Source organism: Pseudomonas sp. P4_B3, from assembly GCF_056402295.1.
This window is the reverse complement of sequence record NZ_JBFUHR010000011.1, coordinates 173015-288357: the sequence shown is the minus strand read 5'-3', so window position 1 is coordinate 288357 and position 115343 is coordinate 173015. Positions and strand designations below refer to the sequence as shown.

At 60.9% G+C, this 115343-nt stretch carries 106 protein-coding genes and 1 pseudogene (1 of these 107 cut by a window edge); 65 read left to right on the top strand and 42 right to left on the bottom strand.

What is annotated here, in order from left to right:
• The 3 genes in view from AC1DWG_RS15670 to AC1DWG_RS15660 are tightly spaced (at most 11 nt apart) and all read left to right on the top strand, a layout consistent with a single transcriptional unit that may run on beyond the window.
• Positions 1–1499, top strand: the 3' portion of a protein-coding gene (locus AC1DWG_RS15670) for an ABC transporter ATP-binding protein (protein WP_477763589.1). It extends 67 nt beyond the left edge of the window; 1499 of the gene's 1566 nt are visible here — the last part of the coding sequence; its start codon lies off the left edge, out of view; its stop codon occupies positions 1497–1499.
• Between the two features lie 11 nt (positions 1500–1510).
• Positions 1511–2617, top strand: a complete 1107-nt coding sequence (locus tag AC1DWG_RS15665; RefSeq protein ID WP_477763590.1) for an ABC transporter permease — start codon at positions 1511–1513, stop codon at positions 2615–2617.
• Entirely contained in the window at positions 2617–3543 is a 927-nt protein-coding gene (locus AC1DWG_RS15660; protein WP_477755399.1) for an ABC transporter permease, read from the top strand. The genes AC1DWG_RS15665 and AC1DWG_RS15660 overlap by 1 nt, the downstream gene beginning before the upstream one ends.
• Before the next feature lie 39 nt (positions 3544–3582).
• Here AC1DWG_RS15660 and AC1DWG_RS15655 read toward each other — a convergent pair whose 3' ends face one another.
• The gene (locus AC1DWG_RS15655; protein ID WP_477763592.1) at positions 3583–4032 is read right to left on the bottom strand and encodes a hypothetical protein; all 450 of its coding nucleotides are present in this window, start codon (positions 4030–4032) and stop codon (positions 3583–3585) included.
• An 82-nt stretch (positions 4033–4114) separates the two neighbouring features.
• On the opposite strand from AC1DWG_RS15655, the gene AC1DWG_RS15650 reads away from it, so the two are divergent.
• The 5 genes from AC1DWG_RS15650 to AC1DWG_RS15630 all read left to right on the top strand — a co-directional run bounded on the left by AC1DWG_RS15650 (position 4115) and on the right by AC1DWG_RS15630 (position 9256).
• Complete coding sequence (locus AC1DWG_RS15650) at positions 4115–4471, top strand: MerR family transcriptional regulator (RefSeq protein WP_477756714.1); 357 nt, start codon at positions 4115–4117, stop codon at positions 4469–4471.
• A 19-nt stretch (positions 4472–4490) separates the two neighbouring features.
• Positions 4491–5180 carry an SDR family oxidoreductase gene (locus AC1DWG_RS15645; protein ID WP_477756712.1) on the top strand — a complete coding sequence of 230 codons (690 nt, stop codon included), beginning with the start codon at positions 4491–4493 and terminating at the stop codon, positions 5178–5180.
• A gap of 247 nt (positions 5181–5427) precedes the next feature.
• Entirely contained in the window at positions 5428–6786 is a 1359-nt protein-coding gene (locus AC1DWG_RS15640; RefSeq protein WP_477763593.1) for an 8-oxoguanine deaminase, read from the top strand.
• 267 nt (positions 6787–7053) lie between these two features.
• Entirely contained in the window at positions 7054–8136 is a 1083-nt protein-coding gene (locus tag AC1DWG_RS15635; protein WP_477763594.1) for a BMP family ABC transporter substrate-binding protein, read from the top strand.
• Positions 8137–8302: 166 nt separating this feature from the next.
• A complete protein-coding gene (locus AC1DWG_RS15630; RefSeq protein ID WP_150727777.1) occupies positions 8303–9256 on the top strand; it encodes an adenosine deaminase in 954 nt (317 codons plus the stop codon).
• A gap of 124 nt (positions 9257–9380) precedes the next feature.
• On the opposite strand, the gene AC1DWG_RS15625 is transcribed toward AC1DWG_RS15630, so the two are convergent.
• Positions 9381–10115, bottom strand: coding sequence for an ArsR/SmtB family transcription factor (locus tag AC1DWG_RS15625; RefSeq protein ID WP_477756682.1), 735 nt, complete (start codon positions 10113–10115; stop codon positions 9381–9383).
• 316 nt (positions 10116–10431) lie between these two features.
• Complete coding sequence (locus tag AC1DWG_RS15620) at positions 10432–11361, bottom strand: LysR family transcriptional regulator (protein ID WP_477756857.1); 930 nt, start codon at positions 11359–11361, stop codon at positions 10432–10434.
• A 125-nt stretch (positions 11362–11486) separates the two neighbouring features.
• On the opposite strand from AC1DWG_RS15620, the gene AC1DWG_RS15615 reads away from it, so the two are divergent.
• The gene (locus AC1DWG_RS15615; RefSeq protein ID WP_477760721.1) at positions 11487–12500 is read left to right on the top strand and encodes a zinc-binding alcohol dehydrogenase family protein; all 1014 of its coding nucleotides are present in this window, start codon (positions 11487–11489) and stop codon (positions 12498–12500) included.
• A gap of 251 nt (positions 12501–12751) precedes the next feature.
• Positions 12752–12925, top strand: a complete 174-nt coding sequence (locus AC1DWG_RS15610) for a hypothetical protein (protein ID WP_007996470.1) — start codon at positions 12752–12754, stop codon at positions 12923–12925.
• 8 nt (positions 12926–12933) lie between these two features.
• Here the strand turns inward: AC1DWG_RS15610 and AC1DWG_RS15605 are convergent, their stop codons facing one another.
• Both AC1DWG_RS15605 and AC1DWG_RS15600 read right to left on the bottom strand, forming a co-directional pair.
• Positions 12934–14130 carry a multidrug effflux MFS transporter gene (locus tag AC1DWG_RS15605; protein ID WP_477763595.1) on the bottom strand — a complete coding sequence of 399 codons (1197 nt, stop codon included), beginning with the start codon at positions 14128–14130 and terminating at the stop codon, positions 12934–12936.
• A gap of 90 nt (positions 14131–14220) precedes the next feature.
• Entirely contained in the window at positions 14221–14418 is a 198-nt protein-coding gene (locus tag AC1DWG_RS15600) for a heavy-metal-associated domain-containing protein (RefSeq protein WP_477756151.1), read from the bottom strand.
• A 147-nt stretch (positions 14419–14565) separates the two neighbouring features.
• On the opposite strand from AC1DWG_RS15600, the gene AC1DWG_RS15595 reads away from it, so the two are divergent.
• From AC1DWG_RS15595 to cueR, 3 genes are all read left to right on the top strand, one after another.
• The gene (locus AC1DWG_RS15595) at positions 14566–14949 is read left to right on the top strand and encodes a hypothetical protein (RefSeq protein ID WP_477763596.1); all 384 of its coding nucleotides are present in this window, start codon (positions 14566–14568) and stop codon (positions 14947–14949) included.
• Positions 14950–15036: 87 nt separating this feature from the next.
• The gene (locus tag AC1DWG_RS15590; protein ID WP_477787969.1) at positions 15037–17430 is read left to right on the top strand and encodes a heavy metal translocating P-type ATPase; all 2394 of its coding nucleotides are present in this window, start codon (positions 15037–15039) and stop codon (positions 17428–17430) included.
• Positions 17427–17825: a Cu(I)-responsive transcriptional regulator gene (gene cueR / locus AC1DWG_RS15585; RefSeq protein ID WP_477763598.1), complete on the top strand. Its 399-nt coding sequence runs from the start codon at positions 17427–17429 to the stop codon at positions 17823–17825. Before AC1DWG_RS15590 ends, cueR begins: the two co-directional genes overlap by 4 nt.
• A gap of 145 nt (positions 17826–17970) precedes the next feature.
• Here the strand turns inward: cueR and AC1DWG_RS15580 are convergent, their stop codons facing one another.
• A complete protein-coding gene (locus AC1DWG_RS15580; protein WP_477756189.1) occupies positions 17971–18864 on the bottom strand; it encodes a PA4780 family RIO1-like protein kinase in 894 nt (297 codons plus the stop codon).
• Between the two features lie 338 nt (positions 18865–19202).
• On the opposite strand from AC1DWG_RS15580, the pseudogene AC1DWG_RS15575 reads away from it, so the two are divergent.
• Positions 19203–20399: pseudogene (locus AC1DWG_RS15575) on the top strand (cache domain-containing protein); the annotation flags it as partial.
• Positions 20400–20489: 90 nt separating this feature from the next.
• A complete protein-coding gene (locus AC1DWG_RS15570; RefSeq protein ID WP_371319548.1) occupies positions 20490–21257 on the top strand; it encodes a methyl-accepting chemotaxis protein in 768 nt (255 codons plus the stop codon).
• A gap of 141 nt (positions 21258–21398) precedes the next feature.
• Here the strand turns inward: AC1DWG_RS15570 and AC1DWG_RS15565 are convergent, their stop codons facing one another.
• Positions 21399–22676 (bottom strand): acetyl-CoA C-acetyltransferase, encoded by a 1278-nt coding sequence (locus AC1DWG_RS15565; protein WP_477787968.1) that lies wholly within the window; start codon positions 22674–22676, stop codon positions 21399–21401.
• Positions 22677–22892: 216 nt separating this feature from the next.
• Here AC1DWG_RS15565 and AC1DWG_RS15560 point away from each other — a divergent pair, with 216 nt between their 5' ends.
• On the top strand, positions 22893–24245 hold the full coding sequence (locus AC1DWG_RS15560) for a 3-oxoacyl-ACP reductase (protein ID WP_477787967.1): 1353 nt from the start codon (positions 22893–22895) through the stop codon (positions 24243–24245).
• A 2-nt stretch (positions 24246–24247) separates the two neighbouring features.
• Positions 24248–25102 carry a MaoC family dehydratase gene (locus AC1DWG_RS15555; protein ID WP_477763601.1) on the top strand — a complete coding sequence of 285 codons (855 nt, stop codon included), beginning with the start codon at positions 24248–24250 and terminating at the stop codon, positions 25100–25102.
• A gap of 55 nt (positions 25103–25157) precedes the next feature.
• On the opposite strand, the gene AC1DWG_RS15550 is transcribed toward AC1DWG_RS15555, so the two are convergent.
• The 5 genes from AC1DWG_RS15550 to AC1DWG_RS15530 form a co-directional block, all read right to left on the bottom strand.
• Positions 25158–25514 carry a DUF6124 family protein gene (locus AC1DWG_RS15550; RefSeq protein ID WP_477763602.1) on the bottom strand — a complete coding sequence of 119 codons (357 nt, stop codon included), beginning with the start codon at positions 25512–25514 and terminating at the stop codon, positions 25158–25160.
• 827 nt (positions 25515–26341) lie between these two features.
• On the bottom strand, positions 26342–26905 hold the full coding sequence (locus AC1DWG_RS15545) for a DUF4136 domain-containing protein (protein ID WP_477754455.1): 564 nt from the start codon (positions 26903–26905) through the stop codon (positions 26342–26344).
• A 55-nt stretch (positions 26906–26960) separates the two neighbouring features.
• Complete coding sequence (locus AC1DWG_RS15540; protein ID WP_477763603.1) at positions 26961–27569, bottom strand: DUF4136 domain-containing protein; 609 nt, start codon at positions 27567–27569, stop codon at positions 26961–26963.
• A 12-nt stretch (positions 27570–27581) separates the two neighbouring features.
• Positions 27582–28331 (bottom strand): methyltransferase domain-containing protein, encoded by a 750-nt coding sequence (locus AC1DWG_RS15535; protein ID WP_477763604.1) that lies wholly within the window; start codon positions 28329–28331, stop codon positions 27582–27584.
• Entirely contained in the window at positions 28331–28633 is a 303-nt protein-coding gene (locus AC1DWG_RS15530; RefSeq protein WP_477763605.1) for a MazG-like family protein, read from the bottom strand. Before AC1DWG_RS15530 ends, AC1DWG_RS15535 begins: the two co-directional genes overlap by 1 nt.
• A gap of 157 nt (positions 28634–28790) precedes the next feature.
• Here AC1DWG_RS15530 and AC1DWG_RS15525 point away from each other — a divergent pair, with 157 nt between their 5' ends.
• A complete protein-coding gene (locus AC1DWG_RS15525) occupies positions 28791–29084 on the top strand; it encodes a hypothetical protein (RefSeq protein ID WP_477763606.1) in 294 nt (97 codons plus the stop codon).
• A gap of 154 nt (positions 29085–29238) precedes the next feature.
• Positions 29239–30588, top strand: coding sequence for an MATE family efflux transporter (locus tag AC1DWG_RS15520; RefSeq protein WP_477754459.1), 1350 nt, complete (start codon positions 29239–29241; stop codon positions 30586–30588).
• Positions 30589–30599: 11 nt separating this feature from the next.
• Here the strand turns inward: AC1DWG_RS15520 and AC1DWG_RS15515 are convergent, their stop codons facing one another.
• The 6 genes from AC1DWG_RS15515 to AC1DWG_RS15490 form a co-directional block, all read right to left on the bottom strand.
• Positions 30600–31400 carry a DUF4123 domain-containing protein gene (locus tag AC1DWG_RS15515; protein WP_477787966.1) on the bottom strand — a complete coding sequence of 267 codons (801 nt, stop codon included), beginning with the start codon at positions 31398–31400 and terminating at the stop codon, positions 30600–30602.
• Complete coding sequence (locus AC1DWG_RS15510; RefSeq protein ID WP_477763608.1) at positions 31397–32716, bottom strand: type VI secretion system Vgr family protein; 1320 nt, start codon at positions 32714–32716, stop codon at positions 31397–31399. Before AC1DWG_RS15510 ends, AC1DWG_RS15515 begins: the two co-directional genes overlap by 4 nt.
• A gap of 232 nt (positions 32717–32948) precedes the next feature.
• Positions 32949–34862, bottom strand: coding sequence for an arginine decarboxylase (gene speA / locus AC1DWG_RS15505; protein ID WP_115947750.1), 1914 nt, complete (start codon positions 34860–34862; stop codon positions 32949–32951).
• A gap of 217 nt (positions 34863–35079) precedes the next feature.
• Entirely contained in the window at positions 35080–35451 is a 372-nt protein-coding gene (locus tag AC1DWG_RS15500; RefSeq protein WP_007991289.1) for a translation initiation factor Sui1, read from the bottom strand.
• 279 nt (positions 35452–35730) lie between these two features.
• Positions 35731–36288 (bottom strand): NUDIX hydrolase, encoded by a 558-nt coding sequence (locus AC1DWG_RS15495; protein ID WP_477754463.1) that lies wholly within the window; start codon positions 36286–36288, stop codon positions 35731–35733.
• A gap of 3 nt (positions 36289–36291) precedes the next feature.
• The gene (locus tag AC1DWG_RS15490; RefSeq protein WP_108219840.1) at positions 36292–37359 is read right to left on the bottom strand and encodes a DUF2333 family protein; all 1068 of its coding nucleotides are present in this window, start codon (positions 37357–37359) and stop codon (positions 36292–36294) included.
• Between the two features lie 486 nt (positions 37360–37845).
• Here AC1DWG_RS15490 and gcbA point away from each other — a divergent pair, with 486 nt between their 5' ends.
• The 14 genes from gcbA (at position 37846) to AC1DWG_RS15420 (ending at position 56517) form a co-directional block, all read left to right on the top strand.
• On the top strand, positions 37846–39516 hold the full coding sequence (gene gcbA / locus AC1DWG_RS15485; protein WP_477787965.1) for a diguanylate cyclase GcbA: 1671 nt from the start codon (positions 37846–37848) through the stop codon (positions 39514–39516).
• A 52-nt stretch (positions 39517–39568) separates the two neighbouring features.
• Complete coding sequence (locus AC1DWG_RS15480) at positions 39569–41515, top strand: methyl-accepting chemotaxis protein (protein WP_477787964.1); 1947 nt, start codon at positions 39569–39571, stop codon at positions 41513–41515.
• A 161-nt stretch (positions 41516–41676) separates the two neighbouring features.
• Positions 41677–43422: a protein-disulfide reductase DsbD gene (locus AC1DWG_RS15475; protein ID WP_477787963.1), complete on the top strand. Its 1746-nt coding sequence runs from the start codon at positions 41677–41679 to the stop codon at positions 43420–43422.
• Between the two features lie 132 nt (positions 43423–43554).
• Positions 43555–44010, top strand: a complete 456-nt coding sequence (gene aroQ, locus AC1DWG_RS15470; RefSeq protein WP_477763611.1) for a type II 3-dehydroquinate dehydratase — start codon at positions 43555–43557, stop codon at positions 44008–44010.
• Between the two features lie 24 nt (positions 44011–44034).
• The gene (gene accB / locus AC1DWG_RS15465) at positions 44035–44499 is read left to right on the top strand and encodes an acetyl-CoA carboxylase biotin carboxyl carrier protein (RefSeq protein ID WP_477756861.1); all 465 of its coding nucleotides are present in this window, start codon (positions 44035–44037) and stop codon (positions 44497–44499) included.
• 17 nt (positions 44500–44516) lie between these two features.
• A complete protein-coding gene (gene accC / locus AC1DWG_RS15460) occupies positions 44517–45875 on the top strand; it encodes an acetyl-CoA carboxylase biotin carboxylase subunit (protein ID WP_477756862.1) in 1359 nt (452 codons plus the stop codon).
• 253 nt (positions 45876–46128) lie between these two features.
• Positions 46129–47007, top strand: coding sequence for a 50S ribosomal protein L11 methyltransferase (prmA, locus tag AC1DWG_RS15455; RefSeq protein ID WP_477763612.1), 879 nt, complete (start codon positions 46129–46131; stop codon positions 47005–47007).
• 30 nt (positions 47008–47037) lie between these two features.
• Entirely contained in the window at positions 47038–48291 is a 1254-nt protein-coding gene (locus AC1DWG_RS15450) for a DUF3426 domain-containing protein (protein WP_477787962.1), read from the top strand.
• A 184-nt stretch (positions 48292–48475) separates the two neighbouring features.
• Complete coding sequence (gene dusB, locus AC1DWG_RS15445; RefSeq protein ID WP_477753241.1) at positions 48476–49486, top strand: tRNA dihydrouridine synthase DusB; 1011 nt, start codon at positions 48476–48478, stop codon at positions 49484–49486.
• Positions 49483–49803 (top strand): DNA-binding transcriptional regulator Fis, encoded by a 321-nt coding sequence (fis, locus tag AC1DWG_RS15440; RefSeq protein WP_015093301.1) that lies wholly within the window; start codon positions 49483–49485, stop codon positions 49801–49803. The genes dusB and fis overlap by 4 nt, the downstream gene beginning before the upstream one ends.
• An 81-nt stretch (positions 49804–49884) precedes the next feature.
• Positions 49885–51492, top strand: coding sequence for a bifunctional phosphoribosylaminoimidazolecarboxamide formyltransferase/IMP cyclohydrolase (purH, locus tag AC1DWG_RS15435; protein WP_477763614.1), 1608 nt, complete (start codon positions 49885–49887; stop codon positions 51490–51492).
• Positions 51493–51681: 189 nt separating this feature from the next.
• Positions 51682–52977, top strand: a complete 1296-nt coding sequence (purD, locus tag AC1DWG_RS15430; protein ID WP_477753243.1) for a phosphoribosylamine--glycine ligase — start codon at positions 51682–51684, stop codon at positions 52975–52977.
• Positions 52978–53077: 100 nt separating this feature from the next.
• Complete coding sequence (locus AC1DWG_RS15425) at positions 53078–55855, top strand: hybrid sensor histidine kinase/response regulator (protein ID WP_477763615.1); 2778 nt, start codon at positions 53078–53080, stop codon at positions 55853–55855.
• Between the two features lie 65 nt (positions 55856–55920).
• The gene (locus AC1DWG_RS15420; protein ID WP_111284385.1) at positions 55921–56517 is read left to right on the top strand and encodes a MarC family protein; all 597 of its coding nucleotides are present in this window, start codon (positions 55921–55923) and stop codon (positions 56515–56517) included.
• Between the two features lie 85 nt (positions 56518–56602).
• On the opposite strand, the gene AC1DWG_RS15415 is transcribed toward AC1DWG_RS15420, so the two are convergent.
• From AC1DWG_RS15415 to cobG, 6 genes are all read right to left on the bottom strand, one after another.
• The gene (locus tag AC1DWG_RS15415) at positions 56603–57253 is read right to left on the bottom strand and encodes a hypothetical protein (protein WP_477787961.1); all 651 of its coding nucleotides are present in this window, start codon (positions 57251–57253) and stop codon (positions 56603–56605) included.
• A 57-nt stretch (positions 57254–57310) separates the two neighbouring features.
• Complete coding sequence (locus AC1DWG_RS15410) at positions 57311–58126, bottom strand: hypothetical protein (protein ID WP_477763617.1); 816 nt, start codon at positions 58124–58126, stop codon at positions 57311–57313.
• Positions 58127–58333: 207 nt separating this feature from the next.
• Entirely contained in the window at positions 58334–60037 is a 1704-nt protein-coding gene (gene cobJ / locus AC1DWG_RS15405) for a precorrin-3B C(17)-methyltransferase (protein ID WP_477763618.1), read from the bottom strand.
• Positions 60037–60768: a precorrin-2 C(20)-methyltransferase gene (locus tag AC1DWG_RS15400; protein WP_477763710.1), complete on the bottom strand. Its 732-nt coding sequence runs from the start codon at positions 60766–60768 to the stop codon at positions 60037–60039. The genes cobJ and AC1DWG_RS15400 overlap by 1 nt, the downstream gene beginning before the upstream one ends.
• On the bottom strand, positions 60768–61394 hold the full coding sequence (locus AC1DWG_RS15395) for a precorrin-8X methylmutase (protein WP_477763619.1): 627 nt from the start codon (positions 61392–61394) through the stop codon (positions 60768–60770). The genes AC1DWG_RS15400 and AC1DWG_RS15395 overlap by 1 nt, the downstream gene beginning before the upstream one ends.
• Positions 61387–62709: a precorrin-3B synthase gene (gene cobG / locus AC1DWG_RS15390; RefSeq protein WP_477763620.1), complete on the bottom strand. Its 1323-nt coding sequence runs from the start codon at positions 62707–62709 to the stop codon at positions 61387–61389. Before cobG ends, AC1DWG_RS15395 begins: the two co-directional genes overlap by 8 nt.
• Positions 62710–62877: 168 nt before the next feature.
• On the opposite strand from cobG, the gene cbiE reads away from it, so the two are divergent.
• The 22 genes from cbiE (at position 62878) to ureC (ending at position 84678) form a co-directional block, all read left to right on the top strand.
• Complete coding sequence (gene cbiE / locus AC1DWG_RS15385; protein ID WP_477763621.1) at positions 62878–64089, top strand: precorrin-6y C5,15-methyltransferase (decarboxylating) subunit CbiE; 1212 nt, start codon at positions 62878–62880, stop codon at positions 64087–64089.
• On the top strand, positions 64082–65179 hold the full coding sequence (locus AC1DWG_RS15380) for a cobalt-precorrin-5B (C(1))-methyltransferase (protein WP_477763622.1): 1098 nt from the start codon (positions 64082–64084) through the stop codon (positions 65177–65179). The genes cbiE and AC1DWG_RS15380 overlap by 8 nt, the downstream gene beginning before the upstream one ends.
• Positions 65176–65904, top strand: a complete 729-nt coding sequence (locus AC1DWG_RS15375; protein WP_477763623.1) for a cobalt-precorrin-6A reductase — start codon at positions 65176–65178, stop codon at positions 65902–65904. The genes AC1DWG_RS15380 and AC1DWG_RS15375 overlap by 4 nt, the downstream gene beginning before the upstream one ends.
• A gap of 253 nt (positions 65905–66157) precedes the next feature.
• Entirely contained in the window at positions 66158–66556 is a 399-nt protein-coding gene (locus tag AC1DWG_RS15370; RefSeq protein WP_477763624.1) for a DUF2946 domain-containing protein, read from the top strand.
• A 47-nt stretch (positions 66557–66603) separates the two neighbouring features.
• Complete coding sequence (locus AC1DWG_RS15365; RefSeq protein WP_477763625.1) at positions 66604–67083, top strand: copper chaperone PCu(A)C; 480 nt, start codon at positions 66604–66606, stop codon at positions 67081–67083.
• A 21-nt stretch (positions 67084–67104) separates the two neighbouring features.
• Positions 67105–67560 carry a DUF2946 domain-containing protein gene (locus tag AC1DWG_RS15360; protein WP_477763626.1) on the top strand — a complete coding sequence of 152 codons (456 nt, stop codon included), beginning with the start codon at positions 67105–67107 and terminating at the stop codon, positions 67558–67560.
• An 84-nt stretch (positions 67561–67644) separates the two neighbouring features.
• Positions 67645–69762, top strand: coding sequence for a TonB-dependent copper receptor (locus AC1DWG_RS15355; protein ID WP_477787960.1), 2118 nt, complete (start codon positions 67645–67647; stop codon positions 69760–69762).
• A gap of 130 nt (positions 69763–69892) precedes the next feature.
• Positions 69893–71272, top strand: coding sequence for a PepSY-associated TM helix domain-containing protein (locus AC1DWG_RS15350; RefSeq protein WP_477763628.1), 1380 nt, complete (start codon positions 69893–69895; stop codon positions 71270–71272).
• Positions 71273–71408: 136 nt separating this feature from the next.
• Positions 71409–72197, top strand: coding sequence for an ABC transporter ATP-binding protein (locus AC1DWG_RS15345; protein WP_477763629.1), 789 nt, complete (start codon positions 71409–71411; stop codon positions 72195–72197).
• Positions 72194–73153 carry an ABC transporter substrate-binding protein gene (locus AC1DWG_RS15340; protein ID WP_477763630.1) on the top strand — a complete coding sequence of 320 codons (960 nt, stop codon included), beginning with the start codon at positions 72194–72196 and terminating at the stop codon, positions 73151–73153. Before AC1DWG_RS15345 ends, AC1DWG_RS15340 begins: the two co-directional genes overlap by 4 nt.
• Positions 73150–74160, top strand: a complete 1011-nt coding sequence (locus tag AC1DWG_RS15335) for a FecCD family ABC transporter permease (RefSeq protein ID WP_477787959.1) — start codon at positions 73150–73152, stop codon at positions 74158–74160. The genes AC1DWG_RS15340 and AC1DWG_RS15335 overlap by 4 nt, the downstream gene beginning before the upstream one ends.
• A gap of 248 nt (positions 74161–74408) precedes the next feature.
• Positions 74409–75674 carry an urea ABC transporter substrate-binding protein gene (gene urtA / locus AC1DWG_RS15330; protein ID WP_477753262.1) on the top strand — a complete coding sequence of 422 codons (1266 nt, stop codon included), beginning with the start codon at positions 74409–74411 and terminating at the stop codon, positions 75672–75674.
• Positions 75675–75838: 164 nt separating this feature from the next.
• The gene (gene urtB, locus AC1DWG_RS15325; protein WP_477763631.1) at positions 75839–77341 is read left to right on the top strand and encodes an urea ABC transporter permease subunit UrtB; all 1503 of its coding nucleotides are present in this window, start codon (positions 75839–75841) and stop codon (positions 77339–77341) included.
• Entirely contained in the window at positions 77341–78420 is a 1080-nt protein-coding gene (urtC, locus tag AC1DWG_RS15320; protein WP_477763632.1) for an urea ABC transporter permease subunit UrtC, read from the top strand. The genes urtB and urtC overlap by 1 nt, the downstream gene beginning before the upstream one ends.
• Positions 78417–79286, top strand: a complete 870-nt coding sequence (gene urtD / locus AC1DWG_RS15315) for an urea ABC transporter ATP-binding protein UrtD (RefSeq protein WP_477763633.1) — start codon at positions 78417–78419, stop codon at positions 79284–79286. The genes urtC and urtD overlap by 4 nt, the downstream gene beginning before the upstream one ends.
• 120 nt (positions 79287–79406) lie before the next feature.
• Positions 79407–80105 carry an urea ABC transporter ATP-binding subunit UrtE gene (urtE, locus tag AC1DWG_RS15310; protein WP_477753266.1) on the top strand — a complete coding sequence of 233 codons (699 nt, stop codon included), beginning with the start codon at positions 79407–79409 and terminating at the stop codon, positions 80103–80105.
• Positions 80106–80135: 30 nt separating this feature from the next.
• On the top strand, positions 80136–80975 hold the full coding sequence (locus AC1DWG_RS15305; RefSeq protein ID WP_477787958.1) for an urease accessory protein UreD: 840 nt from the start codon (positions 80136–80138) through the stop codon (positions 80973–80975).
• Between the two features lie 139 nt (positions 80976–81114).
• A complete protein-coding gene (gene ureA, locus AC1DWG_RS15300) occupies positions 81115–81417 on the top strand; it encodes an urease subunit gamma (RefSeq protein WP_477753268.1) in 303 nt (100 codons plus the stop codon).
• A gap of 9 nt (positions 81418–81426) precedes the next feature.
• The gene (locus tag AC1DWG_RS15295) at positions 81427–81960 is read left to right on the top strand and encodes an N-acetyltransferase family protein (protein WP_477753269.1); all 534 of its coding nucleotides are present in this window, start codon (positions 81427–81429) and stop codon (positions 81958–81960) included.
• A gap of 6 nt (positions 81961–81966) precedes the next feature.
• Complete coding sequence (locus AC1DWG_RS15290; protein WP_477759993.1) at positions 81967–82500, top strand: GNAT family N-acetyltransferase; 534 nt, start codon at positions 81967–81969, stop codon at positions 82498–82500.
• Positions 82500–82808, top strand: a complete 309-nt coding sequence (locus AC1DWG_RS15285) for an urease subunit beta (RefSeq protein WP_477753484.1) — start codon at positions 82500–82502, stop codon at positions 82806–82808. The genes AC1DWG_RS15290 and AC1DWG_RS15285 overlap by 1 nt, the downstream gene beginning before the upstream one ends.
• Positions 82809–82977: 169 nt before the next feature.
• Positions 82978–84678: an urease subunit alpha gene (gene ureC / locus AC1DWG_RS15280; protein WP_477763634.1), complete on the top strand. Its 1701-nt coding sequence runs from the start codon at positions 82978–82980 to the stop codon at positions 84676–84678.
• A gap of 44 nt (positions 84679–84722) precedes the next feature.
• Here ureC and AC1DWG_RS15275 read toward each other — a convergent pair whose 3' ends face one another.
• The 3 genes from AC1DWG_RS15275 to AC1DWG_RS15265 form a co-directional block, all read right to left on the bottom strand.
• Complete coding sequence (locus tag AC1DWG_RS15275; protein WP_477787957.1) at positions 84723–89810, bottom strand: NEL-type E3 ubiquitin ligase domain-containing protein; 5088 nt, start codon at positions 89808–89810, stop codon at positions 84723–84725.
• Positions 89811–90152: 342 nt separating this feature from the next.
• The gene (locus tag AC1DWG_RS15270; protein ID WP_477753459.1) at positions 90153–90458 is read right to left on the bottom strand and encodes a chaperone modulator CbpM; all 306 of its coding nucleotides are present in this window, start codon (positions 90456–90458) and stop codon (positions 90153–90155) included.
• A 23-nt stretch (positions 90459–90481) separates the two neighbouring features.
• Positions 90482–91429, bottom strand: coding sequence for a DnaJ C-terminal domain-containing protein (locus AC1DWG_RS15265; RefSeq protein WP_111284472.1), 948 nt, complete (start codon positions 91427–91429; stop codon positions 90482–90484).
• Between the two features lie 298 nt (positions 91430–91727).
• Between AC1DWG_RS15265 and AC1DWG_RS15260 the strand changes: the two genes are divergently transcribed.
• A complete protein-coding gene (locus AC1DWG_RS15260; protein WP_477753460.1) occupies positions 91728–93002 on the top strand; it encodes an Hsp70 family protein in 1275 nt (424 codons plus the stop codon).
• Between the two features lie 114 nt (positions 93003–93116).
• Here the strand turns inward: AC1DWG_RS15260 and AC1DWG_RS15255 are convergent, their stop codons facing one another.
• From AC1DWG_RS15255 to AC1DWG_RS15245, 3 genes are all read right to left on the bottom strand, one after another.
• Positions 93117–94130, bottom strand: coding sequence for an AI-2E family transporter (locus AC1DWG_RS15255; protein WP_477763636.1), 1014 nt, complete (start codon positions 94128–94130; stop codon positions 93117–93119).
• Positions 94131–94363: 233 nt separating this feature from the next.
• Complete coding sequence (locus tag AC1DWG_RS15250) at positions 94364–94672, bottom strand: PsiF family protein (protein ID WP_007990866.1); 309 nt, start codon at positions 94670–94672, stop codon at positions 94364–94366.
• A gap of 64 nt (positions 94673–94736) precedes the next feature.
• Positions 94737–95531 carry an AraC family transcriptional regulator gene (locus AC1DWG_RS15245; protein ID WP_477763637.1) on the bottom strand — a complete coding sequence of 265 codons (795 nt, stop codon included), beginning with the start codon at positions 95529–95531 and terminating at the stop codon, positions 94737–94739.
• A 97-nt stretch (positions 95532–95628) separates the two neighbouring features.
• On the opposite strand from AC1DWG_RS15245, the gene AC1DWG_RS15240 reads away from it, so the two are divergent.
• Positions 95629–96504 carry a DMT family transporter gene (locus tag AC1DWG_RS15240; RefSeq protein WP_477763638.1) on the top strand — a complete coding sequence of 292 codons (876 nt, stop codon included), beginning with the start codon at positions 95629–95631 and terminating at the stop codon, positions 96502–96504.
• A gap of 15 nt (positions 96505–96519) precedes the next feature.
• Here AC1DWG_RS15240 and AC1DWG_RS15235 read toward each other — a convergent pair whose 3' ends face one another.
• The 3 genes from AC1DWG_RS15235 to AC1DWG_RS15225 all read right to left on the bottom strand — a co-directional run bounded on the left by AC1DWG_RS15235 (position 96520) and on the right by AC1DWG_RS15225 (position 98451).
• Complete coding sequence (locus tag AC1DWG_RS15235; RefSeq protein ID WP_477763639.1) at positions 96520–97410, bottom strand: esterase/lipase family protein; 891 nt, start codon at positions 97408–97410, stop codon at positions 96520–96522.
• A gap of 96 nt (positions 97411–97506) precedes the next feature.
• Positions 97507–97812, bottom strand: coding sequence for a DMT family transporter (locus tag AC1DWG_RS15230; protein WP_477763640.1), 306 nt, complete (start codon positions 97810–97812; stop codon positions 97507–97509).
• On the bottom strand, positions 97813–98451 hold the full coding sequence (locus AC1DWG_RS15225) for an FMN-dependent NADH-azoreductase (RefSeq protein WP_477787956.1): 639 nt from the start codon (positions 98449–98451) through the stop codon (positions 97813–97815).
• A gap of 110 nt (positions 98452–98561) precedes the next feature.
• Here AC1DWG_RS15225 and AC1DWG_RS15220 point away from each other — a divergent pair, with 110 nt between their 5' ends.
• Positions 98562–99476, top strand: coding sequence for a LysR substrate-binding domain-containing protein (locus tag AC1DWG_RS15220; RefSeq protein ID WP_477763642.1), 915 nt, complete (start codon positions 98562–98564; stop codon positions 99474–99476).
• 137 nt (positions 99477–99613) lie between these two features.
• On the opposite strand, the gene AC1DWG_RS15215 is transcribed toward AC1DWG_RS15220, so the two are convergent.
• A complete protein-coding gene (locus AC1DWG_RS15215) occupies positions 99614–101689 on the bottom strand; it encodes an AsmA family protein (protein ID WP_477787955.1) in 2076 nt (691 codons plus the stop codon).
• 387 nt (positions 101690–102076) lie between these two features.
• On the opposite strand from AC1DWG_RS15215, the gene AC1DWG_RS15210 reads away from it, so the two are divergent.
• From AC1DWG_RS15210 to AC1DWG_RS15180, 7 genes are all read left to right on the top strand, one after another.
• Positions 102077–102505 carry a hypothetical protein gene (locus AC1DWG_RS15210; protein WP_477753470.1) on the top strand — a complete coding sequence of 143 codons (429 nt, stop codon included), beginning with the start codon at positions 102077–102079 and terminating at the stop codon, positions 102503–102505.
• 170 nt (positions 102506–102675) lie between these two features.
• The gene (locus AC1DWG_RS15205; RefSeq protein WP_046039880.1) at positions 102676–103308 is read left to right on the top strand and encodes a TetR family transcriptional regulator; all 633 of its coding nucleotides are present in this window, start codon (positions 102676–102678) and stop codon (positions 103306–103308) included.
• Between the two features lie 286 nt (positions 103309–103594).
• Entirely contained in the window at positions 103595–104095 is a 501-nt protein-coding gene (gene ureE / locus AC1DWG_RS15200; protein WP_477763644.1) for an urease accessory protein UreE, read from the top strand.
• A complete protein-coding gene (locus AC1DWG_RS15195) occupies positions 104092–104766 on the top strand; it encodes an urease accessory protein UreF (RefSeq protein WP_477763645.1) in 675 nt (224 codons plus the stop codon). The genes ureE and AC1DWG_RS15195 overlap by 4 nt, the downstream gene beginning before the upstream one ends.
• Positions 104767–104789: 23 nt before the next feature.
• Positions 104790–105404: an urease accessory protein UreG gene (gene ureG / locus AC1DWG_RS15190; RefSeq protein ID WP_007979691.1), complete on the top strand. Its 615-nt coding sequence runs from the start codon at positions 104790–104792 to the stop codon at positions 105402–105404.
• Between the two features lie 29 nt (positions 105405–105433).
• On the top strand, positions 105434–106006 hold the full coding sequence (locus AC1DWG_RS15185) for a HupE/UreJ family protein (protein ID WP_477763646.1): 573 nt from the start codon (positions 105434–105436) through the stop codon (positions 106004–106006).
• 230 nt (positions 106007–106236) lie between these two features.
• Complete coding sequence (locus AC1DWG_RS15180; RefSeq protein WP_477763647.1) at positions 106237–107370, top strand: AGE family epimerase/isomerase; 1134 nt, start codon at positions 106237–106239, stop codon at positions 107368–107370.
• Positions 107371–107393: 23 nt separating this feature from the next.
• Here AC1DWG_RS15180 and AC1DWG_RS15175 read toward each other — a convergent pair whose 3' ends face one another.
• The 8 genes from AC1DWG_RS15175 to AC1DWG_RS15140 form a co-directional block, all read right to left on the bottom strand.
• Complete coding sequence (locus AC1DWG_RS15175) at positions 107394–108299, bottom strand: cation diffusion facilitator family transporter (protein ID WP_477763648.1); 906 nt, start codon at positions 108297–108299, stop codon at positions 107394–107396.
• 172 nt (positions 108300–108471) lie between these two features.
• Entirely contained in the window at positions 108472–109233 is a 762-nt protein-coding gene (locus tag AC1DWG_RS15170; protein ID WP_477763649.1) for an SDR family oxidoreductase, read from the bottom strand.
• A 297-nt stretch (positions 109234–109530) separates the two neighbouring features.
• A complete protein-coding gene (locus AC1DWG_RS15165; protein ID WP_477787954.1) occupies positions 109531–109779 on the bottom strand; it encodes a hypothetical protein in 249 nt (82 codons plus the stop codon).
• 297 nt (positions 109780–110076) lie between these two features.
• Positions 110077–110793, bottom strand: a complete 717-nt coding sequence (locus tag AC1DWG_RS15160; RefSeq protein WP_477753479.1) for an ABC transporter ATP-binding protein — start codon at positions 110791–110793, stop codon at positions 110077–110079.
• On the bottom strand, positions 110790–111665 hold the full coding sequence (locus AC1DWG_RS15155; RefSeq protein ID WP_477753480.1) for an ABC transporter ATP-binding protein: 876 nt from the start codon (positions 111663–111665) through the stop codon (positions 110790–110792). The genes AC1DWG_RS15160 and AC1DWG_RS15155 overlap by 4 nt, the downstream gene beginning before the upstream one ends.
• Positions 111662–112945, bottom strand: a complete 1284-nt coding sequence (gene livM, locus AC1DWG_RS15150) for a high-affinity branched-chain amino acid ABC transporter permease LivM (protein ID WP_477753481.1) — start codon at positions 112943–112945, stop codon at positions 111662–111664. Before livM ends, AC1DWG_RS15155 begins: the two co-directional genes overlap by 4 nt.
• Positions 112946–112948: 3 nt before the next feature.
• Positions 112949–113863 carry an ABC transporter permease subunit gene (locus AC1DWG_RS15145; RefSeq protein WP_223462544.1) on the bottom strand — a complete coding sequence of 305 codons (915 nt, stop codon included), beginning with the start codon at positions 113861–113863 and terminating at the stop codon, positions 112949–112951.
• Between the two features lie 239 nt (positions 113864–114102).
• Positions 114103–115236 (bottom strand): branched-chain amino acid ABC transporter substrate-binding protein, encoded by a 1134-nt coding sequence (locus AC1DWG_RS15140; protein ID WP_477763651.1) that lies wholly within the window; start codon positions 115234–115236, stop codon positions 114103–114105.
• Between the last annotated feature and the right edge of the window lie 107 nt (positions 115237–115343).

The following is a 115343-nucleotide window of genomic DNA, read 5'->3' as shown; positions in this document are numbered from 1 at the left end:
ACCCCGGTTGCCTGGCCAACGACGCCATCGACCTGTCCATTGCCCCTGGCGAGATCCATGCCCTGCTCGGCGAAAACGGCGCGGGCAAAAGCACGCTGATGAAAATCATCTACGGCGTCACCCACGCCGATTCGGGCGAGGTGATCTGGCAAGGTCAGCAGGTGAGCCTGCGCAACCCGGCCCAGGCGCGCGGTCTGGGAATCGGCATGGTGTTCCAGCATTTTTCGCTGTTCGAAGCCCTGAGCGTGGCGCAGAACATTGCCCTGGCCATGGGCGCGGCGGCAGGCACACCCAAACAGCTTGAGCCGAAGATTCGCGAAGTGTCCCGCCGCTACGGCATGGCGCTGGAACCGGAGCGACTTGTCCACAGCCTGTCGATCGGTGAACGGCAAAGGGTGGAAATCATTCGTTGCCTGATGCAGGACATCCGCCTGTTGATTCTCGATGAACCGACTTCGGTGCTGACGCCGCAAGAGACCGACGACTTGTTCGTCACCCTGCGCCGGCTCGCTGCCGACGGCAGCAGCATTTTGTTCATCAGCCACAAGCTCGGGGAAGTCCGCGCGTTGTGCCACAGCGCAACAGTTTTACGAGGCGGTCGGGTGGCCGGGCATTGCGTGCCGGCCGAGTGTTCGGATCAGCAACTGGCGCGCTTGATGGTCGGTGAAGCAGCGGAGTTGATCGCAGACTATCCGAAGGTTACTGGAGGTGATGCGTTCCTTGATGTCCGTGGCTTGTCCTGGCACAACCCGGACCCGTTCGGCTGCTCGCTTGCCAACATCGACCTTGAAGTGCGCGGCGGTGAAATTGTCGGCATCGCCGGTGTCGCCGGCAATGGCCAGGATGAGTTGCTGGCCTTGCTCAGTGGCGAAGCACTGCTGCCCCGCAACGCCAGCGCGACGATCCGATTTGGCCAGGAGCCAGTCGCCCATTTGCGTCCCGATGCTCGCCGCCAACTCGGCCTGGCGTTCGTCCCCGCCGAACGCTTGGGTCATGGCGCGGTGCCGGAGCTGAGCCTAGCGGACAACACGCTGCTGACCGCTTTCCAGCAGGGATTGGTGAGTAACGGCCTGATTCAGCGCGGCAAAGTCGAAGCACTGGCCGAGGAAATCATCCACCGTTTCGGCGTCAAGACACCCGATAGCCAGGTGTCGGCCCGCAGCCTGTCCGGAGGCAATTTGCAAAAATTCATCCTCGGCCGGGAAATCCTTCAGCAACCGAAACTGCTGGTGGCCGCGCATCCAACCTGGGGTGTGGATGTCGGCGCCGCCGCCACCATTCATCGCGCCTTGATTGCCTTGCGCGATGCCGGCGCGGCGATCCTGGTGATGTCCGAAGACCTCGACGAACTGTTCCAGATCAGCGACCGCCTCGGYGCCTTGTGCGGCGGTCGGCTGTCGGCGCTCCACGCCACAGTGGATACGCGCCTGAGCGATGTCGGCGGCTGGATGGCCGGCCAGTTCGGTGCCCCTCAATCACTCGCATCCGCCACGCGCTAACGGAGTGTCACATGCTGCTTTCTCTTGAACCCCGTGGCCAGCAATCGCGCCTGATGCTGTGGTGCTCGCCGTTGCTGGCGGCGGTCCTGACCCTGGGCTGTGGATCACTGTTTTTTATCGCGCTCGGGCACGACCCGCTACTGACCTTGCACACGCTGCTTATCGCACCGGTCAGCGACCTGTACGGCGTCTCTGAACTGTTGGTCAAAGCCCTGCCGATTCTGCTCTGCGCCCTGGGCCTGGCCGTCGCGTATCAGGCGCGTATCTGGAACATCGGTGCCGAAGGTCAACTGCTGCTCGGCGCGTTGGCCGGCAGTGCGCTGGCGGTGAACATCATCGATATGCAAAGCCGCTGGGCGCTGGTGCTGATCCTGCTCACAGGCACCCTGGCGGGTGCCGCGTGGGCCGGCCTGACGGCGTGGTTGCGCACGCGCTTCAACGCCAATGAGATCCTGACCAGCATCATGCTCAACTACATCGCACTGAACCTGTTGCTGTTCTGCGTTCACGGCCCTTTGAAGGATCCCGCCGGGTTCAACTTCCCCGAGTCAGCGATGTTCGGTGACGCCAGCCGCATGCCGCTGTTGATGGAGGATGGCCGGGTGCATGCCGGGGTGTATTTCGCCCTGCTCGCGTTGGTGGCGGTCTGGGTGTTGTTGCAAAAAAGCTTTGTCGGTTTTCAGATCAAAGTGCTCGGGCTGGACAAACGTGCCGCCGGTTTTGTCGGCTTTCGCGAGAAGCGCCTGATCTGGCTCGCGCTGTTGATCAGCGGTGGCCTGGCTGGGCTGGCGGGTGTGTGCGAAGTCACCGGCCCCATCGGCCAGCTGGTGCCGCAGGTCTCGCCGGGCTACGGCTATGCGGCGATCACCGTGGCGTTTCTCGGCCGCCTGAATCCTGTCGGCATCCTGTTTTCCAGCCTGTTGATGGCGCTGCTGTACATCGGCGGCGAAAGCGCACAAATGAGCCTGAACCTGCCGCAAGCGATTACCCAATTGTTCCAGGGCATGATGCTGTTTTTCCTGCTGGCCAGTGATGTGCTGATTCTCTACCGACCGCGCTTGAACCTGCGCTGGACCCGTCGCGCCCAAGCCACCGCCGCACAAGCAGGAGCGCTGTGATGGATATCGATCTGCTGAGCAATATTTTCTACGCCATGGTCCGCTGCGGTACGCCGTTGCTGCTGGTGGCGCTGGGGGAACTGATCTGCGAGAAAAGCGGCGTCCTCAACCTGGGCCAGGAAGGCATGATGCTGTTTGGCGCGGTGATCGGTTTCATCGTCGCGTTCAACACCGCAAACCTGTGGCTCGGCGTGTTGCTGGCGATGCTTGCCGGGATACTGTTGTCGTCTCTCTTTGCCTTGGTGGCTCTGGTGTTCAACGCCAATCAGGTGGCCACCGGGCTAGCCCTGACGATTTTCGGTGTGGGCCTGTCGACCTTTGTCGGTGCGGCGTGGGTCGGCAAACCGCTGGCGGGTTTCGAGCCGATGGCGATTCCGTATTTGAGTGAGCTCCCGCTGATCGGACGGATGCTGTTTGCCCAGGATCTGCTGGTGTATCTGTCGTTCGCGTTGTTTGCATTGGTGGCCTGGGTGATTCTGAAAAGCCGCATCGGGCTGATCATTCAAGCGGTCGGCGAAAATCCCGACGCCGCCAGCGCCATGGGCTTGCCGGTTTTGGTTGTACGCACGTTGGCGGTGTTGTTCGGCGGCGCAATGGCAGGGTTGGCCGGGGCTTATCTGTCCCTGGCGTACACGCCGATGTGGGCGGAGAACATGAGCGCCGGGCGCGGCTGGATTGCCCTGGCGCTGGTGGTGTTCGCCAGTTGGCGGGTGTGGCGCCTGCTGCTCGGCGCGTACCTGTTCGGGCTCGCCAGCATCCTGCACCTGGTGGCGCAGGGGTTGGGGCTGGCGATTGCGTCCAGTCTGCTGGCGATGCTGCCGTATGTCGCGACCATTGTGGTGTTGGTGCTGTTGTCCCGGGATGCGCTGCGGACACGGTTGTATGCGCCGGTGTCGTTGGGGCAGCCGTGGCAGGCTGGGCATTAGTGGTTGTTTGGGCGGACGCCATCGCGAGCAGGCTCGCTCCTACATAATCGCGTCTTGAGCAATTATTGTGTCTGACGCAAACCCTGCTCGCGATGGCGTCCGCACAGGCAACACCTGAGCCACGCCCCACGCCAATTCAAACACCAGAAAAACCACCAGCAGCGAACTCGCGCCATGGATCAGGGCATAGGCCTGCCAGGCCGAGAACAGGAATCTGCCCACGGCGTCATACCGCCCATAAACCTGCTGCGGATCACGAATCCGCAGCACCGACCATACGCAGACAATCGACCCCAGCAGATTCGCCATCAACATGTGCGCCGGTTCGAACGGTGGCAGCTCACCGGGCAAACTCAACGCCTGACTCACGCCCATCAAAAACCCATGCAACGCTGCAAAACTCCACGGCGTGACAAACGCGAGCATCACGATCAAGTCATACCAGGCACTACCTTGCACCAACCGGCGATATTGCGTTGTAGTCCACATCGACATTGCTCCATCAATTCAGGGAGCAACAAGGCTAAAGCCTGGAGTATGCTCCAGGGTCAAGCCCCCTCGAGACGTCATGATGCGTATCGGTGAATTAGCCCAGGCCAGCGCCGTCAGTCGCGACACGCTACGCTTTTACGAGCAGCGCGGATTGATCGCGGCGCAACGCAGCGCCAACGGGTATCGCGACTATCCGCCAGACATGGTGCAACTGGTGCAGTACATCAAGACCGCACAACGGCTGGGCTTTACCCTCGGCGAGATCGGCAACAGCGTCGCTGCAATCTGGCAGTCGCCCGATCCGGACAGCGCCGTCACGCAACTGCTGCAAGACAAACTCAAACTGATCGAAGCCCGCATGGCCGAACTCGGCGCGCTGCGCGGCGAGTTGCAACAACGGCTCGGGCAACAGTGTCCATTGAATCCACGATCCTGAACTTTCAAGGAAGCCACTCATGTCCAAGGCAAAAACCGCACTCATCATCGGCGCCTCCCGGGGGCTTGGCCTCGGGCTGGTTAAAACCCTGTTGGCCGATGGCTGGCAAGTCACCGCCACCGTGCGCGATCCGCAAAAAGCCGAAGCCTTGCAGGCCCTGGGCAAGGTGCGGATCGAAAAGCTCGACATGGACGATCAGCAAGCGGTGTCCACCCTGAGCCAGCAACTCAAGAGCGAAGTGTTTGACCTGTTGTTCGTCAATGCCGGGGTCAAGGGACCGGAGGTGCAGACGCCGAACGGTGGCGCGACAATGGCCGACGTCGGTCAGCTGTTTTTCACCAACGCCGTGGCGCCGCTCAACCTGGCCCAGCGCTTTGTCGAGCAACTGCGCCCGGACACCGGCGTGCTGGCATTCATGAGCTCAGTGCTGGGCAGCGTGACCATGCCCGATGCGCCGGAGCTGGCGTTGTACAAGGCCAGCAAGGCGGCGTTGAATTCCATGACCAACAGCTTCGTCACTCAGTTGGGCGAAACCAGACTCACCGTGCTGTCGCTGCACCCGGGCTGGGTGAAAACCGACATGGGGGGTGACGGCGCGGACATCGACGTGGAAACCAGCACCCGTGGTCTGGTGGATCAGGTGAATGCGTATGTCGGCCAGGGCGGGCATCATTTCATCAACTACCGGGGTGAAACCATTCCCTGGTAAACGCCATCCTTACTGTAGAAGCGAGCTTGCTCGCGATGGTGTGTCAGCCGACAGCTATGTAGCTGATACTCCATCGCGAGCAAGCTCGCTCCTACAGGGGTTACTCTTCGTCTGGTCGGGTCGGGCTTGCCCGCCAGAGCGTTTTGATCGACACTGCGCACCTCGCCTCCCCGGCGAACCTGGATCAGCAGACAGGGCAACACTGAGCTGGCAACCCTGAACCCAACTTTCAGAGGAGCCGGCCAACATGCCTGCGACCCGTACCTGGTTAAAAAATCCCCTCGCCATTTTCACGGCCAACGGTCTCGATGCCCGTGGCGGTCTGGTGCTGCAAGACGGTTTGATCGTCGAAGTGCTCGGCGCCGGTCAACAACCGTCCGCACCGTGCAACGAAGTGTTCGATGCCCGCGAGCATGTGATCCTGCCGGGCCTGATCAACACCCATCACCACTTCTATCAAACCCTGACCCGCGCCTGGGCGCCGGTGGTCAATCAGCCGCTGTTCCCCTGGCTGAAAACCCTGTACCCAGTCTGGGCACGCCTGACGCCGGAAAAACTCGCCCTCGCCACCAAGGTCGCGTTGGCTGAATTGCTGCTGTCCGGTTGCACCACTGCCGCCGACCATCACTACCTGTTCCCGGAAGGTCTGGAAAACGCGATCGACGTACAAGTTGAAAGCGTTCGCGAGCTGGGCATGCGTGCCATGCTGACCCGCGGTTCCATGAGCCTCGGTGAAAAGGATGGTGGCCTGCCGCCGCAACAAACCGTGCAGGAAGGCGAAGTGATCCTCGCCGATAGCCAGCGGCTGATCGCCGAGTACCACGAACGTGGTGACGGCGCGCAAATCCAGATCGCCCTGGCACCGTGCTCGCCGTTTTCGGTGACACCGGAAATCATGTCGGCCAGTGCCGAACTGGCGAACAAACTCGACGTGCGCCTGCACACCCACCTGGCAGAAACCCTCGACGAAGAAGATTTCTGCCTGCAACGCTTCGGCCTGCGCACCGTGGATTATCTGGACAGCGTAGGCTGGCTCGGCCCGCGTACCTGGCTGGCCCATGGCATCCATTTCAACCCGGATGAAATCGCCCGTCTCGGCGCTGCCGGGACAGGCATCTGCCATTGCCCAAGCTCAAACATGCGCCTGGCCTCGGGCATTTGCCCGAGCATCGATCTGACCGATGCTGGTGCCTTGCTTGGTTTGGGCGTGGACGGTTCGGCGTCCAACGATGCCTCGAACATGATGCTCGAAGCGCGTCAGGCCCTGTACATCCAACGCTTGCGCTACGGCGCCGAGAAAATCACCCCGGAGCGCGTATTGGGTTGGGCGACCAAGGGTTCGGCGAGCCTGCTGGGCCGTACCGATATCGGCGAATTGGCGGTGGGCAAGCAGGCGGACCTGGCGATGTTCAAGCTCGATGAGCTGCGCTTCTCCGGCAGCCATGATCCGGTCTCGGCGTTGCTGCTGTGTGGTGCCGATCGCGCGGATCGAGTGATGGTCGGCGGCAAGTGGCGGGTGATCGATGGGCAGGTCGAGGGGCTGGATCTGAAGGGGTTGATTGCTGAACACAGCCAGGCGGCGCGGCAGTTGATCGCCGGGACCTGAAACAACACCGATTAAAACTGTGGGAGCGAGCCTGCTAGCTCCCACATTGGTTTTGTGGAGGGTCAAGGCCATCTGGATTGGCGCACCAGTGGGTGGCAGCAGTGCAAGGGCATGCACTTTTATCGGACTTCAAAGACCCATCGCGAGCCAGCTCGCGATGTCATCACCGCGGATTCATGTTTTGTTGTCTTGTTGGTCAGCAATTTGCATTGCTCTGTGCAAGCCCGAGAGCCCAGCCAACCTCACAACAAAATGGAGTTCCAATTCATGCACAACCGTCCGTTGAAGAAGCTGCTTTGCGCCGTTGCGGCGGCCATCGGTCTGAGCGCCGGTCTGACCGTCAGTGCCAACGAACCGCTGAAAGTCGGCTTCGTCTATATCGGTCCGATCGGTGACCACGGCTGGACGTATCAGCATGAACAGGGGCGCAAGGAACTGGCAGAAAAATTCGGTGCGCAGATCACCACCAACTACGTGGAAAACGTCGCCGAAGGCGCCGACGCCGAGCGGGTGATCCGCAACATGGCCAAGGACAAATACGACCTGATCTTCACTACCTCCTTCGGCTACATGAACCCGACGGTGAAAGTTGCCAAACAGTTTCCCAAGGTGACCTTCGAACACGCCACCGGCTACAAGCAGGACAAGAACCTCGGCACTTACCTGGCGCGCACTTATGAGGGCCGCTACGTCGGCGGCTTCCTTGCGGCGAAGATGACCAAGACCAAAAAAGTCGGCTACGTCGCCTCGTTCCCGATCCCGGAAGTGATCCGCGACATCAACGCCATCCAGCTGGCCCTGAACAAGTACAACCCCGGCACCGAGATCAAGGTGGTGTGGGTAAACTCATGGTTCGATCCGGGCAAGGAAGCGGATGCCGCCAACGCGTTGATCGATCAGGGTGTGGATGTGGTGTTCCAGCACACCGACAGCCCCGCCCCGATCCAGGCCGCCGAACGTCGCGGTGTGTATGCGGTGGGCTACGCTTCGGACATGGCGCACTTCGGACCGAAAGCGGTGCTGACCTCCATCGTCAATGACTGGGGCCCGCACTACATTCAGGCGACCCAAAGCGTGATCGACCATGACTGGAAATCCCTGGACTACTGGGGCGGTTTGAAAGAAGGCACCGTTGAGCTGCCGATCAGCGATCTGGTGCCGGCGACGGTGAAGAGCGAAGCCGAGCAGCTCATCGCCGACATCAAGAGCGGTGCGCTGCAACTGTTCACCGGGCCAATCAAGGATCAGGCCGGGGTCGAAAAAATCCCGGCGGGCGCGAGCGCGACCACGGCGCAACTGGCTTCGATGAATTACTACGTGGAAGGCATGAAGGCCGAGATGCCGAAGTAATTCCCGGCCACCACTTGCGCCGAGTTCCTGCTCTCGCGTTTCGCCGATACCTACGCTTATCGACGGGAACTGAAAGCGGTGTGATGAACCGCCTGGTCAGGTTTTACCAATTGTTGCGGCAACCCTCTGTAGAATGGCGACCATTGCACCTGATGAGAAAAGAATTATGTACGACTGGCTGAACGCCCTGCCCAAGGCAGAATTGCACCTGCACCTGGAAGGCTCGCTGGAACCCGAACTGTTGTTCGCCCTGGCCGAGCGCAACAAGATTGCCCTGCCATGGAACGACGTCGAAACCTTGCGCAAGGCGTATGCCTTCAACAACCTGCAGGAGTTCCTCGACCTGTATTACCGGGGTGCCGATGTGCTGCGCACGTCCCAGGATTTCTACGACCTGACCTGGGCGTACCTGCTGCGCTGTAAAGAGCAGAACGTGATTCACACCGAACCGTTCTTCGACCCGCAGACCCATACCGACCGTGGCATCCCGTTCGAAGTGGTGCTCAACGGTATCGCCGCTGCGCTGAAGGATGGCGAGCAGCAACTGGGTATCACCAGTGGATTGATCCTGAGTTTCCTGCGCCATCTGAGCGAAGACCAAGCGCAGAAAACCCTCGACCAGGCGCTGCCGTTCCGCGATGCGTTCGTCGCCGTGGGCCTGGACAGCTCCGAGATGGGCCACCCGCCGAGCAAGTTCCAGCGCGTGTTCGACCGCGCCCGTCACGAAGGCTTCCTGACCGTAGCCCACGCCGGCGAAGAAGGCCCGCCCGAGTACATCTGGGAAGCCATCGACCTGCTGAAAATCCAGCGCATCGACCATGGCGTGCGCGCCATCGAAGACGAACGCCTGATGCAGCGAATCATCGACGAGCAGATCCCGCTGACCGTATGCCCGTTGTCGAACACCAAGCTTTGCGTGTTCGATCACATGTCACAGCACAACATTCTCGACATGCTGGAGCGCGGCGTAAAAGTGACCGTGAACTCCGATGACCCGGCGTACTTCGGTGGCTATGTCACCGAGAACTTCCATGCGCTGCACACCCACCTGGGCATGACTCAGGATCAGGCCAAACGCCTGGCGCAGAACAGCCTCGATGCGCGGCTGGTGAAACCCTAGGCAGCACCGCAAATCCAACTGTAGGAGCTGGCTTGCCAGCGAAGGCGCCCCCCCACTCAACCATGATGCTGAATGTGGCGCCGTCTTCGCTGGCAAACCAGCTCCTACAGATTGGGGTAAGGTTTTAAAGCGCCATTTCCAGTTCGGTTTCCTGGGCAAAGCGATGGATCTCGCGTTGGCCGGAGGCCGTCACCTGCAAGGCTCGGGAATCGTTGGGCAGGCTCAACCACCCCGACTGCATGAACAGCTGCAACAATGCCGCGCCCAGCGAGCCGCCCATGTGCGGGCGTCTTTCGCTCCAGTCAGGGCATGCGCAGGCAACCCTGCCGTTGTGATGGGCCAGCGCCTGGATGAACACTCCCCGTGCCGCCAACCCCGTCGCGCCCTTGAGCGTGACCGTGACCCGCTGATCAAACTGTTCGATCCAGCCTGCCTCCAGCAGTCGCTGATACAGATCGGCGGACAGGGTGCCCCCCAAGTGATCGTCGCACAGTCGGGCACTCAGCAATGACGAACGCACCGCCCGGGGTTTGACGAGAGGCGCATTGCGCTTGAATACGTCCGGAATACCCTGGGGTGCGCTGGCGAAGGTCGCGCTGGCCAGTGCTTCGATTGCCGCCCCGACCTCGGGCGCGGCCAGACGGAAGAAGCGTTTGCGGCCGCGGCTTTCAACCTTGAGCAGACCTCCAGCGGACAAACGTCCCAGGTGTGCACTGGCCGAAGACGGTGACAGGCCAGCCAGCAATGCCAACTCTTCGGTTGCTCGCGCCGAACCATCCATCAAGGCCCACATCATTGCGCTGCGCTTTGGGTCAGCCAGCAATGTGGCGATCTGGCTGATGCAAGGTGCATGTTCCATGTATTCACTCCCTGTTGAATCGTTTCGTTTACTGCCCAGAAACATCTTGACCAGTAATGTGTCGTCGGCCAATCCGTGGAGACTGTCATAAACCCGGCGACGCCTTGCTCACTCATTTGCGCTGCCTGGCCGACGCTGCGAAGGCCAGAAGGATGACCGTGCAGCCGGACCGACTCGAACGTGGACCCGCCATTGGGGGATCGACGCTACCTACATGATGAGGGCGCTAGTATATGCGGGTTGGTCGCGGGATCCTGTACTCCGCCCGGCATAGGTGGTGATCGTTCCTGAGAGAAATTTCTCTTTTTTCGTGCGACTAATGATCGATATCCGAAAAACCTGGAAATTGACTGCTCAAAAGTTCACATCGGCTGACAAGCATTTCACGCAAGAGATTCACCGGCTTACTCAATTGCGCGCGATGGGCGCACAATAGATTCAGCGGGGCGCGCTCACAGAGCAGTTCCGGCATCAGCACCTTCAAGCGGCCGGCCAGTACATCGGCGGCCACATCGAGCCAGGACTTGTAAGCGATCCCGGCACCTGCCACGGCCCAAAGGCGCACGACATCGGCATCGTCACTGAAGCGATCGCCGCTGACGGTCAGGCTGACTTCACGTTTGCCGTCGTGAAAACTCCAGTGGTCGTGGACCCGGCTGCCGAGCATGTACAACAGGCAATTGTGCTGTGCCAGTTGCTCCAGATGCCGCGGCTCGCCATGCCGAGCCAGATAGCCGGGAGCGGCGCACAACACCCGGCGGTTCTGCGGGGCGATGGGCAGCGCTACCAGGCTGGAGTCCTCCGGTTCACCGTAGCGCAGGGCAATGTCTACCGGTTGGCGAAACAGATCGGCGATGCGGTCCCCCAGCAGCAGGCGCACGGTGAGTTTCGGATGCTCGCGTTGAAACTCGTCGAGCCAGGGCAGCAGCAGGTTGCGGCCAAAGTCCGATGGCGCCGACAGTTGCAGAACCCCGCTGACCTGGTCCTGACCACTGGCCAGCAATCGCCGGCCCTCGTCTAGATTGCTCAGGGCCGCGCGAGCGTATTCGAGAAAGCCCTCGCCTTCGGCGGTCAAGCGCAGGCTGCGGGTCGAACGGGCCAACAAACGGGCGCCGAGTTGCTGTTCGATGCGCTTGAGCGCCGCACTGGCCACGGCTGCCGACATGTCCATGCCCCGTGCGGCGGCGGACAGACTGCCCAGGTCCGCCGCCCGGACAAACAACTGCAAGTCATCGAAACGCAGCATCAAGAGCACCGATTATCAAAAAAATATTGAAAGAGACTGCTCTTTTAGCCGGTTTTATCTTCGGGAGAAATAGCCAATCATCTGCCCCATCGAATCTCTTCTCTATTAGTGTTCAGGAGCCGCCCATGAAAGCCATTGCCTACTACGCCTCTTTGCCGATCAGTGACGACAAAGCTCTGCAAGACATCGAATTGCCGGACCCGGTTGCCGGTCCCCGCGACTTGCTGGTAGAAGTCAAAGCCATCTCGGTCAACCCGGTGGACACCAAGGTGCGCCAGAACGTCCAGCCCGAAGGTGGCGCGGCCAAGGTGTTGGGTTGGGATGTGGCCGGTGTGGTCAAGGCGGTGGGCAGTGAGGTGACGCTGTTCCAGGCCGGCGACAAGGTGTATTACGCCGGTTCCATCGCGCGTGCGGGCGGCAACAGCGAGTTGCATGTGGTGGACGAGCGCATCGTCGGCCACATGCCAAAGACCCTTGGTTTCGCCGAGGCCGCGGCCCTGCCACTCACCGCGATCACGGCGTGGGAACTGTTGTTCGAGCGCCTGCAAGTGCGCGAAGGCAAAACCGACGAAGGCCAGAGCCTGTTGATCGTCGGCGCGGCGGGTGGCGTGGGCTCGATGCTTACGCAGCTCGCTCATCAACTGACGGCCCTGAAAGTCATCGGCAGTGCTTCACGTGCGCAGACCCAAAGCTGGGTGAAGGAACTGGGAGCCGATCTGGTGATCGACCATAGCCAGCCACTGAGCGAAGCACTCAAGCATGCCGGTGTGGATCAGGTCACCCATGTCGCCAGCCTGACCCAGACCGATCAGCACCTGGACCAACTGGTCGAGGCATTGGCGCCCCAAGGCAAGCTGGCGCTGATCGATGACCCCAAGTCGCTGGACGTGACCAAGCTCAAGCGCAAGAGCCTGTCACTGCACTGGGAGTTCATGTACACCCGTTCGCTGTTTGAAACCGCGGACATGATCGAGCAGCACAACCTGCTCAATCGCGTCGCCTGGCTGATCGATGCCGGGACCCTGAAAACCACGGTGGGCGGACACTTCGGCACGATCAATGCAGCCAATTTGCGCCGTGCCCATGCCCTGCTGGAGAGTGGCAAAGCCAAGGGCAAGATTGTGCTGGAAGGGTTCTGAGGCGCTGAAAAAAACCATCGCTGATTTCATCGCCTTCTGCGTTTTTTCGTCTGCGACCGGGACGTCCCGGTCGCAGACGACCCCTGTGGGCGCCATCAAAAAGCCTTGTTTTTTTTAGTTACAAACCGTCAGTCCGACAGTTGACCCTTGTCACAATGGTGCTCGTATTCAGGACTACAATCGAATCTCCTGCGAGGCAGCCTTTTACGAGACATCTTTTACGAGACATCCTTTACGAGAGGAGTTCAGCTATGAAGATCCTGATAAAAGAACTGGCAAAGTCCCAGTGGCAAGTTCGCTTAGACCAACATGCTGTGACGTTCCGCAGCGAAGCAGAAGCTCGCGCTTTCACCCGTACTCTTGAAGCCCGCATCCAGGCCCCTCACCCCATTCCCGTCCTCCACCCGCAGCGTGCAGCCGGCTGACTCCGGCCTCAAACCTGGGCTTGCGCCAGCGCCCGGGCATTTTGCAAGCGCCGGGTGAGCATCGCCGCGCTCACCACCAGAATTCCACACAGGCTGATGACCATGGCCATCGGCACGGCGCTACCGTCGTGCAGCACGCCCACCAGCGCAGAGGCACCGGCAGCCACGCTGAATTGCAGGCAGCCGAGCAGCGCCGACGCGCTGCCGGCCCGTCCGCCCTGCCCGCTCATCGCGCAGGCCGCGGCGTTGGGACTGATGCAACCGAGGCTGGCGATACAGATGAACAATGGAATCAGCAGCGGCCACAGGTGTGCCGGGTGCAGGGCGCTGACAGCGAGCAGGGTCAAGCCGGCCGCCAGATAAACCCACACCGCGCGCGCCAGCAAGAACATCGGGCCACGTTTGGCCAGTAACCGCGCATTGACCTGCGCCACCAGAATGAAACCCGCCGCATTGGTGCCGAACAGCCAGCCGAAATGCTCGGCTGGAACGCCGTAGAGCTTGATGATGATGAAGGGTGAGCCGGCGATGTAGGCAAACATCCCGGCGATGGCGATGCCCCCGGTCAAGGCATGGCCAAGAAATATCGGGTCAGCCAGCAACCGGCCGTACTGACGCAGCGCACCCGACAACGGTTGACGCGGTATGTGGGCTGGCATGCTTTCCGGCAATCCCGTCGCAACCGCGAGCCCCGCCAGCGCACTGAAAGCGGTCAAGGCCAGGAAGATCGACTGCCAGCCTGTCGTGTTGACCAGCAACCCACCCAGCAATGGCGCGAGGATGGGGGCAAGCCCCATCACCAGCATCAGTTGCGAAAAGACTTTCGCCGAACCCACCGCATCACACTTGTCGCTGACCACCGCCCGGGAAATCACCATCCCCGCGCAGCCGCCCAGCGCCTGGACGAAACGCGCGCCGATCAGCCATTCCAGATTCGGCGCATAGGCGCACGCCACGGAGGCAACGGTGAACAGGCCGACACCGGTGAGCAACGGAATGCGTCGCCCGAAACGATCCGCCACCGGACCATAGGCCAACTGACCGATGGACAAGCCAAGGAAGTACGCCGCCAACGTCATCTGAACGTGATTTTCGTCCGTCCCGAAAGCCAGAGCCATGGCCGGGAAGGCCGGTAGATAGAAGTCGATCGCCAGCGGACCGAAAGCGCTCAAGGCGCCAAGTATCAGAATGGTACGCAAGTTCATCAGGCATCCAGTGGGGCAGAAGTCGGCAGCCCGACAGTCTAGCCGCACATGGACGCCTTGAACATTCCGGTAGCTCGCTAACTATCAAATTCAGACCAGTTTGATGCCGTAACCCTCTTCGCTGATCGCCTCGATCACTTGCTGGGCGGTCAGCGCACTTTCGACACCGACCTCCCTGGCCGCCAGATCAACCCGCACACTGGCCGCCGGGTCTTTGGCCTGGACCGCCTGAGTGATGGCCTTGACGCAGTGACCACAAGACATGCCTTCAACGTTGAACACTTGCATGGGATGACTCCTTTTCCGAGGTTGAACCCAGTTTTGAGCTTGCCACCATGGCAAGGTCAAGTTCTGAAGCTAGCTGCCGGGCTGGCAATCGGCGCGACGCTCGGCCAAGCTGCGTCCATCAATGACTCGAACTCAGGAGATTCAGCCATGCGCTGGTCAGTTTTCAGCCTGTTTGGTTTTCTCAGCCTTTTCGCCGCCGTGCCTTCGGCCAATGCTGCCGGTCAGGATTATGGCGTGCTGATCATTTCCCGCGAGCGCCTGGAAGTCGCGACCAGTTGCGAAATCGGTGTGTACATCCAGGATCAATTGGCGGCGCGGCTGTTTCAGGAGCAAAGCACCTCGTTCAACCTGCCGCCCGGCATCGTCTCGCTGCGCCTGAAACTGCTGCCGGGCCAGGTCCCGGGTTGCAATCCGGGCATGCTCGCGCCGGGTTCGCAGGATATCCAGCTCAAGGCTGGCGATGTGCTCAAGTACCGGATCGCGATGACGCAGGAAGGGATGTCCCTCAAACGGGCCGGTCTCGGTTATTGATCGGTGACTTGATCTGAAACATGGCACTTGACCTTGCCAGCATGGCAAGGTTGATCCTGTGGTCATCTACTACAGGGAGTGCGACCGATGTCCGAATCCACCACGTTCGACCTGCCGATTGCCGGTATGACCTGCGCCAGTTGCGCCGGACGGGTCGAGCGCGCCTTGAGCAAAGTCATTGGCGCCAGTGCCGTCAGCGTCAACCTCGCCACTGAACAGGCGCGGGTGCAGGCACCCAGCGACAGCTTGCCTGCCTTGATGGATGCCGTAGCCAAGGCCGGCTACAGCGTGCCGCAGCACAGCCTGGAACTGAGCATCGACGGCATGACCTGCGCATCCTGCGTCGGTCGGGTCGAGCGTGCGCTGGGCAAGGTTGCGGGCGTGAAAAGCGTCAGCGTCAACCTGGCCAACGAACGCGCCCACCTTGAACTGCTCGGCCAGATCGATCCGCAAACCTTGATCGCCGCAGTGACCAAGGCTGGCTATAGCGCCAGCATCTGGGAAGTCGAACACCCGTCGACCGACAACCAGCAACAACGCCTGCATCGCGAACGCCAGGTCTTGATCATCGCCATTGCCCTCGCCTTGCCACTGGTATTGCCGATGCTGCTACAACCCTTCGGCGTGCACTGGATGCTCCCGGCCTGGGTGCAATTTGCCTTGGCCACGCCGGTGCAATTCATCTTCGGCGCACGGTTTTACGTCGCCGCGTGGAAAGCCGTGCGCGCCGGGGCCGGCAACATGGACCTGCTGGTTGCCCTGGGCACCAGCGCCGGGTATGGCTTGAGCCTGTACGAATGGGCCACCGCCGCCGGGCGCATGCCGCATCTGTATTTCGAAGCTTCGGCGGTGGTGATCGCCCTGGTGCTGCTGGGCAAGTACCTGGAAAGCCGCGCCAAGCGCCAGACCGCCAGCGCCATCCGTGCCCTCGAAGCCTTGCGCCCGGAACGGGCGATTCGGGTGATCGATGGCCACGAGCAAGACGTCGCCATCAGCACCCTGCGCCTCAATGACCTGGTGATGGTCAAACCCGGCGAACGCTTCCCGGTGGACGGCGAAGTGGTTGAAGGCCAGAGCCATGCCGACGAAGCTCTGATCAGCGGCGAGAGCCTGCCGGTGCCCAAGCAACCCGGCGACAAAGTCACCGGTGGCGCGATCAACGGTGAAGGCCGGTTGCTGGTGCGTACCCAGGCCCTCGGTGCGGAAACCGTGCTGGCGCGGATCATCCGTCTGGTAGAAGACGCCCAGGCCGCAAAAGCACCGATCCAGAAACTGGTGGATAAAGTCAGCCAGGTGTTCGTGCCCACCGTGCTGCTGATTGCCCTGGCGACCCTGATCGGCTGGTGGCTGTATGGCGCGCCGATGGAATCCGCGCTGATCAATGCCGTGGCGGTGCTGGTGATCGCCTGTCCGTGCGCCCTGGGCCTGGCCACGCCGACGGCGATCATGGCCGGCACCGGCGTGGCGGCTCGCTACGGGATTCTGATCAAGGACGCCGAAGCACTGGAGAGTGCCCATGAAGTCAGCGCTGTGGTGTTTGACAAGACCGGTACCCTGACCTCCGGCGCCCCACGCATTGCTCATCTGAGCGCCATCGACGGTGATGAGGCGAGCCTGCTGCAACTGGCCGGCGCCCTGCAACGCGGCAGTGAGCATCCGCTGGCCAAGGCTGTTCTGGATGCCTGTACCGAGCGTGGATTGAAGGTGGCCGATGTCGGCGACAGCCAGTCCCTGACCGGCCGCGGCATCGCTGGCAACCTCGAAGGGCGTCGCCTGGCGCTGGGCAATCGGCGTCTGCTGGAGGAAAGCGGCTTGAATGCCGGGTCGTTGGCCGACTCGGCAATCGCGTGGGAAAATGAAGGCCGGACCTTGTCCTGGCTGATCGAACAATCCCCAAAACCGCAGGTGCTGGGCCTGTTCGCCTTCGGTGACACCCTCAAGCCCGGCGCGCTGCAGGCGGTACAACAACTGAGCGCACGGAACATCAGTAGCCATCTGCTGACCGGCGACAATCGCGGCAGCGCCAACGTGGTGGCCGAGGCACTGGGCATCCACGATGTGCACGCCGAAGTGCTGCCGGCGGACAAAGCCGCCACAGTCGCTGCACTGAAACAAACCGGGGTGGTGGCGATGGTCGGCGATGGTATCAACGACGCCCCGGCACTGGCCGCCGCCGACATCGGCATCGCCATGGGCGGCGGCACCGACATCGCCATGCACGCGGCCGGCATCACCCTGATGCGCGGCGATCCGCGGCTGGTGCCGGCAGCACTGGAGATCAGCCGCAAGACCTACGCCAAGATTCGCCAAAACCTGTTCTGGGCCTTCGTCTATAACCTGATCGGCATTCCGCTGGCGGCGTTCGGCTTCCTCAATCCAGTGCTGGCCGGTGCGGCGATGGCATTGTCGAGCGTCAGCGTGGTGAGCAATGCGTTACTGTTGAAAACCTGGAAACCCAAGGACCTGGAGGATAACCGATGAACATCGGCCAAGCGGCCCGCCACAGCGGCCTGAGCGCAAAGATGATCCGTTATTACGAATCCATCGGCCTGCTCAAGGCGGCCCATCGCACCGACAGCGGTTATCGGGTGTACGGCGATGACGACCTGCACACGCTGGCGTTCATCAAGCGCTCGCGGGACCTGGGGTTTTCCCTGGAAGAAGTCGGCAAGTTGCTGACCCTCTGGCAAGACCGCCAGCGCGCCAGCGCCGATGTGAAAGCGTTGGCCCGCCAGCACATCGATGAGTTGAACCAGAAGATCCGCGAGCTGGGTCAGTTGCGCGACACCTTGCAGGACCTGGTTGAGCACTGTCAGGGCGATCATCGGCCGGATTGCCCGATCCTGAAGAATCTGGAATCGGGGTGTTGCCCCTGATCACAAATCACCCTGTAGGAGCTGCCGCAGGCTGCGATCTCTTGATCTTGCTTCTAAAAAAACAAAATCAAGAGATCGCAGCCTTCGGCAGCTCCTACAGAGGCGCACAAAAAACCCGGCCGAAGCCGGGTTTTGCTTTAACCGATCACTGCATCCAGGGCGGAGGCGGTTCTTCGGTCTTGCCCGGCGGCGCATCGTCCGCCGCGCGCACGGCTTGCTTGCGCTCTTCATCCAGGCGCGCGGCCTCGATCTCGCGCATGATTCCGCCCACGTCGGCCAGCTCTTCCGTGTCGGCGAACTCGCCGGTCAGGACACTGGCCGGGTGCAAGGTGCCAGCTTCGTACAAGGCCCACATTTCCTTGGCGTACTTGGTCTTCTTCAACTCCGGCGCAAACCGCCCGAAGTAGGACGCCATGTTGCCCACATCGCGCTCCAGCATGCTGAACGCGTGGTTGTTGCCCGCCGCGTCCACTGCTTGCGGCAGGTCGATGATCACCGGGCCGGTCGGCGTCAGCAGCACGTTGAACTCGGACAAGTCGCCGTGCACCAGACCGGTACACAGCATCAGCACGATCTGGGAAATCAGATACGCGTGATACTCGCGGGCCTGGTCCGGCTCCAGCACCACATCGTTCAGACGCGGCGCGGCATCGCCGTATTCGTCGGCCACCAGCTCCATCAGCAGTACGCCTTCGAGGAAGTCGTACGGCTTGGGCACCCGCACACCGGCATTGGCCAGGCGGAACAGCGCCGCCACTTCGGCGTTCTGCCAAGCGTCTTCGGTTTCCTTGCGGCCAAACTTCGAGCCCTTGGCCATCGCACGGGCCTGACGGCTGTTGCGCACCTTGCGGCCTTCCTGGTATTCGGCCGCCTGACGGAAACTGCGTTTATTCGCCTCCTTGTAGACCTTCGCGCAACGTAACTGGTTACCGCAGCGCACCACATAAACAGCTGCTTCTTTACCACTCATGAGTGGGCGCAGCACCTCGTCGACCAGACCGTCCTCGATCAGGGGTTCAATGCGTTTTGGAGTCTTCATCAGCTTTTATTGTGGGTCCTTTATTACCAAACACGCGAAAGTCATTCGTTATACGGCAATCCACCCACGGGGGGGAGGGGTTACCGACTTATGAGTATTGCACAAGCGCACAATGTGCCGATTTCATCAGGAAAAACCGACGACCGTCACGGCTCGCTCCAGATCATAGCCGAGCCTGCGTCACTTGTTGTGCAAGGGTATTGAGGGCAATAGCGACAGGAGCTGACATCACAACTCACACCTTCCGTAGGATTTTTCCCATCGGGCCTCAATTTCCTCCGACAACAGCCGAAGTCCTTAGTGACAAAGTGATTTGTCCGACAATCGCTCCCCCAATAATGGCGATGCCGCACTCAAGGACCCGGGTTGACCAAGAACGTTTACGCCTGCCAATAAACCGCGAGTCATCTGCACTGCGTGGGCCTATAAGAAAATCTGGAGCGCGGATGAACATCAAACAGAAGTTGACCTGGGCGTTTGCAATCATCGCCTGCCTGCCCGTGGTGCTGGTCGCCACCCTCGTTGTGCTGAACCTGCGCAGTGATGCCAGGGACGAATTCGTCGACGGCAGTGCCCGCGAGATTCGTCAGGTCAGCAACGCCATGCAATTGTTCTTTGACGGCATCAGCCAGAACGTCGATTACCTGGCCAAGCAGCCGCTGATCCGAAACTCCGACGACAGCCTCAAGACTTACATGGCCGCCAACGCCGAGAGCGTCCCTCAGGGCGAGGCGGACAAGAAAGTCTTCACCCTGCTCCAGGACTTGGGCAACAGCCACCCGGCCTACGCCTACGCCATCCTCGGCACGGCGGCGGGCGGCTACGTGTCGTGGCCGGATGATCCGAAGTTGAACAATTACGACCCGCGCCAGCGCCCCTGGTACAAGGCGGCCCAGGCCAAACCGGGCAAGCCGTTGCGCACCGAGGCCTATTACTGGGCCCAGGACGACGCGACCTACGTCAGCACCGTGCGCACCATCGACAACAAGTTGGGCACCAACGGCGGTGTGGTCAGCATCGACGTGACGCTCAAGCAGCTCACCGAAATCGTCAAGCAGATCAAGCTCGGTGAAACCGGCTACCTGATGCTGCTGGAAAACACCGGCATGGTGCTGGTGGATCCGAAACAACCGGAACACAACTTCAAACCGCTGAATAGCCTTGGCGACGGCTACGCGCAACTGGCCAAGGCCGGCAAGGGCCTGGTGGAAGTGGAGTTGAACGGCGAACACTACATGGCCAACGTCTGGCCGTCGGAGCAACTGGGCTGGACCTTCATCGGCCTGATCAAGCAGGACGACGTGATGAGTTCCGCGACCCAGTTGACCTGGTTGATCGCCATCATCGCCGCCGTCCTGGCCGTCATCTTCGCCATCGTCGGCGCCAGTTTTGCCAGCCTCATCGTGCGCCCGATCCGCAGCGTGGCCAGCGGCCTGGAAGGCATCGCCCAGGGCGAAGGCGACCTGACCCAGAACCTGCAAATCCGTGGCAACGACGAAACCGCGCAACTGGCCAACTGGTTCAACCAGTTTCTGACGGCGATTCGCAACCTGATCCAGAACATCGGCGGTGCGGCGGGCAAGATCCTCGACACATCGAAGAGCTCGACCCAGGTCTCCAGCGACATGGCCGAAGCCGCCGGACGCCAGCGTGAGGCAGTGGACATGGTCTCCACGGCGTTCCACGAAATGGTCGCCACCGCCAACGAAGTCGCGCGTTCTTGCAGTCAGGCGGCGGAGTCTGCCGACAGTGGCCAGCGCCAGGCGCGCGAAGGTCAGCAGCAGATCGATGCGGCGGTGAACAGCGTTGATCGCCTGAGCCAGGAAATCGAACAGTCGGCCCAGTCGATGCAACAGCTCGAACGCGACAGCAACGACATCCAGTCGATCCTGGGGACCATCCGCTCGATCGCTGAACAGACCAACCTGCTGGCGCTGAACGCCGCGATCGAAGCGGCCCGTGCCGGTGAACAGGGGCGCGGCTTTGCCGTGGTGGCTGACGAAGTGCGGGCCCTGGCCAAGCGCACGGCCGACTCCACCGCAGAAATCGACGGGCTGCTGGGCAACCTGGCCAAACGCACCAGCCAGGTGACCCAGCAGATGCACGCCAGCCTGGAAGTGTCCCAGCAATCGGTGACTCGCATCGGCGAGGCGCGCAACAGCTTCGGGCAGATTCGTGAGTCGGTGGACGTGATCCGCGACATGAACACCCAGATCGCCACGGCGGCGGAACAACAGCATCAAGTGGCCGAAGACATCAACCGGCACATCAGCCAGATCCATGGCGATGCGCAGTTGGTGGCAGAACTGGCCAACTCGGCGCGCCTGGATTCCCAGAGCCTGGCCGGGTTGTCGAATGAGCTGGACGGGTTGGTGCGCAGGTTCCGTACCTGATCCCTATTGTCGGGTGGCCGCTTCGCGGCCATTCGCTGGCAAGCCAGCTCCTACACGTGTTGCGCAGCGGCCCAACCTGTAGGAGCTGGCTTGCCAGCGAAGGCGATCTCACGGTCGAAACAGAAACAACGGCATTCTTGTTCAACGTTCGAGAATGGCAGTCACCCCCTGCCCGCCCGCCGCGCAGATCGAAATCAGTCCCCGTCCCTTGCCCGCCGCATCCAGCAACTTCGCCAGGTTGGCGACGATGCGCCCGCCGGTGGCGGCAAACGGGTGCCCCGCCGCCAGGGAACTGCCTTTGACGTTGAGTCGGCGGCGGTCAATCGAGCCCAATGGCGCATCGAGGCCGAGACGGGTTTTGCAATACTGCGGATCTTCCCAGGCCTTCAATGTGCACAGCACTTGCGCGGCGAAGGCTTCGTGGATTTCGTAGTAGTCGAAATCCTGCAAGGTCAGGCCATTGCGCGCTAGCAAACGTGGCACGGCGTAGACCGGCGCCATCAACAACCCTTCGGCACCGTTGACAAAATCCACCGCCGCCGCTTCGCCGTCGCGCCAGTAGGCAAGAATCGGTAACCCGCGTGCCTTGGCCCATTCCTCATTGCCCAGCAGCACCAGTGACGCGCCATCGGTCAGCGGCGTGGAGTTGCCTGCGGTCAGGGTGCCCTTGGCGCTTTTCTCATAGGCTGGTTTGAGCGCGGCGAGCTTTTCCAGCGTGGAGTCCGGGCGCAGGTTGTTATCGCGAGTAAGGCCCATAAATGGCGTCATCAGGTCGTTGTGCCAGCCCTCGGCGTAGGACGCGGCCAGTTTCTGATGGCTCTCGAGCGCCAATTGATCCTGTGCCTGGCGAGGGATGTTCCAGGTCTGGGCCATCAGCTCGCAATGCTGGCCCATGGACAACCCGGTGCGCGGCTCGCCATTGCGCGGGAATTCGGGGATCAGATGCTTGGGACGCAACTGCAGGAAGGTTTTCAGTTTGTCGCCGGTGGTTTTCGAGCGGTTGGCTTGCAGGAGGATTTTGCGCAGGCCCTCGCTGACACTGATCGGCGCATCCGAGGTGGTGTCCACGCCACCGGCAATGCCGCAGTCGATCTGGCCCAGGGCAATCTTGTTCGCCACCAGCAACGCCGCTTCCAGCCCGGTGCCGCACGCCTGCTGGATGTCATAGGCCGGAGTGGCCGGCGACAGTCGCGAACCGAGTACGCACTCGCGCGTGAGGTTCATGTCCCGCGACAACTTGAGCACGGCCCCGGCGACCACTTCGCCGATGCGTTGGCCGTGCAGGTTGTAACGTTCGATCAGGCCTTCGAGGGCGGCGGTGAGCATCACCTGATTACTGGCCGTGGCGTAGGGGCCATTGGAGCGGGCGAAGGGAATCCGGTTACCGCCGATAATCGCGACGCGGCGCAGTTGGGTCATGAAATGCTCCTGATGAAATAGCCAAAATTGAAACTACCCCCTGTAGGAGCTGCCGAAGGCTGCGATCTTTTGATCTTGATTCCAAAAAGCCAAGTCAAAAGATCGCAGCCTTCGGCAGCTCCTACAATGACCAAGCGTAGGCCTTATCTCGTGGATCGAACGACTGATAGCCATTCATGGTCCACACTTTGATCCCCAGCTTTTGGAGCGTGTTCCATGTCTGACCGCTATATCGACTTCGCCAATTCGTCCATCGGCCATCGCCTGCTCGGCGCCCTGGGGTTGCCGGCGCCGACCAGGCTGGAGCGCTGGCAAGCAGGCCGACTGCGGCCCGTGGAAGGTGCGTTGTTGATCGGCGGCGGGCCGTTGGCGGAACACGTCAGCGCCTTCGCCAACCGCCTGACCGACGTGATCTACAGCTACGGCACCGAGCCTTCGATGGCCACGGCCTGGATTCCCGGCCATGGACCGAAACTCAAGGCTGTGGTGTTCGATGCCAGTGACCTGCTGCACACCGACCAGCTCAAGCAACTGCGCGAGTTCTTCCAGCCGCTGATGAAGAACCTCGAACACTGCGCGCACCTGGTGATTCTCGGACGCGATCCGCAAAGCCTGCGCGACCCGTTCGCCGCCAGTGCGCAGCGTGCCCTGGAAGGTTTCAGCCGTTCGCTGGCCAAGGAGTTGCGCAGCGGTGGCACCTTGCAATTGATCTACGTCGGCGAAGGTGCCGAGGCGCAACTGGAAGGCCCGCTGCGGTTTTTCCTCTCACCGAAAAGCGCCTTCGTGTCCGGGCAGGTCATTCGCTTGAATGCGTGCTCAACGCCAGTCACCGACTGGACACGCCCGCTCGCCGGGCCCAAGGCACTGGTCACCGGCGCAGCACGCGGTATCGGTGCCGCCATCGCGGAAACCCTGGCCCGTGATGGTGCCGACGTCATCCTGCTCGACGTGCCCCCGGCCAAAACCGATCTCGAAGCCCTCGCCGCACGCCTCGGTGGGCGCAGCATCACCCTCGACATCTGCGCCGAAGACGCCGCCGCGCAGTTGATCGAACAGTTGCCCGACGGCCTTGACATCGTGGTGCACAACGCCGGCATCACTCGTGACAAAACCCTGGCCAACATGACCCCCGAATACTGGGACGCCGTGCTGGCGGTCAACCTCAATGCGCCGCAAGTGCTGACCAAAGCCCTGCTCGACAGCGGCACCCTGCACGACAACGGCCGGGTGATACTGCTGGCGTCCATCAGCGGCATCGCCGGCAATCGCGGGCAAACCAATTACGCCGCGAGCAAGGCCGGGCTCATTGGCCTGGCGCAAGCCTGGGCGCCACTGCTCCACGAGCGCGGCATCAGCATCAACGCCGTGGCGCCGGGCTTCATCGAAACGCAGATGACCGCGCACATTCCCTTCGGCCTGCGCGAAGCCGGACGGCGCATGAGTTCGCTTGGCCAAGGCGGCTTGCCACAAGACGTCGCCGAAGCCGTGGCCTGGCTCGCGCAACCGGGCACCGGCGCGTTTACCGGGCAAGCGTTGCGCGTGTGTGGGCAAAGCGCTCTGGGGGCTTAAGGATGATCACCGACTGGCACACACTCAACCGCGAACCCAGCTTGCCGGGGTTGTACGCACGAGCGGCGACACGGCGCAAAATCACCGGCACCACCCTGCCCGATTCGGGCTTGCGTTGCTGGGTCGAAGTCGATCCCAAGCGCCTGTCGGCCTATCGCAAGGTCTGTGGTTTCGCCGACAACGGCCTGCTACCGCCGACCTACCCGCACATCCTCGGGTTTGCCTTGCAGATGCAGTTGCTCACGGCCAGGGACTTCCCGTTCCCGCTGCTGGGCCTGATACACCTGAGCAATCGCATTCGTATACTGCGCCCCATGGGCGGGGTGAATCGGGTGCGCGTCAGCGTACAAGTGCAGAACCTGCAACCCCACGCCAAAGGCGCGACGTTCGATTTGTTGACCAGCCTCGACGATCAGTTGGGGCCGTTGTGGGAAGCAGAAAGCCGGATGCTCTGTCGCGGCGTCAAACTCGAGGGTGAACCGCCGGAAGAACCTCTGACAACCAACCTGGCCTTGAGCGAAATCGAGCACTGGAAAGCGCCCTCGGACATCGGCCGGCAATACGCCAAGGTGTCCGGCGACTACAACCCGATCCACCTGAGCACGGCCAGCGCCCGACTCTTCGGTTTCCCGACCGCCATCGCCCACGGCTTGTGGAACAAGGCGCGCACGCTGGCTGCGCTGGCCGGGCACCTGCCAGCGGCGAATGTCGAGATCGCGGTGCAATTCAAGAAGCCGGTACGGTTGCCCAGTGAAGTGACGTTGCTGGCCAGTGCGCCGGGACCTAGCGGGGATCTGCAGTTGGTGGGCGCCGGGGATCTGGAGCATATGGTCGGGCAGTGGCGGCCGGTTGCCTGACAAGGCTGATGTCTGTGGCGAGAGGGCTTGCACCCTCGCCACAAAAGCTGCGTGGTCAGTCTTGCGGATCGAGATTATCCAACGCCCGGTTCACCGCCAGCTCACCCAGCATGATCACCTGCGCAATCCCCAGCATCGTATTGCGCTGCGAGCCTTCCAGAAACCCCGCGAAATCACTCGCCATCACACTCGCCGACGCCAGTGATTCACAGGCGTGGGCCAGCAGGGTTTCAGTGTCGATGTCCGGAGCGATGACGAACATCGTGCTGGGCTTGTGGGTGACAGGTTGCCTAGGTGGATTGAGGTAGTGATCGAGGGCGCGGTCGGCGGCTTCGTGGAGTTTGTTTGAGTGGGGGGATTGATAGGGGGAAACCTCGTCGGTTTCGGGGGGATTTGGGGTGGGTTTGAACATGGTGAAGCTCCATTCTTGGATTTGGAGTTCGCCATCACTGCGACCAAGCAGAAGGGTGGCGAACCGTACGCAGGTTGGTCGACCAGGGAATGGAAACCCGGCAGGGCCTGGGCCCTCCCACGCACAGCTCGCCATTAAGCAAGCACAAAAATGCCGCTCGCGCGGCACTGTGCGCCATTCTAAACCCGGGCGACCAAACCCGATCACTGATTTTGCAGCGACAGACAAAGGCTAGAGATCGCGCTTCTGACGGACAACCTGAAAAACATGTCGGAGGTTTCCTCGGGACTTGAGGAAAACTACACAGGATTGGTCGGCTGACAGGCCGTCTTCGCTGGCAAGCCAGCTCCTACAGTTGATCAGAGTATGCCTGCAAGAGATTGGTCGGCTGGCAGGCCGCCTTCGCTGGCAAGCCAGCTCCTACAGTTGATCGGCGTACACCGACGCTTTTCACCACTCATCAGGCCGAGCGTTAGCTCGCCTGCAGCTTTTGATCTTGATTTACCCGCCCCCTCGGGAGGCTGAGTGGAGGTGTTCATCCGGGGATGGGCGCGCAGCGCCGTTCGACGCAGTCGAACTCATTGCATGTAGGTCGTCGCGAAGCAGACCGGAGGGCAATGCCCCCGGATGAATACCGGAGCGAAGGAACGCCGAGCCTAAGCGAGGGGCCGTACGTAAGGGGCGAGACCTTTGGTTCCTTTGGGGCGTTTGCCAAAGGGACTCGCCGTAAGGGCGAAACCATAAGCCGCCGTTACCGCAGCAATGGATATGTACACCATCCAAAAAAAACCCCTGTGGATGCACAGGGGTTGAGAGGCCGGCTGATTCTAGGATGCGTGCGGTGGATAGTTGGCCAATATCCGCGTGACCGTTTGCCAGATCGCATCGCGACGATCCGTCGGGTTCGGCGTGCGACTGAGTATCTGTTCGTCACTGCCGCGCCACACCAGTTTGCCGTCCTTGCCATCGAGCAGGTCGATCTGGATGGTCGCCACTTTGTAGCTGACATTGCGGGTTTCGTTGTACATGGGGGCGCCGTAGTAGCCATACCAAGGGTTACCCCAGCCGCCGCCGTAATTGGTGGTCACCTGTTGTTGCCGCTCTTCGACAATCAGGTAGGTCTGCACATTCAAATCGCCCTTGGCGCCTACAGCAGCCGGACGCAGACCGCGCTGATCCAGTTGATCGGCAACCGCCTGACGGACGCGCTGTTCGGTCAGGTCGCTCTTGATTCGAGGATCATCGGGACGGTATTGCAGGGCGGGTTCTTTCCAGGTCCAGCTGCGATAGGCAGCAAAGTCGCGGCTGGCGTCGAAGTCATGATTGACCTGGTTGGCGGCGCAGGCACTGAGCAGCGCGGCCACTGCCAGTAAAACAAAACGGCGGAACATGATGATTCTCCGGTAGAAGACATGATCCTGTGGAATGCTTCTTATCTACAAGAAGCTAACTAGGAGGATACGCCGACATTGCCTTTTCCACAGCCTCCCGTATGGTATCGGCGCGCTCGCTTTCGCTGCCCCGGTTGCCGGTTTCAGCACTGGAGCTCCATATCGGCTGACCACTTTTGGCGTCAAACATGTCCACCTGCACGACCACGACCTGTTCCCGATAGGTACGGATGATCGGCACGGTGGCATATCCGCCATATCCAGGGCCGTAGCCGTTGTAGCCACCATAACCGCCGCCGTAATAGTCGTCCCGAACCTGACGCAAGCGGGTTTCCATCCGCAGGTCGGCGCTGACAAACAGGTCCGCCGGACGATTGTCATGCAGCGGACGCAAACCCCGCTGATCCAGCGCATTGCTGACCGCTTCGGCGATCTGCGCCGAGTCGGCCCAGGCGGTGCCCGGTGGCAGATGCCCATCGAGCCAGGCCCAACTGCGATAACGTCCATAGTCACGCGGCGCTGCCGGGTAAGCGCTGCGATCAAAAGTATTGGCGGCCTGGGGTGGCGCCGATGGCAAAGGGTTGGAAGTGGCCACATAGGGGTTGCTGCCCTGACAAGCGGCCAGCCCCACGCAGAACACCAGCACACCTGAATGATTTTTCATTTCGTGCTCCGATCAGACAGGCCGACAGATCCAGTGCAAGTAACGCCCAAGCCCGGCAAAGCTTGGATGACGGCGATGGGCCAGTTCCATTTCGAGCAGGTCCACCAGTTCGGCACGGGCCTGGAATTCCACCGGCATGTAATCGTGAAAAACTCGCACGCCACTCTGTATTTCGACCTTCCACAGGCCTTCAAGTTGCGCCGCCAGCTCGCGCGGATCAAGGGGCTGCTGCGGGGTCAGGCTCTGCTTTTCACCGGCCATGTCGTTCTTGCGCATCTTGCGGAAATGGCCTTTGAGCAAGTTGCGATAAATCAGCGCATCGCGGTTGTAGAACGCCAGGGACAGCCAGCCATCCGCCTTGGTCAGTTGATGCAGCACCGGCAGGATGGCGTGGGGCTCGGCCAGCCATTCCAGCACCGCATGGCACAGCACCAGATCGTAAGGTTTGGTGAGCTGCCCGAGCAGTTCCTGCCAGGGTGCCTGAATGAATGTGGCGCTCTGCCCGGCTTCGGCAAAACGCTGGCGGGCGCCTTCGAGCATCGGTTCGGCAGGCTCGGCGAGGGTCACCTGATGGCCGCGCTCGGCCAGCCACAACGACATATGGCCAAGGCCGGCGCCGATGTCCAGAACGCGCAGCGGCCGGTCGGGCAAGGTTTCGGCCAGATCGGCCTGCAACACCGCCAGACGGATCGCACCTTTGGCACCGCCGTAGATTTTTTCGGCGAAACGGGTCGCCAGTTGATCGAAATGACGGTCGCTCATCAGTTGAACCTCCGTTCGCTGTCCGCCAGTTTGCTGCGCACCACGGCATCCATGTCCAGGCCCAGCTCACTGCACAACAGCAACAGATAAAGCACAATGTCACCGACTTCCTGCCCGGCGTGGACGAGTTTGTCCGCCGGCAACTGGCGTGACTGGTCTTCGGTCATCCACTGGAAAATCTCCACCAGCTCGGACATTTCCACGCTCGCGGCCATGGCCAGGTTCTTCGGGCTGTGAAATTGCCGCCAGTCATTGCGGTCACGGATGGCGTGCAGGCGTTCGGTCAGTTCAACAAGGTTCATCGGGCTCTCCTGAAGGCGTATAGCTTCGGGGGGATCACAGGTGAAGGCAAGGGGCAGAAGATACATGCTCATCTGTGCAACCCTCTATGCTTGTGGGAACTCGGCAGCATGATCGACAGCCCAAGACTCAATTCTCTTTAATCAGGACGTTCACTCCATGCAGGTAGAAGGTTTTTCCGAATGGCTCGGCCAGGTACTCGGCTCGATCATCCGCTTCATCGTTGATGGCCTCAGTGGGCTGTTCAATCTGTTGAGCAACGCCAGCAGCAACTTTATCGAAGGCTTGTCCCAAGCGCTGGGCATGGATACCTCGGTCGTCAGCATCGTGACCCTGATCCTCGGGCTGCTACTGCTGTGGTCGGCGATCCGCGCCTTTCTCAATGCGTCGTTCATCATGGGGATTATCTGGTTGGTGCTGGGGCTTTGGTTGCTCAGCTGGATCATCCACTGACACCATCAATTCCTGTAGGAGCCGGCTTGCCGGCGAAGGCGTCCTCCAATATTGCATCGCACTTGCGGACGCCTTCGCTGGCAAGCCAGCTCCTACATTGGAGCGCGGCATATCCGGAATGTGCCGCTACAATGCCTGCTCCCAAGGAGCCTGCATGTCCAACCTGACCGCCGACTGGCGCGACCGCCCTACCCATCGCCGGGTCTGGGCACTCGCCGCGCCGATGATTCTTTCGAACATTTCCGTACCGCTGGTGGCACTGGTCGACAGCACCGTCATCGGTCACCTGCCCCATGCCCATCAACTTGGCGCCGTCGCGGTCGGGGCCAGCCTGTACACCTTCCTCGCCTGGGCCATGGGCTTTCTGCGCATGGGCTCCACCGGGTTCGCCGCCCAGGCGGCGGGGCGCGGGGATGGCGCGGCCTTGCGGCAGATTCTGTTGCAAGGCCTGCTGCTCGCCATCGGCCTGGCCGTGGTGTTGGGTGCGGTGGGCGTGCCATTGAGCGCGATCGCATTGCACTTCATGCAACCGTCGGCTGAGCTCGATCAACTGACCCGCGAGTTCTTCCACACCCGCCTGTTCGGCCTGCCGGCGGCGCTCGCCAGTTATGCACTGGTCGGCTGGTTTCTCGGCACCCAGAATGCCCGGGCGCCGCTGGCGATTTTGCTGACCACCAACCTGGTCAACATTGCCCTGAACCTGTGGTTCGTCCTCGGCCTGGAATGGGGCGTGGTCGGTGCGGCCAGGGCCTCGGTGATTGCCGAATGGACCGGTGCACTGATCGGTTTGCTGATGACTCGCAAAGCCCTGCGCGCCTACCCCGGGCCTATCGTTTGGGCGGCATTGGCGCTGTGGCAGAGTTGGCGGCCATTGCTGGCGGTCAACCGTGACATCTTCATCCGCAGCCTGGCGCTGCAATCGGTGTTCTTCCTGATCACGGTGCAAGGCACGCGGCTGGGCGACGCCACGGTCGCCGCCAACGCTCTTTTGCTCAATGGCCTGCTGCTGACCGCCCACGCCCTCGATGGCCTGGCCCACGCCGTCGAAGCCCTGTGCGGACATGCGCTTGGCGCCCGCGACCGCGATGCCCTGCGCCGTTCATTGGTGGTGGCTGGTGGCTGGTCGTTGCTGGCGAGCCTGGGGTTCGCCGCGCTGTTTCTGTTCGCCGGGCATCTATTCATCGAAATGCAGACCAACATTCAGAGCGTACGCGACACCGCATTCATCTACCTGCCCTACCTCGCCGTGCTGCCGCTGATTGCCGTCTGGAGTTACCTGCTCGACGGTCTGTTCATCGGCGCCACCCGCGCCAGGGAAATGCGCAACGGCATGCTGCTGACCGTGGCGCTGGTGCTGCCTATCGGCTGGGCACTGCAAGGCGGGGGCAACCATGGCCTGTGGATAACCTTTTTGTTGTTCATGCTCCTGCGCAGTCTGACCCTTGGCGTGATTGCCTGGCGCCTGCGCCGTCACGATGGCTGGTTCGCTGGCAGCACTCACTGAACGGGGCGACCTCATGACCCGGGTGGATCGTTCTGCCACAAGTGACGCAGGCTATCGAGGCGTTCCTGTTGAGTCCGCCCCGGCAACGGCTGCACGGGCACGGCGTCGGGATACTGCAAGCGCAGCCATATCCAGCCATCAAGCACCGGGCGCTCGCTGAAACCCAGCGCCACCCCTTCTTGCACATAGGCCCACAGGCGAGAGAAATCGGCACCGGTGGATTGGCTCCAGCGCCAGGCCTGCTGCTCGAGCAGGCAGGTTTGCAGTTTTTCCTGTTGCCCGGCGCTGAGGTTCTCCTCGACTGCCAACGGGCTGACCGCCAGCCTCGGGTTGGACAAGCGCTGCCAGCCCTCACATCCCATCGCGCGGTCGGCCCAGCTGCCACCGAACCAGCGCAACTGGTTGATGGGCCCGAGCCAGCGACTCAGTTCAACGGCATCGCTGGCATCGAAGAAATAGCTTGCCGTGATCGGGTTGTAGTAGCTCAAAAGGGCCCGGTGCAGGCCAAGCGTGACCGTGAGCATGCGCCGCAAATGCGCCAGCAACGACGCAGCGCTGGCCTCGCTGACCATCAGCAATCCGGGCCAGCGTTGTCCGTCGACGATGCATAAATCGGCCAGTGCCGGGCAGGTGCGCAGATCGACCAGGACCGGTCCCTGCTCATGCAGCGCATGCCACTCCGTGCCTTCGAACAACCCTGACCACTGGGCTTGCGCAAACATCTGCCGAAGTGTGGCACCCGCCTGCGGCGTGCCCGGCACATCCAGCAACAGCCACTGCGGGGGTGCCTCGGGCGTGCGTGTGGCGATCATGCTCCAGAGCTCTGGCCAAGCTGCGTCGCCAGACGACAGGTGCACAACGCCTGTGCGCAATGGTTGAAACTGCCACCGCCGGGCAGCAGGCACAACACCAGCAATGGCTCCCCCGACCGCAACCATTGCTCCAGGCCCTCATCATGGGTGCAGCCGGGCTGGGGGGTGTCAGCGTCCGTCACTTCGACCGTTGCCGGCGCATGCAGCAGCCCGGTTATCTGCGGTTGATCGGGATCGCCTTCGACAAAACCCACGACCAGTTCAGTCCCTTCCCGCAATGGCAAGAACGTCGATGCCTGCAGTTGCCTGGCCAGGGGTAACCAGCAATGGCTGGGCGCAGCCCCTTCGCCCTGATAAAGCCAGTCGAACTGCACCGGTACCGGCCTTGCCGGGTCGGGGCTTGGTTCATCGACCTCGACGACCCACGCCCGTTGCAGGCTATGCATTTGTGGTTTGACCGTCACACAGGGCGGCGCGAAGGGTGTCGGCCACTGCAGGGCACGGGCCTGATTGTGGTAAGGCGTCGCCGTATCCTGACTGCCCCAATGCTCAACGTGGGTTAGCAACCAGAGGCGATTGCATTCGGCAACCGGATGACCGGACAGCGGCATCAGCCGACCGCTGCGCAGGGTCACCAGGTCTGTCCGGCATTCGGCACTCTGCGCCGCTGTCCCACCGCAGTGCTGACGTTCGAACTGCCGCACCGCCGGCCGATCGCCCTCGCTGCGCAATACCGCAGGTTCGCCGGTTGGAAAATGCTGATGATCATCCCCAAACACCACACAGTGCCCGCGAGCCCGGTGTTCGAAGCGGTAGTGAAGCCGTTCCTGGGCGCACAGTCGCTGCAGAAACTGCAGATCCGACTCTCGATATTGCGTGCAGAAATCCCGGGGCGGGTATTCGCCGCTCAGCGCCAAGCGTCGATCTTTGCCGGTAATGCCGTGCTCCTTGAGCACCCGGTCGAGTATTTGCGGCACTGAAAGGGCGCTGAAAATTCGTTGGCTGAAGCGCTGGGCCAGGCATGCCAGTTTTGGCCCCAGACGCACCTGGCAGAGCCGGGGTCCCGAGGCATGATCACGCTGGACGAGTTCATGCAATTGTCCATGCACGTGGCTTCCAGCTGGTCCGAAATGCAACGAGGCCGGGCGGTACAGCAAACTGGCAAGGTCAAGCACCGGGTCATCGATCAGCAGTTCCAGGTCGAACACGAACGGCTCGCTGATGGCCTCTTTACCGGTAAAGGCCAGGACCTCAAAGGAGTCGGGCAGACCTGCTACATCCAGACGAAATGACGGTTCGCTGACTGGATTGAACATCGGCGTTTCTCTACAGGAGGGGCGGTCGGGGATTCTCGCTGAGAGACATGGCCGAGTAGAGTGCCGAAATACAAATTAGGAAATAACCTACGCGAAAAGGAGACCAAATGCTTTGGGTGGCCGAGGACGCGGGAAATTTCGCCTGGAATAGGAGAATTGCCGCACCAGGTCATCTGAAATTTCCGCGGCAAACGGAAAATTTTCAGACAACCTGATGAGCATGGCGCTTACCTCAGGAAGACAGGTAAGACGAACGGGTCAGCCCCAGACGCAAGGCATCGAGGAACTGCGTGCGCTCGGTGGCGCTGATGCGGGCACTGGCACACTTGTCGCGGTAGTGAGTCATCAGCTCCTCCGGCGACAAATGCACGTAACGCAGCATGTCTTCGATGGTGTCGTGGGTTTCGATACCCGCGTGGTACACGCTACCGTCGGCGTTCTGATAGATGTTCACCGAGTCGGTGTCACCGAACAGGTTGTGCATGTCGCCAAGAATTTCCTGGTAGGCGCCCACCAGGAAGATCCCCAGCAGATAGTCTTCACCTTCATTCAGACCGTGCACCGGCAAGCTGGTCTCGATGCTCTGCTCGTCGACGTACTGCTTGATCTTGCCGTCGGAGTCGCAGGTCAGGTCTTGCAGCACGGCACGGCGCAGCGGCTCTTCGTCGAGTCGGTGCAGCGGCAGGATCGGCAGGACCTGGCCGATGGCCCAGGTGTCCGGCAGGCTCTGGAATACCGAGAAGTTGCAGATGTACTTGTCAGCCAGCTTGTCGTTGAGTTCGTCGAGCACCTGACGGTGAGAACGCTGACGGGCTTTCAACGAGTTGTGCAGGCGGCGGCAAACGGCGAAGTAGCATTGCTCGGCCAGGGCTTTTTGCGCCAGGGTCAGCTTGCCATCGGCGTATTGAGTGGCCACGTCGCTCATGTAGTGCGTGGCGCGCCAGTAAGTCTCGGTGACCATTTCGATGTCGGTCGGGCCGAGCAGGTCAACCAGCCACTGCACGGTTTCCGGCAGCTCTTCCTTGTTATCGATCTTCGGCACGTCGTCGTTGTGTTTCTCGACGTCGGTCACCTGCACCACCAGCATGGCGTGGTGAGCGGTCAGGGAGCGGCCGCTTTCGGAGAAGATGTTCGGGTGCGGCAGGCTCTGCGCGTCGCAGAACTCCTTGAGCATCCCGACGACGACACCGGCGTAATCGTCCATGTCGTAGTTGATCGAACTGGCGTTACGCGAGTGAGTACCGTCGTAGTCCACGCCCAAACCGCCGCCGACGTCGATGTGATCCACCGGCAGGCCAAGGTTGCGCAACTCGCCGTAATAACGGATCGCTTCCTTGAAGCCGTGCTGGTAGTCCGCCAGGTTGGCGATCTGCGAGCCCATGTGGAAGTGCAACAGGCGAATGCCCTGATCCAGACCGGCAGCGCGGAAACGCTCGACCACCGACAGCAGTTGCGCCGCCGACAGGCCGAACTTGGATTTTTCACCACCGGTGTCTGCCCACTTGCTCGACGCCAGGGACGACAGACGCACGCGCAAGCCGACCTGCGGCTTGACCTTGAGCGCCGCCGCTTCTTCGATCACCAGACCGACTTCGGATTCTTTCTCGATCACGATGAACACGTTGTGGCCGAGCTTCTGGCCCATCAGCGCCAGACGGATGAACTCGCGGTCCTTGTAACCGTTGCAGACGATGGTGCCGCCCTTCGGCGCCAATGCCAGTACCGCCAGCAGTTCCGGCTTGGAGCCGGCTTCCAGACCGATGGAAACGTTCTGGGTAGCAATGATGTTTTCGATCACCGCTTCCTGCTGGTTAACCTTGATCGGGTACAGCGCGGTGTACTTGCTCTGATATTCCAGGCGCTCGATGTTGGCGTCGAACGCACCGGTCAGCTGACGCACGCGGTCTTGCAGGATGTCGGGGAAACGCACCAGCAATGGCAAGGACAAACCGCTTTTGCGCAGTTGGTCGACTTGCTCGAACAGGTCGATAGGCGAACTGGTCGGGCCGTTCGGACGAACTTCGACGCGACCGGCGTCATTGATCGCGAAATACCCGGCCCCCCAATGGCGAATCCCGTAAACACTGCGGCTGTCCGCAACTGTCCATTGGCTGCCATCGTCTTTGCGTGTGCGTCGTACGGACATCGAAGTCCCCTATAAAGAAGTCATAGAGCGTCGCCTGGGTTCAGGCCGGCGCAGTCTAAAGTATGAAAATGACGGTTCGTCAACGAGGGGGTAGACCTCGCTGACCGCAGTGAGTTTAGAAACCAGTCATGAACAGGCTCTGTGAAAACCATGGAGACGACGCCAGACCAGAATGAACGGGACTGGATCAAGCCGTGGGTGGCTTTCACAGAGGCTGCTAGCCGCCGGACTTCTTCGCCTTGAAACCGAGCTTGATCAGTTCTGCCAAGAGTAGCTCGACATGATCGCCCTGGATTTCGATGACACCGTCTTTCAACGCGCCACCGGTACCGCAACGTTTCTTCAACGTCGTGGCCAGTTCCTTGAGCGCGTCTTCAGCCAATGGCACGCCGGTGATGGTGGTCACCGTCTTGCCGCCACGGCCCTTGCTTTCGCGACGCACGCGTGCAATGCCGTCACCGGCCGGGATAACGGTCTGTTTGCAGATGCAGGCGTCCACCGGTTTACTGCATTCCGGGCAATGACGACCTGCGTCGGTGGAAAATACCAGGCCGCCCAGGGCGGCGAAGGATGCGGCTTTTTTGGCCACCGGCAATCCTCTTCGGAGGACAAAGACTGGTCGCAGCACTCGGGAAGGCTATCGACCGCGAAGCCCCACTCAGGCAGGGGCAGCGCTACTGAAACGGTACGACTCTTTGTAGGAGCTGACGAGTGCAACGAGGCTGCGATCTTTTTATTTCGACGCAAAAGCAAAGTCAAAAGATCGCAGCCTGCGGCAGCTCCTACAACGGGCAATACCGGTTCAGTTTGAAAAGTCGCGCAGTGTAACGGCAAAAACGCCGATTGCTAAGAGCCAATCGGCGCCAATTTATAGCTGTTTTGCGACGTCGATCCGGTGTGAGCGCAAATAGCGCTTCAACGCGGCCAGAGAGTCCGGGCAATAAGGCTTTTGCCCGATTTCCAGCATGACCTGATCAATGGGGATAAAGCGCGCTTCCAGCACCTCTTCCGGTTGCAGGATCAACGGGCCGTCCCATACCGCCGAGAACGCCGAACACCACAGGCGATTGCCGGTGTCCTCGAAGAAAAAATGGTCATGAGCGGTCAGTTCCACGCCACTCACTCCCAGCTCTTCCTCCAGCTCCCGGGCCGCCGACTCGGCGTAGGTTTCACTGGCGAGCACCATGCCGCCCGCCGCCACGTCCCAGAAACCGGGATAGATCGCCTTGCTCAGGGTGCGCCGGTGCACGCACAACTCGCCAGCGGAATTGAACAACATGATGTAGGTGCCACGCCCGATCAGCCCGCGCTCGCGCAAGTCGGAACGGACCAGGGCGCCGAGCAGGTTGTCCTGCTCGTCGACCCAGGCGATCTGTTCGGCATCGGACGCCGCGCGGTGCGCGGCTTCCCTGGTGTTATCGACCATGACTCAGCCCTGATTGAGCAATTGACGCAAATCGATCACCGCGGCGTTGGCCCGGGAAATGTAGTTGGCCATGACCAGCGAGTGGTTGGCCAGTACGCCGAAGCCACTGCCGTTGAGGATCATCGGGCTCCATACCGGCTCCTGCGACGCCTCCAGTTCACGAATGATCTGGCGCACGCTGACCGTGGCGTTCTTCTTTGCCAGTACGTCGGCGAAGTCGACTTCAATGGCGCGCAGCAAATGCGACAACGCCCAGGCCTGGCCGCGGGCTTCGTAGAACACGTTGTCGATTTGCAACCATGGGGTTTCAACGATTTCTTCGTCGACCTGCGGCGCCACGCCCGGTGCTACCACCTCGGTTTTCAACGCGGTGTTGAGCTTGACTCGGCCCACACTGGCCGACAGCCGTTGCGACAGCGAACCCAGACGGGTGCCGACATCACCCAGCCAGTTGTTCAGGTTATCGGCGCGGGCATAGAACAGCGCGCTCTTCTGGTTCGGATCGGACAGGCGCGCCTGATAGCGACTCAGAGAATTGATGCCTTCCTGATATTCGGACTCGCTGGATGGCAGCACCCAGCTCTTGTTGTCGAAGTTGAAACGCGGCTCGGCCTTGGCCAGGTCGGCGTCTTCGGCGGACTGCGACTGCGAACGGGCGAAGTCTTTACGCATTGCCCGGCTCAGGTCGCGGACCTGCACCAGCACACCGTATTCCCAGCTCGGCATGTTGTCCATCCACAGGCCTGGCGGAAATCGGTCGTTGGAAATATAGCCGCCCGGCTTGGTCAGCAAGGTGCCGGCGACGGTCTTCAGGGTTTCCACTGTGGTGTAGCCAACGACCATCTGCTTGCCTTCTTTCTCGGCCGCCAGTTGAGCGGTCTGCTGGACCGGGAACAGCGCCGGCTCCTGGCTCCAGTACCAGCCCAGGACACTCGCCACCAACAGGTAGATGCCCAGCAAAGTGGCCAGCGCCCGGCTGAACAACAGACCGCCCAGATAACTGCGGGTCTCCGACTTCGGTTCAGCGGCACGTTCAGGCGCACTGCCTGTGCGGTTCTTCCAGTCCAGCATGGCGATATCCTTTCAAGCTCTTGAGGTCAACGGTTCGACCACAACCATACAACAACGTGCCTTGGCCCGGCACCCGCCATCGCACCGATGCGGAAAATTACCGGTCTTGCGGATGAAAAGAGTTCCTGCCCACCAGATGACTGTGTTGCCGTCGAAATCCTCCTAATGGTTTGGATGACACGCCCCAAGGGAATCCCTGCTCCCTGAGGCCAATAAAAACTGGCCGATCCGCACCGCTCAGACCGCCGTAAATGACCAATGGTCTGTCACCCGCCAATTGCTGCCCTACGCCCGTCAAGCGCCCTGATTCACGGCACTTCGCCTCCGCACACGGCGACTAAACAGCCCAGAATCAGACCGATCGATCACAAATTGAATGAAGCGACATTGCAGATTATTGACGTACAGCACTCATGTAATGGAAAAGTGGTGCTAGCATAGAGCCACCAGTCGACCTCAGCGTGCACCCTAACTAGTAGTCAGGATATGACCGAGCCAGAAGACCCCAGCCGCGAGCGCCTCAAGCACCACTTTGCCCAGCGGGTAATTCATCAGGCTCGTCAGATTCTTGAGATATGGCAGCGCCTGCAACGCAGTGAGTGGTCCACCGCCGACCTGTCGGAATTGAGCGAGGCCAATCTGCGTCTGCTGCGTTTCGCCGAGCGTTTCGAACAACCGGAACACACGCAATTGGCACGTCACATCGGTCAGTCCCTGGAGGCGGTCGACGCCAATCGCGGACGCCTGAGCAGCGGCCTGATCACCGACCTCAATCGCTTGATGCAGCGCCTGTCACGTACCGGCCTGCGCCATGGCGACCAACTCGATCAGACCTTCCTGCCACCGCTGCGCAAGCCCGTCTATGTGATGCTGCAGGATCACGGCCGCGCCGAGCGCCTGGCCAAACAACTGGAATTCTTCGGGCTCAGTGCCCAGTCCCTGGACAGCGTAGACGCGTTTCGCTCATCGATGGTCGAGCGCTTGCCGGCGGCGATTGTCATGGACGTGGATTTCAGCGGCCCCGGCGTCGGCCTGAAACTGGCCGCCGAAGCCCAGGAAGGCCTGGACCATCGCTTGCCGCTGCTGTTCTTCAGCCTGCACGAAACCGACACCCCGACCCGCCTCGCCGCCGTGCGTGCCGGCGGCCAGGAGTTCCTCACCGGTACCCTCGAAGCGTCGAGCCTGCTGGAGAAGATCGAAGTCCTGACCTGCGTTGCCCAGTACGAACCTTATAAAGTGCTGATCATCGACGACTCCCGCGCCCAGGCCCTGCACACCGAGCGCCTGCTCAACAGCGCAGGGATCGTCACCCGGACGTTGATCGAGCCGATCCAGGCCATGGCCGAACTGGCGGATTTCCAGCCGGACCTGATCATCCTAGACATGTACATGCCGGCCTGCACCGGCACGGAACTGGCCAAGGTGATCCGCCATAACGACCGTTACGTCAGCGTGCCGATCATTTACCTGTCGGCCGAAGACGACCTGGACAAACAGCTCGACGCCATGAGCGAAGGCGGCGATGACTTCCTGACCAAACCGATCAAGCCCCGGCACCTGATCACCACCGTGCGTAACCGCGCGGCACGGGCACGCAACCTCAAGGCACGAATGGTCCGCGACAGTCTCACCGGCCTGTACAACCACACGCATATCCTGCAATTGCTCGAAGACTGCTCGTTCCGCGCCCGCCGCGAAAGCAAGCCGCTGAGCTTTGCCATGCTCGACATCGACCATTTCAAACGGGTCAACGACAGCCACGGTCACCCCATGGGTGACCGGGTGATCAAGAGCCTGGCGCTGTTTCTCAAGCAACGCCTGCGCAAAACCGACTTCATTGGCCGCTACGGTGGTGAAGAGTTCGCCATTGTCATGCCGGACACCGATATCGAAGCGGCCTACAACGTGCTTGATGAAATCCGACAGCGTTTTGCCGAGATTCACTACCCCGCGCAACCCCAGGATCTGTGGTGCACCTTCAGCGCCGGGTTGGTGGAGTTATGCGAAAGCTCTGACAGCCTGATGATGGCCAGTCAGGCAGATGATGCGCTGTATCGCGCCAAACATGGCGGACGCAATCGAATACAGGCCGCTCGCACATCAAAGCAAAGTGCCACTTTTTTATCGGAGTCGACCGATACAGTCATAACCCTGTAACAGAAACGCAATAACTTCAGGCACTTACCATTTCTGCCGTTGGTAGTCCGTAATGCGCCTGAAGCTGCTGACCAATCTCAATACCCTCCTTCTGGTGGCCGTGTGCGTGGCCCTCGGCGCTACGCTGTGGTGGTCGCAGAAGGCCCTTGAGCGTCCGTATCTATTAATGGAGCGCTACCTGGGCCTGTCGCAGCAGTTTCAGAATGAAGTGGCCCGCAGCGTCGAGGATTACTTGGGCAGCGGCGATGCACTGCGCCTGAGCAGTGCCTCCCAAGGCATCGACAGCCTGAAGAAAGAACTCGGCGAATTGCCACCGGCCTTGGCCGAGACGCTGCGCCCCAGCCTGTCGACCCTTGAAGAATTCAGCAAAACCGACCTGCTGGCCGCCGGCAAACTGGCAGGCGATCCGCAGGCCTTGCTGCTACAGGCCGAGCGGGAACTGGGTGCCAGTCTCGATCAGCTCAGCCAGTACGCCAGTGGCAATGCGGCCTACCTGACGCCGCTGCTCACCGCATCGCAGCACCTGGGCAAATTGTCCCTGGCCCGGGACAAACTGGTCAGCAGCGGCCGCAGTGAACTGGCCTTCGATGTCGAACGCGAAGTGGCCAACATCCGCACCCAGGCAGAGAAACTCGACGCCCTGCCCTTGCTGGGCGTGACCACCAGCAACGAGTCGAACACCGACGATTTCGCCTCGATGATGGGCCTTGAGAACAAGGAAAAAACCGTCGCCGAAGATGCTGGTGTCGGCCTCAAGCGCGAACTCAACAGCCTGCTCACCCGCTATCCGGCCGAGCTCACGCGCACTCGCGATCAAATCCAGAAACGCGCCGACCTCAGCGCCGCGACTCACGTGAAAATCGCCGACGTGCAACAGGCCATTGCCGGGCTGGAACCGGTGGTGCGCGCCCAGCATGGGCAGATCCAGGGTGAAGTGCGGCTGATGCAAGGTGTGATGATCGGTTTGATTCTGTTGATCGCACTGCTGATAGACACCCTGCAGCGCAAACTGGCACGGACCCTGACGAACCTCGCTCCGGCCCTCTCGACCTGGGCCGAAGGCGACTTCAGCCACGACATTCAACTGGGTAACACCAACCGCGAACTGCATGACATTGAAGCGTCGCTCAACCGCTTGCGCGCCTATCTGGTGGACTTGGTGGGGACCATTCGCCGCAACGCCGAACAGGTGGCCGGCAGCAGTCGCACCCTGGCTGACCTGAGCAACGACTTGCACAGCGGTGCCGAGCATCAGGCCGGCGACACGGCACTGATCCGCGATTCCCTCAGTGAGCTGGAAGCGACCATCCAACAAGTCGCCGGCGATGCCAGCCAGGCCGCCGATGCCAGCCGCCACGCCGGCCTCGCCGTGGAGCATGGACAGAAAGTCATCGGCCTGAGCCTCGCCGGCCTGCATGCGCTGGTGGATGAAGTGCAAGGCAATGCACAAATGATCGAACACCTGGCCGAAGAGTCGGCCACCATCGGCGGCGTGTTGACGGTGATCCGCTCGATTGCCGACCAGACCAACCTGCTGGCCTTGAACGCCGCCATCGAGGCGGCCCGGGCCGGGGAAATGGGCCGAGGCTTTGCCGTGGTGGCGGAAGAGGTGCGCTCACTGGCGCAACGTACAGCCGGGGCCACGGCGGAAATCCAGACGCTGATCGCAGGGCTGCAAACCGCCGCACGGCAATCGGTGGAAGGCATGCGCGCCCAGGTCGAACACGCCGAGGCCACGGCCAACCAGGCCCAGGCCGCCGATGGTGCGCTGGATAAAATCGTCGGGGCGATCCAGACCATTTCCGACACGGCGGTCCGCATCGCCGATGTCACAGCCCAGCAAAGCGGCGCTGTCAGCGAGATCCGCGACCACAGTGAGCGGATTCACCAGTTGGGTGGGGATAACCTGCTGCGTATCGGCGAAGGGCGTGAGCAAGGGGAGAACCTGCTTGTACTGGGTGGGCGATTGCATACGGCCGTTCAGGCTTTTCGCGTCTGACAGACCGCCTTCGCTGGCAAGCCAGCTCCTACAGGTGCGCGGAGTTTCTGTAGGAGCTGGCTTGCCAGCGAAGGCGTCAGTTCAATCACCACACATCCTTGGCTCTGCACACCGCACTACTGTCCGCTATCATCCCCCCAATTCCGATACGCGAGATCGTCATGCGCCGTTTGCTTTGCCTGCTGTTTTTAGTGTTCGCCCTGCCGGTCAGCGCCACTGGCTTGCTGGAGAATCGCCCCAGTTCGACCCTGGGCTCGATCAACAACAGCGCCGACTTCCTGCCGGTGCGTGAAGCCTTCCAGTTGAGCCTGGTAGACAGCACGCCGCAATCGATCAAGCTGCGTTTCGTCGCCACCGAAGGTTATTACCTCTACCGCCACCGCTTTCAATTTCGCACCGACCCGGCCGATGTCGTCCTCGGCGCTGCGAAACTGCCCGAGGGTCAGAAAAAGCACGATGAATACTTCGGCGACGTCGAGGTCTACCACGGCATTCTCGACGTCGAGTTACCACGCACCGATCAGCGCGCCTTCACTCTGGCCGTGACCTATCAGGGTTGCGCCGACAAAGGTTTGTGCTATCCACCGGAAACCGAGCGTTTGAGCATCGACGGCAGCGGCGCTCCGGCGACGGCTTCTCCATGGAGCTGGCGTGAACTGGCGCTGTTTTTCCTCGCGGGCCTGGGCCTGACGTTCACGCCATGCGTGCTGCCCATGCTGCCGATCCTGTCCGGCGTGGTGCTGCGCGGCCAGGTCGGTGGCTGGCGCGGTTTCAATCTGTCACTGGCTTATGTGCTGCCGATGGCCGCCTGCTTTGCCCTGCTCGGTGCGCTGATGGGGCTATTCGGCGCCCAGCTCAATCTGCAGGCGCGGCTGCAATCGGCCTGGGTACTAGTGCCTTTCGCGATGTTTTTTGCGCTGTTCGCGTTGGCGATGTTCGGCGTCTTCGAACTCAAATTGCCGCACGCCATCAGCAGTCGCCTGGACCGCATCGCCGGTCGCGCCAAAGGCGGCTCACTGTGGGGCGCTGCGGTGTTGGGCGTGGTCTCCAGCTTGCTGGTTTCACCCTGTGTTTCGGCGCCATTGGCCGGCGCGCTGTTGTACATCAGCGCCAGTGGCGATGCGCTGGGCGGCGGCTTGAAACTGTTCATGCTCGGCCTCGGCATGGGCGCACCGCTGTTGCTGGTGGCCACCGGTGGCGCAGCCTGGCTGCCGAAAAGCGGTCCGTGGCTGGTCTACGTGAAAAACGCGATTGGCGTGTTGTTGCTGGGACTGGCGATCGGCCTGCTCAGCCGGGTCTTGCCCGGCCAGGTCAGTTTGCTGTTGATCGGGCTTCTGGCCGGTGGCGTCGGCTTGTTCATGGGCGCGCTGGAGTTCGTCTACAAGCCGCCGCGCAAGCGTCTCGGGCAGTTGCTCGGAATGTTCCTGGTGTTTTACGCCCTGGCCTGCTGGTACGGCGCGTTCAGCGGCCAGACCGACCCCTTCAATCCGATTGGCCAGCCGCACGTCGTCGAGGGCAACCAGCCTGTACAAGGCACCAGTGTCTGGCAAACCGTCAGCACTTCCGCCGATCTGGACCGCGTGCTCGCCGAGGCCCGGTCATCCGGCACACCGCTGCTGCTCGACTGGTACGCCGACTGGTGCATCAGCTGCAAAGTCATCGAACATGAGGTGCTGGACGACCCTGTCGTCATCGAACGCCTCAAGGGTTACCGGCTGATCCGCTTCGACATCACCGCCAGCAACGCCGAGCAACGCACCCTGCTCGACCGTTACCAGTTGTTCGGTCCTCCGGCGCTGATGTTTTTTGGCAAGGATGGTGTCGAACGCGCCGATGTACGGGTGATCGGCGAGATCAACGCCAGGGACTTCGCCGAACGTGTTGCCAGGGCGAATGACCACATTTAATCAAGCAGTCATATATTTCGCGCAAACATCGGTCATCGTGCTGGCTATTGCAGAGAACTGGACAGTCACAAAGGCTTTGCGGCATAGTCGCCGGGTTCTGACAATTGCTCACAGATAACATAGGAACCGCCGATGGCGACGTTACTCGTTCTGCACGGACCCAACCTGAACTTGCTCGGCACTCGTGAACCGGGCACCTACGGCGCCACGACGCTGGCGCAGATCAACCAGGACCTGGAACGCCGTGCCCGCGAAGCCGGTCACCATCTGCTGCACCTGCAAAGCAATGCCGAGTACGAATTGATCGACCGCATTCACGCTGCCCGCATTGAAGGCGTGGACTTCATTCTGATCAACCCAGCAGCTTTTACACATACAAGTGTCGCATTACGTGACGCGCTGCTGGCGGTGAGCATCCCATTCATCGAAGTGCATTTGTCTAACGTGCACAAACGCGAACCTTTCCGCCATCACTCTTACTTCTCCGACGTAGCGGTGGGAGTGATCTGCGGCCTTGGCGCCAGCGGTTATCGACTGGCCCTGGAGGCCGCCCTGGAACAGCTTGAACAACAAGTTAACCGCCCCTGACCGACCCTTGGGAGTTGATGATTCATGGATATCCGTAAAGTTAAGAAACTGATCGAATTGCTGGAAGAGTCCGGCATCGACGAGCTCGAGATCAAGGAAGGCGAAGAGTCCGTACGCATCAGCCGTCATAGCAAGACCCCGGCTCAGCAGTACTACGCACCAGCTCCAATGCATGCTCCGGCTGCCGCGCCTGTCGCTGCCGCCGCTCCGGCTGCCGCTGCCGCACCTGCTGCTCCGGCCGCGCCAGCACTGAACGGCACCGTTGCCCGTTCGCCGATGGTCGGTACTTTCTATCGCAAGTCTTCGCCAACCTCGCCGTCCTTCGTGGAAGTCGGCCAGACCGTGAAGAAAGGCGACACCCTGTGCATCGTTGAAGCCATGAAGATGATGAACCACATCGAAGCTGAAACCAGCGGTGTGATCGAATCCATCCTCGTCGAAGACGGCCAGCCGGTTGAGTACGACCAACCGCTGTTCACCATCGTTTGAACCGCGGAGAGCCTTTGATGACTGCGAAGTTGGAAAAAGTTCTGATCGCCAACCGCGGTGAGATCGCCCTGCGGATCCTGCGCGCCTGCAAAGAAATGGGCATCAAGACCGTCGCCGTTTACTCCAAGGCTGACAAGGAACTGATGCACCTGGGCCTGGCAGACGAATCCGTCTGCATCGGTCCGGCATCGGCCGCCCATTCCTACCTGCACATTCCGGCAATCATTGCCGCGGCCGAAGTGACTGGCGCCACCGCCATTCACCCGGGCTACGGTTTCCTTGCGGAAAACGCCGACTTCGCCGAACAGGTCGAGAATTCCGGCTTCGCGTTCATTGGCCCGAAAGCCGAAACCATTCGCCTGATGGGCGACAAGGTATCGGCCAAGCACGCCATGATCGCTGCCGGCGTACCGACTGTTCCGGGTTCTGACGGCCCGCTGCCGGAAGACGAAGAAACCGCTCTGCGCATCGGTCGCGAAGTCGGTTACCCGGTGATCATCAAGGCCGCTGGCGGCGGCGGTGGTCGCGGCATGCGCGTTGTGCACAAAGAAGAAGACCTGATTTCCTCGGCGAAACTGACCCGCTCCGAAGCAGGCGCGGCGTTCGGCAACCCGATGGTCTATCTGGAAAAGTTTCTGACCAACCCACGTCACGTGGAAGTCCAGGTACTTTCCGATGGCCAGGGTCACGCTATCCATCTGGGCGACCGCGACTGCTCGCTGCAACGTCGTCACCAGAAGGTTCTTGAAGAAGCGCCGGCACCGGGCATCGACGAGAACGCACGTGAGGAAGTACTCGCACGCTGCGTCAGGGCGTGCATCGATATCGGCTACCGTGGCGCAGGCACTTTCGAGTTCCTGTACGAAAACGGTCGCTTCTACTTCATCGAGATGAACACTCGTGTCCAGGTAGAGCATCCGGTTTCGGAAATGGTCACCGGCATCGACATCGTCAAGGAGATGCTCAGCATCGCCGCCGGCAACAAGCTGTCGTTCACCCAGGATGACGTGGTCATCCGCGGTCACGCACTGGAATGCCGGATCAACGCCGAAGACCCGAAAACCTTCATGCCGAGCCCGGGCACGGTCAAGCATTTCCACGCGCCAGGCGGCAACGGCGTTCGCGTCGACTCGCACCTGTACAGTGGCTATGCCGTTCCACCGAACTACGATTCGTTGATTGGCAAGCTGATCACCTACGGCGCAACCCGTGACGAAGCCATGGCGCGCATGCGCAATGCGCTGGACGAAATCGTGGTCGACGGGATCAAGACCAACATCCCGTTGCACCGCGACCTGACCCGCGATGAAGGCTTCTGCAAAGGGGGCGTGAACATTCACTACCTCGAGCACAAGCTGGCTGGCGAGAAGCACTAAGCTTCGACCCCATCAACAAGGCCGCCTTCGGGCGGCTTTGTTGTTTGCGGGAAAGAAAGATCAAAAGATCGCCCGAGCGCGGACCGAGCCTGCGGCAGCTCCTACATTTGGAATGCATTCCCCTGTAGGAGCTGCCGCAGGCTGCGATCTTTTGCTTTTGCGCCATGGTCGTGTTCTGCCGCGCGCTCGCGTAAACTTGCGCGCTTCTCGCAGCCCGCTAGGCTGCAATCAACATTTTTCAAAGGTGCCCGCCATGCCTTGGCTGCAAGTACGTCTCGCCATCAGCCCAGAACAAGCCGAAACCTATGAAGACGCTTTCCTTGAAGTGGGCGCCGTGTCGGTGACCTTCATGGACGCCGAAGATCAGCCGATCTTCGAGCCAGAACTCAACACCACGCCGCTGTGGTCCCACACGCACCTGCTGGCCCTGTTCGAAGGTGGCACCGAGCCAGGCCCGGTACTGGCCCATCTGGAGCTGCTGACCGGCAGCCCGCTGCCCGAGCACCACAGCGAAGTGATCGAAGATCAGGACTGGGAACGCAGCTGGATGGACGGTTTCCAGCCAATGCGTTTCGGCCAGCGCCTGTGGATTGTGCCGAGCTGGCACGCCGCGCCGGAACCGGATGCCGTGAATTTGCTGCTGGACCCGGGCCTGGCGTTTGGCACCGGCACCCACCCGACCACCGCGCTGTGCCTGGAATGGCTCGACGGTCAGGATCTGAAAGGCTGCAACGTGCTGGACTTCGGTTGCGGTTCGGGGATTCTGGCGATTGCCTCGCTGTTGCTCGGCGCCAGAGAGGCCGTGGGCACCGATATCGACGTGCAGGCACTGGAAGCCTCACGCGACAATGCCGGACGCAACAACATTGCCGATGAGCTCTTCCCGCTGTATCTGCCGCAAGACTTGCCACAGGTTCAGGCTGACGTGCTGGTGGCCAACATTCTCGCCGGCCCGCTGGTCTCCCTGGCGCCGCAGTTGTCCGGCCTGGTCAAGTCCGGCGGTCGCCTGGCGCTGTCGGGCATCCTCGCCGAACAGGGCGACGAAGTCGCAGCCGCCTACGCCAAGGACTTCGATCTGGACCCGATCGCCAATCGCGATGGCTGGGTGCGCATCACTGGCCGTCGGCGCTAGAATGGCCGTCTGCATAATCCGGATCGCCGCATGACCGATAGCTTCGTCACTCAGTGCCCGCATTGCCAAACCAGCTTCCGCGTCAGCCATGCCCAGTTGAGCGTGGCGCGCGGTGTGGTTCGCTGTGGCTCCTGCCTGCAGGTGTTCAATGCCGCCAGGCAGCTGCTTGAGCAGGCCGGCAAGGAACCACCGGCAGCGAAGCCGCTCCCGCCTGAGCAGCCTGCGCAGCCCCTCGAAGCAGCGCCGCCGCGCGCCATCAGCCAAAAGCAATGGAGCGCCACCGAGCTGGACCTGGACAGTCTCGACCTCGACGAAGAACTCGCCCGGCTCGAACAGAGGGAGATCCAGCCGACCACCGAGCTCGGCCGCCATCGCGACGACTCGCTGAGCGCCCGTCGTGACAGCACCGGGCAGGATGACGAGGAGCCGTGGTCCGACAGCCTGTTCAGTGAGTCGGCGGCCGATCGTGCGCAACTCGACGAACCACTCGACAGCCTTGAATCGCCAGAGCCGACGGTCGAACCGAGAAAAGCCTCGCGCACCGAACCTTCGCTGTCCCTGGAACCGGTTGATCTCGACGACGAGCAGCAACCACCCCAGCTGCGCCTGAACGACCCGCTCGATGCGCCGCTGAGCCACGAACGCCTGTCGGCCGCCGACGAGAACGAAATCGACGACGACCTGCCCTCGATCGAACCGCTGCGCAAGCGGCGTGAACGCAGCGAGCCGGGCGTGCGTGCCGAAGTGCTGCAAGATCTGACCGACGACCCGCTGCAACTGGACTGGCAAAAACGCCGCTCGCCCTGGGGCCGACGGCTGTTGTGGTTGCTGCTGGTGCTGATTGCCGCTGGCGCCCTCGCCGGCCAGTACATCGCCTACCATTTCGACGAACTGGCGCGACAGGATCAATATCGCCCGTGGTTCCAGCAACTGTGCCCGCAAATCGGCTGCACCGTGCCCTCCAAGGTCGACATAGCGAAAATCAAGAGCAGCAACCTGGTGGTGCGCAGCCATCCCGAGTTCAATGGCGCCCTGGTGGTCGATGCGATCATCTATAACCGCGCGCCCTTCTCCCAGCCCTTCCCGCTGCTGGAACTGCGCTTCGCCGATCTCAATGGCCACCTGATCGCCAGTCGCCGCTTCAAACCCGGCGAGTACCTCAATGGCGATCTCGAAGGCATGGCGGAAATGCCTCCGCAAACGCCGATCCACATCGCCCTGGACATTCTCGACCCCGGCGCCAAGGCCGTGAACTACAGTCTGAGCTTCCACTCTCCGGAGTGAAACGCTCCATCGCTCCCCGATTGACGTCGGCTTTCTGAATCCACCCGGCAAACCAAACCACGGGTAATAACAGAATAACTGTTCAGAATTTGTTCAATTCAGCCTTTATCCAGTCATCGAGAGCGGGTATCATGCCAACCCTTTTTCGAACTCCCATGATCCGGCCCCACAACAGGGAAGTCCTATGTCGGCGGTACGCATCGGCCCATACACATTACATAACAGCTTGATTCTCGCCCCCATGGCGGGCGTCACCGACCAGCCCTTTCGTCAGCTGTGCAAGCGCTTGGGCGCGGGACTAGTGGTCTCGGAAATGGTCACCAGCGACATGAGTTTGTGGAACACCCGCAAGTCGCGCATGCGCATGATCCACAAAGGTGATCCCGAGCCACGCTCGGTACAGATCGCCGGTGGGGACGCGCAGATGCTGGCGGACGCCGCCCGTGCCAACGTTGAAATGGGCGCGCAGATTATTGATATCAACATGGGCTGTCCGGCAAAAAAAGTCTGCAACAAGGCTGCCGGTTCCGCACTGTTGAAGGATGAATCCCTGGTAACCGAGATCCTGCAGGCCGTCGTGGCTGCGGTCGATGTGCCGGTTACCCTGAAGATCCGGACCGGTTGGGACCGGGACAACAAGAATGGCCTGACGGTGGCAAAAATCGCCGAGCAGGCAGGCATTACGGCGCTGGCGGTGCATGGCCGCACCCGTGCCGACCTGTACACAGGTGTTGCCGAGTACGACACCATTGCCGCGATCAAGCAGGCGGTGTCGATTCCGGTCTTCGCCAACGGCGATATCGATTCGCCGGAAAAAGCCCGGTACGTGCTCGACGCGACCGGTGCCGATGGTTTGTTGATTGGCCGGGCTGCCCAGGGGCGGCCATGGATTTTTCGCGAGATCGACCATTTCCTGCGTACCGGCGAGAAGCTCCCGGCGCTGGAACTGATCGAGGTGGAACGCATTCTGCTAGAGCATCTGGCCGCCCTGCACGCCTTCTATGGCGATGTCATGGGTGTGCGCATTGCTCGAAAGCATGTGGGCTGGTATCTCGCAACCCTGCCGGGCGCCAGGGAGTTTCGCGCCCACTTCAATCGTTTGGATGGTACGGATACACAATGCGCCAACGTTCGGGCGTTTTTCGCCGAGCGTTACAAGAGCCTGACAGGGGACGGAGAGTGGGTGGCCGCATGACGATGATGACCGAGACTTTAGTGAGTGGAACAACACCCGTGAGCGACAACGTAAATTTGAAACAGCACCTCAATACGCCAAGCGAAGAAGGCCAGACCCTTCGCGGGAGTGTCGAGAAGGCGCTGCACAATTATTTCGCCCACCTTGAGGGCGCTGCCGTCACGGATGTGTACAACCTGGTGCTCTCCGAAGTCGAGGCTCCCCTGCTCGAGTGCGTGATGAATTACGTCAAGGGCAACCAGACCAAGGCCAGCGAGATGCTCGGACTGAACCGAGGCACGCTGCGCAAGAAACTCAAGCAGTACGATTTGCTGTAAGCATTCAATCAAACCAGAAAGGCGCCCGCGTAAACCGGTCGCCTTTTTTGCTGACTTCCTTTGCTTTTGATGGAAATTGAGATGACCGACCAGACTACCCGCCTGCCGATCCGCCGCGCCTTGATCAGCGTTTCCGACAAGACCGGGATCCTCGAATTCGCCAAGGAGCTTGAAGCCCTGGGCGTCGAGATCCTCTCCACCGGCGGGACGTTCAAGCTGCTGCAGGACAACGGCGTTGCCGCAGTGGAAGTCGCTGATTACACCGGCTTTGCCGAAATGATGGACGGTCGGGTGAAGACCCTGCACCCGAAAATCCACGGCGGGATCCTCGGTCGTCGCGGTATCGACGACGCCATCATGAACGAGCACGGCATCAAGCCGATCGATCTGGTTGCGGTCAACCTGTACCCGTTCGAAGCCACCATCAACAAGCCAGGTTGCGACCTGCCGACCGCCATCGAAAACATCGACATCGGCGGCCCGACCATGGTCCGTTCCGCTGCCAAGAACCACAAGGATGTGGCCATCGTGGTCAACGCCAGCGATTACGCCCGCGTCCTGGAAAACCTCAAGGCCGGCGGCCTGACCTACGCTCAGCGTTTCGACCTGATGCTCAAGGCCTTCGAGCACACCGCCGCCTATGACGGCATGATCGCCAACTACATGGGCACCGTGAACCAGGCTGCTGACACCCTCAGCACAGAAGGTCGCAGCGAGTTCCCGCGCACCTTCAACAGCCAGTTCATCAAGGCCCAGGAAATGCGCTACGGTGAGAACCCGCACCAGAGCGCGGCGTTCTACGTGGAGGCCAAGCCTGCCGAAGTCGGCATCGCCACCGCGACCCAACTGCAAGGCAAGGAACTGTCGTACAACAACGTGGCCGACACCGATGCCGCGCTGGAGTGCGTGAAGAGCTTCGTCAAGCCGGCTTGCGTGATCGTCAAGCACGCCAACCCGTGCGGCGTGGCTGTCAGCCCTGATGCCGAAGGCGGCATCCGCAAGGCCTACGACCTGGCCTACGCCACCGACACCGAATCCGCCTTCGGCGGCATCATCGCCTTCAACCGCGAACTGGACGCCGAGACCGCCAAGGCCATCGTCGAACGTCAGTTCGTCGAAGTGATCATCGCTCCATCGGTCAGCGAAGAAGCCCGCGCCATCGTCGCCGCCAAAGCCAACGTACGCCTGCTGGCCTGCGGCGAGTGGTCGGCTGACCGCGCGGCGGCCTGGGACTACAAGCGCGTCAATGGAGGCCTGCTGGTACAGAGCCGCGACATCGGCATGATCGGCGCCGACGACCTGAAAGTGGTCACCAAGCGCGCACCGTCCGAACAGGAAATCAACGACCTGATCTTCGCCTGGAAAGTCGCCAAGTACGTGAAGTCCAATGCCATCGTCTACGCCAAGAACCGCCAGACCATCGGTGTCGGCGCCGGCCAGATGAGCCGCGTGAACTCCGCGCGAATTGCTGCAATCAAGGCAGAACATGCCGGCTTGCAGGTTCAAGGTGCGGTCATGGCATCCGACGCGTTCTTCCCGTTCCGCGACGGCATCGACAACGCGGCCAAGGCCGGTATCACTGCGGTGATCCAGCCGGGCGGTTCGATGCGTGACAACGAAGTGATTGCAGCAGCTGACGAGGCTGGTATCGCCATGGTCTTTACGGGCATGCGCCACTTCCGCCACTGATACCCGCTCCCTCTGTGTGTAGGAGCTCTGCAGGAGCTGTCGAGTGAAACGAGGCTGCGATCTTTTGATCTTGTTTTTAAAAGGCAAGATCAAAAGATCGTCCGAACGCGGCCCGAGCCTTCGGCAGCTCCTACACAGTAGTTACACAGGGGTTTTGCAGCGCACCCACAGAATTTTGAGGTTTTTGAAATGAATGTTTTGATCATTGGCAGCGGTGGCCGTGAACACGCCCTGGCCTGGAAAGTGGCTCAGGATCCGCGTGTGCAGAAGGTGTTCGTGGCTCCGGGCAACGCCGGTACCGCCATCGAAGCCAAGTGCGAGAACGTCGCCATTGACGTACTGGCGCTTGAGCAACTGGCAGACTTTGCCGAGAAAAACGTTTCCCTGACCATCGTTGGCCCTGAAGTGCCTCTGGTTGCCGGTGTTGTGGATCTGTTCCGCAGCCGCGGCCTCGATTGCTTCGGTCCGACCGCCGGCGCTGCACAGCTGGAAGGTTCGAAAGCCTTCACCAAGGACTTCCTGGCTCGCCACAAGATCCCGACTGCCGACTACCAGAACTTCACCGAAATCGAGCCAGCCCTGGCCTACCTGCGTGAAAAAGGCGCTCCGATCGTGATCAAGGCCGACGGCCTGGCCGCCGGCAAAGGCGTGATCGTCGCCATGACCCTGGCTGAAGCCGAAGACGCCGTGCGCGACATGCTGGCGGGCAATGCCTTTGGCGATGCGGGTTCGCGCGTGGTCATCGAAGAATTCCTGGACGGCGAAGAAGCCAGCTTCATCGTCATGGTCGACGGCAAGAACGTGCTGCCGATGGCCACCAGCCAGGACCACAAACGCGTCGGTGACGGCGACACCGGTCCAAACACCGGTGGCATGGGGGCTTACTCCCCGGCACCAGTGGTCACCGCCGACGTGCACAAGCGCGTCATGGACCTGGTGATCTGGCCGACCGTGCGCGGCATGGCCGAGGAAGGCAATGTCTACACTGGCTTCCTGTACGCCGGCCTGATGATCGACAAGGCTGGTAACCCAAAAGTCATCGAATTCAACTGCCGTTTCGGCGACCCTGAAACCCAGCCGGTGATGCTGCGCTTGCAGTCGAGCCTGGTGCTGTTGGTCGAAGCGGCTCTGGCGCAGGCGCTGGACAAGGTCGAAGCGCAATGGGATCCACGTCCGAGCGTCGGTATCGTGCTGGCCGCAGGCGGCTATCCTGGTGACTACGCCAAAGGTGTGGCCATCAACGGCCTGGATGCAGCAGCTGCACTGGAAGGCAAAGTCTTCCACGCCGGTACTGCGCTCAAGGACGGTCAAGTCGTAACGGCCGGTGGTCGAGTGCTTTGTGCCACGGCCATGGGCGCCAGCGTCGACGCTGCACAGCAGCAGGCTTACAAACTGGCGGCATCGATTGACTGGGAAGGCTGTTTCTATCGCAAGGACATTGGCTACCGTGCCATTGCCCGCGAGCGTGGCGAAAATCAGGAATAAGGTAAACACCGCGCCAGGCAATGAACACGGTTTATTGCCTGGCTGTTCCGGCGTCGCGCATCGTTATATTCTGGCATCAACCTAACGAAGGGATTTCGCCGTGCGCTGGCTCAGGATTGCCATAAGCTTGACCGTCACTTTGCTGACCTTGCTCTGCATGCTACCGGCCCAGGCCACGCAAGGCAGTGGCTGGGCGGTATTGCTCGACGAACAGGGCGACTTGCAACTGAGCGACATCCGTTCCGCACGCTATACCAATCAATTCAGCCCTATCGAACTCGACCGCATTACCGCGGCCGAACCCGATGGCGCGTTATGGTTGCGATTCAGGCTTGCGCCGGGTAACCACGAACAGTTGCTGCGAGTGTTCGCGCCTGACCTGCGCCAGTTCAACATGTACGTGCTGGACGGCGACAAGCTGATCGATCAATCCAGCACGGGCAACGAACAGCCGCAATCCGAGCGACCATTGCCCAGCAGCGACTTCATGCTGGCCCTGCCGCAAAGCGACACCCCCCTCGACGTTTACCTGCGACTGACCTCCGACCACCAGTTACGCCCCTATATCACCCTGCAATCGGCGATCCTCGCGGCTGCCAACCAGAACCAGACGCTGATCTATGGCCTGCTTTTCGGTTGCATCGCCATGTTGATCCTGCACAATCTCATCCGCTACACCTACACCCGCTCGCACAGCGCCCTCTGGTTGGCGACGTGCGAAGGGTTGTTGATGCTCAGCCTGCTGCTGTTGCTGAACCTCGCTGGTCCCTGGCTGCCGGACTGGCATGCACTGCAAACGCCGGGGGCTTACCTGGCATTGTTAATGACGGCGCCCTGCGGTCTGATGCTTGCCTATCGCTTCTTCTCCCCGCTCGGGCCGCACCCGCTGAACCGGTTGCTGCTCGGCGAGATCCTGCTCATCATCATCTGCGGCCTGATGCTGCTGTTCGTCAATACCTTGCCGCTGAACTTCATTACCTACGGCCTGGTAGCCTTGGCAGGCCTGACCATGCTGTTCATCAGCGTCTATCACTGGCAAAAAGGTTATCGCCCGGCTCGCCTCTTCGTGGTGGCCATGGTGGTGTTCAACCTCGGGACACTGATCATCCTGCCCGCCCTGTTGGGGCTGACCCTGATCGAGCCCCATGGCCTGCTCACCACCTTGCTGGTGTTCATCTGCATCAGCGGCCTGCTGATGAGCATTGCATTGAGCGAGCGCCAGCGCCGCATCACCGAAGACCGTTTCAGCATCAGCCGTGACCTGGCGGCCAGCAACGCCGAGATCAACGCCAAGGCCGAGTTCCTGGCGAAAATCAGCCATGAGATCCGCACACCGATGAACGGCGTCCTCGGTATGACCGAGCTGCTGCTGGGCACGCCGCTTTCGGTCAAGCAACGCGACTATGTGCAGACGATCCACAGCGCCGGCAACGAGCTGCTGACACTGATCAACGAAATTCTCGACATTTCAAAACTCGAGTCCGGGCAGATCGAGCTGGACGATGTGCAGTTCGACCTCAACGCGCTGATCGAAGACTGCCTGAGCATCTTCCGCGCCAAGGCCGAGCAGCAAAACGTCGAGTTGATCAGCTTCATCCAGCCGCAAGTGCCGCGGGTGATCAGCGGTGACCCGACACGCTTGCGCCAGACCCTGTTGAGCCTGCTGGAAAACGCCCTGAAAAAAACCGATGAAGGCGAAATCCTGATCGTCGTGGCGCTCGACGAGCGCAACAACAAACCACGCCTGCGTATTGCCGTGCAGGACAGCGGCGAGCCCATGGACGCCGAAGAACGAGACGCCCTGATGCACGCCGAACTGCACAGCCGGCATTTCCTTTCGGCCACCCATCCGGGCGGCAACCTGGGGCTGGTGATTGCCCGCCAGCTGATCCGCTTGATGCAAGGGGAGTTCGGAATCAAGAGCGGCAGCAACCAGGGCAGCACGCTGTGGCTGACCCTGCCGCTGGACCCGGATCGCCTCGAACACCCGACCTCCGACCTCGACGGCCCTCTGCAAGGTGCGCGGGTATTGGTGGTGGACGACAATGACACCTGTCGCAAGGTACTGGTGCAGCAATGCAGCGCCTGGGGCCTGAACGTCAGCGCTGCGCCTTCCGGCAAGGAAGCGCTTGCACTGCTGCGCACCAAGGCTCATTTGCGTGATTACTTCGATGTGGTCCTGCTGGACCAGAACATGCCCGGCATGACCGGCATGCAACTGGCGGCCAAGATCAAGGAAGACCCGAGCCTGAACCACGACATCCTGCTGATCATGCTCACCGGCATCAGCAACGCACCGAGCAAGATCATTGCGCGCAATTCCGGGATCAAGCGCATCCTCGCCAAACCGGTAGCCGGCTACACCCTCAAGACCACTCTGGCCGACGAACTGACCCAACGCAACAAAGGTCTCGTCGCTACCCAGCCCGTGCCAAGCGGCCAGGTCCTGCCGGTCAAGGTCCCCTGCGACTTCCGCATTCTGGTGGCCGAAGACAACAGCATCTCGACCAAGGTGATCCGCGGCATGCTGAGCAAGCTCAATCTGCAACCGGATACTGCCTGCAACGGCGAAGAAGCCTTGCAAGCGATGAAAGCCCAGCGTTACGACCTGGTGCTGATGGACTGCGAAATGCCGATCCTCGACGGCTTCTCGGCCACCCAGCAATTGCGTGCCTGGGAAGTCAGCAACCAGCGGGTCCGAACCCCCGTGGTGGCATTGACCGCCCATATCCTGGCCGAACACAAAGAACGTGCGCGGCAGGCCGGCATGGACGGGCACATGGCCAAACCGGTGGAACTGTCGCAGCTGCGCGAACTGATCGAGCACTGGGTCGCCCAGCGTGACCAGCAGAATCGCGCAACGACCCAAACGTCCTGAGCCGACAGACTGCGCAACCCCTGATAGACTCCCCCTCGACTTCCCTCGCCAGTGAGCCCGGCACCATGCTCCATGTGTTGTTCAGCGTTTACCTGAAGATGCTGGTGCTCTACAGCCCATTCTTCGTGTTGTCCTGCTTCATCAGCCTGACCCGTGGTTATTCGCGCAAGGAACAGCGTCGGCTGGCCTGGAAAGTAGCGGTCGCCACCCTGGTCTCCAGTGTTCTGCTGTACTTGTTCGGCCGAGTGATTTTCAGTGTTTTCGGCATCACCGTGGACGCATTCCGCATCGGCGCAGGCAGTGTCCTGTTCATCTCGGCACTAGGGATGGCACAAGGCAAATCGGCGGTACAGACCGACAACGTGCAGCAGGATGTGACCATTGTCCCGCTGACCATTCCGCTGACGGTCGGCCCCGGCACCATCGGTGCCTTACTCGTGATGGGCGTGAGCCAGCCGCACTGGGACGACAAACTCACCGCCATTGTCAGCATTGCCCTTGCCAGCTTCACCGTGGGGGTGGTGCTTTATCTGTCCAGCCGCATCGAACGCATTCTCGGCGATCAGGGCTTACAGATAGTCAGCCGATTGATGGGATTGTTTGTGTGCGCGCTGGCGGCGCAGATCATCTTCACCGGAGTCAAGGGTTACCTGGTGCCTTGAAGCGACGGCTTGTCCAACCCCGAAAACAAGGCCCTGTGCATCAATCACAGGGCCTTGCCTTTTTATTGTGTGTAAAGCCTTTCAGTCAGGACTGGAGTTTGCGCACGAACACCTTGTTCGAATAAGCTTCGATTTTTTCGTGGACCCGTTTACGGTAGTTTTCAAACACCCGTCGGTTGAACACAAACACCCCGCCATTGGGAATGATCGCCAGCTCTCGATTGAACTCGCTCCACAGGAAAAAGTCGCGTTCAATCACGGTCGCGATGTAGCGCAAGCCAAGCAGGCAGACGACCACTTCACCCGAGGCGAGCCGCTCGCAAGGCGCGCACTTGAGGATGCCCGAGCCGCCATTGGCGACATTGCCGCGAAAGAAGTTCCAGGCAAACTCATCCAGCCGCAACGCCTGATAGGTGTCCTCGAGGAGCTGGCCCAAGGTCTCCACGCCCAAGCGGCCAATCACGCTATAACTGGCGCTGAGCAATTGTCGGACACTCGTGACCAGGATCGGTTCGGCCGGAACGATGGTCTTGAGCGTGTATCCCGCCTTGAGCAATCGCCCTTGAAAATAGTCGAACCAGACCTTCCTCGACACCTGGCCCGGGTATTTCTCATTGGCCGCCAGTTCCGCGTACAACAGGCAGTCCTGTATATCCTCCTGGTCTTGCAAACTTACCCGCTGGGTAAAGGACAACAGGCAACCACCCACTACGACAGCATTAACAGACTCGGGCATATTTACCCCCATACAGCCAGTGCTTTAATCGGTTACTTCGATCAAAGCCTGCCCACCTTATTGACCTGTCAATTGTTTGAAAAGACCATCGGCAAATTGGTCGTTATAGGCATACACCATATTTTTCTTTCGCTCGAATGCACGCCGATTAAAGTTGCGCACACCGGCGCCCTGGAAAACCTGCAAACCTTGAGTCTTGTAAGTCACGAATAAAAAGTTTCCGTTATATTCCTTATCCACCAAGTCAAGGCCGCCCATCAACATGGCCATGCCACCGCCTGGCGTCGTAATGCAAGGCACAGCCTTGAAGCTGACGACATCGTTTTTCTTGCTGCCGGCATCGACAATCTTCAGTGCATCCTTATCGCCCTTAAGCTTGCTGAAACCCGACGCCACCAGGTTCAGGACACTGCTCGCACCACTGGAAATGACGGTCTCCAGTACCTGCAACACTGCCTCATTCATCGTGATGGTGAGCTGCTTGCTGACGTATTTCTTGTAGGTGAAGCTTTCCGTCACCCAACCCACTGCCAACAATGCCTGGTTGTACTTATGGTACCGCTCTTCGTTGCTGGTTCCCTTGGGCAGGCGCCGGACCACCGCTTCAGCAAACTGCTGGCAGTCCAGCGCATCCTGCCTGTCTTCCTCCGAAAGCGCCTGGTCGAACACCACCAGCGAGGGCCCTACTACCGAAGTCCCGACACCTTGCGCCGACGAATCACTCGATGCTGCGCTCAGGATCGAGGTGGAGCGCTTGGTCCGCCCCCGTGGCGCGACGTTTTTCAGTTCTGCCGCAATGCCTTCGAAATACTTGTCCTGCATGGCATCATCAAATGCGACTTGAGCCACTGAGTGAACACTTATATCAGTCATTTAAATTTCCATTTTATTAATAAGTCGCCTCATGCGACCACCTGAAAATTAAAGCACAGGGTTGAACCGGTCAAAGCAAAAACACTTAGAACTTATTTCAGGAGTTATCAGAAAACAAAAGGGCCCGCGATAACTTTCGTTATTCACAGGCCCTACCGTTAGTTGCTACTTTGAACATCAGCGACCTTCGAACAAAGCCGCTTTCACTCAAGTGGCTGGCTTGCTTGGGTACCAGCGTGGCGTGTAAATCCAGTCACCTCCGCCAACCCGCGGAAAAGCACAGGTCAGGGACGAGCCGATCAATACCATGGTGCGCATGTCGACCTGATCCGGGGTCAACTGGCCAAGGGAGGTAACCCGCAGTGTCTGCCCCGGGCGCCCGATATCCCGACCCAGCACCACAGGCGTCTCGGGTACGCGGTGTCGGGCGACGATGTCCAGCGCCTGGCCCAATTGCCATGGACGTGCACGCGAGATCGGGTTGTAGAAAGCCAGGGCCAGATCGGCTTGAGCGGCCAGGTCCAGGCGCTTTTCGATGATTGCCCAGGGCTTGAGGTTATCTGACAGCGACAGCACACAGAAGTCATGTCCCAGCGGCGCGCCGGCCTGCGCGGCAGTCGCCAGCGAAGCAGAGACGCCCGGCAGGATCTCGAGATCAACGTTGTGCCAATGGACGTCGGTGGACTCGTGCAGCGCCTCCAGCACCGCAGCGGCCATGGCGAAAACCCCCGGATCTCCCGAGGAAACCACCACCACCGAGAGCCCCTGAGCCGCCAGTTCGAAGGCGTGGCGGGCGCGTTGCATCTCTTCGCGGTTGTCGGTGCAGTGCAGCACCTGATCGGCGCGAAACGGCCCGGCCATGCGCACATAGGTTTCGTAGCCCAGCACGTCGGTTGCGCGAGCCAGTTCAGCCTTTACTGCCGGCACCATCAGTTCAGCAGCGCCCGGCCCGAGGCCGATCACCGCCAGCCGTCCACGCGGGCGGCCGATTTGCAATGGGGCCAGCGGCTGCTCTGCCACCGCAATGGCAACGGTGTCGCTACCAAGCATGGAAAATGGCTGGCCTATGGCAGTACGCAGACGTTCGCCAAGCGCCTTCTCAGCGCCGGCAAAACGCAACGGCACGCCCAATTCAAGCGCTGCCTCACGCAACGCCGGACTGGCCATTTCCGTATCGGCGGCCAACAGACAGGCCAGCGACTGCACGGCGATTTTTCCCTGATGCAATGCCTCGCGCACCGCCGCCGCGACATTCACCAGGCCAGTATCCACAGCGACCGCCACATTGCGCGGATAGATCAACAGTTCGTTGGCAGCAGGTGCCCGCTCGACATGACTGACATGCACCGCCAATCGGGCCTGCGCATTTTCGGGCAACTGCGCCCGCGCCAGCCAAGGGGCCTCACCCTCAATTCGCACCGCTTCCCCGGCGAGCAAATCGGAGACAAAACGCTTGCCCAGTTCCAGATCGCCCAGGGCATAGCCGCTGGGCGGGTTGAGCAGGCACGTGCCGAAACGCAACTCACCGCTGGTGGTGATCGCCGCGGAAACTTCCAGTGCGGCGGCAATCTCCCGCGCCATCACATTCACCCCGCCGAGACCACCCAGCAGTGGAACCACGGCGCTGCCGTCTTCGGCCACCGCCAATACCGGTGGCTCGGCGCCTTTTTCCAGCAACAAGGGCGCCAGCGTGCGGATCACGATCCCCGCCGCGCACAGGGCAATGATCGGTGTGCCCTGCTGATAGAGCTCGCGCAGGGTCGCGCCGAATTCGTGATAGACCCGATCCGCGCCTTCGACCCGTTCGGCCAGGCCATGGATCAGGGCTGCAGGGTACACCTGCTGAATGCTGCGTGCGGTAGCGAGGCTGCCATTGCCGAGAATGACAATCGCCGGAACTGGACGAGTCATCAGCCTTGCCACCTTTCGCCGGGAACGATGATCAACGAGAAGTACGGTGAAGACATCGGCTCGACCTGATCCAGCGGCACGATCTTCTGATTGGCCATGGTCGCGCGTTCGACGTATAGCGCACGCTCGGCCAGGCCGAGTTCTTCCAGCACCTGGCGGACCTTGGGAAAGTTGCGCCCCAGTTTCATGATCACCGCCGCATCGGCATCGGCCAGGCGACGCTTGAGTTCGTCGTGCGGCAACACACCGGACAACACCGACAGACTCTGATTGCGATACACCAGCGGTGCACCGAGCACCGAGGCGCCGCCGAGCATCGAGCACACACCGGGCACGACTTCAGCCTGATAACGTTCGGCGAGCCGGTCGTGCAGGTACATGTAGGAGCCGTAGAAGAACGGATCACCCTCGCAGATCACCGCCACATCACGGCCTGCGTCGAGATGCGTGGCCAGTTCTTCGGCAGCGTCATCGTAGAAGTCGCTGATCACTTGTTCGTAGGACAGCGGCGCCGGCAAGGCTTCGGTGGTCACCGGGTACACCAGTGGCAACAGATTCTGTGCGTCTTGCAGGTGGGCTTCGATGATGCCGAAGGCGTTGCCTTTCTTGCCCTTGGCGACGAAGTACGCCACCACCGGCGACTCGCGCAGCAAACGCAGGGCCTTGACGGTAATCAGTTCCGGATCACCGGGGCCGACGCCGAGGCCGATCAAACGTCCAGGTTGCTGCATCATTCGATCTCCGTGGCGAGGGCATTGACGGCGGCGGCGGCCATGGCGCTACCGCCCAGGCGACCTTGCATGATGACAAAAGGCACGCCACGGCTGTCGGCCGCCAGCGCTGCCTTGGATTCGGCGGCGCCGACGAAGCCCACTGGAAAACCGAGGATCAGCGCCGGTTTCGGTGCACCGGCGTCGAGCATTTCCAGCAAGTAAAACAGCGCCGTCGGCGCATTGCCGATGACCACCACACTGCCTTCCAGGTGCGGGCGCCACAGTTCCAGCGCGGCGGCGGAGCGGGTGTTGCCCAGCTCGCGAGCTAGTGCTGGAACACTGTCATCGCGCAGGGTGCAGATCACTTGGTTGTTCGCCGGCAACCGCGCGCGGGTCACGCCTTCGGAGACCATCCGCGCATCGCACAAAATCGGCGCGCCGGCCGCCAGCGCATCACGCCCGGCCTTGCCTGCCCCCTCGGAAAACTGCAACCCGTCGATGGCCTCGACCATGCCGCAGGCGTGAATCACCCGAACGGCGAGTTTCTCCAGATCGGCCGGAATGCGCTCGAGGTTGGCCTCGGTGCGAATGATCGCGAAGGAGTTGCGATAGATCTCCTGACCGTCGCGGATGTAATCAAGCATCGATGGGGCTCCGTGAGCGGGCGTCGAGCAAGGCCGCGACCGCTTCAATAGTAAGGTTGCGTGCGTGCAGCGCGCCGAAACCCGGCTGCGCTGCATCGCGTAAATAGAGATCGTAGTGACCGGGGGCCACGGCCAGCAAGGTGACGGGCGCCGTATGCGCGGCGGCGCAGGAACGCGGGCAACCGCTCAAATGTACGTTCGGCGCTTGTCCGTGACGCTGCAGCAATTCGGCCAATTTCAGGGCATCACCCTTGGTTTCGGCCACCCCCTTGGCGCAACCGTTGGAACCGGTGCAGGCGATCAACCGGGACAATGGCTGATCGGCTTCGCACTGCAAGCCCAGACATTTCAATTGCCGAATGACCTCGGCGGCGTTTTTCGCGTGGACATTAGGCAGCAGCAGGCTTTGCCAGGGTGTGAAGCGCAGACTGCAATCACCGAACTCGCGTGCCAGTTGCGCCACACCCCGCAGCATCGTCGGATCGAGCCGACCCAGCGGCGGGACAGCCCCCACATAGACAACACCCGGCTCGGCCTGGGGATGGGCACCCAAGTGCACATCACTGGAACCCGAAACCCGCTGCCAACCGACAACCGCTTGCATCGATACACGCTCAGCCAACCGAAGTAGAACGTCCTCGACCGAATACCCGACCAGCAAATGACGCATCCGCGTCTGCTCGGGGCGCGCCAGCTCCAGGAACAACTCAAGGACCGCGACCACCAGAGAGTACCCGTCAGCCAGCGCAACCGAACCGGCGGGGCTGTCCGTCGGGCATCCCGTCAGACCGAACGCCAGCCGTCGCTCGCCATCTTGTTCAAACGCCGAGAGCCACAGGTCATGGGGATGTTCGAGCATCGCCAGGTCTTCGCCGCCATCGAGCTGCACGGCGAACTTGGCACTGAGGTCGTGGAACACTTCGTGGCCTTGCAGTGTGGCGAGGATCTGCGCTGCCAGCGGGCGAGTGTCGAACAGCATGCGCAGGTCGATCCCGGCGCCGGGGCTGAGCATCAGGTTACGCACATCGTCGCCGGCCGCGTTTTGCGGTCCCAGATCGGCGGCCAGCAAGCTGTCGATCAACGCCGTTTGCTCGCTACCAATGCCGCGGATCTGCAGGTTGGCCCGGTTGGTCGCCTCGATCGCCCCGCTGGCGTACCGCTCGGCCGCAGCCGCCACGGCCTCGGCCTGGACGCTGCTGATCGAACCGCCGTTCAACTTGATCCGGCAGATACCGCCATCCAGTGCCGGGACAATACGCAGTAACCCCGGGCAAGCCGAGGGGCGTAAGGCAGCGGACAGCGGACGTTGGTTCAAGGCGGACCCGTTCAGGTGGCGAGGCGATTCACGGCGAAAGTGCGCGGTATTATGCCTGCTTTACTTCGCCGCATGAAAAGACTCCGGTCGGGAAGAGAAGGCAGTCAGCTCAAGGAACCCGCGCTATCATGCCGCCCAACAACGTTTAACGCGTGATTGAGGAATGGCATGACACCCTGGCTGACGGTAGTGGGCATCGGCGAAGACGGTTTCAAGGGTCTGGGCAAGAACGCCCGGCATGCGCTGTTGCGCGCAGCGAAAATCTTCGGCGGCCAGCGGCATCTGGATTTGCTCCCGCCGTGCATACGCGGCGAGCGCCAGCCATGGCCGAGTCCCTTCTGCCTTGAGTCGCTGCTGTCATACCGTGGCGACCCCGTTTGCGTCCTGGCCAGTGGCGACCCGATGTTCTTCGGCGTCGGCGCCAGCCTCGCCCGGCAACTCCCCGCAGCCGAGATGCTGACGCTTCCCGCACCGTCCTCCTGCTCGCTGGCCGCTGCACGAATGGGTTGGCCCTTGCAGGAGGTGGTCACACTGTCCGTGGTGGCCCGGCCTTTCGCCGCACTCAACGCCCACTTGTCCAGTGGCGTGCGCTTGCTGGTGTTGAGCAACGACGGCCGCAGCCCCGCCGCCATCGCGGCCCTGTTGCGCGAACGTGGCTTCGGCCCTAGCCGTCTCACCGTGCTGGAACACCTGGGCGGTGAAGCCGAGCGGCGTATCGACGGTATCGCCAGCGACTGGAACGATCCGCTGATCGCCGACTTGAATCTGATCGCCATCGAATGCGTCGCCGAGCCGAACACGCTGCGGCTGTCGCGACTGGCCGGCCTGCCGGACTCGGCCTTCCAGCACGACGGCCAACTGACCAAACGCGATGTGCGCGCCATCACCCTCGCACGCCTGGCCCCGGTCCCTGGCGAACTGTTGTGGGACGTCGGCGCCGGCAGCGGCTCGATCGGCATCGAATGGATGCGCGCTCACCCCAGTTGCCGCGCACTGGCCATCGAGGCGGATGCGGGCCGACAAACGTTGATCGAACACAACCGCGATGCGCTCGGCGTTCCCGGCCTGCAATTGGTTCGCGGCAGTGCGCCAATGGCCCTGGCCGGGCTGGAGCGACCGGATGCGATTTTCATCGGCGGCGGTGTCACCCGCGAAGGCGTGCTCGATACGTGTTGGGCCGAACTCAAAGCCGGGGGCCGGCTGATCGCCAACGCGGTCACCCTGCAAAGTGAAATGACCCTGATGACCTGGCGCGAGCAACACGGCGGGGAGCTGACGCGCATTCATATCGCACAAGCACAACCGCTGGGCGACTTTGACACCTGGCGCCAGGCCTTGCCGATTACCTTGCTGGACGTGACGAAACCCTTCGATGCGTGACGAAACCGCCGAACAACCCGCACCACTGCGCAGCGGCCTGACCACCGGCAGTTGCGCCACGGCCACCAGCCTCGCCGCCGCGCGTCTGCTGCTGGATGGCACATCGGCCGATGCGGTGGAAATCGTGTTGCCCAAGGGCAAACAGGTGCAGATGCGCCTGGAGTTCTGCCGCCTCACCGAGGACGGCGCCGAAGCGGGAACACTCAAAGACGCCGGTGACGATCCGGACGTGACCCACGGTGCCCTGCTCTACTCCCAGGTGCGCCTGAGTAGCGAACCCGGGACTCGCTTCAAGGCCGGTCGCGGCGTCGGCACAGTGACCCGGCCCGGGCTGGTGCTGGGTGTCGGCGAACCGGCGATCAACCCGGTGCCGCGCAAAATGATCAGCGAGCACCTGGCCCGGCTGGCCGACGAACTCGGCTACAGCGGCGGCTTCGAGGTCACGGTCAATGTCGAGAACGGCGAGGCGCTGGCATTGAAAACCATGAACCCGCGCCTGGGCATTCTTGGCGGCTTGTCGATACTCGGAACCAGCGGTATCGTCCGGCCGTTTTCCTGTGCGGCCTACATCGCCTCGATCCACCAGGGCATCGACGTGGCGAAAACCAACGGTTACCTGCACATCGCCGCCTGCACCGGCAACGCCAGCGAAGACACCATGCGCCGGGTCTACAACCTGCCGGAAATCGCCCTGATCGAAATGGGCGACTTCGTTGGCGCCGTGCTTAAGCACCTGCGCAAAGTACCGGTGGAAAAACTCAGTCTGTGCGGTGGTTTCGGCAAGATCAGCAAACTGGCGGCCGGGCACATGGATCTGCACAGTCGCCATTCGAGCATCGACCTGCCGCAACTGGCGCTATGGGCGGCACAGGTCGGCGCTGATGCGGCGTTGCAGCAGAGCATCCGCGAGGCCAACACCAGCCAGCAGGCACTGGCCATGGCCGCCGCAGCCGGGGTCGCCCTGGGTAATGCAGTCTGTCAACACGCCCTGGATTTTGCCCGCAGCGTGGTGCCGGCGCAGGTTCAGGTGGAAGTCTTTGCCATCGATCGCCAGGGCGGGATCGTTGGCCATGCGGGAGCCTTTCAATGAAGCGCATTCTCCTGCTAGGCGGCGTGACCGAAGCCATGGCCATTGCCCGCACGCTGGGGCCGCAGCACATCTATAGCCTGGCCGGTATCGGTCGGGTGCCGACGGACCTGCAATGCCAGGTTCGTGTCGGCGGCTACGGCGGCGCCGAGGGCCTGGCGCAATTCATTGGCGATGAAGGCATCGATCTGCTGCTCGATGCCACTCACCCCTACGCCGCCCAAATCAGCCAGAACGCCGCGACCGCCGCGCGCTTGAGCGGCATTCCCTGCTGGGCGCTACGGCGTCCGGCCTGGCAAGCCCAGGCAGGGGATGACTGGCGGGAAGTCAGCGATTGGGCCGAACTGATCGAAGCCCTGAAACCCTTCCGTCGACCGCTGTTCACTCTCGGCCGCGAGCCCCTGCAACACCTGGACGAAATTCCTGCGGAGCAATTCTGGACCCTGCGCGCACTGGACACGTATCCGGGCAACGAGCGCTGCGAAGTGATCGGCGCACGGGGACCCTTCCTGATTGACGATGAACGTGAGTTGTTCGAACGGCGAAACATCGACGTGCTGGTCAGCAAGAACAGCGGCAGCACGGCGACCGAGCCCAAGCTGGAAGTCGCGCGTGAGCGTGGTGTGCCGGTAATTGTCTTGAAGCGGCCGGTGTTGCCGGGGGTTGATCGGGAGTTTGAGGGTGTGACAGAAATCCTGATGGCCCTGTCGCTCTTCGACGGCTCCTGATCCCCCGTCCGCCGGGACTTTTCCTACGACACCTTCGGAGTACGCCGATTATCCATTCCAGGTCTCCAACCCTATAGTCCGGCGGATTCTGAACAAAGCTCCAGCACTACTGGCGCTTTGAAATTCACGACTATCATGAAGGCTACGAAAGGATGGCGCTGCGACACCAAACCGCACGCCGCCTTTTTACTTATCGGCCCCGATCAGGCTAAATAGCCCGCGCCTGATCGCCCACCCAAACGGATTTTGTCCCATGTCCCGACAACGGCTCGCAATTGCCTGGATAGCCTGCTTCGCAGTGCTGTTCAACATGCTCGCCATGCCGATGTCCGGAGCGATGGCACAAACGGCTAATTCACCTGCCGAACAGTTGTTGTGGGGCAGTTTCTGCAGTTCCAGCGGCACCAGGATGGTGGCGATTTCCATCGGGGACCTTGAACAGAAAGCCCCGCAAAACGACGATCATTCCAACATGCAGCATTGCTGGTGCTGCTCCGGTTCTGCGCCATTGGTGGCGTTGCCGGGGCATTCGCCACAGCTGTATTTCGCGCACTTCGAATCCAACCGAAGCCTGCCCGCCACCTCGCTCGACAGCCCGTCACCGCGCCAGCAATGGCCGAGCCTCAACCCCCGCGCGTCCCCTCTGGTGTGATTTTTTCTCGCAATTGACTGCGTTTTAAATCGTTCCGGAGAACTGCCATGTTGAACAAACTTATCGTTCTGGGCGCGTTGCTGCTGCCTGCCTGCTTTGCCAATGCCCATGATTACAAGGTCGGCGCACTGGAAATCGCGCATCCGTGGTCCCAGGAGTTGCCACCCAATGCGCCCACCGTTGCGGCGTATTTCGTGATCAACAATGAAGGCAAGACCGCCGACCGCCTGCTCAGCGTCGACACCCCCATTGCGGGCGAAGCGCAATTGCATGAGCACGTGATGCAAGGCGACATGATGAAAATGCAGCACGTACCGAGCGTGGAAGTGCCCGCCGGTGGCGAGGTCACTTTCGCACCGATGGCCTATCACGTGATGTTGCTGGGCCTCAAGGACCGCAGCCTGCTCACTGACGGCAAGCGTTTCCCCATGACGCTGCACTTCGAGAAGTCCGGTGACGTGACGGTCGAAGTCGCGGTGCAGAAGCAGGCGCCGGACACCATGCAAGCGCACGTGCACAAGCCGTAATCGCCTGAACTGAAAACGCCCATGCGCCCGCTTAGCGCCAGGTCATCCAGGTCACGCGATCAGGCATTGAGCCTGACACGCGGCAGCTGGATCAGCCTGTTCGCCATGCTGATGATCTTTATCGGTCCGCTGATTTCTCAGTCGATGCCGATGGATTCGCGCGCCATGTCGATGACCATGCCTGTGGGTATGAGCATGGACATGAGCATGGACATGTCGGCGATGGAACCTGCCGACCATGGCACGCTAGCCACCGCCGAGCATTGTCCGCCCGCCCCGGGGCACCCTGTGTTATGGGAAAAGTGCGGCTATTGCAGCCTGCTGTTCAATTGCCCGGCGCTGACCGGTGGCGTGTCTTTCGCCAACTTCGTCATCTCACCCGTCAACACGTTCACCACGCCTTCCCCACGCTTGGGCCATGCCCGGCAAACCTTCTTTCCCGGCGCCCGCACCCGCGCCCCGCCTGTCGTCGCGTAAACACTCACTTCTGATTTCACACGGTTGAGAAGACAGCCTCAGGCTGCCGGCCGTGTCGTTTACGACTGTTCGATGGAAATTGTCATGTCCAGGTTTTCTGCTGTCCCGTGCTTGAGCCCTGCCCAAGCCTCTTATGCCCTGAACGAATCCGGCGTTCGTTTCAGGCACGCCACCGCGATCCTGTGCGGTGCATTGCTGGCGCCCTCTGCGCTCGCCGATGAGCATGCCGGTCACAGTGAAGAACTGAGCCCGACAGTGATTACCGCCGTTGCCCCCAGTTCACCATTGACCATCGTCACCAACCCCAAGGAACCGCGCCAACCGGTGCCGGCCAGCGACGGTGCCGATTACCTGAAAACCATCCCGGGCTTCGCCATGGTGCGCAATGGCGGCACCAATGGTGACCCGGTGCTGCGCGGCATGTTCGGCTCGCGGCTGAACATCCTCACCAATGGCAGCATGATGCTCGGCGCCTGCCCGGGGAGGATGGACGCTCCCACTTCCTACATCTCGCCGGAAACCTACGACAAGCTCACTGTGATCAAAGGCCCGCAAACCGTGCTGTGGGGGCCGGGTTCTTCGGCCGGCACTATCCTGTTCGACCGCGAACCGGAGCACTTCGGCGAACTCGGTACACGGGTCAATGCCAGCGTGCTGGCCGGTTCCTACGGCCGCTTCGACAAACTGCTGGACGCTGCCGCCGGTGGCCAGTCGGGTTACGTGCGGGTCATCGGCAACACCGCGCACTCCGACGACTACCAGGACGGCAACAACGACACCGTGGCGTCGCGCTATGAAAAATGGAACGGCGACGTGGCCGTCGGCTGGACGCCGAATACCGACACCTTGCTGGAACTGACCGCCGGCCATGGCGATGGTGAAGCCCGGTACGCCGGGCGCAGCATGGACGGTTCGCAGTTCCTGCGCGAAAGCCTCGGCCTGCGCTTCGAGCAGTCCAACATCGGCGAGGTACTGGACAAGGTCGAGGCGCAGGTCTACTACAACTACGCCGATCACGTGATGGACAACTACACCCTGCGCACGCCGTCCGGTACCGGGGTGATGGCCGGGCCCATGGCCTCCAACGTCGACCGCCGCACCCTCGGCGCCCGGGTCAAGGCCACCTGGCGCTGGGCTGATGTGCAACTGATCAGCGGCATCGACGCGCAGACCAACGAACATCGCCAGCGCAGCGCCATGGGTGTCGACACCTACAAGGACCTTCCGTACACCAAGGATGCCGACTTCCATAACTACGGTGTGTTCGGCGAACTGACCTGGTACGCCGCCGACCGTGACCGCCTGATCAGCGGCGCACACCTGGACCGCGCCTCGGCCAAGGATTATCGGCAGACCACCGGCTCGGGCATGATGACCCGCCCGAATCCAACCGCCGACGACACCCGCACCGATACCCTGCCGAGCGGCTTCATCCGCTACGAGCATGACCTGGCCGACAGCCCGACCACCTTGTATGCAGGCATAGGTCACACCCAGCGATTCCCGGATTACTGGGAGCTGTTTTCACCCAAATCCGGCCCCGTCGGTTCGGTGAATGCCTTCGATTCAATCAAACCGGAAAAAACCACCCAGCTCGATTTCGGCCTGCAATACAAGACCGAAAAAATCGAAGCCTGGGCCTCGGCTTACGTCGGACAGGTTCGCGATTACATCCTGTTCAACTACACCCCGACAATGATGGGTACGACCTCGCAAGCCGAAAACATCGACGCGCGAATCATGGGCGGCGAACTGGGCGCCGCTTACAACTTCACCGACAACTGGAACGCCGACGCGGCCCTGGCCTACGCCTGGGGCAAGAACAGCAGCGATGGTAATCCGTTGCCGCAGATGCCGCCGCTGGATGCCCGTTTCGGCCTGACCTACAGCGAAGACAACTGGAGCGCCGGCGCACTGTGGAGAGTGGTCGCCGCGCAAAACCGCATCGACCAGAACAAGGGCAACGTGGTCGGCAAGGATTTCGGCAAGACGCCGGGCTTCGGCGTGTTCTCCCTCAACGGTGCCTATCGGATCAACAGCAACTGGAAGGTCAGCAGCGGCGTCGACAACCTGTTCGGCAAGGCTTACGCCGAGCACTTGAACCTGGCCGGCAACGCCGGTTTCGGCTACCCCGCCAATGACCCGCAAGCCATCAAGGAACCGGGGCGCACGCTCTGGACCAAGGTGGACATGAGTTTCTAACAAAAAAAGTCAAAAGATCGCAGGCTTCGCCAGCTCCTACATTGGAGCGCGTACGCCCTGTAGGAGCTGTCGAGTGAAACGAGGCTGCGATCTTTTACAAACAATTGATTCGCCAAGCGGAGCACAACCGATGAAACAGCCCAAAGTGAACTTCTACAACCTGGCGTGGCGCTGGCATTTCTATGCCGGATTGTTCGTTGCGCCATTCATGGTGATGCTGGCCCTGACCGGCATCATCTACCTGTTCAAACCGCAGCTCGATTCGCTGATGTACAGCAGCCTGTTCAACGTCCCGTCCGGTCATCACATCGTCCCGGCCGACGACCTGCTGACGCGGGTGAAAACGGCTTACCCACAAGGCCAGGTCACCCAATACCTGCCGCCGGTCAACGCCGAGCGTAGCGCGCAGTTTGTCGTGCTCAACGATGGCAAGGAGCTGAACGTTTTCGTCGACCCCTACCACGGCGACATCCTCGGTGAGCAAGACGCCAAGAAGAATCTGCAAGCCATTGCCCGAGCGATTCACGGTGAGCTGATGATCGGCACTGTTGGCGATCGGCTGATCGAACTGGCCGCCGGTTGGGGCGTAGTGCTGGTGGTGTCCGGGATTTTCCTGTGGTGGCCGCGTGGTCAGGCGGCAGGCATCTTGTGGCCGCGCCTGAACAGTCGCGGTCGCATATTGTGGCGTGACCTGCACGCCGTCACCGGGTTCTGGGGCGCGTCCCTGCTGCTGGTGATGCTGCTCAGCGGCATGACCTGGACCGGCTTCTGGGGCAAGCAATACGCCGAAGTGTGGAACGTGTTCCCGGCGGCCATGTGGGATGACGTACCGAAGTCCGATGTCGAGGCGCGCAGCCTCAACACCGCGACCCGCCAGACCGTGCCGTGGGCCATGGAAAACACGCCGATGCCGATGTCCGGCGACCATGCCGAACACATGGCTCACGATGGAGCGTCGGCCGGCCCGGCCTCGCCGTTGATCCGCCTGCAGGACGTACAAAACATCGCCAGCGAACGCAAGGTCGAACCGGGTTACAGCATCACCCTGCCGACCACCGCGACCGGCGTATTCACCATCGCCGTGTTCGCCGACGACCCGCGCAATGACGCCACGCTGCACATCGATCAATACACCGGCAAGGTCCTGGCCGATGTACGTTTCGAGCACTACGGCACCGTCGCCCGTGCCACGGAAATCGGCGTGATGCTGCACGAGGGCAAGATGTTCGGTGTGTTCAATCAAATCGTGGTGTTGCTGATCTGCCTGTTGATTTTGCTCAGCGCGGTCAGCGGCGTGGTGATCTGGTGGAAGCGCCGTCCGCAAGGAAAACTCGGCGTGCCGCCACTGCGCCATGACCTGCCGAAATGGAAAACCGCGATGTTGATCATGTTCACCCTGGCGGTGGCCTTTCCGTTGGTGGGCGCGTCGCTGGTGGCGGTGTGGGTGCTGGATCGTGTACTGCTGTCGCGTTTCACCCGGCAGACTGAAAGCGCCTCATCTTCATCTTGAAACAGGCGAGATGCGCGGGGCTCAATGGGCTGTAAACTCCCCCGCGCGTCACCCTCTCGCATTCTGGGTGTCCTTTCGGGCCCCTTCGCGGGCAAGCCCGCGAAGGGGCCATCAGCATCACCTCAAGAGTCACTGCATGTCCTCGCTGAACCTCACAAACCTCACCTGGTCCCCACTGGGCCACGGCCATTGCCACCATCAGTTCCAGCTCCGTGATGCCTCGTTACACGTGGCTGCCGGTGAGTTCGTCGGGCTGATCGGCCCCAACGGCAGTGGCAAGACCAGCCTGTTGCGTTGTGCCTGGCGCTTCAGCAAACCGCAAAGCGGTGAGGTCAGACTCGATCACCACAACGTCTGGAAGCAATCCTCGCGCTGGTGCGCGCAACGCATCGCCGTGGTCTTGCAAGAGTTCCCCGACGCCTTCGGCCTGACCGTCGAGGAAGTGGTCGCCATGGGCCGCACGCCGCACAAAGGCTTGTTCGATGGCGACACCCTTGAAGACCGCGATCTTATCAATCAGACCCTGGAATCTGTCGGTCTCAAGGGCTTCGAAAACCACGGCTTCGCCACCCTCTCCGGTGGTGAAAAACAGCGGGTCATCCTCGCCCGCGCACTGGCTCAGCAACCACAGTTGCTGATACTCGACGAGCCAACCAACCACCTCGATCCGCGTTATCAGCTTGAGCTTTTGAAGCTGGTCAAGCGCTTGAACATCGGCACCCTGGCGAGCATCCACGACCTCAATCTGGCGGCGGCTTTTTGTGATCGGCTGTACGTGATCAACCATGGTCGTATCGTCGCCAGCGGCACACCGAAAGAAGTCCTGACGGCTGCGCTGCTGCGCAATGTGTTCGGCGTCGAAGCGCTGATCGATGAGCATCCATTGCACGGCTACCCACGAATCACCTGGATAACCCAACCATGACTTTGCGTTCCCTGCTGCGCTGCGGCCTCTCTCTCGTGATGCTGCTGGGCTGCACCCAGGCATTGGCCGAAGCCACCCGTTACCCGCTGACAATCAAAAGCTGCAACCGCGAGGTGACCTTCAAGCAGGCACCGCAACACGCCCTCAGCCACGACATCAACATGACCCAGATGATGCTCGCCCTCGGTCTCAAACCACAAATGGCCGGTTACAGCGGCATCAGTGGCTGGAAGGCCGTGACGCCCGAGATGCACAGCATTCTCGAAGGCCTGCCGGAACTGGCGGCCAAGTACCCGTCGGTGGAAACCCTGCTCAATGCCAACGTCGATTTCTTCTTCGCCGGCTGGGACTACGGTATGCGTATCGGCGGCGATCTCACGCCACAAACCCTGCAACCGCTGGGCATCAATGTGTATGAGCTGAGCGAGTCCTGCGCCTTCGTGATGAAGCGTCCACCGGCCAGCCTCGAAGACACCTATAACGACCTGCGAAACCTCGGCAGAATCTTCGACATACAGGACCGCGCCAATGCCCTGATCGCCAACATGCAGGCGCAAGTGGCGGACATTGGCAAAGGCCTGCCCGCGGAAAAACCGCGGGTCTTCCTGTACGACAGCGGCGAAGACCGGGCCATGACCTCGGGGCGCCTGGGCATGCCGCAAGCACTGATCGACGCCGCTGGCGGACGCAATATTCTGGAGGATGTCGACGCGAGCTGGACCCGGGTCAATTGGGAAACCGTGGTCGAGCGCAATCCGCAGGTGATCGTGATCGTCGACTACAGCGAAGTCACCGCAGAGCAGAAGATTCAATTTCTGCTGGACAACAAAGCCCTGCAATCGGTGGATGCGATCAAGCACCGGCGCTTCATCGTCATTCCTTACGTGCAGGCCACGCCGGGGATCGATAACGTGCTGGCGGTCGCAACCCTGGCCAAGGGTTTCCACGGAGAATGATCAACCGTCGCTACACCCTGTTGTTGATCGCCCTCGGTGCGCTGTTGCTGGTGTCGTGCGTGGTGTCCCTGGGTTTCGGCCCGGCACGGGTGCCGGTGGACGTGGTGTGGCGCATCCTGTTGTACAAACTGTTCGGATTAGCTGTGCCGGACTGGAACCCCGGACAAGAGTATATCGTCTGGCTGATCCGCGTCCCGCGCATGCTGCTCGGCGCGCTGGTGGGCGCCGGCCTGGCATTGATCGGCGCGGTGCTGCAAGCGGTCACGCGCAACCCCTTGGCTGACCCGCATTTACTCGGCGTCACGTCCGGCGCGACGTTGGGCGCAGTGATTGTGGTGCTGCATGTCGGTGAGATCGCTGGCCGGCTGAGCCTGCCAATCGCGGCATTTATCGGTGCATTGCTGAGCATGCTGGTGGTGCTGACGATCGCCAGTCGCCACGGTCGCCTCGACAGTGATCGTTTGTTGTTATGCGGTGTGGCGGTGTCATTCGTGATGATGGCGATTGCCAATTTGCTGCTGTTCCTGGGCGACCATCGTGCCAGTTCGGCAGTGATGTTCTGGATGCTCGGCGGGCTCGGGCTGGCACGCTGGGAGCTGCTGGCGGTGCCGACAGCCAGTGTGTTGCTCGGGCTGATTTTGCTGTTGGGCATGGCGCGACCGCTGAATGCGCTGATGGCCGGTGAACAGACGGCGGTGACCCTGGGCTTGAATGCGCGCACCGTGCGCCTGCGGGTGTTTTTGATTGCGTCACTGATGACCGGGGTGCTGGTGTCGATCAGCGGCTCGATCGGTTTTGTCGGGCTGATGGTGCCGCACATTGCGCGGCGTCTGGTCGGGGCCGAACACCGACGTGTGCTGCCGGTGTGCGTGGTGCTCGGCAGTGTATTCCTCGTTTGGGTCGACGTCGCCGCCCGGACACTGATCGCTCCGGAAGACCTTCCTATCGGCGTCGCCACCGCTGCGATTGGCGGGTTGTTCTTCATCGGCCTGATGCGCCGCCGCTGATTCACACAGATCAAGCCCGCCCCCACATTTGATTTGTGTTGCTCATAAAATCCGCGCCCCAATGTGACGCACCTCAGCGCACCAGACCACTGACCATGTCCTCTCATGGTGCGCTTGAGAACCGTGCAACCGCTCTGGAACGACGTTTCCCTGCCTTTTTCCGACCGGGCACAGCCCTTGCAAAACACACCTTCAGTAGTCCGCATCTGCCAACCATAAAAAACTTTAACGTTCATGGAGATCGCACAATGAAGCGTCGCAGCTTGATCAAGGCTTTCACACTCTCGGCATCCATTGCCGCGATGGGCATGACCTGGACCGTCCAGGCCGCCGAGACCATCAAGGTCGGTATTCTGCATTCGTTGTCCGGAACCATGGCGATCTCCGAAACGTCGTTGAAAGACATGGCGCTGATGACCATCGACGAGATCAATGCCAAGGGCGGCGTGAACGGCAAGATGCTCGAGCCGGTGGTGGTCGACCCGGCCTCGAACTGGCCGCTGTTCGCCGAGAAGGGTCGTCAGTTGCTGACCCAGGACAAGGTCGCCGTGGTGTTTGGTTGCTGGACTTCCGTGTCGCGCAAATCGGTACTGCCGGTGTTCGAAGAACTCAACGGCTTGCTGTTCTACCCGGTGCAATATGAAGGCGAAGAAATGTCGCCAAACGTCTTCTACACCGGCGCTGCGCCGAACCAGCAGGCGATCCCTGCCGTTGAATACCTGATGAGCGAAGAAGGCGGCAGTGCCAAACGCTACTTCCTGCTCGGCACCGATTACGTCTACCCGCGCACCACCAACAAGATCCTGCGTTCGTTCCTGCACTCCAAAGGCGTGGCCGACAAGGACATCGAAGAGGTTTACACCCCGTTCGGTCATAGCGACTACCAGACCATCGTCGCCAATATCAAGAAGTTCTCGGCGGGCGGCAAGACCGCGGTTATCTCCACCGTCAACGGCGACTCCAACGTGCCGTTCTATAAAGAACTGGCCAACCAGGGCCTGAAAGCCACCGACGTTCCGGTCGTGGCGTTCTCGGTCGGCGAAGAAGAACTGCGCGGCATCGACACCAAGCCACTGGTGGGCAACCTGGCGGCGTGGAACTACTTCGAATCGGTCGAGAACCCGGTGAACAAGAAGTTCGTCGATGACTGGAAAGTCTACGCGAAGAAACACAACCTGCCGGGCGCCGACAAGGCGGTGACCAACGACCCGATGGAGGCCACTTATGTCGGCATCCACATGTGGGCGCAAGCGGCGGAAAAAGCCAAATCCACCGACGTCGACAAAGTCCGCGAAGCCCTGGCCGGCCAGACCTTTGCCGCGCCGTCCGGCTACACCCTGACCATGGACAAGACCAACCACCACCTGCACAAGCCGGTGATGATCGGCGAAATCCAGTCTGACGGTCAGTTCAACGTGGTGTGGCAGACAGAAGGGCCAATCCGCGCCCAGCCGTGGAGCCCGTTCATCCCGGGTAACGACAAGAAGCCGGAGTATGCGGTGAAGAGCAACTGAGTCATTGGGTGTCGTGCCTGAGCACGTTGCTCATGCCCGACACAAATCCCTGTAGGAGCGAGCCTGCTCGCGAAGAGGCTCTGACAGTCGACATTGAAGGTGAATGTCAGACCGCTTTCGCGAGCAGGCTCGCTCCTACAATGTCCGCGTCAAGGCGACTCTTTATGCCCACTGCCATTTACCGCTTCATCCTCGCCATCGCACTGCTGTTGCCGATGGCCTCCCACGCCGGTGACGCCGAAGACTTCGTCGCCGCCAATCCCGTGCAGCAGGCCAAGTTGCTGGAAACCTGGGCCGCGCAGCCCGACCCGGCCCGTAGCAAGTTGATCAATGCCCTGCAACAAGGCGAATTGACCATCGACGGCCAACCGAAAACCCTGCGCCTGAACAACCGCCTACGGGGGCTGATCGACACCGCGCTGGCCAGCCATCAGTTGCTCACCGCCGACGCCAAAACTCGTCTGGTAGCTGCGCAGCATTTACAGAAAAGCGCCAAACCGGCGCAGTTGAAATTCCTCGACCAGCAGCTCGCTGGCGAACGGGATGAAGGTGTTCACGCGGCATTGAGCCTCGCCTTGGCCAACTTGCAATTGGTGGACGCAGATCCGGCCGTACGCCTCGCCGCTGTACGTCTGCTCGGCGAAACCGGCGACCCGTTGGCCCGCACCCGCCTCGAAGGTTTGCTCGATCCCGGCGTTGAAGCCGATGCCAATGTGCATACCGCCGCTGAAACCAGCCTCGCTCAAGTCAAACGCAAACTGCTGGTCGGCGAGATGCTCGGCCAGGCATTCAGCGGTATGTCGCTGGGCTCGATTCTGCTGCTCGCCGCCCTCGGTCTGGCGATCACTTTCGGCCTGCTCGGCGTGATCAACATGGCCCACGGCGAGATGCTGATGCTCGGCGCCTACTCGACCTATGTGGTGCAACTGATGTTCCAGCGCTTCGCTCCGCAGGCCATCGAGTTCTATCCGCTGATCGCGCTGCCCGTGGCGTTTTTCGTCACCGCTGCCATCGGCATGGCGCTTGAGCGCACGGTGATTCGCCATCTCTATGGCCGCCCACTGGAAACCCTGCTCGCCACCTGGGGCATCAGCCTCATGCTGATTCAGCTGGTTCGACTGGTGTTCGGCGCGCAGAACGTCGAAGTGGCCAACCCGGCGTGGCTGTCGGGCGGCATTCAAGTGCTGCCCAATCTGGTGCTGCCGTACAACCGCATCGTCATTATTGCCTTTGCGCTGTTTGTGGTGGTGCTGACCTGGCTGCTGCTGAACAAGACTCGCCTCGGCCTGAATGTTCGCGCCGTCACGCAGAACCGCAACATGGCCGCCTGCTGCGGCGTCCCGACCGGGCGCGTGGACATGCTCGCCTTCGGCCTCGGCTCGGGCATCGCCGGCCTCGGTGGCGTGGCCCTGAGCCAGATCGGCAACGTCGGCCCGGACCTCGGCCAGAGCTACATCATCGACTCGTTCCTGGTGGTGGTGCTCGGCGGTGTCGGTCAGTTGGCCGGTAGCGTGTTGGCGGCGTTCGGCCTGGGGATCGCCAACAAGATTCTCGAACCGCAGATCGGTGCCGTGCTCGGCAAGATCCTCATCCTTGCGCTGATCATTCTGTTCATCCAGAAACGTCCGCAAGGCCTCTTCGCGCTCAAAGGACGGGTGATCGACTGATGAACCAGCCCCTGATGCTCAAGGCCACACAAAAAGCCGGCCCGAAAGTCACGATTGCCGTAGGTGTGGTGATCCTCGTTCTGTTGCTGGCATTGCCGCTGCTGTCGCTGTTACCGGCGGACAGTACGCTGCATGTCTCCGCCTACACGCTAACGCTGGTGGGCAAGATTCTTTGCTACGCCATCGTCGCACTGGCGCTCGATCTGGTCTGGGGTTATGCCGGCCTGCTGTCCCTCGGCCACGGCCTGTTCTTCGCCCTCGGTGGTTATGCCATGGGCATGTACCTGATGCGTCAGGCCTCGGGCGATGGCCTGCCGGCGTTCATGACCTTCCTGTCGTGGACCGAAATGCCGTGGTTCTGGACCGGCACCAGCAGCTTCCTCTGGACCCTGTGCCTGGTGGTATTGGCGCCGGGGTTGCTGGCGTTGGTGTTCGGTTTCTTCGCCTTCCGTTCGCGGATCAAGGGCGTGTATTTCTCGATCATGACCCAGGCCCTGACCTTCGCCGGGATGCTGCTGTTTTTCCGCAACGAAACCGGCTTCGGTGGCAACAACGGCTTCACCAACTTCCGTACGATTCTCGGCTTTGGCATCACTGAACCGGGCACCCGCGCGGTGCTGTTTTTCGCCACTGTGCTGTTGCTGGTGGCGAGCCTGTACATCGGCTGGCGCCTGGCGCAGAGCAAGTTCGGCCGGGTCTTGACCGCGCTTCGCGATGCGGAGAACCGCCTGATGTTCTGCGGCTACGACCCGCGCGGTTTCAAGTTGTTCGTCTGGGTGCTGAGCGCGGTGTTATGCGGTCTGGCCGGCGCGCTGTACGTGCCGCAAGTCGGGATCATCAACCCGAGCGAGATGTCGCCGACCAACTCGATCGAAGCAGCGGTGTGGGTGGCCCTTGGCGGCCGCGGCACGTTGATCGGTCCGCTGCTCGGTGCCGGCGTGGTCAACGGCATGAAGAGCTGGTTCACCGTGGCGTTCCCCGAGTACTGGCTGTTCTTCCTCGGCGCGCTGTTCATCGTCGTGACCCTGTACCTGCCCAAGGGTGTGATCGGCCTGTTGAAGAAAAGAGGTGAGCAATGAGAGTCACTGCAACCGCTGAATTCATGCTCGAACCGGCTTTTTTTCCTGTGGAGCCCAACAAGGACGCCGGCAGCAGCCGCGATGCCATCGGCCTCGGCCAGCGTGTCGGCCCCGGCCTCAACACCCGCCACGGCACCATCCTGACCCTGGAAGACATCAGCGTCAGCTTCGACGGCTTCCGCGCGCTGAACAATCTGAACCTGTACATCGGCGTCGGCGAACTGCGCTGTATCATCGGCCCCAACGGCGCGGGCAAGACCACGCTGATGGACGTGATCACCGGCAAGACCCGTCCCAGTCACGGCAAGGCCTGGTACGGCGAAACCCTGGACCTGACGCAAATGAGCGAAGTGCAGATCGCCCAGGCGGGTATCGGCCGCAAGTTCCAGAAGCCGACGGTGTTCGAAGCCTTGAGCGTGTTTGAAAACCTTGAGCTGGCGCAGAAAGCCGACAAGTCGGTGTGGGCAAGCCTGCGGGCGCGTTTGAGCGGCGAGCAGAAAGACCGCATCGACGAAGTGCTGGAGACCATTCGCCTGACCTCTTCGGTCAATCGCCCGGCGGGCCTGTTGTCCCACGGCCAGAAGCAGTTCCTGGAGATCGGCATGTTGTTGATGCAGGACCCGCAATTGCTGCTGCTCGACGAGCCGGTGGCGGGCATGACCGATGCCGAAACCGAATTCACCGCCGAACTGTTCAAGACCCTGGCCGGCAAGCACTCGCTGATGGTGGTGGAGCACGATATGGGCTTCGTCGGTTCGATTGCCGACCACGTTACTGTGCTGCATCAGGGCAGTGTGCTGGCCGAAGGATCACTGGAGCAGGTGCAGGACAACGAGCGGGTGATCGAGGTGTATCTCGGTCGCTGATTTGTATCCCTTGTAGGAGCTGTCGAGTGAAACGAGGCTGCGATCTTTTGATCTGTCTTTTGAAGATCAAAAGATCGCAGCCTTCGGCAGCTCCTACGGGGATTTGAGGAGTATTTGAAAATGCTGCAAGTCGACAAACTGCACCAGTATTACGGCGGAAGCCACATCCTGCGCGGCCTGACATTTGACGTGAAGGTCGGCGAAGTCACCTGCCTGCTCGGGCGCAACGGCGTAGGCAAGACCACCCTGCTCAAATGCCTGATGGGTTTGCTGCCGCCCAAGGAGGGCGCAGTGAACTGGGAAGGTAAACCGATCACTACGTTCAAGCCGCACCAGCGTGTGCATGCCGGCATCGCTTACGTACCGCAGGGCCGGGAAATTTTCGGCCGCCTGACCGTGGAAGAAAACCTGCTGATGGGGCTGTCGCGCTTTCCCGGCAGCGAAGCCAGGGAAGTCCCTGCCTTCATCTACGAACTGTTCCCGGTGCTGCTGCAAATGAAGCAACGGCGCGGCGGCGACCTGTCCGGTGGCCAGCAACAGCAACTGGCCATTGGCCGGGCGCTGGCCAGCCGCCCTCGTCTGCTGATCCTCGACGAGCCCACCGAAGGCATCCAGCCGTCGGTAATCAAGGAGATCGGTGCCGTGATCAAAAAACTCGCAGCCCGGGGCGACATGGCGATTCTGCTGGTGGAGCAGTTCTACGATTTCGCCGCCGAACTGGCTGACCAGTACCTGGTGATGTCCCGAGGCGAGATCGTGCAACAGGGTCGCGGAGAAAATATGGAAGCCGAGGGTGTGCGCGGTCTGGTTACGATCTAATCTTTAGCGACCTAACGATAATTAGAAATCATGAATTTACCTGCCCAAACAACGCTGTTCACCCCGAGCTGGCACGCCGAGCTGGAGCTGGGTTACGCCCGCTTCGGCGATAGCACACGTCCGGTCCAGCGCCGCCACTTGGGCCCGCTGCGGGTACAGAAGCATCTGTATGCCGAAGGGCCTGAAGTCTGCCAACACATCATCGTCCACCCGCCAGGCGGGATTGCCGGCGGTGATCGGCTGGATATTTCAGCCCGCGTCGAGCGCGATGCCTGGGCGCAGATCACCAGCCCCGGCGCGGCCAAGTGGTATCGCGCCGCCGGCCCCGCCTATCAGCAGCTGAAGTTGAAGGTGGCAGCCGGTGCGACACTGGAATGGCTGCCCCAGGAGACGATCATTTTCAGCGCGGCCCAGGCTGAACTCAGCACCTGCATCGACCTTGAAGGCGATGCACGGCTGTTCTATTGGGACGTCGTGGCGCTGGGCCGGCCGGCCAGTGGCGAGCGCTTCGACCTTGGGCACTTCCAGGCACATCTGGATATCCGCCGCGACGGCCAGTTGCTCTGGCATGAACGCCAGCGCGTTGTCGGGGCGGACGGCTTGCTCGATTCGCCCATCGGGCTGGACGGGCAACCGGTGTTTGCGACGTTGTTGGTGACGGGTGAGATCGATAGCGAACTGCTGGAAACCTGCCGCTCGCTGCCCGACGACGTGCGCGGGGATTTGACCCAATTGCCGGGGTTGCTGGTTGCCCGATGCCTGGCCAGTGAGGCGCTGTTGGCGCGAGGCTGGCTGATTGAACTCTGGAAGTTGTTGCGCCCCGCCCTGCTGGGTCGCGAAGCCATACCGCCCAGAATATGGAACACCTGACACCGATTCCTGTAGGAGCTGGCTTGCCAGCGAAGCTTTTGGCGTCCGCAAATACGCCTTCGCTGGCAAGCCAGCTCCTACAGGGGGTCGGCCTAACAAATTCAAGACCTTTTTAACTGCCGATTATGGATCTCAAACGATGGACCTGACCCCACGCGAAAAAGACAAGCTGCTGATCTTCACCGCAGGCCTGGTGGCCGAGCGGCGTTTGGCTCGCGGCGTGAAACTCAATTACCCGGAAGCCATGGCCTACATCTGCGCCGCGCTGCTTGAAGGCGCACGCGACGGGCAGACGGTGGCCGAGCTGATGCACTTCGGAACCACCCTGCTGACCCGCGAACAAGTGATGGAAGGAATCCCGGAAATGATCCCGGAAGTCCAGGTCGAGGCCACCTTCCCCGACGGCACCAAACTGGTCACCGTCCACCAACCCATCGCCTGAGGCCGCGCCATGACTTACCACATCCGCGATGCCGTGCATGCCGATCTGCCGGCCATCCGCGACATCTACAACGACGCGGTGCTCAACACCACGGCGATCTGGAACGAGCACGCGGTCGACCTCGACAACCGCCAGGCCTGGTTCAACGCCCGGCAATCCCAGGCTTATCCGATTCTGGTGATCGTCGATGCCGACGACACGGTGCTCGGGTACGCCTCGTTCGGCGACTGGCGGCCCTTCGACGGTTTCCGCCACACCGTCGAGCACTCGGTCTATGTGCGCAGCGACCAGCGCGGCAACGGCCTCGGCCCGCAACTGATGCAAGCGCTGATCGAACGCGCCAAAGGCTGCGACAAGCACGTGATGGTCGCGGCTATCGAAAGCGCTAACGCTGCCTCCATTCGCTTGCATGAGCGCATCGGCTTTATCACCACCGGGCAAATGCCGCAGGTCGGCACCAAGTTCGGTCGCTGGCTGGACCTGACCTTCATGCAACTGACCCTGAATCCCGGCGCGCAGCCGCCAAGCATCAACCAGGAGTAATCCCCGATGAACGCCGCCCAACTGCGACGCGTCAACGTAGAAAGCTTTGCGCATTATCGTCAGGGCCTGATCGACCTGCTGCTCGATGCCGTCGGCTATGGCGCCAGTGTCGGCTTCATGGCTGAACTCGATGCCATCCAGGCGCGTGCGTATTTCGATGAGGTTCAGGAGAACCTGAACAAGGGCAATGTGTTGCTGTGGGTGGTGGTCAAGGACGAACAGGTCCAGGCCAGCGTGCAGTTGGGTTTGTGCCAGAAAGCCAACGGCCTGAACCGCGCCGAAGTGCAGAAGCTGCTGGTGCGCGAACATGCGCGGCGTCGCGGTCTGGGCCAGCAACTGATGAGTGCCCTGGAGGCGGCCGCCCTGCAGCACAAGCGCGGCATGCTTTATCTCGACACCGAAGCCGGCTCGCCCGCCGAAGACTTCTACCAATCGCTGGGCTATACCCGCGCCGGTGAAATTCCCGATTACGCCTGCGACCCGAGCGGCCGCTACAAGCCGACTGCCCTCTACTACAAGATTCTCCAAGGAGCCCATTGATGATTCCCGGTGAATACCAGATCCAGCCAGGCGAGATCGAGCTCAACGTCGGTCGGCGCACGATCAGTCTGAAAGTGGCCAACAGTGGTGATCGGCCGATCCAGGTCGGCTCGCATTACCACTTTTTCGAAACCAACGACGCGCTGTCGTTCGACCGCAACGCCAGTCGTGGTATGCGCCTGAACATCCCGGCTGGCACGGCGGTGCGTTTCGAACCGGGGCAGACCCGTGAGGTGGAGTTGGTGGATTTGGCGGGGCATCGTCGGGTGTTCGGCTTTGCCGGGCGAATCATGGGTGACCTCGACTGACAAATGCGGTGCTCCCAAAAGATCGCAGCCTCGCTTCGCTCGACAGCTCCTACAGGGACCGGGCGCGCGAATGCTGTGTGAACACCCGTAGGAGCTGCCGAGCGCAGCGAGGCTGCGATAGCGAGTAATGCGAGCGGTCTCCAAATCAATTGAATCCCAAGGCAAGCGCATGAAAATCTCAAGACAAGCCTACGCCGACATGTTCGGCCCCACCGTCGGTGACAAGGTCCGTCTGGCCGATACCGAGTTGTGGATCGAAGTGGAACAGGACTTCACCACCTACGGCGAAGAAGTGAAATTCGGTGGCGGTAAAGTCATCCGTGACGGCCAGGGTCAGAGCCAGTTACTGGCCGCCGAGGTCGTCGATACCCTGATCACCAACGCGCTGATCATCGATCACTGGGGCATTGTCAAGGCCGACGTCGGACTCAAGGACGGGCGCATCGCGGCGATCGGCAAGGCCGGCAACCCGGACATCCAGCCCAACGTCAACATCGCCATTGGCGCCAGCACTGAAGTGATCGCCGGTGAAGGCATGATCCTCACCGCCGGCGGCATCGATACCCACATCCACTTCATCTGCCCACAGCAGATCGAAGAGGCGTTGATGAGCGGCGTTACCACCATGATCGGCGGCGGCACCGGGCCGGCCACCGGCACCAATGCGACCACGTGCACCTCCGGGCCATGGCACCTGGCGCGCATGCTTCAGGCTGCCGACGCGTTCCCGATGAACATCGGCCTGACCGGCAAGGGTAACGCCAGCCTGCCGGAGCCGTTGATCGAACAGGTCAAGGCCGGCGCCATCGGCCTCAAGCTCCACGAAGACTGGGGCACCACGCCGGCGAGCATCGACAATTGCCTGAGCGTGGCCGATCAGTACGATGTGCAGGTGGCGATCCACACCGACACCCTCAACGAGTCGGGCTTCGTCGAAACCACCCTCGCCGCCTTCAAGGGCCGCACCATTCACACCTATCACACCGAAGGTGCCGGTGGCGGTCACGCGCCGGACATCATCAAGGCCTGCGGTTTTGCCAACGTACTACCGAGCTCCACCAACCCGACCCGGCCGTTCACCCGCAACACCATCGACGAACACCTCGACATGCTGATGGTCTGCCACCACCTCGACCCGAGCATTGCCGAAGACGTGGCCTTCGCCGAAAGCCGCATTCGTCGCGAGACGATTGCCGCCGAAGACATCCTCCACGACCTCGGCGCGTTCTCGATGATCAGCTCCGACAGCCAGGCCATGGGCCGCGTCGGCGAAGTCATCACGCGCACCTGGCAGACCGCCGACAAAATGAAAAAGCAGCGTGGCCCATTGCCCGCTGACGGCGAAGGCAACGACAACTTCCGCGCCAAGCGCTACATCGCCAAATACACCATCAACCCGGCGATCACCCACGGCATCAGCCATGAAGTGGGCTCGGTGGAAGTGGGTAAATGGGCCGATCTGGTGCTCTGGCGCCCGGCGTTTTTCGGCGTGAAACCGACGCTGATTCTCAAGGGTGGTGCCATTGCGGCCAGCCTGATGGGCGACGCCAATGCCTCTATCCCGACGCCACAACCGGTGCATTACCGCCCGATGTTCGCCAGCTTCGGCGGTTCGCTGCACGCCACCAGCATGACCTTTATCAGCCAGGCTGCACAGAAGGCCGGACTGCCTGAAGCCTTGGGTTTGAAGAAAAAAATCGCCGTGGTCAAAGGTTGCCGCGACGTGCAGAAAACCGACCTGATCCACAACGATTACCTGCCGGACATCGACGTCGATCCTCAAACTTATCAGGTCAAGGCTGACGGTGTGTTGCTGTGGTGTGAGCCGGCGGAAAGCTTGCCGATGGCCCAGCGCTACTTCCTGTTCTGAGCAATGCAAGAAGCCCCGGACGCCAGGCGTTCGGGGCTTGTGGGTCAGCTACCGATTTTGGTGTTCACCTTGTCCAGTTTGGCTCGGCCCAGAGCCTGCTGGGTCAACGTTTTTTCGAGTGCCTTGATGGCCTGAAATATGTCTTCATCCTCAGCGTTTTCCAGCCTCAGCTTGAGGGCATCGAATTCTTGCCGATAGGTCGTTTCCATGAAGGTTTGCCAGATCGGTTGCTCAAGGATCCGCTCAGTCAGCAAGCCCCCTTCTTCCAGAGCCAGCACGCGTTGACAGGCCGCCTCGATCATCTCCTTGCTCACCTTGGAAATAGCCCGAAACTGCATGCCTCGCGCTTGCCATGGCAGATCCAGGCGTTCCGCCAGATCCGTCATGTAAGCCAAATGCACCTCGACTTCATCGATGGTTCCACCTTCAGCTCCAGGGCGATAAAAAGTTTCTCCGGCCCGCAAGCGCTCAGCGACACGCTCGCGGGCAATCCTGCCCAGTTCGTCCAGACGCGCCTTGCCCCTCGCCAGCTGCAGCAGCTCGGCTTCCACCAGCCCCGGATTGGCCAATGCACGGGCCTCGTGCACTAATACCTCGACGCCCATGGCATTGAACAACTGAGTACCACCATCAACACAGTTGGTGGTGCTGGTCGCCTCGGCAAACAGCTTTTCCCGTAACTCGGTTCTTTCGGCCATGGCCTCTAGCATGCGCCACACTTTGGCGGTGAGTCCGATACGATAACTTTTGTCGTCGGCCTTGAAATCATAGGACTCGGTCAGCCGCCGGATTTCATTGAAAAACGGCAGCGAGCCATACTCGTCTTCGACGCTGTCCCAGATCTCCTGTTTCGCATTCCATTCTGCGTTGCTCAGCCCTTCCCCCCATTCGGAACTGTCGAGAACACCGCGTGGGGGATAGGCTCGATCAGGGTCCAGACCGATCGATTCGATGTACGTGCGCACCCGTTCAAGGTTCTCGGGCGAAATCCAGCCCTCCTCACGAGTAAAGAATGTGCGCGCCAGCAACTCCGCACGGAAGGAACCGGGCGCCACTTCGGGAATTTGCGTAAGCACGTTGAACTCAAGGTTCAGATAAATGCTACGCGGGCGATTGCGGCCAAGATAACCCGTGGGCCAGGTATTGAGCTGGCCATGGTTAAGGGTAATCGCCTGCAAGTTGGGCATACGACTGACATCAGGCGGCAAGCGTAACGGGTTGTTATCCAGGCGCAACAGGTGCAAGCGGGTCAGTCCCCTGAGGTGGGCGATTCCCTCGCTGTCCAGGGAGATGTTGTTATCGCTGAGCACCAGATGAGTCAGCTGGCGCATGTTGCCGATCTCTTGAGGAAACCGGGTCAATCTGTTTTGCGTCATGTTCAACTGCCGCAATTGCCGGAATGGCCGCAGGAATCGGACATGCTCATCACGCAGTCGTACATTGTTCAGGCTGAGTTCGGTTACGTGATCAAAACTGACCGACAGTTCAGGCATCGTCGCCAAATGCCTGTCCAGAGGAAAACCATCCAGATTCAGTGCCTGCGGCGCCACGATGCCGGGTACCTCAACGCCCGCCGGTCCGGTGCGCTGCAAGCAGCGGCGGAGCTTCGTGTAGAGATCGTTTCTGGATTTCCACTCCGCGACTCCCTCGGGCGAAAGACGCCAGGATTGGGTAGGTTGGTTGACCCAAGAACGCATCGAATCATTGAAGCGGTCGAACCCGGTTTCCAGCGCAGTCACTCGCTGGTCGGCCCACTCACCAAAAGTATTCAGAAGCGCCTGTACCTGACTGTCATCCAGACCTGGAAGCAGTGAGCTTATACGCATTCGCAAAAGATCCGGGTCTTGTGAGCGCCCCCTGTAAGCGCGCATTCCGCCACGCAAACGCATGATCTGCGGGTCGTAAGCGGGCTTGCGTATCGGATGATCCAACAGGGTTTTCGAGAACGTGTCGTGTGACAGCGGCGATTGTTTAACAGCCTGACGCAGTTGCGCCCCCTGATTGATCTCAAACCCCAGCGTTTTGCGGTCGGCATCGGGCAAGGCATGCAGCAATGCCCCGTGCAGATCGTCCGCTCCATGCAGATGGCCACCCTCATGGTCGTAAGCTTCATAGCGCCCGTCTTCGCGCATGACCAACACCTTGCGCACCGAGGCATCGACCGGACCAACGCTGTCATGCAGTGCGCCGGTGAAGGAGAACGCACGGACTTCGATGCGCATCTCCTTTGGCCATTTCGGCCAGTTTGCCAGGGTATGCAGCGCCAGCCGGTCGGTGTCGGCATTACTCAATCCGTCTAGATAAAGCCCTTCATAGGCGCGACTCAAACGCAAGCCGAACACAGACTTGCGCGCCATTTCGCGCAAGCGCAACGGGATCCGTCTGTTTCGGGTCAACTTCAACAACTCGGCTTCAGCGGCATCGTCCAGCAGGGCTTGTGCGGCGGCGTTCGACAGCTCCGGAAAATCCCGCTTCAGCAGGTTTATCCGTGCATCGCTGGTGGTTTCCCGGGCCTCGTACAACGTATCGAACAGTGTTTTTTGGCTGTCTTGCGCCTGGCGGGCGATGCGTTTTTTCAGCTCGGCAATACGCGCCGAGCGTTCTTTCGCAACTTCACTGCCGAACCAGTCCTGCAATTGCGCCTCGCTGAGGGCGTCAACCACTCGTGTCGGCAGTCGGCCTTCGCAAACATCAGCCCGGGAAATGTTGAGGGTATTTTCAGGCGTAGCCTCAGCTGCACCGAAACTCAGTGACGGTCGGCCCGAAGCGGCATCGGCTTCCAGCACCAGGGCCCTGGATTCTGGCCAGCCATGTAACGCAGTAACAAACCCCGTCACTTTCTCCGACAGTTCCTGCGGCACCTGACCATTCAGGATTTGCGCACTGAGCTTGTCGGCGTCCGCGTAAGCCTTGAAGCGCTTCAGCGTATCCATGAGCAAGGGCGCCGGTGGATCATTTTCGACATGCATACGACGTAGTACGCCTTCCTCGACACCGCTGACATGCCGCACCTGCTCCAGCACTTCGTCACTGATCCCATCCACTGATGGACCGAGACGCCGCAACAGCTTGCCCTTGTCCCATTCCATCGGTTGTTCGAACTCCGTGTGCCAGGCGCCAGCACCGTTGTGTTCGATGTTCGGCTGATAGGCATCCGGCCGCCTGGGATGTTGCAGTCGAGGCTGTCCGGTGAGCGGATCCTCCTTGAGCACGAATTGCTTACCCTCGAGCGGCAGCACTTTGCGCCCGTCATGCTCGATGACGCCGAGGTCATCGGGTGTTGCGGTTTCGGGCAGCGTCAGGCGGTGCGCATAAGGTGCATGATCGGGTTTGATCAGACGCGTTTTTCCGTTGGACAGTTCCACCGGTTTAAGGCTGTCGATCAGGGGTGATGGTCTGATCGGCGTGGGGCTTTTGGGCAGCACGTACCCCATGAACATCAGGGCCAATTGCGCACCGTTGATCAAGAAACTGTTGATATGCGCCGCGCCCTCTTCGACGTCACCCTTGCTCCAGTCTTCAATGCCCTCGACCAGCTCCGCCAGCAATTGCGCAGCCATCAGGCCCAGCATGGCCGGCCCCAGCACTGGCACCAGCATTGCGCCAAAGTTGAACAGGTTCCAGGCGATGTCCAGATAGCCGCTCAGGCGTTTCCAGCGAGCATTGGCGTCTTCGTCATCGGTCGGCACCGCGATCAATCGGGCATCGGCGATGGCTTTGTCGCGGCGCTCACGAAACAGACGGTCCCACAGGTCGTCGCTGATCAGATGAGTGACAGGTTCCGCATCAGGGTTTTCGACCGGCGTTTCTCGCCACCATGGCCCCATGTCCAGCGGTTCGCGCTGTTGCCAGGTGATGGTCTTGAGCCGTTCATTGACCCGGCTGAAAAAAATCGCCTTGTCTTTCTGCGCGACAAAACGACTGAAAAAACCCTGGTAGTCACTTTCACGCAGTTGGCCGATCAGCGTTTTCATGAAGTCGGTGAGCGAGGCATATTCCTTCAGCGGATGATCCGGGTCATCCGGTACCCAGGCGATCAAATGCCCGCTCAGCCGATTCTGGCTGTAGATTTCGTCCTTGCGCAGCATCTCTTCCACCACGCCTTTCGGGCCGTTGGCGAAAAAAGCCTTGAGCAGGCGAAAGGTATCGAAGCCATTGGGTAGCGAGGAAGTTGCCCGTCGGGAGAAATCAAGCCATTGCTTGCGTGCATCGGGCGTCAGCTCATCAATGGCGCTTTTGACCGCCGTTGGTTCGGCCACCGCGCTGAACAGCACAACGCCGGTCATCTGGCAGCCCATTAGCGACAAACGATGACTTTGCAGCGGACGGCCATACCACTGGATATCAGACTTGCCGTCGATCAATCCGCCGATCGTTGCGTAACCGTGCAGGCCGATATCGCCCTTGAGATACGCCGTCGTCGACGCCAGTTTGAGGGCCGCTTTGTCACTGGCGATCGAATGCTCCTTGAGCAGGCGAGCGGCATTGGCATCTGCGGGGGTGAGCAATGACTTGATGTGGGTCTGGTATTGCCCGCCAATGTCGAGGCGCCGACACAGCGTCGCCAATCTTTGCGGGGTGATGACCTTGATCTCGTGCAGGTCGCCACGAAAGTCCTTGCGTAACACCGCGGAGCCGCTGCGAAACGCATCATCACGGGTTTCATCCTCTTCGAAGTTGTGCAGCGCCGCTTCGAGCAGCGTGGAGTGACGGATGGTACTGGCCTGGGTATCGATTACACCGGCGATGTTGTTCGGCACATACAGGCGCAATTGCAGGTCATTAGGATTGCCATGTTCGTTGAAGTTCGAGAGCAACAGGGTTTTGAGCAACGGCTCGGCAAAGGCCTTGATGTCGTGCTGCAAATCGCCGAGCAATTCATCCAGCCGCCCTTGCAGGCGCCAGCGCTCGTCGATGAGTTGCTTGAGATAGTCGCGGTCCACCGGCCGGGCTTTCAGATACCAGGCAGGGAACGTCGGCGGTACATCCACCGCCGTCAGGAGCCTGGCCCGTGGTGCTTCGGTAATCGCCTTGGGGATCAACGGTTTTATCCGTTGGTGATGAACCCCGTTGTCTTCCTTTGTTGCCGGACTTGACGGCCCTGTTGGATTGCTTCCTTGCAATTCAGGCATGTCTTGAACACCTTCAAACCATTGATTGGGGCCCTATCGTTATGCGTTTGTCCCGTGAACAAAAGCGCAAATAATCGTTGGTTCAATGTACAAAAACAGCCCTGTGCATTCGAAAATCCAGGTGCCGAAAATATCTATTTACCGCACCACACAACCACGAATGTGCCTGCTTTTATCGGCGGTGGTGTTCCCCAGGACAATATGGGGCAGGGGGACCGCGTTATCGTTCATCGCGAGCAAGCTCGCTCCTGCAATGGATCGTGCTGTTCACAAATCCTGTGTTCACAGCAATCACCTGCTTGCGAAAGCAACCTGGCAGCCAACACAAAAACACCAGAACTCTTACTCGATCAGCAGCCGCCCCAACCGCTGTTTGAGCATTCGATTCTCCGCCCGCAGCTGCTGGACCTCTTCAAGCAGGTCCAGCGCCAGGGCGACGCCTTCCCATTCCAGCTCCAGATCGCACCGCAGCTTGACGGCGCGTTTGGCCAGGGTCAGCTCATAATCGTTGAATCGCCAGTCCTTGGGCTGGGCGCCCTGAGGTTCGAGGATGCCGTGTTCGACGATTTCGATCACATGGACGTCCGACAAATCGGCCGCCTCACAAAATTCTGCCAGGTTCAGTTGAACGATCAGGGGGCTGCTCATGACGGGCTACTCCATGTCTGGGTTCAGAAGTGTTCTCTCGGATCGAACGCGGCTTTTTTCGCCAGTTCCTGCCACAGGGCCTTGATGTCATCGTCGGACTTCTTGGGCATGACAGCCTTCAGTTGTACGAACAGGTAACCGCGCTCACCGGCCTTGTTCATCAGGCCATGGCCCTTGGCGCGCATGCGCTGGCCGTTCTGGCTGCCCGCCGGTACCTTGAGGTTGATCTTGCCGGTCAGGGTCGGCACGGCGACTTCGGCACCCAGTGCCAGTTCCCACGGTGCCAGCGGCAAGGTGATGATCAGGTTCTCGCCTTCGACATCGAATTTCGGGTGCGGGGCAAAACGGATCGTCAGGTACAGGTCGCCATTTGCGCCGCCACCCACGCCCGGAGCGCCCTGCCCCTTGAGGCGAATGCGCTCGCCGTCGCTCACGCCGGCGGGGATCTTCACGTTCAGGCTTTTGCTGGTGTTGCTCACATGCTGGCCGGCCGCGTTGTACTGCGGTACCTGGAAGGTGACCTTCTTCGACTCGGTCGACAGTGTTTCTTCGAGAAAAACCCCAAGCTCCATTTCCACGTCTTGCCCTCGGCGTCCGGTGCTGCGACGCGACTGTCCACCACCACCAAAGCCTGGCCCACGATTACCGAATATCGAACTGAAAAAGTCCGAAAAATCGCCCGTGTCCTGGCCGCCACCACCGAAACCGCCACGGCTCTGCCAGCCCGGTGGCCCCTGGAATGGCTGGCCGTGCTGGCCATAGCGGCGCAAATCATCGTATTCGGCGCGTTTATCGGCGCTTTTCAGCGCTTCATAGGCTTCCGAGGCGTCCTTGAACTTGGCCTCGGCGTCCTTTTCCTTGCTGACGTCGGGGTGATATTTGCGCGCCAGCTTGCGATAGGCGGCCTTGATCGCCTTGTCGTCTGCGGTCGGCTCCACACCGAGAATCTTGTAATAGTCTTTGAAGTCCATCGAAGGAATCACCATCCGTTATCAGAATCGCGCCACAGGCCACAGCATGCGCTTGTTTGCAGCCATTGGTTTGACCGATCTCAAATTTGTGACCGGGCAGCGCAGCAGAAGTTTATCGGCAGCAGGCGGGGCTTCTTGCGAGCACTCCCGCGGCTGTCCGGTTGATGCAGGGTAGTTTGGGGGGGATGCCCCATCTTTCAAGGCATTGTCTGCGAAGAATTAGCAAATAACCGGCCTTCGAATCTGGCGCGCTCTGACATACACTGCGCGGCCGTTTTTTAACCGGAACCTGAAAGACATGAACAACGCATCTCCAGCCTGTGCCTTGGGTATCGACTTTGGCACGTCCAACTCCACTGTCGGCTGGCTGCGCCCCGGCGTGGAAACGCTGATCGCGCTGGAGGACGACAAGATCACCCTGCCGTCGGTGGTCTTCTTCAATATCGAGGAGCGTCGCCCGGTGTACGGCCGGCTGGCGCTGCACGAGTACCTGGAAGGCTACGAAGGCCGCCTGATGCGCTCGCTCAAGAGCCTGCTGGGTTCCAAGCTGATCAAGCACGACACCAGCGTCCTGGGCACGGCGATGCCGTTCAAGGACCTGCTCGGGCTGTTCATCGGCCAGCTCAAGAGCCGCGCCGAAGCGGCCGCCGGTCGGGAGTTCGAAGAAGTGGTACTGGGTCGGCCGGTGTTTTTTGTCGACGATGACCCGATGGCCGACAAAGAAGCCGAAGACACCCTGGTAGACGTGGCGCGCAAGATCGGTTTCAAGGAAGTCTCGTTCCAGTACGAGCCGATTGCCGCCGCGTTCGACTACGAGTCGACCATCGAGAAAGAAGAGCTGGTACTGATCGTCGACATCGGCGGTGGTACCTCCGACTTCTCGCTGGTGCGCCTGTCGCCGGAGCGTCGGGGTGTGGATAACCGTCACGAGGACATCCTCGCCACCGGCGGTGTGCACATCGGCGGAACCGACTTCGACAAACAGCTCAGCCTGCAAGGCCTGATGCCGCTGTTCGGCTACGGCAGCCGCATGAAGAGCGGCGCCTACATGCCCACCAGCCACCACATGAACCTGGCGACCTGGCACACCATCAACTCGGTTTACTCGCAGAAGTCGCAACTGGCCCTGGGCAGCATGCGCTACGACATCGAGGACACCGGCGGCATCGATCGCCTGTTCAAGCTGATCGAACAGCGCGCCGGGCACTGGCTGGCCATGGAAGTGGAAGAAACCAAGATCCAGCTGACCCACGCCGACAACCGTCACGTGCCACTGGATCGCATTGAAGCGGGCCTGAGCGTGGACTTGAGCCGTGCACTGTTCGAGTCGGCCATCGACAGCCTGCTGGAGCGGGTGCGCAACAGCGTCACCCAACTGCTGGCAGACGCCGATGTGCGGGTCGATCAGGTCGATACGGTGTTCTTCACCGGTGGCTCGAGCGGGATTCCGGCGCTGCGCAACAGTGTTTCGGCGATGTTGCCGAATGCGCGGCATGTGGAAGGGAATATCTTTGGCAGTATCGGCAGTGGTCTGGCGATTGAAGCGGCCAAGCGTTACGGCTCGATGGACTGATCCAGATTCAGTGGTTCCCCCTTCGCTGGCAAGCCAGCTCCTACAGGATTGCGTCGCCCTTGTAGGAGCTGGCTTGCCAGCGAAAGCGTCAGACCAGAGCCTGCATCTTTCGGATCAAACCATCCCCACCTGCTTCAACTCACTCTTCAGATACGCGTAGTAAATCGGCCCCGCCACCACTCCCGGCAGGCCGAACGCGGCCTCGAACACCAGCATCGCCAGCAGCAACTCCCACGACTTGGCACTGATCTGCCCGCCGACGATGCGCGCGTTGAGGAAGTATTCGAGCTTGTGGATAAAAATCAGATAACCCAGCGCCGCCACGGCAACCCAGATCGACAGCGACAGGCCGACGATGGTGATCAGGGTGTTTGACATCAGGTTGCCGATCACCGGCAGCAGGCCGAGCAGGAACGTCAGCACGATCAGGGTTTTGGTCAGCGGCAGCTTGATGCCGAACAGCGGCAGGATCACCGCCAGGAAAATCCCGGTGAAGAAGGTGTTGAGCAGGGAAATCTTGATCTGGGCGAACACGATGTTGCGAAACGCCTGGACCAGCAGGTGCAGACGATCGAACAGCGCTGCAGCCAGCGGTTTGCGCTTGGTCAGGTCCGGCACGCGCTGCAAGGCAATGATCGCACCCAGCACCATGCCGATCAGCAACGTGACGAACATGTGCGCCGCGTCCTTGCCCACCAGTTGCAACTCGCTGAGGTGCTTGCTGACCCATTCGCCAATCGCCACGCGAAACTCAGCGGCACTGGCCGGCAGATAGGCGTCGATGAACGGCGGCAGTTGCCCGCGTGCGCGGTCGACCACACCCATGAATTTGTCGAGGGAAGCGCCGGGGTTTTCCGCCTCGTGCAGCAGGAAGCTGATGGCACCGGCGAAGATCAGCGACAGCACGCTGACAATCAGAGTCCCCAGCAACGCCACCGCCAGCCAGCGCGCGCGCCGGCCTTCGATCAAACGTTGCAGTTGCGGGGTGAGCATGTTGACCAGCTCGAACACCAGCAACCCGGCGAGCAGGCTGGGCAGCAATCGCAGCGGGATGACCAGCAGCAGCCCGCCAAAAATGATGACCCAGCTGATGACCAGCAAAACTTGACGCTGAGAAAACGTTGGCATACAGCCTCAAAAACGAACGGCATAAAAAGGATTGGCAGTCTGCCAGCGATCCGGTGCGAGCACTAGGGATTGTGTGGGGCGACCTTAGTGGGGACTCTGGATGTTTGCAGTCTCTCGACTGGCCTTATCGCGAGCAGGCTCGCTCCCACAGTGGAACCGGGTACACCTGGCAAATGTGGGAGCGAGCTTGCTCGCGATGGCGCCAGCACAGCCCCCACAGATCCTGACCGGGTTTATTTTTTCTTCAGGCAATCGCTCATGAACGCCTTGCGCTCATCACCCTTGAGGGCTTTGGTGGCGGCGTCGGCGTTGCAGGTTTTCATTTTCTCTTGCTGTGGGGTCAAGGCCTTACCGGCATCGTTTGCCGCCGGAGTCGCCTTCAGGCAGGTGCTCATGAATGCTTTGCGCTCGTCGCCCTTGAGGCTTTTAGCCGTAGCGTCGGCATTGCAGGTGGTCATCTTTTCCTGCTGGGCTGTGGCGGCGAAGCCCTGGGAACAGAGCAGCAAACCGATCATCAACAAAGGGGCACGCAACATCTTCATGGAGTTCTCTCCTTATCGCCACACCGAGGGGCGCGGCCTTGTACTGGAGTGTAGACAACCCCTGTTACACCTTCCTGTTCTCCAGATGGCTGCGTCGATACTGCTCCGGCGTACACCCGGCCTGACGCTGGAACATTGCGATAAACGCCGAGCCGGTGCTGTAGCCCATGTCGAAGGCGATCTCTTGAATGCTGCGCGGGCTATCCAGCGCTTCGATCGCCGCCAGAAAACGCAGGCGCTGGCGCCACTCACCGAAACTCATGCCCAGTTCCCGCACGAACTGCCGTGCCAGTGTGCGCTCGCTGACATGGATGCGTGCAGCCCATTCCGACAGCGGTCGGTTATCCCCCGGTTCGGCCTGCAATGACTCCAGAATCCCCAGCAGTCCGGGGCTGCTGGCGTAGGGCAGGTAGCACTCGTGCACCGGGGCCTGTTGCAGTTGATCCACCAATACCTGGGCCAGACGCTGGTCGGCGACCTGCTCGGGGATTTTCACGTCACGGGCGGCGAAGTCCTTGAGGATCGCCTTGAGGATGTCGCTGATGGCCAGGGTGCAGGCTCGCGGCGGCAGATCGGCGCACACCTTGGGGGCCAGGCACACCGCGCGGTAGTTGACCGGTTGGTGACTGTAAAAACTGTGCTGGATCTGCGGCGGCACCCACACCGCGTATTGCGGCGGTGACATGAAGCGGCTGCCCTCGACGTCCATGTGCAGCACGCCGTGGGCTGCGTATTCCAGCGTCCCCCAGGGATGCCGGTGGGGCGCGGCGTATTCGTGGGCGTCGAAATCGGCGTAGCGGAAGTACACCGCCGACGGCAGTTCGCTGAAATCCAGCAGGTCGATGTGTTTACTGCTCATGCTGTCCGTCATCAAGGGCGGGTTGTCTGGATTGAAGTATAGACTTGCATCCAGACAAGCGGATAATTGCCCCTCATTAACGTTCTGGTTTTTCCCGATGCAATACGCTTACCCCCTGCTGGCCATTTTTATCTGGGCCGGCAACACCGTGATCACCAAAATGTCGGCCGGGGCGATCTTCCCCGCCGAGATCGGTTTCTACCGCTGGCTGCTGGCCGGGTTGCTGTTCACGCCCTTCATGCTCAAACCGGTTCTCACCCATTGGCCGCTGATCCGCCCGAAACTGGGCAAGATCTTTGTCCTTGGTGTTCTCGGCATGGCGGTCTACCAAAGCCTGGCGTACTTTGCTGCGAGCCTGACCTCGGCCACCAACATGGGCATCATCCTGTCGCTGATGCCGCTGATGTCGCTCGCCATGGCGATCATCAGCCTCGGCCAGCGCCTGACCATGGGTGCCCTGGCCGGTGCGGTGCTGTCATTCGCCGGTGTCCTGGTGGTGGTGTCGTCCGGCAGCCTTGGCGCATTACTCGAACACGGGGTCAACCTGGGTGACGCGATGATGTTGATCGCCACCCTGGCCTACGCGGTCTACAGCACCCTGTTGAAAAAATGGCAGCTGAAACTGCCGCCGCTGGTGCTCCTGTATCTGCAGGTGCTGGTAGCCGTGTTGGTGCTGTTTCCGCTGTTCCTCGCCTCACCGAAAGTCGGCCCGACCCTGCAGAACATTCCGCTGGTGCTGTACGCCTGCCTGCTGGCTTCGATGGTCGCGCCGCTGGCGTGGATGCAGGCCGTGGTACGTTTGGGGCCGAGCCGGACCACGCAGTTTTTCAATTTGCTGCCGTTGATTACCGCATTGATTGCGGCGGTGGTGCTGCATGAACAACTGGCGATATATCACTTGGTCGGTGGGGTGTTGACCTTGGGTGGGGTGATTGTTTCCGAGCGCTGGACGACGGTGTTGGGTCGCACCTAGCTTTTTTGTGGCGGTCTAAAGCCCTACCGCGCTCAGCCGCGCCGCATGCTCGACAAACAACCGAATCGGTTCGGCCCCCTTGCCCACCAGCCCCAGCGACTGGTTGACGATATCGAAGTGATCCAGCGGATACTCATCGCCAATCACCGTCCCCAGGTGCGAGCTGTAGCGCCCGACCATGCCGTCGCAATGCCCGGCTTCGCGGACGAAGGTTTTAGCGAACACCCGGCAACTGCGGTTGGTGCCGTCCAGCAGATTGCGCCCGCGATCGGTAATCCCCGGTTGCAAGGTGCCGGACCAGGAGTAATAGCGCACGCCGTTGACCTCTTCGGCACCGTGACCGCCCCAGGTTTCAGGCAAGCCCTGTGGATAACACTGGTTGAACAGCGCCACGCCAGCGGTAGTGAGGGAGTGATGGGATGCAGGGATATCCACCGGCAGCTTCGGCCCGCGGTAACCGGTATCCAGCAAAGCCATCAACGCGCCAACCATCCGCAGAAAAAAGCACAGCAAACGACCACGGACGCTGTCATGGGGATAATGCCTGTGCAGATAATCGGCGAGCTCCGAGCCGTGGTTCGGCCCCGCCACCGAGGTCACCGATGCCACCAGGTCAGGACGCTTGGCGGCGGCATAACGGGCGGTCAGCGAGCCCTGGCTATGGCCGATCAGGTTGACCTTGTCGGCCCCGGTCTCCCGCAGAATTTCGTCGATACGTACCAGCAGTTGCTCGCCGCGCACTTCGTTCGAGTTCAGCGGCGAGACCTGCACCGCGAACACCACGGCACCACCACGGCGCAACGCCTCGACGATCCCGTACCAGTAGGGATAAAGCACCAGGCGGATGAACCCGAGCATTCCCGGGACCAACACCAACGGGTAGCGCGGGGCAGAACCTTGCGACATGGGCGGACATCCTGGTGGTCGGGTGGTGACGCAAGGCGGGATGCAAGACATCCGCCAAGCATCGCCAGCGAAGATGACAAGTCTATGTCATCCGCCCTACTTCAACCCCGCCACGCCCGCCACGATTAGCCCGATCGAGACCAGTTTGATCACGGTCAGGCTTTCGCCCAGCAGCGCGAAACCGAGAAACACCGTGCCCAGCGAACCGATGGCGGTCCAGATCGGGTACGCAATGCTCACCGGCAACTCGCGCATGGCCAGGGTCAGGAAGTAGATCCCGCCCACAGCGGCCACCACGGTGATCAGCGAAGGCCAGGGCCGGGTGAAGCCCTCGGCGTACTTCATGCCCATGGCGAAGGTGACTTCGAACCCGGCGGCGACCAGCAGAAACAGCCAGGCCATCTAGAACTCCCCGGCCAGCGCCAACAAGCGCTGCTCAGCCTCGATGGCAGAGATTTCAAAGCTGCGCTCGGCGGACTCTTCGCCCTCGACAGCCACCACGGTGACGTCCGTGATGCCGATGAATCCGAGCACCGTGCGCAGCAGCTTGTCGGCATGGTTCATGGTTTCCAGCTCGCCTCCCGGGCCAAAACCGAAGCCGCCACGGCTGGTGATGATCAGGGCTTTTTTGCCCTGCACCAACGGTTGGTACTGGGCCACGCCATTGTCCAGGGTGTGATCGAAGGTCACCCCGATGCGCACGACCTGATCGATCCAGGCCTTGAGGCCGCTCGGTACGCTGAAGTTGTGCATCGGCGTGGAAATCAGCAATACATCATGGTCGAGCAGTTCGCCGACCAGGTCGTCGCTGAGCGCCAGGTCGGCCTGCATCGACAGTGGCCGAGCGTCGGGCTCGGGGTAAAACGCGGCGGCTACGAACGCCTCGTTGACCGGCGGTATCAACGCCCGCCCGACTTCGCGTCGGGTCAACTGTGAGTGGGGATGAAGGGCCTGCCAGGCCGACAGAAATACTTCGGCCAAACGGCGCGAGTGCGAACGGTCACCACGGGGGCTGGCATGAACAGCAAGAATTCTACTCATCTGAATCGCCTCAAGGACTAAACTAAAACCACTTGTGGCTTGCAGCTTGAAGCTCACAGCTGCTCTCATTCAAATGAGTAGAAATCAGTCTGGATGAATCCATTTCATCCATGGAGTGTTCAATGTTTGCCTCGTTGCCGTTGACCGCCCTGCGGGCCTTTGAGTCCGCCTCACGCCTGTTGAGCTTCAAGGCCGCCGCCGAAGAACTGTCCGTTACCCCGACGGCGGTGTCCCACCAGATCCGCTCCCTGGAGAGCTGGCTCGGCGTGCCGTTGTTCGAGCGCCTGCCGCGCCAGGTACGCCTGACCGAATGTGGCGAAAGGTTGTTCCACAGCCTGCACGGGGCGTTTCTGGAAGTGGCTCAAAGTGTCGATACCCTGCGCCCGCAACGCAGCGGCGCCAACCTCACGGTCTCCACCACCGCTGCCTTCGCCGCGCTGTGGCTGGTACCGCGCCTGGGACGTTTCTACGCTCGGCACCCGAACATCAACGTGCGCCTCGATACCCACTGCGAAGTCCTCGATCTGCATCAGGACGCCAGTGTCGATCTGGTGCTGCGCTACAGCCTCGACGATTACCCCAATCTGTACGGCCAGTGCCTGTTCGATGAAACCTTCGGCGTCTACGGTTCGCCCGAACAAGTGGCCCTGGCGTCGAGTCGCGCCCCGACGTTGATCAGCGTGCGCTGGCACAACTCCAAACTCTATGTCCACGGCTGGGAGGCCTGGTGCGCTTGCTCCGGCGAAACCTGGCTGAGCGGCCGGCCAGCAGTGCGCGAATACGACGAAGAGCATTACGCCCTGCAAGCGGCGATTGCCGGGCAAGGTCTGGTATTGGCAAGCAATATTCTGGTGTCGGAAAGCGTGGCCAGTGGTCTGTTGTTGCCGTACCGGGGGGAAATCCAGGTCGATGGCGCCGGCTACAGTGCCCTGTGCGTGCCGGGACGCGAACGGCACCCACCGGTTCGGGCGTTTTTTGCATGGCTGCGTGAAGAGGCATTGGCGTCGGGACATGCATTGACATAAGCAACCAAATGCAGTGCCTGCAAAACCGCCATCGCGAGCAGGCTCACTCCCACATTAGTCCAGCATGCACAGATCCCCTGTGGGAGCGAGCCTGCTGCGGGCGGCGCTCCGACGATGGGGCCTGTATAGACGCCCGATTATTTGGCTGGCTTGACGGTGACAGGCACCTTGCCCGCCTTCATCTGCTCCAGCAACGGCGCACACTGGTTCGGCTCACCTGCGCTCGGCGCCACCAGCGCCAGCAACCCTGCCGCCGGTGCAGCGATCACGCCCAGCGCCACCATCCCGGCTCCGCGCAGCATCAACGGCACGGCCTTGACCCCGGCATCGGGCTTGATGAACTTGCCGCGCACATACAGCGGCGAACGCAATGATATCAGGCGCCAACCCTTGGATTCCGGGGTGATGGTCAGGTCCAGCTGTTCAGTCGCCATGTTCGCGGTGCCGTCGATGTAGACGATGGCGTTCTCGGTGTCGAATACAAACAAGCGGGTACTCGCCAAGCCGGACTGGATGCCGAAGTCGGCGGCTGCGCAGTTGATCTTCACTTCCTTGTCGCCAAAGATCTTGCCGACCACATAGTTGCCGACATTCAGGCCCGCCAGCTCCATCAATTCGCGACTGATGGCGCCATCGTTGATGAGCATTTTCAGGCTGCCATTGGCACTGCCCAGCAGCTTGGCCACCGAATTGCCGCGTCCGCTGACATCAGCATCGCCGTTGAGTTCGCCAAAACTGGTTTTCATCGGTTCAAAGCCGGGGAACAACTGCTTGAGTTTGAAGCCCCGCGCCGTGAGCCTGGCCTGGCCTTCCAGTGGATCGGTGTGGCCGTTCAGGCGAATCTGCGCATCCAGCTTGCCGTCGGCCACGCCGAAGCGCAGCGGCTCGAAGCTAAGCACGCCATCGGTGAGTACCAGATGGGTATAGAGGTCGTTGAACGGCAATTTTTCGCTGTGCACGATGCGCTTGCCGGTGAACTCGACATCGGCGTCCATATCGCGCCAGCGATCGGTCTTGAACTCTTCGACCGGCAGCACTTTGTCCGCCGGTTGTTTGCTGTCGCCGCCTCGCTCCTTCTGTTTGGCGTTGGAGTCGGCACCAATCAGCGGCGCCAGATCGGCGAACAGCAATTGATTGGACAACAGCGAGCCGCTGAGTTTTGGCCGTGGCTGGCTGGCCACATAAGTCAGATTGCCATGGATGTCGCTTTCGCCGATCTTGCCGTTGAATTCTTCGTAGCGGAACACCGCGCCACCCGCCTCGTGCAACTTGGCGACCAGGTGGCCGTCGGTGGCATAGGGTGGCGTGTCCGGCAGGGTCACGCCGGTCAGCGGGTAGAGGTTGCCCAGGCTGGTGCCGGCAAGTTTCAGGCGCAGGTCCAGGGCGCCGAGATTGAGTGGGTCGGTCAGGGTCCCGGCCAATTCGACGCTTGAGTCGGCGATCTTCACCTGTGCCTGAAGCGGAAACGGCCGTGCCGCGTCCTGCAGCGCCAACAGCCCGCCAATCTTGCCCTGGCCCGCGAGTTTCTGGCCGTGGTACTGGCCGTTGACCTTGAGGGCGAACGCATAATCCTGGGGTGACGAGCCTTTTTCCTGCGCGGCTTTCGCCGCTTTGTCGCCAACGATATCGCTGAACGGAACCGGTTTGCCCAATGGATCGATCAGCACGTCGAGTTGAGTCTTCAGGCTCTGGTCGTCGAGGGTAACGTGGCTCTTGTCGAAGCCGATCGCGCCGATATCCACCACCCAGCTCGAAGGCTCGGCGTTGGGGTCTTTTGGGTCGAATTTGAAGGTCCAGTTGGCGCGCCCGTCAGCCAGGCGTTGCAGCTCGGCATTCGGCTCGGTGAGATCGATGCGCGGGATCACCACCCGCTGCGCCAGCAACGCCAGGGGTGAAATACGCAGTTCTACCCGCTTGAGGGTGACCATCTGCGGTTGCTTCGACCAGTCCGGGTTGCCCAGGCTGAGGTCCTCGGCTACTACATGGGGCCACGGCACCCAGGCGCGCCAGCCGCTTTCATCGGGTTCGGGCCGCCAGACCACCGACAGATTGCCGTTGATGGCGAAAGCGCGATGCAGCTCTTCGGAAACTTTGGCGTTGAGCGGCGGTTTGATCCGGTTCCAGTCGAAGAACACGATGATCAGTACCAGCACCATCAACAAGGTAAGGAAGGTGGAAAGGGTCCAGACAATCGTCTTTTGAGTGCGCGTCATTGCACAGGGCTCCTGATACGACTGAGCGCCCCGACTGCGACGCACATGTGAAACGGTGAGCCGCAAGCGACCCGCCATGAACTCTACGACTGATAAAAACCCGGCAGGTTTAATCGATAGACCGAATTCGCCGAATTCGCCAAGTCCAATACTGACCAATCAGTCATTCAGCGTTACCACCTCCGCACTTTTGCATGTCAGAGATGGGTCGAAAATACCCACTCCGGTGCAAAACCATCCGTGGGAAGCGCCCGCTCTAGAGCCTCCGCAGCAAACAATCAATTCCGTTGATTATTACCATTGCGTTTATGAACTTTCATATCGACTTATCGAGAGTAGCATTGCTTTCGTACCCACTTATTCGCCCTCCCAAGGAGCAAAACAATCATGAAACGCCAATTACTGCTTAGCCTTACCCTCTCGATGCTGGCAAGCACTGCTTTTGCCCTGCCAGCCGCTGACCAGGCCACGCCACAAGTGAAACAAAACCACTCGGTGTTCAGCCAGACCGTCGCCGCTGATGGTTCCGACCGTACTCCACAAGGCCAGACCCTTGCCGAAGGCGGTAATGATCGCCTGAAAGAAAAAGGCCTGATCACTCAGGATGGCTCGGACCGTACCCCACAAGGTCAAACCCTGGCTGCCGATGGTTCGGACCGCACCCCACAAGGTCAGACCCTCGCTGCTGACGGTTCGGACCGCACCCCACAAGGCCAGACCCTGGCTGCCGACGGTTCCGATCGTACTCCACAAGGTCAAACCCTCGCTGAAGGCGGTGGTGACCGTGTGATCGAACGCAACAGCGATCTGAGCTAAGCCTCATGGCCGCCCTGAAAAAAAGCCCAATCCCCGGATTGGGCTTTTGACTTTTCAGCGATCCGCTTGATAAATGCGGCACTTCCCTGCTTGATCCCCCACAGTCGTTCGACGCCGGCAAAGCCGATTTGCTAGAGTGCGCGCGTCCCTGTCCAGAAAACACCCCTGCGATGCTGCCCCGCGCCGAACAGAAACAACAAACCCGTAACGCCCTGATGGACGCTGCCCGGCGCCTGATGGATGGCGGCCGAGGATTCGGCAGCCTGAGCCTGCGCGAAGTCGCGAAAACCGCCGGCATCGTACCGACCGGTTTCTACCGCCATTTTGCCGATATGGATGAACTGGGCCTGGTGCTGGTCAGCGAAGTCGGCCAGACATTCCGCGAAACCATTCGCCTGGTACGACACAACGAATTCGTGATGGGCGGCATCATCGATGCCTCGGTGCGGATCTTTCTCGACGTGGTCAGCGCCAACCGTTCGCAGTTCCTGTTTCTCGCCCGTGAGCAATACGGCGGTTCGCTGCCGGTGCGCCAGGCCATCGGCCGTTTGCGTGAAGACATCAGTTCGGACCTCGCGGCGGACTTGTCACTGATGCCGAAGCTGCAGCATCTGGACATCGCCGACCTGAGTGTCATGGCGGATCTGATCGTCAAAAGCGTGTTCGCCACCCTGCCGGACATCATCGATCCGCCAGCCGAAGCCTTGCCCGAGCACCTGACGCCCCAGGCGAAAATCACCCAGCAACTGCGGTTTATCTTTATCGGCCTCAAGCATTGGCAAGGGCTCGGAAGTACCGAGTAACGTCGTTTGTAGGAGCGAGCTTGCTCCGGGCGGCGTTCCGACGAAGGCGGCGACATCTTCGACATTCATGTGACAGACAAACCGCTTTCGCGAGCAAGCTCGCTCCTACGATGATGCGCATAGCATCATCTTGGTGCGCAAATCAAAAACAACGCACCAACTTCAACCAAAAAACTCACTCCATCGATACCAGTCCCACGTCCCCTTCAGCCATTTCCTACGGATCATGTCGATTGGCAAGCCCCTTGCTCTAGCCTGAGCATTGTCCATTGCTGGAAGCCTTCCGATGCTGGTGATTCATCGCAGAATCGACCCTCAACCCGTTTGGGCCGCCGAACTGCACCTGACGTTCGAAGCCCGCAGCAAAAGCCGTTTGCGCTGTTTCAGTGCCGAGGGCGAAGACGTCGGATTGTTTTTGGAGCGCGGCCAGCCGCCGTTGCATGACGGCGAATGCCTGCAAGCCGAAGACGGGCGAATCGTGCGTGTCTGCGCCCGCCCCGAACAATTGCTCCACGTCACCTGCGCCAATACCTTTGAACTGACCCGCGCGGCCTATCACCTGGGCAATCGCCATGTCGCCCTGCAAGTCGGCGACGGCTGGTTGCGCCTGCTCGACGATTACGTGCTCAAGGCCATGCTCGAACAACTCGGTGCCGTTGCCGTGAATATCGAGGCGCCATTCCAGCCGGAACATGGCGCCTACGGCGGTGGCCATCACCACTCGCGCCACGGCGATGAAGACTTCAACTACGCGCCGAAACTGCACCAGTTCGGCGTACGCGCATGAACCCGGCCTGGGCGCTGTTGCGTCTGGCCAGCCCGCAACTGCCGATTGGCGGCTACAGCTACTCCCAAGGGCTGGAAATGGCTGTGGATAACGGTCGCGTAAACGACCGCGACAGCGCCCGGCGCTGGATCAGCGATCAGTTGTTGTTAAACCTGGCACGCTTCGAAGCACCGTTGCTGCTCGCACATTGCCTGGCCGCCAGCGAGGACAACTGGGGTGAATTGCTGCAACGCTGCGAGGAACACCGTGCCAGTCGCGAAACCCGCGAGCTGCATCAGGAGAGCCGGCAAATGGGCTACTCCTTGCAGCAATTGCTCAATGGCTTGCCGGAACTCGACGCGCCGGCCCGTGCCTTCCTCGAACAACGCAGCGAGCCACATCTGGCTCTGGGTTGGGCCTTGGCCGCGCGCGCCTGGCAGATCAGCCCGCAGGACGCCCTGGCCGCGTGGCTCTGGAGCTGGCTGGAAAACCAATTGGCGGTGCTGATGAAGACCTTGCCATTGGGTCAGCAAGCGGCCCAGCGCCTGACCAGCGAACTGTTGCCGCTGTTGCAGCAGGCCCAGCAGGACGCCAGCCACATCCACCCCGATCACTACGGCAGCGCCGCTTTCGGCCTGTCCCTGGCGTGTATGGCCCACGAGCGCCAGTACAGCCGTCTGTTCCGCTCCTAGGGCCCCTAATTTTGGAGAATCACATGAACACACAACCCCTGCGCGTCGGCATCGGCGGCCCGGTCGGCTCCGGCAAAACCGCCCTGACCCTGGCCCTGTGCCTGGCCCTGCGCGAGCGCTACAACCTGGCCGTGGTGACCAACGACATCTACACCCGCGAAGACGCCGACTTTCTGGTGCGCAATGAAGCCCTGGCGCCGGAACGCATCATCGGCGTGGAAACCGGTGGTTGCCCGCACACGGCCATCCGCGAAGACGCCTCGATCAACCTCGAAGCCGTGGATCAACTCAATCGCCGTTTTCCGGGGCTGGATCTGATCCTGGTGGAGTCCGGTGGCGATAACCTCTCCGCCACCTTCAGCCCGGAACTGTCGGACCTGACGATCTACGTGATCGACGTCTCGGCCGGCGACAAGCTGCCACGCAAGGGCGGACCGGGGATCTGCAAATCCGACCTGCTGGTGATCAACAAGATCGACCTCGCGCCGCTAGTCGGTGCCTCGCTGGAGATGATGAACAGCGACACCCAGCGCATGCGCAACGGCAAGCCGTTTGTCTTCAGCAATCAGAAAACCGGCCAGGGTCTGGAACAGATCATCGCCTTCATCGAACGCCAGGGTTTGCTGACCGCGGCCTGATCACCACTTATCAACAAGGAAGCTTATCCATGACACTCAAACGCATTCTCGGCGCCCTGGCCCTGCTGCTGACCCCAGCCCTCGCCTTCGCCCATCCGGGACATGGCGACAACGGCTTGATCGCCGGTATCAGCCATCCGCTTGGCGGCCTCGATCACTTGCTGGCGATGCTGGCGGTCGGTCTTTGGGCCGCGCAGCAACAAGGCGCCGCACGCTGGGCGCTGCCGTGCACCTTTGTCGGCACTCTGCTGATTGGCGGGCTGTTGGGTTTTGAAGGATTGAACCTGCCGGCACTGGAGAGCGGGATTGCCGCTTCCGTGTTGGCTTTGGGGCTGGCGGTTGCCTTGGCAGTGCGTCCACCGTTGGTGATGGCGGTGGGTGCGACGGCGTTGTTTGCATTGTTTCATGGTGTCGCGCACGGGCTGGAACTGCCAGACATGTCGAGTCCCTGGACCTACGCCGCAGGCTTTGTCGCCGCGACGGCGGTGTTGCACGCGGCGGGTTATGCGCTGGTGCGGATGTTGCCGCAGGCGGCAGCGCCGCTGGTGCGATTGGCGGGTGCGGCTTCGGCGGCGACCGGGGTGTGGTTGCTGGCGGGCTGATTCCTCAGCGCCTGACCTGACCTCTTCGCGGGCAAGTCGGATCGCCGCACCGCCGCTCCCACAGGTTTTTGTGGTGTGGTTACGATCGCATGTACACCGCGAGTCCCTGTGGGAGCGGGCTTGCTCCGGGCGGCGTTCCGACGAAGGCGGCCAGACAGACACCGCATCGCTCATGCCGACCTCTCTGCTAACATGTCGCGCAATCGCCCCTGCCGTGACGACGCCAGCCAATGCCGCCTGTTTCCCGCTCTGCCTCCCAGCCTGAATTGACCGCCCTGTTCACCTCGGTGCAACAGCACTTCCTGAACGTCATCGTGCCGCTCTGGCAAGGCCCGGGCTGGAACGCCGACATGGCGTTGCCCTACGAGGCGCTGGATGCCGAACACCAACCGCTGCCACCGCAACGCTACCGGGCCATGGCCTGTGCGCGACAGCTGTATCTGTTTGCCAACCTGATCGGTCAGGTGCCGGGCGCCGAAGAGCGTGCCGCCGCGTTGTTCCGCTCGTTGCAGCGGCACTTCCACGATGCCGAGCACGGCGGCTGGTTCTACAGTGTCGATGCGCAAGGTGCGCCGCTGGATCAGCGCAAGGACCTCTACACCCACGCCTTCATCCTGTTCGCCTGCGCCCATTACTGGAACAAGGTCCGCGAGCCGCTGGTGGAGTCGGTGCTCAATGCCTCGCTGGAAGTGATTGCGCAGCGTTTCGCCACGGACGACGGTCTGTACGAAGCCACGCTCGACCGCGACTGGGCATCGCTGGACAGCGGCCCTTTGCAAAACCCGCTGATGCACCTGGCCGAAGCATTCCTCGCCACACTGCAAGTCCGTGAAGACCTCGACGTGCAACAGGCGCTCGTCGAGTTATGCACAGCCATGCACGCGCGCTTCATCGATCCGCAGCGCGGCGTGTTGATGGAAAAGCCGCTGGGGTCTGTGGATAACTGGTTTGAACCTGGGCATCAGTTCGAGTGGTATTTCCTGCTGGAATCCTCGGCGCTGTTACGCCATTCGGCGCTGCATGCCGATCTGGAGCGGGCCTTCGCCTTTACCGAGCAAATGGGCGTCGATCAGCAGACTGGCGCCGTGCGGGCGATGCTCGACTTCGCAGCGGATCACGGCGTCCGGGACGCCACGCAGCGTATCTGGGCGCAGGCCGAGTACCTGCGCGCGTTGACACTGCGACCGCACAGCGAAGCAGATGTGCTGCGCCAGTTGCAGGCGTTGCAGCAACGCTCGCTGCATGCCGGCGGCTGGTTTGAGTGCCGTGACGAGCACGGTGAAGTCAGCCGCCGCGACATGCCGTCGACCACGCCCTATCACCTGGCGACTTGTTATCGCGGGTTGGCGCAATATCTCGGCTGACTGTGTGGCGAGGGGCAATCCAATCACTCAGTCCACTTGCGATCCCCGGTAAAGCTGATGGTCAGCCATCGCGCGGCATCCGGCTTACCGAGTTTCGCGGAAATTTCCTCGCGCAAACTGTCCAGTTGCCCCACACCGTCCAGCCAGTAATCCTTCGGCAATACGATGTGAATCTCGATAAAACAGGCCCTGCCGTGTTTCTGCACGTAGGAAATGTAATCGTCGAAACCATGCTCGACCTTCGCCACCTCCATCACCTGACGCACCTTGTCGTCCAGTTGATCCGGGACGATGCCCAACACATCGCGCAATGCCGGTCCGAGGATTTTGAACGCCGGAGGAAGCATGCCCAGGGCCAGCAGAATCAGAATCATCGGATCGACATACACCGCCCACTTGTCGTAACCCTGAGTCTTGAGCAGCAGCGCGATCAGGAAACTCACCAGCAGTCCCGCCGACAGCATCGCGTCCACCAACCAACTGATGTTGTCGAACTGGATCAGCGACGACTTGAGTGTGCGATTGCGATGGCGGACGTAGAAGAAGTAAATCAGTTCAACGACGGTAAACACCGCCGCGTAGAGGATCACCAGACCGAGCTCGACCTCGCGGCCGCCACTGATGATGCCAAACACACCGTTGAGAAAGGCATAAATGGCAACCAGGAACAGGAAGCTGCCCTCGATCACCAGTACCATGGGTTCCAGGTGCCAGTAACCGAACTGGAAGCGCTGGTTGCTTTCCTTGGCGATCAGCCTGGCGGTGATCAGCATCAGGACCTTGATGAAGGCCGCGATTAACGAAAAGAAGCCATCGAACAGGATGGATTGAGCGCCCGAAACAAAACCGGTGATGATCCCGGCGAATGTCACGGCGAGCATCAGGAAGGTCGATTGTTTGAGCAGCGACTGCTCGCCTCGATTACTCACTTGATCTCCTTTAAAGCCTCTAGACCGCCGGGTGCGGCGGATTGCTTGAGGGAGGAGTCTAGCTGAAGCTTTGTGTCGCCTGAGCCGGCCCCTTCGCGAGCAGGCTCGCTCCCACAGGTTCAATGCGATCCATGTGGGAGCGAGCCTGCTCGCGAAAGGCCGTTACTCGGTCTTAAGACTTGCGCTCGATAGCAAACCCGGACCAGGTCTGACTCACCGGCATCAGCTCCAGGCTGTTGATGTTGATGTGCGCCGGGGCATTGAGCACCCAGAAGATTGTTTCGGCGATGTCTTGCGGCTGAATCGGCTCGGCGCCGGCGTAAGTGGCGTTGTAGCGCTCCTGGTCACCGGCAAAACGCACCAGCGAGAACTCACTCTCGCACAGGCCCGGCTCGATGTTGCTGACCCGTACGCCCGTGCCTTGCAGGTCGCAGCGCAGGTTCAGCGAGAACTGTTTGACGAACGCCTTGGTCGCGCCATACACGTGGCTGCCCGGGTACGGGTAGTTGCCGGCGATGGACCCCAGGTTGACGATACCGGCACCACGACCGTGGGCAATCAGGCGTGGCAGCAGCAGACGGGTGCTGTACATCAGGCCTTTGACGTTGGTATCGACCATGGTGTCCCAATCGTCCAGGTCGCACTTGGGCGCCGGATCAACGCCCAGGGCCAGGCCGGCGTTGTTGATCAACCCGCGCAGTTTGGCGAAGGATGGCGGCAGACTGGCAATCGCCTCTTCCATGGCCTTGCGATCACGCACATCGAGCACCAGACCATGGACTTCGGTCTGCTTCGACAGCTCGGCGCATAGCGCATTGAGGCGCTCCTCACGACGGCCTGTCAGCACCAGTTTCCAGCCGGCCTCGGCAAAACGACGGGCACAGGCTTCACCAAAACCGGAGGTCGCGCCGGTAATAAACAGGGTGTTGGACATCGTGTTCTCCTTGCTTCGGCTGACGCTCAGCCATTGGAATAGAAAATCAGCAGGCAGCATGCCCGGCCTTGTTCACAGCGGCAACCACCGCTCAAACTGTTCAAAAAACGTACAACCCCGGCAAGCCCTTGACCAGCGTGGCCTGCAGCCATGTGCGCGCACGTTATCCACAGGCCGGTCCACAGTCTCTGGGGGCAAGTGGAAAAGCTGCAAGCCGCTATCCACAAGGCTTTGCGCGGGGTTTTGAAACTTTTTTGCTTGACCCTCAACCGCCTGCTGTGTAGCCCTTGGCCATTTTCATGACTGACGGGTCAAACCGACGATGGCGCCAAGCCAGTAACCACGGCCTTCAGCCGAGTCTTTCCAGAGTTTAATCACAGACTTATCCACAGGCTTGTCCACGCCGATTTCATGCATTTTCATCCCGAACAAAAAGGTTGACAAAGCGGCCTGCAAGCTGAGCAAAAACGCCTGATCAAAAAACAACCACACCTCTGCAAGCCACGGTTTAAAAGGCGTCCAGCCAGCTACTCCCACGTTATTCACAGCCGGTTCCACAGCAAACGGGGACAAGTCAAAACTGTGACAAAACAACTATTTGCAGCGGCTTTATGTCGCGCTTTGCGAGCTTGGGAATATTGTTTTCCACAATTTTACTTTACGTCACATCGCCGCTCTTGTAGGAGCTGCCGAAGGCTGCGATCTTTTGATCTTGACCTTTCAAAACAAGATCAAAAGATCGCAGCCTCGTTTCACTCGACAGCTCCTACCACGGCCTTTACAGAGCGGGCATAAAAAACGCCCTGACACTGAGAGCGGCAGGGCGTTTTTTAACGCTGAGGATCAATGCCCGCCGAGATAGGCGTTACGTACGTCCTCGTTGACCAGCAACTCCTTGCCGGTACCAGTCATGCGGATTTCGCCGTTGACCATCACGTACGCCCGGTCCGACAACCGCAGGGCGTGGTTGGCGTTCTGCTCCACCAGAAAGATGGTCATGCCGGTCTTGGCCAGTTCCCGCAGGGTGGCGAAGATCTGCTTCACCACGATCGGCGCCAGGCCCAGGCTCGGCTCATCCAGTAGCAACAACTTGGGCCGGCTCATCAGGGCACGGGCGATGGCGAGCATTTGCTGCTCGCCACCGGACATGGTCATCGCCCGCTGGGTACGCCGCTCTTCGAGCCGCGGGAACAGCTCGAACATGCGTTGCATGTCTTCCTTTGCGTACTTGTCACCGATAGGGATGGTGCCCATTAGCAGGTTCTCCTCGACGGTCATGTCGGGAAACACCCGCCGCCCTTCCGGCGATTGCGCGATGCCGTTGGAGGCGATGTAGTGGGACGACTTGTGGGTGATGTCCACGCCCTGGTAGAGGATCTGCCCGTCGGCGGCCCGTGGCTGGCCGAAGATCGACATCAGCAGGGTCGACTTGCCGGCACCGTTGGAGCCGATCAGGCTGACGGTTTCCCCTTCGTTGATGTGCAGCGAGACTTTCTTCAGGGCCTGGATCGGCCCGTAAAACACATCCAGTTCCTTGAGTTCGAGGATGGGTTGACTCATAGCACCACTTCCTCTTCATCGGCGCCCAGGTAGGCCGCAATCACTTTCGGATCGTTACGAATCGCTTCAGGCCCGCCTTCGGCGATGACAACGCCGTGGTCCAGCACCACAATGTGGTCGGAAATGCTCATTACCATGCCCATGTCGTGCTCGATCAGCACCACGGTCAGATCGTGCTCGTCGCGCAGCAGCCGGATCATCGCGCTCAGCGCTTCGGTTTCCTGGGGGTTGAGGCCGGCGGCCGGCTCGTCGAGGCAGATGATCTGCGGACGGGTGCACATGGCCCGGGCGATTTCCAGGCGGCGTTGCTGGCCGTAGGACAGCTCACCGGCCAGACGGTTGGCGCAATCCACCAGGTCCACCACCTCCAGCCAGTAGAACGCGTGGTCCAGCGCATCGCTTTCAGCCTTGCGATAGCCCTTGGTGTTGAGGATGCCGGCCAGCATGTTGCGGTTAACCCACATGTGCTGTGCCACCAGCAGGTTTTCCAGCACCGACATTTCCTTGAACAGGCGAATGTTCTGGAAGGTCCGCGCCAGCCCGGCACGGTTCACCAGGTGGGTGCCGCCGAATGCCTTGTAGAACAGCCGACTGGCGAAGGATTTCGGCGAAACGAAATCCGTTGGTTTGAACGATTCGCCCAGCAATTTGATGACGTTGGTCTGCTGACCGCGCACGTTGAGTTCGATCTTGCCACCGGAGGCCTTGTAGAACCCGGTCAGGCAGTTGAACACCGTAGTCTTGCCGGCGCCGTTGGGGCCGATCAGGGCGAAGATCGAATTGCGTTTGACCTTCAGGCTGACATCGTTCAACGCCTTGATGCCGCCGAAGTGCATCATCAGCTTTTCGACACTGAGTACGACTTCGCTCATGGCGCTACTCCTTTACGCGGGGTCACACCGGTACGGCTGATCCGAATCAGGCCGCGCGGTCGCCAGATCATCATCAACACCATCAGGATGCCGAACAGCAACACACGATACTCCGCGAAGCCACGCAGCAGTTCCGGGGCGACGGTCAGCACGAAGGCTGCCATCACTACGCCGATGGTCGAACCCATACCGCCCAGTACCACAATGGCAAGGATCAGGGCCGATTCGAAGAAGCTGAACGAGGTCGGGTTGACGAAGCCCTGGTAGGTGGCGAAGAACACACCGGCCAGACCGGCCGTCGAAGCACCGATGGTGAACGCCGAGAGCTTCACCAGCACGTGGTTCAGGCCCATGGAGCGGCAGGCGATTTCGTCTTCACGCAAGGCTTCCCATGCGCGGCCGACCGGCATACGGGTCAAGCGGTGTTTGATGTACAACACGGCCAGCACGACCATGAACAACACCGCGTAGATGAAGTAGTACTTCACGTCGGGGTTGTAGGCGATGCCGAAGAACTCGTGAAACGGCACACCACCGTCTTTCGCCCGTTTGCCGAACTCCAGACCGAAGAACGTTGGCAGCGGCGCAGGCATACCGTTCGGACCACCGGTCAGCGACAACCAGTTGTTGAGGATCAAGCGAATGATTTCACCGAAGCCCAGGGTCACGATTGCCAGGTAGTCACCGTGCAGACGCAAAACCGGGAAGCCAAGGATGCAACCCGCAAGGCCGGCGGTGATCGCCGCCAGTGGCAGCACCGTCCAGAAGCCCAGCCCAAGATACTGGTAACCAAGCGCCAAACCATAGGCACCGATGGCGTAGAACGCCACGTAACCCAGGTCGAGCAGGCCGGCCAGGCCCACCACGATGTTCAGCCCCAAACCGAGCAACACATAGATCAACCCGAGGATGACCACGCCCAGCAGGTAGGAGTTGGAGAAAAACGGAAACACCACGGCAATGACGATCATCAACGGGATGATCCAGCGCAAGCGGGATTTGTAATCGGGTGGCAGTACATGAACCCCGGAGCCAGTGGTTTCAAACCCTTCGAGAATTCTCAAACCCTTGGGTGTTTGCAGGAACAGGCTCAAAGCAAAGCGGCCAGCCATGACGATGGCGACAATCCACGCCACTCGCGTTGGTTGCAGGTTGAAGCCATAGCCGTCGAGGACGATGCCGACAATCGGACCAAATACGATGAGCGCTACAAGGCCGGCAAGAATCGCGTCAACCAGACTTCTTTTGATATCAATGGTTTTTTTAGTGGTTGAAGACATCGCTTACACCTTCGACACAAGAGGACGGCCGAGCAGGCCTTGAGGCCGAAAGACCAGAACGAGAACAAGCAACGAGAAGCTGAAAACGTCTTTGTAGTCGGAGTTGACCAGACCGGAAAACAGCGACTCGGAGATCCCCAGAATGATCCCGCCAAGCATCGCACCCGGCAGCGAGCCGATCCCGCCGAGTACCGCTGCGGTGAACGCCTTGATGCCGATGACGAAACCTGCGTAGAAGTCGAACGTGCCGTAGTTCATGGTGATCAGCACGCCGGCCAACGCCGCCATCGCGGCACCAATGATGAACACGTAGGAAATGATGCGATCGGTGTTGATCCCCAGGATCGAGGCCATCTTGCGGTCTTGCTGGGTTGCGCGGCACATGCGGCCGAGCTTGGTGTACTTGATGACATAGGTCAGCAGGCCCATCCCGACAAACGCTGCGACCAGAATGAAGATCTTGGTGTAAGTGAGCTGGACGAAGCCGGTCCCGACTTCTACTCGCAATGCACCAGTCAACAGCGTCGGAACGCCTTGTTGGCGGGCACCCTGGGCGATCTGTGCATAGTTTTGCAGGATCAGCGAGATCCCGATGGCGCTGATCAGCGGTGCCAGTCGGGTGGAGTTACGCAGGGGTTTGTAGGCAACACGCTCGATGACCCAGCCATACACCGCCGTGACCACGATGGTGAAGATCAGTGTGCCGAGCATCAACAGAGGGAAGGATTCAATACCGAAGTATGCCAGCAGAGCCAGACTGATTGCCGCGAGGTAAGCGGAAATCATGTAAACCTCGCCGTGGGCGAAGTTGATCATGCCGATGATGCCATAGACCATTGTGTAGCCGATGGCGATCAGGCCATAGACCGACCCGAGGGTCAGGCCGTTGACCAGTTGCTGCAGGAAAATACCATCCATAACGCAATCTCACGCAATGAGAACCTGCACATGTGGCTGTGCGGTTCTTCTAAGGAAAATACAGATTTACGTCGGAGCAATGTCGGCCACGATCAGAAAGGCCACCACAACCCTTGTAGGAGCTGGCTTGCCTGCGATAGCGGTTAAACATTCAACAAAGTTGTCGACTGCCAGTCCGTCATCGCGAGCAAGCTCGCTCCTACAAGGGATCTGTGGGGTTCATCCGATCGAGCCAGCCCTTACTTCTGTTTTTCCAGCTGGTGGTACTTGCCGTCCTTGTCCCACTGGTAAACCACGTAGTCGGAGACTTTCAGGTCGCCCTTGCTGTCCCAGGTCTTCTCGCCCATGACGGTTTTGACCGGGTTGGCTTTCAGCCATTTGGCAGCGTCTTCGCCCTTGTTGGACTTGGCGCCATTGAAGGCAGCGGCCAAGGTCTGGACCGAAGCGTAAGCGTAGAGGGTGTAGCCTTCAGGCTCGGTACCGGCCTTGCGGAATGCGTCTACCACGGTCTTGCTGTCCGGCAGCAGGCGCGGGTCGGCACCGAAGGTCATCAGCACGCCGTCGACGTATTGCGGGCCCCCAGCGGTGGTCACCAGTTCGTCGGTCACGATGCCGTCGTCGGACATGAATGTCACGTCTTTGAGGCCTTCGGTACGCAGTTGTTTAACCAGTGGACCGGCCTCTGGGTGCAGACCGCCGAAGTAGACCACGTCGGCACCGGCCGCACGGATCTTGGTCACCACGGCGCTGAAGTCTTTCTCGCCGCGGGTCAGGCCTTCGTACAACACCGGCGTTACGCCGCGCTTGACCAGTTGCGCTTTGGTGGCGTCCGCCAAACCTTGGCCGTAGGTGTCTTTGTCGTGCAGCACGGCGACTTTCTTGCCCTTGAGCACGTCGACGATGTAGTCACCAGCCACGATGCCTTGCTGGTCGTCACGCCCGCACATACGGAACATGGCGCTCAGGCCGCGCTCGGTCACCTTTGGGTTGGTGGAACCCGGGGTGATCGTGATGATGCCCGCTTCGTCGTAGATCTCGGAGGCCGGGATGGTCGACGAGGAGCAGAAGTGACCGACCACGCCGGCGACTTTCTGGTTGGTCAGGTCCTTGGCGACTGTCACAGCCTGCTTCGGCTCGCAGGCGTCATCGCCCTTGACCAGTACGATTTTTTCCCCGTTCACGCCGCCCGATGCGTTGACCGCGTCGGCCGCCGCCTGTGCACCCTTCATGTACTGTTCGCCAAATGCCGCGTTGGCGCCCGTCATTGGTCCCGCTACACCGATCTTGATGTCAGCCTGAGCAAACGCAGAAACACCCAGCGCAGTTGCCACTGCGAGGGCCAGAAAGCCTTTCTTGTAAAACGTCTGGGACATGAGGTGGTGCTCCATGGTTTTTTTTAATTGGCACTGCGACTTCACTGAATGCTCAGAGCAAGGGCCGTGCCATCGGTTTTTTATTCTGAAAAAAGTCGCTGCTTTCT

Bases quoted from the DNA above. Each gene is read 5' to 3' on its own strand.
- AC1DWG_RS15665 (WP_477763590.1), top strand. From the start codon at position 1,511: ATGCTGCTTTCTCTTGAACCCCGTGGCCAGCAATCGCGCCTGATGCTG.
- AC1DWG_RS15660 (WP_477755399.1), top strand. From the start codon at position 2,617: ATGGATATCGATCTGCTGAGCAATATTTTCTACGCCATGGTCCGCTGC.
- AC1DWG_RS15655 (WP_477763592.1), bottom strand. From the start codon at position 4,032: ATGTGGACTACAACGCAATATCGCCGGTTGGTGCAAGGTAGTGCCTGG.
- AC1DWG_RS15650 (WP_477756714.1), top strand. From the start codon at position 4,115: ATGCGTATCGGTGAATTAGCCCAGGCCAGCGCCGTCAGTCGCGACACG.
- AC1DWG_RS15645 (WP_477756712.1), top strand. From the start codon at position 4,491: ATGTCCAAGGCAAAAACCGCACTCATCATCGGCGCCTCCCGGGGGCTT.
- AC1DWG_RS15640 (WP_477763593.1), top strand. From the start codon at position 5,428: ATGCCTGCGACCCGTACCTGGTTAAAAAATCCCCTCGCCATTTTCACG.
- AC1DWG_RS15635 (WP_477763594.1), top strand. From the start codon at position 7,054: ATGCACAACCGTCCGTTGAAGAAGCTGCTTTGCGCCGTTGCGGCGGCC.
- AC1DWG_RS15630 (WP_150727777.1), top strand. From the start codon at position 8,303: ATGTACGACTGGCTGAACGCCCTGCCCAAGGCAGAATTGCACCTGCAC.
- AC1DWG_RS15625 (WP_477756682.1), bottom strand. From the start codon at position 10,115: ATGGAACATGCACCTTGCATCAGCCAGATCGCCACATTGCTGGCTGAC.
- AC1DWG_RS15620 (WP_477756857.1), bottom strand. From the start codon at position 11,361: ATGCTGCGTTTCGATGACTTGCAGTTGTTTGTCCGGGCGGCGGACCTG.
- AC1DWG_RS15615 (WP_477760721.1), top strand. From the start codon at position 11,487: ATGAAAGCCATTGCCTACTACGCCTCTTTGCCGATCAGTGACGACAAA.
- AC1DWG_RS15610 (WP_007996470.1), top strand. From the start codon at position 12,752: ATGAAGATCCTGATAAAAGAACTGGCAAAGTCCCAGTGGCAAGTTCGC.
- AC1DWG_RS15605 (WP_477763595.1), bottom strand. From the start codon at position 14,130: ATGAACTTGCGTACCATTCTGATACTTGGCGCCTTGAGCGCTTTCGGT.
- AC1DWG_RS15600 (WP_477756151.1), bottom strand. From the start codon at position 14,418: ATGCAAGTGTTCAACGTTGAAGGCATGTCTTGTGGTCACTGCGTCAAG.
- AC1DWG_RS15595 (WP_477763596.1), top strand. From the start codon at position 14,566: ATGCGCTGGTCAGTTTTCAGCCTGTTTGGTTTTCTCAGCCTTTTCGCC.
- AC1DWG_RS15590 (WP_477787969.1), top strand. From the start codon at position 15,037: ATGTCCGAATCCACCACGTTCGACCTGCCGATTGCCGGTATGACCTGC.
- cueR (WP_477763598.1), top strand. From the start codon at position 17,427: ATGAACATCGGCCAAGCGGCCCGCCACAGCGGCCTGAGCGCAAAGATG.
- AC1DWG_RS15580 (WP_477756189.1), bottom strand. From the start codon at position 18,864: ATGAAGACTCCAAAACGCATTGAACCCCTGATCGAGGACGGTCTGGTC.
- AC1DWG_RS15570 (WP_371319548.1), top strand. From the start codon at position 20,490: ATGGCCGAAGCCGCCGGACGCCAGCGTGAGGCAGTGGACATGGTCTCC.
- AC1DWG_RS15565 (WP_477787968.1), bottom strand. From the start codon at position 22,676: ATGACCCAACTGCGCCGCGTCGCGATTATCGGCGGTAACCGGATTCCC.
- AC1DWG_RS15560 (WP_477787967.1), top strand. From the start codon at position 22,893: ATGTCTGACCGCTATATCGACTTCGCCAATTCGTCCATCGGCCATCGC.
- AC1DWG_RS15555 (WP_477763601.1), top strand. From the start codon at position 24,248: ATGATCACCGACTGGCACACACTCAACCGCGAACCCAGCTTGCCGGGG.
- AC1DWG_RS15550 (WP_477763602.1), bottom strand. From the start codon at position 25,514: ATGTTCAAACCCACCCCAAATCCCCCCGAAACCGACGAGGTTTCCCCC.
- AC1DWG_RS15545 (WP_477754455.1), bottom strand. From the start codon at position 26,905: ATGTTCCGCCGTTTTGTTTTACTGGCAGTGGCCGCGCTGCTCAGTGCC.
- AC1DWG_RS15540 (WP_477763603.1), bottom strand. From the start codon at position 27,569: ATGAAAAATCATTCAGGTGTGCTGGTGTTCTGCGTGGGGCTGGCCGCT.
- AC1DWG_RS15535 (WP_477763604.1), bottom strand. From the start codon at position 28,331: ATGAGCGACCGTCATTTCGATCAACTGGCGACCCGTTTCGCCGAAAAA.
- AC1DWG_RS15530 (WP_477763605.1), bottom strand. From the start codon at position 28,633: ATGAACCTTGTTGAACTGACCGAACGCCTGCACGCCATCCGTGACCGC.
- AC1DWG_RS15525 (WP_477763606.1), top strand. From the start codon at position 28,791: ATGCAGGTAGAAGGTTTTTCCGAATGGCTCGGCCAGGTACTCGGCTCG.
- AC1DWG_RS15520 (WP_477754459.1), top strand. From the start codon at position 29,239: ATGTCCAACCTGACCGCCGACTGGCGCGACCGCCCTACCCATCGCCGG.
- AC1DWG_RS15515 (WP_477787966.1), bottom strand. From the start codon at position 31,400: ATGATCGCCACACGCACGCCCGAGGCACCCCCGCAGTGGCTGTTGCTG.
- AC1DWG_RS15510 (WP_477763608.1), bottom strand. From the start codon at position 32,716: ATGTTCAATCCAGTCAGCGAACCGTCATTTCGTCTGGATGTAGCAGGT.
- speA (WP_115947750.1), bottom strand. From the start codon at position 34,862: ATGTCCGTACGACGCACACGCAAAGACGATGGCAGCCAATGGACAGTT.
- AC1DWG_RS15495 (WP_477754463.1), bottom strand. From the start codon at position 36,288: ATGGTCGATAACACCAGGGAAGCCGCGCACCGCGCGGCGTCCGATGCC.
- AC1DWG_RS15490 (WP_108219840.1), bottom strand. From the start codon at position 37,359: ATGCTGGACTGGAAGAACCGCACAGGCAGTGCGCCTGAACGTGCCGCT.
- gcbA (WP_477787965.1), top strand. From the start codon at position 37,846: ATGACCGAGCCAGAAGACCCCAGCCGCGAGCGCCTCAAGCACCACTTT.
- AC1DWG_RS15480 (WP_477787964.1), top strand. From the start codon at position 39,569: ATGCGCCTGAAGCTGCTGACCAATCTCAATACCCTCCTTCTGGTGGCC.
- AC1DWG_RS15475 (WP_477787963.1), top strand. From the start codon at position 41,677: ATGCGCCGTTTGCTTTGCCTGCTGTTTTTAGTGTTCGCCCTGCCGGTC.
- aroQ (WP_477763611.1), top strand. From the start codon at position 43,555: ATGGCGACGTTACTCGTTCTGCACGGACCCAACCTGAACTTGCTCGGC.
- accB (WP_477756861.1), top strand. From the start codon at position 44,035: ATGGATATCCGTAAAGTTAAGAAACTGATCGAATTGCTGGAAGAGTCC.
- accC (WP_477756862.1), top strand. From the start codon at position 44,517: ATGACTGCGAAGTTGGAAAAAGTTCTGATCGCCAACCGCGGTGAGATC.
- prmA (WP_477763612.1), top strand. From the start codon at position 46,129: ATGCCTTGGCTGCAAGTACGTCTCGCCATCAGCCCAGAACAAGCCGAA.
- AC1DWG_RS15450 (WP_477787962.1), top strand. From the start codon at position 47,038: ATGACCGATAGCTTCGTCACTCAGTGCCCGCATTGCCAAACCAGCTTC.
- dusB (WP_477753241.1), top strand. From the start codon at position 48,476: ATGTCGGCGGTACGCATCGGCCCATACACATTACATAACAGCTTGATT.
- fis (WP_015093301.1), top strand. From the start codon at position 49,483: ATGACGATGATGACCGAGACTTTAGTGAGTGGAACAACACCCGTGAGC.
- purH (WP_477763614.1), top strand. From the start codon at position 49,885: ATGACCGACCAGACTACCCGCCTGCCGATCCGCCGCGCCTTGATCAGC.
- purD (WP_477753243.1), top strand. From the start codon at position 51,682: ATGAATGTTTTGATCATTGGCAGCGGTGGCCGTGAACACGCCCTGGCC.
- AC1DWG_RS15420 (WP_111284385.1), top strand. From the start codon at position 55,921: ATGCTCCATGTGTTGTTCAGCGTTTACCTGAAGATGCTGGTGCTCTAC.
- AC1DWG_RS15415 (WP_477787961.1), bottom strand. From the start codon at position 57,253: ATGCCCGAGTCTGTTAATGCTGTCGTAGTGGGTGGTTGCCTGTTGTCC.
- AC1DWG_RS15410 (WP_477763617.1), bottom strand. From the start codon at position 58,126: ATGACTGATATAAGTGTTCACTCAGTGGCTCAAGTCGCATTTGATGAT.
- cobJ (WP_477763618.1), bottom strand. From the start codon at position 60,037: ATGACTCGTCCAGTTCCGGCGATTGTCATTCTCGGCAATGGCAGCCTC.
- AC1DWG_RS15400 (WP_477763710.1), bottom strand. From the start codon at position 60,768: ATGCAGCAACCTGGACGTTTGATCGGCCTCGGCGTCGGCCCCGGTGAT.
- AC1DWG_RS15395 (WP_477763619.1), bottom strand. From the start codon at position 61,394: ATGCTTGATTACATCCGCGACGGTCAGGAGATCTATCGCAACTCCTTC.
- cbiE (WP_477763621.1), top strand. From the start codon at position 62,878: ATGACACCCTGGCTGACGGTAGTGGGCATCGGCGAAGACGGTTTCAAG.
- AC1DWG_RS15380 (WP_477763622.1), top strand. From the start codon at position 64,082: ATGCGTGACGAAACCGCCGAACAACCCGCACCACTGCGCAGCGGCCTG.
- AC1DWG_RS15375 (WP_477763623.1), top strand. From the start codon at position 65,176: ATGAAGCGCATTCTCCTGCTAGGCGGCGTGACCGAAGCCATGGCCATT.
- AC1DWG_RS15370 (WP_477763624.1), top strand. From the start codon at position 66,158: ATGTCCCGACAACGGCTCGCAATTGCCTGGATAGCCTGCTTCGCAGTG.
- AC1DWG_RS15365 (WP_477763625.1), top strand. From the start codon at position 66,604: ATGTTGAACAAACTTATCGTTCTGGGCGCGTTGCTGCTGCCTGCCTGC.
- AC1DWG_RS15360 (WP_477763626.1), top strand. From the start codon at position 67,105: ATGCGCCCGCTTAGCGCCAGGTCATCCAGGTCACGCGATCAGGCATTG.
- AC1DWG_RS15355 (WP_477787960.1), top strand. From the start codon at position 67,645: ATGTCCAGGTTTTCTGCTGTCCCGTGCTTGAGCCCTGCCCAAGCCTCT.
- AC1DWG_RS15350 (WP_477763628.1), top strand. From the start codon at position 69,893: ATGAAACAGCCCAAAGTGAACTTCTACAACCTGGCGTGGCGCTGGCAT.
- AC1DWG_RS15345 (WP_477763629.1), top strand. From the start codon at position 71,409: ATGTCCTCGCTGAACCTCACAAACCTCACCTGGTCCCCACTGGGCCAC.
- AC1DWG_RS15340 (WP_477763630.1), top strand. From the start codon at position 72,194: ATGACTTTGCGTTCCCTGCTGCGCTGCGGCCTCTCTCTCGTGATGCTG.
- AC1DWG_RS15335 (WP_477787959.1), top strand. From the start codon at position 73,150: ATGATCAACCGTCGCTACACCCTGTTGTTGATCGCCCTCGGTGCGCTG.
- urtA (WP_477753262.1), top strand. From the start codon at position 74,409: ATGAAGCGTCGCAGCTTGATCAAGGCTTTCACACTCTCGGCATCCATT.
- urtB (WP_477763631.1), top strand. From the start codon at position 75,839: ATGCCCACTGCCATTTACCGCTTCATCCTCGCCATCGCACTGCTGTTG.
- urtC (WP_477763632.1), top strand. From the start codon at position 77,341: ATGAACCAGCCCCTGATGCTCAAGGCCACACAAAAAGCCGGCCCGAAA.
- urtD (WP_477763633.1), top strand. From the start codon at position 78,417: ATGAGAGTCACTGCAACCGCTGAATTCATGCTCGAACCGGCTTTTTTT.
- urtE (WP_477753266.1), top strand. From the start codon at position 79,407: ATGCTGCAAGTCGACAAACTGCACCAGTATTACGGCGGAAGCCACATC.
- AC1DWG_RS15305 (WP_477787958.1), top strand. From the start codon at position 80,136: ATGAATTTACCTGCCCAAACAACGCTGTTCACCCCGAGCTGGCACGCC.
- ureA (WP_477753268.1), top strand. From the start codon at position 81,115: ATGGACCTGACCCCACGCGAAAAAGACAAGCTGCTGATCTTCACCGCA.
- AC1DWG_RS15295 (WP_477753269.1), top strand. From the start codon at position 81,427: ATGACTTACCACATCCGCGATGCCGTGCATGCCGATCTGCCGGCCATC.
- AC1DWG_RS15290 (WP_477759993.1), top strand. From the start codon at position 81,967: ATGAACGCCGCCCAACTGCGACGCGTCAACGTAGAAAGCTTTGCGCAT.
- AC1DWG_RS15285 (WP_477753484.1), top strand. From the start codon at position 82,500: ATGATTCCCGGTGAATACCAGATCCAGCCAGGCGAGATCGAGCTCAAC.
- ureC (WP_477763634.1), top strand. From the start codon at position 82,978: ATGAAAATCTCAAGACAAGCCTACGCCGACATGTTCGGCCCCACCGTC.
- AC1DWG_RS15275 (WP_477787957.1), bottom strand. From the start codon at position 89,810: ATGCCTGAATTGCAAGGAAGCAATCCAACAGGGCCGTCAAGTCCGGCA.
- AC1DWG_RS15270 (WP_477753459.1), bottom strand. From the start codon at position 90,458: ATGAGCAGCCCCCTGATCGTTCAACTGAACCTGGCAGAATTTTGTGAG.
- AC1DWG_RS15265 (WP_111284472.1), bottom strand. From the start codon at position 91,429: ATGGACTTCAAAGACTATTACAAGATTCTCGGTGTGGAGCCGACCGCA.
- AC1DWG_RS15260 (WP_477753460.1), top strand. From the start codon at position 91,728: ATGAACAACGCATCTCCAGCCTGTGCCTTGGGTATCGACTTTGGCACG.
- AC1DWG_RS15255 (WP_477763636.1), bottom strand. From the start codon at position 94,130: ATGCCAACGTTTTCTCAGCGTCAAGTTTTGCTGGTCATCAGCTGGGTC.
- AC1DWG_RS15250 (WP_007990866.1), bottom strand. From the start codon at position 94,672: ATGAAGATGTTGCGTGCCCCTTTGTTGATGATCGGTTTGCTGCTCTGT.
- AC1DWG_RS15245 (WP_477763637.1), bottom strand. From the start codon at position 95,531: ATGAGCAGTAAACACATCGACCTGCTGGATTTCAGCGAACTGCCGTCG.
- AC1DWG_RS15240 (WP_477763638.1), top strand. From the start codon at position 95,629: ATGCAATACGCTTACCCCCTGCTGGCCATTTTTATCTGGGCCGGCAAC.
- AC1DWG_RS15235 (WP_477763639.1), bottom strand. From the start codon at position 97,410: ATGTCGCAAGGTTCTGCCCCGCGCTACCCGTTGGTGTTGGTCCCGGGA.
- AC1DWG_RS15230 (WP_477763640.1), bottom strand. From the start codon at position 97,812: ATGGCCTGGCTGTTTCTGCTGGTCGCCGCCGGGTTCGAAGTCACCTTC.
- AC1DWG_RS15225 (WP_477787956.1), bottom strand. From the start codon at position 98,451: ATGAGTAGAATTCTTGCTGTTCATGCCAGCCCCCGTGGTGACCGTTCG.
- AC1DWG_RS15220 (WP_477763642.1), top strand. From the start codon at position 98,562: ATGGAGTGTTCAATGTTTGCCTCGTTGCCGTTGACCGCCCTGCGGGCC.
- AC1DWG_RS15215 (WP_477787955.1), bottom strand. From the start codon at position 101,689: ATGACGCGCACTCAAAAGACGATTGTCTGGACCCTTTCCACCTTCCTT.
- AC1DWG_RS15210 (WP_477753470.1), top strand. From the start codon at position 102,077: ATGAAACGCCAATTACTGCTTAGCCTTACCCTCTCGATGCTGGCAAGC.
- AC1DWG_RS15205 (WP_046039880.1), top strand. From the start codon at position 102,676: ATGCTGCCCCGCGCCGAACAGAAACAACAAACCCGTAACGCCCTGATG.
- ureE (WP_477763644.1), top strand. From the start codon at position 103,595: ATGCTGGTGATTCATCGCAGAATCGACCCTCAACCCGTTTGGGCCGCC.
- AC1DWG_RS15195 (WP_477763645.1), top strand. From the start codon at position 104,092: ATGAACCCGGCCTGGGCGCTGTTGCGTCTGGCCAGCCCGCAACTGCCG.
- ureG (WP_007979691.1), top strand. From the start codon at position 104,790: ATGAACACACAACCCCTGCGCGTCGGCATCGGCGGCCCGGTCGGCTCC.
- AC1DWG_RS15185 (WP_477763646.1), top strand. From the start codon at position 105,434: ATGACACTCAAACGCATTCTCGGCGCCCTGGCCCTGCTGCTGACCCCA.
- AC1DWG_RS15180 (WP_477763647.1), top strand. From the start codon at position 106,237: ATGCCGCCTGTTTCCCGCTCTGCCTCCCAGCCTGAATTGACCGCCCTG.
- AC1DWG_RS15170 (WP_477763649.1), bottom strand. From the start codon at position 109,233: ATGTCCAACACCCTGTTTATTACCGGCGCGACCTCCGGTTTTGGTGAA.
- AC1DWG_RS15160 (WP_477753479.1), bottom strand. From the start codon at position 110,793: ATGAGTCAACCCATCCTCGAACTCAAGGAACTGGATGTGTTTTACGGG.
- AC1DWG_RS15155 (WP_477753480.1), bottom strand. From the start codon at position 111,665: ATGAGCGAAGTCGTACTCAGTGTCGAAAAGCTGATGATGCACTTCGGC.
- livM (WP_477753481.1), bottom strand. From the start codon at position 112,945: ATGTCTTCAACCACTAAAAAAACCATTGATATCAAAAGAAGTCTGGTT.
- AC1DWG_RS15145 (WP_223462544.1), bottom strand. From the start codon at position 113,863: ATGGATGGTATTTTCCTGCAGCAACTGGTCAACGGCCTGACCCTCGGG.
- AC1DWG_RS15140 (WP_477763651.1), bottom strand. From the start codon at position 115,236: ATGTCCCAGACGTTTTACAAGAAAGGCTTTCTGGCCCTCGCAGTGGCA.